The 115,343-nt window shown below is 42.5% G+C and carries 86 protein-coding genes (2 of these 86 only partly in view); 41 read left to right on the forward strand and 45 right to left on the reverse strand.

Features of this window, described 5'->3' with window-relative positions; genetic code table 11:
- Positions 1-189 carry the 3' end of a Gfo/Idh/MocA family protein gene (locus FN809_RS05665; protein WP_142532524.1) on the forward strand. Its footprint begins 1,299 nt before the window's first position, so the window shows 189 of its 1,488 coding nt (coding positions 1,300-1,488); its start codon lies off the left edge, out of view; the stop codon is at positions 187-189.
- Positions 190-569: 380 nt separating this feature from the next.
- Here FN809_RS05665 and FN809_RS05670 read toward each other — a convergent pair whose 3' ends face one another.
- The 4 genes from FN809_RS05670 to FN809_RS05685 form a co-directional block, all read right to left on the reverse strand.
- Positions 570-3,749 carry a glycoside hydrolase family 2 TIM barrel-domain containing protein gene (locus tag FN809_RS05670; protein WP_142532525.1) on the reverse strand — a complete coding sequence of 1,060 codons (3,180 nt, stop codon included), beginning with the start codon at positions 3,747-3,749 and terminating at the stop codon, positions 570-572.
- Positions 3,750-3,786: 37 nt separating this feature from the next.
- On the reverse strand, positions 3,787-4,551 hold the full coding sequence (locus tag FN809_RS05675) for a hypothetical protein (protein ID WP_142532526.1): 765 nt from the start codon (positions 4,549-4,551) through the stop codon (positions 3,787-3,789).
- 185 nt (positions 4,552-4,736) lie between these two features.
- Positions 4,737-5,519, reverse strand: coding sequence for a DUF4249 family protein (locus tag FN809_RS05680; protein WP_142532527.1), 783 nt, complete (start codon positions 5,517-5,519; stop codon positions 4,737-4,739).
- A gap of 93 nt (positions 5,520-5,612) precedes the next feature.
- On the reverse strand, positions 5,613-7,841 hold the full coding sequence (locus FN809_RS05685; protein WP_142532528.1) for a TonB-dependent receptor plug domain-containing protein: 2,229 nt from the start codon (positions 7,839-7,841) through the stop codon (positions 5,613-5,615).
- A 587-nt stretch (positions 7,842-8,428) separates the two neighbouring features.
- On the opposite strand from FN809_RS05685, the gene FN809_RS05690 reads away from it, so the two are divergent.
- The 4 genes from FN809_RS05690 to FN809_RS05705 all read left to right on the forward strand — a co-directional run bounded on the left by FN809_RS05690 (position 8,429) and on the right by FN809_RS05705 (position 14,094).
- Positions 8,429-10,312: an AMP-dependent synthetase/ligase gene (locus FN809_RS05690; RefSeq protein WP_142532529.1), complete on the forward strand. Its 1,884-nt coding sequence runs from the start codon at positions 8,429-8,431 to the stop codon at positions 10,310-10,312.
- Between the two features lie 358 nt (positions 10,313-10,670).
- The gene (locus FN809_RS05695; protein WP_142532530.1) at positions 10,671-11,501 is read left to right on the forward strand and encodes an outer membrane beta-barrel protein; all 831 of its coding nucleotides are present in this window, start codon (positions 10,671-10,673) and stop codon (positions 11,499-11,501) included.
- Between the two features lie 113 nt (positions 11,502-11,614).
- Positions 11,615-13,624 carry an excinuclease ABC subunit UvrB gene (gene uvrB, locus FN809_RS05700; protein ID WP_142532531.1) on the forward strand — a complete coding sequence of 670 codons (2,010 nt, stop codon included), beginning with the start codon at positions 11,615-11,617 and terminating at the stop codon, positions 13,622-13,624.
- Between the two features lie 32 nt (positions 13,625-13,656).
- Positions 13,657-14,094, forward strand: coding sequence for an SDR family NAD(P)-dependent oxidoreductase (locus tag FN809_RS05705; protein ID WP_221929372.1), 438 nt, complete (start codon positions 13,657-13,659; stop codon positions 14,092-14,094).
- Between the two features lie 242 nt (positions 14,095-14,336).
- On the opposite strand, the gene FN809_RS05710 is transcribed toward FN809_RS05705, so the two are convergent.
- Together FN809_RS05710 and FN809_RS05715 are read right to left on the reverse strand one after the other, a co-directional pair.
- Positions 14,337-15,305: an ROK family protein gene (locus tag FN809_RS05710; RefSeq protein WP_142532532.1), complete on the reverse strand. Its 969-nt coding sequence runs from the start codon at positions 15,303-15,305 to the stop codon at positions 14,337-14,339.
- A gap of 129 nt (positions 15,306-15,434) precedes the next feature.
- A complete protein-coding gene (locus FN809_RS05715; protein ID WP_246095475.1) occupies positions 15,435-16,745 on the reverse strand; it encodes a DEAD/DEAH box helicase in 1,311 nt (436 codons plus the stop codon).
- 108 nt (positions 16,746-16,853) lie between these two features.
- Between FN809_RS05715 and FN809_RS05720 the strand changes: the two genes are divergently transcribed.
- Complete coding sequence (locus tag FN809_RS05720) at positions 16,854-17,153, forward strand: hypothetical protein (protein ID WP_142532533.1); 300 nt, start codon at positions 16,854-16,856, stop codon at positions 17,151-17,153.
- Positions 17,154-17,234: 81 nt separating this feature from the next.
- Entirely contained in the window at positions 17,235-17,951 is a 717-nt protein-coding gene (locus FN809_RS05725; RefSeq protein WP_142532534.1) for a YkgJ family cysteine cluster protein, read from the forward strand.
- A gap of 117 nt (positions 17,952-18,068) precedes the next feature.
- On the opposite strand, the gene FN809_RS05730 is transcribed toward FN809_RS05725, so the two are convergent.
- Positions 18,069-20,240 (reverse strand): S9 family peptidase, encoded by a 2,172-nt coding sequence (locus FN809_RS05730; RefSeq protein ID WP_142532535.1) that lies wholly within the window; start codon positions 20,238-20,240, stop codon positions 18,069-18,071.
- A 200-nt stretch (positions 20,241-20,440) separates the two neighbouring features.
- On the opposite strand from FN809_RS05730, the gene FN809_RS05735 reads away from it, so the two are divergent.
- Entirely contained in the window at positions 20,441-21,859 is a 1,419-nt protein-coding gene (locus FN809_RS05735; protein WP_142532536.1) for an SDR family oxidoreductase, read from the forward strand.
- Here FN809_RS05735 and FN809_RS05740 read toward each other — a convergent pair.
- The 15 genes from FN809_RS05740 to FN809_RS05810 all read right to left on the reverse strand — a co-directional run bounded on the left by FN809_RS05740 (position 21,810) and on the right by FN809_RS05810 (position 51,346).
- Entirely contained in the window at positions 21,810-22,523 is a 714-nt protein-coding gene (locus tag FN809_RS05740; RefSeq protein ID WP_142532537.1) for a mechanosensitive ion channel domain-containing protein, read from the reverse strand. The genes FN809_RS05735 and FN809_RS05740 overlap by 50 nt on opposite strands.
- Before the next feature lie 10 nt (positions 22,524-22,533).
- Positions 22,534-27,558, reverse strand: coding sequence for an amino acid permease (locus FN809_RS05745; protein WP_142532538.1), 5,025 nt, complete (start codon positions 27,556-27,558; stop codon positions 22,534-22,536).
- Positions 27,559-28,231: 673 nt separating this feature from the next.
- Positions 28,232-28,435 carry a hypothetical protein gene (locus FN809_RS05750; RefSeq protein WP_142532539.1) on the reverse strand — a complete coding sequence of 68 codons (204 nt, stop codon included), beginning with the start codon at positions 28,433-28,435 and terminating at the stop codon, positions 28,232-28,234.
- Between the two features lie 146 nt (positions 28,436-28,581).
- Positions 28,582-32,610, reverse strand: coding sequence for a glycoside hydrolase family 2 TIM barrel-domain containing protein (locus FN809_RS05755; RefSeq protein WP_142532540.1), 4,029 nt, complete (start codon positions 32,608-32,610; stop codon positions 28,582-28,584).
- 812 nt (positions 32,611-33,422) lie between these two features.
- Positions 33,423-34,466 (reverse strand): endonuclease/exonuclease/phosphatase family protein, encoded by a 1,044-nt coding sequence (locus FN809_RS05760; RefSeq protein ID WP_142532541.1) that lies wholly within the window; start codon positions 34,464-34,466, stop codon positions 33,423-33,425.
- A 35-nt stretch (positions 34,467-34,501) separates the two neighbouring features.
- Positions 34,502-35,161 (reverse strand): sulfatase-like hydrolase/transferase, encoded by a 660-nt coding sequence (locus tag FN809_RS05765; protein WP_142532542.1) that lies wholly within the window; start codon positions 35,159-35,161, stop codon positions 34,502-34,504.
- A 172-nt stretch (positions 35,162-35,333) separates the two neighbouring features.
- Complete coding sequence (locus tag FN809_RS05770) at positions 35,334-36,272, reverse strand: endonuclease/exonuclease/phosphatase family protein (protein ID WP_142532543.1); 939 nt, start codon at positions 36,270-36,272, stop codon at positions 35,334-35,336.
- A gap of 526 nt (positions 36,273-36,798) precedes the next feature.
- Positions 36,799-37,617 (reverse strand): hypothetical protein, encoded by an 819-nt coding sequence (locus tag FN809_RS05775; RefSeq protein ID WP_142532544.1) that lies wholly within the window; start codon positions 37,615-37,617, stop codon positions 36,799-36,801.
- Positions 37,618-37,645: 28 nt separating this feature from the next.
- The gene (locus FN809_RS05780; protein ID WP_142532545.1) at positions 37,646-39,157 is read right to left on the reverse strand and encodes a SusD/RagB family nutrient-binding outer membrane lipoprotein; all 1,512 of its coding nucleotides are present in this window, start codon (positions 39,155-39,157) and stop codon (positions 37,646-37,648) included.
- Positions 39,158-39,175: 18 nt separating this feature from the next.
- Positions 39,176-42,592: a SusC/RagA family TonB-linked outer membrane protein gene (locus FN809_RS05785; RefSeq protein ID WP_142532546.1), complete on the reverse strand. Its 3,417-nt coding sequence runs from the start codon at positions 42,590-42,592 to the stop codon at positions 39,176-39,178.
- Between the two features lie 83 nt (positions 42,593-42,675).
- Positions 42,676-43,671 (reverse strand): FecR family protein, encoded by a 996-nt coding sequence (locus FN809_RS05790; protein ID WP_142532547.1) that lies wholly within the window; start codon positions 43,669-43,671, stop codon positions 42,676-42,678.
- 212 nt (positions 43,672-43,883) lie between these two features.
- A complete protein-coding gene (locus FN809_RS05795; RefSeq protein ID WP_185957468.1) occupies positions 43,884-44,474 on the reverse strand; it encodes an RNA polymerase sigma-70 factor in 591 nt (196 codons plus the stop codon).
- Positions 44,475-44,810: 336 nt separating this feature from the next.
- Positions 44,811-46,952: a right-handed parallel beta-helix repeat-containing protein gene (locus tag FN809_RS05800; RefSeq protein WP_142532549.1), complete on the reverse strand. Its 2,142-nt coding sequence runs from the start codon at positions 46,950-46,952 to the stop codon at positions 44,811-44,813.
- Positions 46,953-47,018: 66 nt separating this feature from the next.
- Positions 47,019-47,894, reverse strand: a complete 876-nt coding sequence (locus tag FN809_RS05805) for an alkaline phosphatase family protein (RefSeq protein ID WP_142532550.1) — start codon at positions 47,892-47,894, stop codon at positions 47,019-47,021.
- 311 nt (positions 47,895-48,205) lie between these two features.
- Complete coding sequence (locus tag FN809_RS05810; protein WP_142532551.1) at positions 48,206-51,346, reverse strand: glycoside hydrolase family 2 protein; 3,141 nt, start codon at positions 51,344-51,346, stop codon at positions 48,206-48,208.
- A gap of 433 nt (positions 51,347-51,779) precedes the next feature.
- On the opposite strand from FN809_RS05810, the gene FN809_RS05815 reads away from it, so the two are divergent.
- On the forward strand, positions 51,780-55,787 hold the full coding sequence (locus FN809_RS05815) for a hybrid sensor histidine kinase/response regulator transcription factor (RefSeq protein ID WP_185957469.1): 4,008 nt from the start codon (positions 51,780-51,782) through the stop codon (positions 55,785-55,787).
- Between the two features lie 84 nt (positions 55,788-55,871).
- Positions 55,872-56,168: a hypothetical protein gene (locus tag FN809_RS05820; RefSeq protein ID WP_142532553.1), complete on the forward strand. Its 297-nt coding sequence runs from the start codon at positions 55,872-55,874 to the stop codon at positions 56,166-56,168.
- 211 nt (positions 56,169-56,379) lie between these two features.
- On the opposite strand, the gene FN809_RS17715 is transcribed toward FN809_RS05820, so the two are convergent.
- A complete protein-coding gene (locus FN809_RS17715) occupies positions 56,380-56,547 on the reverse strand; it encodes a hypothetical protein (protein ID WP_185957470.1) in 168 nt (55 codons plus the stop codon).
- Positions 56,548-56,663: 116 nt separating this feature from the next.
- On the opposite strand from FN809_RS17715, the gene FN809_RS05825 reads away from it, so the two are divergent.
- The gene (locus FN809_RS05825) at positions 56,664-57,257 is read left to right on the forward strand and encodes a class I SAM-dependent methyltransferase (RefSeq protein ID WP_142532554.1); all 594 of its coding nucleotides are present in this window, start codon (positions 56,664-56,666) and stop codon (positions 57,255-57,257) included.
- Between the two features lie 104 nt (positions 57,258-57,361).
- On the opposite strand, the gene FN809_RS05830 is transcribed toward FN809_RS05825, so the two are convergent.
- From FN809_RS05830 to nrfH, 3 genes are all read right to left on the reverse strand, one after another.
- A complete protein-coding gene (locus tag FN809_RS05830; protein ID WP_142532555.1) occupies positions 57,362-58,630 on the reverse strand; it encodes an alginate export family protein in 1,269 nt (422 codons plus the stop codon).
- 124 nt (positions 58,631-58,754) lie between these two features.
- Positions 58,755-60,239: an ammonia-forming cytochrome c nitrite reductase gene (nrfA, locus tag FN809_RS05835; RefSeq protein ID WP_142532556.1), complete on the reverse strand. Its 1,485-nt coding sequence runs from the start codon at positions 60,237-60,239 to the stop codon at positions 58,755-58,757.
- A gap of 48 nt (positions 60,240-60,287) precedes the next feature.
- The gene (nrfH, locus tag FN809_RS05840) at positions 60,288-60,857 is read right to left on the reverse strand and encodes a cytochrome c nitrite reductase small subunit (RefSeq protein ID WP_142532557.1); all 570 of its coding nucleotides are present in this window, start codon (positions 60,855-60,857) and stop codon (positions 60,288-60,290) included.
- A 425-nt stretch (positions 60,858-61,282) separates the two neighbouring features.
- Between nrfH and FN809_RS05845 the strand changes: the two genes are divergently transcribed.
- The 4 genes from FN809_RS05845 (at position 61,283) to FN809_RS05860 (ending at position 64,827) form a co-directional block, all read left to right on the forward strand.
- Entirely contained in the window at positions 61,283-61,621 is a 339-nt protein-coding gene (locus FN809_RS05845; RefSeq protein WP_142532558.1) for a PadR family transcriptional regulator, read from the forward strand.
- 4 nt (positions 61,622-61,625) lie between these two features.
- Positions 61,626-62,621: a PspC domain-containing protein gene (locus tag FN809_RS05850; protein WP_142532559.1), complete on the forward strand. Its 996-nt coding sequence runs from the start codon at positions 61,626-61,628 to the stop codon at positions 62,619-62,621.
- A 196-nt stretch (positions 62,622-62,817) separates the two neighbouring features.
- Positions 62,818-64,299, forward strand: coding sequence for a PspC domain-containing protein (locus FN809_RS05855; RefSeq protein ID WP_142532560.1), 1,482 nt, complete (start codon positions 62,818-62,820; stop codon positions 64,297-64,299).
- A 27-nt stretch (positions 64,300-64,326) separates the two neighbouring features.
- Entirely contained in the window at positions 64,327-64,827 is a 501-nt protein-coding gene (locus FN809_RS05860; RefSeq protein WP_142532561.1) for a DUF4252 domain-containing protein, read from the forward strand.
- A gap of 113 nt (positions 64,828-64,940) precedes the next feature.
- Here FN809_RS05860 and FN809_RS05865 read toward each other — a convergent pair whose 3' ends face one another.
- The 5 genes from FN809_RS05865 to FN809_RS05885 form a co-directional block, all read right to left on the reverse strand.
- Complete coding sequence (locus FN809_RS05865; protein ID WP_142532562.1) at positions 64,941-65,543, reverse strand: 6-pyruvoyl trahydropterin synthase family protein; 603 nt, start codon at positions 65,541-65,543, stop codon at positions 64,941-64,943.
- A 108-nt stretch (positions 65,544-65,651) separates the two neighbouring features.
- On the reverse strand, positions 65,652-66,491 hold the full coding sequence (locus tag FN809_RS05870) for a GTP cyclohydrolase I (protein WP_142532563.1): 840 nt from the start codon (positions 66,489-66,491) through the stop codon (positions 65,652-65,654).
- A gap of 430 nt (positions 66,492-66,921) precedes the next feature.
- Positions 66,922-67,773, reverse strand: a complete 852-nt coding sequence (locus FN809_RS05875) for a pyruvate, water dikinase regulatory protein (RefSeq protein WP_142532564.1) — start codon at positions 67,771-67,773, stop codon at positions 66,922-66,924.
- Between the two features lie 209 nt (positions 67,774-67,982).
- Positions 67,983-68,858 carry a 30S ribosomal protein S6--L-glutamate ligase gene (gene rimK / locus FN809_RS05880; RefSeq protein ID WP_142532565.1) on the reverse strand — a complete coding sequence of 292 codons (876 nt, stop codon included), beginning with the start codon at positions 68,856-68,858 and terminating at the stop codon, positions 67,983-67,985.
- A 75-nt stretch (positions 68,859-68,933) separates the two neighbouring features.
- Positions 68,934-69,350 (reverse strand): ATP-dependent zinc protease family protein, encoded by a 417-nt coding sequence (locus FN809_RS05885; RefSeq protein WP_142532566.1) that lies wholly within the window; start codon positions 69,348-69,350, stop codon positions 68,934-68,936.
- A 459-nt stretch (positions 69,351-69,809) separates the two neighbouring features.
- Between FN809_RS05885 and FN809_RS05890 the strand changes: the two genes are divergently transcribed.
- A complete protein-coding gene (locus FN809_RS05890) occupies positions 69,810-70,145 on the forward strand; it encodes a hypothetical protein (protein WP_142532567.1) in 336 nt (111 codons plus the stop codon).
- A 113-nt stretch (positions 70,146-70,258) separates the two neighbouring features.
- Here FN809_RS05890 and FN809_RS18130 read toward each other — a convergent pair whose 3' ends face one another.
- From FN809_RS18130 to FN809_RS05915, 5 genes are all read right to left on the reverse strand, one after another.
- Entirely contained in the window at positions 70,259-70,837 is a 579-nt protein-coding gene (locus FN809_RS18130; RefSeq protein WP_317131253.1) for a response regulator transcription factor, read from the reverse strand.
- 68 nt (positions 70,838-70,905) lie between these two features.
- Entirely contained in the window at positions 70,906-72,210 is a 1,305-nt protein-coding gene (der, locus tag FN809_RS05900; RefSeq protein WP_142532568.1) for a ribosome biogenesis GTPase Der, read from the reverse strand.
- A gap of 95 nt (positions 72,211-72,305) precedes the next feature.
- Complete coding sequence (era, locus tag FN809_RS05905; RefSeq protein ID WP_142532569.1) at positions 72,306-73,190, reverse strand: GTPase Era; 885 nt, start codon at positions 73,188-73,190, stop codon at positions 72,306-72,308.
- Between the two features lie 178 nt (positions 73,191-73,368).
- Complete coding sequence (locus FN809_RS05910; RefSeq protein WP_142532570.1) at positions 73,369-74,703, reverse strand: hypothetical protein; 1,335 nt, start codon at positions 74,701-74,703, stop codon at positions 73,369-73,371.
- Between the two features lie 3 nt (positions 74,704-74,706).
- Positions 74,707-75,408 carry a hypothetical protein gene (locus tag FN809_RS05915; RefSeq protein ID WP_142532571.1) on the reverse strand — a complete coding sequence of 234 codons (702 nt, stop codon included), beginning with the start codon at positions 75,406-75,408 and terminating at the stop codon, positions 74,707-74,709.
- 260 nt (positions 75,409-75,668) lie between these two features.
- Here FN809_RS05915 and FN809_RS05920 point away from each other — a divergent pair, with 260 nt between their 5' ends.
- From FN809_RS05920 to FN809_RS05945, 6 genes are all read left to right on the forward strand, one after another.
- Entirely contained in the window at positions 75,669-76,277 is a 609-nt protein-coding gene (locus FN809_RS05920; protein WP_142532572.1) for a hypothetical protein, read from the forward strand.
- Between the two features lie 125 nt (positions 76,278-76,402).
- Positions 76,403-78,355 (forward strand): threonine--tRNA ligase, encoded by a 1,953-nt coding sequence (thrS, locus tag FN809_RS05925; RefSeq protein ID WP_142532573.1) that lies wholly within the window; start codon positions 76,403-76,405, stop codon positions 78,353-78,355.
- Positions 78,356-78,383: 28 nt separating this feature from the next.
- On the forward strand, positions 78,384-78,944 hold the full coding sequence (infC, locus tag FN809_RS05930; protein ID WP_142532574.1) for a translation initiation factor IF-3: 561 nt from the start codon (positions 78,384-78,386) through the stop codon (positions 78,942-78,944).
- A gap of 57 nt (positions 78,945-79,001) precedes the next feature.
- Complete coding sequence (gene rpmI / locus FN809_RS05935) at positions 79,002-79,190, forward strand: 50S ribosomal protein L35 (RefSeq protein ID WP_449420477.1); 189 nt, start codon at positions 79,002-79,004, stop codon at positions 79,188-79,190.
- A gap of 97 nt (positions 79,191-79,287) precedes the next feature.
- Positions 79,288-79,638: a 50S ribosomal protein L20 gene (gene rplT / locus FN809_RS05940; protein WP_142532576.1), complete on the forward strand. Its 351-nt coding sequence runs from the start codon at positions 79,288-79,290 to the stop codon at positions 79,636-79,638.
- A 108-nt stretch (positions 79,639-79,746) separates the two neighbouring features.
- Entirely contained in the window at positions 79,747-81,279 is a 1,533-nt protein-coding gene (locus FN809_RS05945) for a PepSY-associated TM helix domain-containing protein (RefSeq protein ID WP_185957471.1), read from the forward strand.
- A gap of 137 nt (positions 81,280-81,416) precedes the next feature.
- Here the strand turns inward: FN809_RS05945 and upp are convergent, their stop codons facing one another.
- A complete protein-coding gene (upp, locus tag FN809_RS05950; RefSeq protein ID WP_142532578.1) occupies positions 81,417-82,070 on the reverse strand; it encodes a uracil phosphoribosyltransferase in 654 nt (217 codons plus the stop codon).
- 456 nt (positions 82,071-82,526) lie between these two features.
- On the opposite strand from upp, the gene FN809_RS05955 reads away from it, so the two are divergent.
- From FN809_RS05955 to FN809_RS05975, 5 genes are all read left to right on the forward strand, one after another.
- Positions 82,527-83,528, forward strand: coding sequence for a bifunctional heptose 7-phosphate kinase/heptose 1-phosphate adenyltransferase (locus FN809_RS05955; RefSeq protein ID WP_142532579.1), 1,002 nt, complete (start codon positions 82,527-82,529; stop codon positions 83,526-83,528).
- A 230-nt stretch (positions 83,529-83,758) separates the two neighbouring features.
- Positions 83,759-84,559, forward strand: coding sequence for a ParA family protein (locus FN809_RS05960; protein ID WP_142532580.1), 801 nt, complete (start codon positions 83,759-83,761; stop codon positions 84,557-84,559).
- Between the two features lie 3 nt (positions 84,560-84,562).
- Entirely contained in the window at positions 84,563-85,444 is an 882-nt protein-coding gene (locus FN809_RS05965; RefSeq protein WP_142532581.1) for a ParB/RepB/Spo0J family partition protein, read from the forward strand.
- Positions 85,445-85,481: 37 nt separating this feature from the next.
- Positions 85,482-86,135 carry a DUF5683 domain-containing protein gene (locus FN809_RS17865; RefSeq protein ID WP_246095477.1) on the forward strand — a complete coding sequence of 218 codons (654 nt, stop codon included), beginning with the start codon at positions 85,482-85,484 and terminating at the stop codon, positions 86,133-86,135.
- A gap of 67 nt (positions 86,136-86,202) precedes the next feature.
- Entirely contained in the window at positions 86,203-87,780 is a 1,578-nt protein-coding gene (locus tag FN809_RS05975) for a lytic transglycosylase domain-containing protein (protein ID WP_142532582.1), read from the forward strand.
- Positions 87,781-87,931: 151 nt separating this feature from the next.
- Here the strand turns inward: FN809_RS05975 and FN809_RS05980 are convergent, their stop codons facing one another.
- From FN809_RS05980 to FN809_RS05990, 3 genes are all read right to left on the reverse strand, one after another.
- The gene (locus FN809_RS05980; protein ID WP_142532583.1) at positions 87,932-89,221 is read right to left on the reverse strand and encodes a nucleotide sugar dehydrogenase; all 1,290 of its coding nucleotides are present in this window, start codon (positions 89,219-89,221) and stop codon (positions 87,932-87,934) included.
- 154 nt (positions 89,222-89,375) lie between these two features.
- On the reverse strand, positions 89,376-91,019 hold the full coding sequence (locus tag FN809_RS05985) for a hypothetical protein (RefSeq protein ID WP_142532584.1): 1,644 nt from the start codon (positions 91,017-91,019) through the stop codon (positions 89,376-89,378).
- A 48-nt stretch (positions 91,020-91,067) separates the two neighbouring features.
- Positions 91,068-92,015: a glycosyltransferase gene (locus FN809_RS05990; RefSeq protein WP_185957472.1), complete on the reverse strand. Its 948-nt coding sequence runs from the start codon at positions 92,013-92,015 to the stop codon at positions 91,068-91,070.
- Positions 92,016-92,187: 172 nt separating this feature from the next.
- On the opposite strand from FN809_RS05990, the gene FN809_RS05995 reads away from it, so the two are divergent.
- On the forward strand, positions 92,188-93,195 hold the full coding sequence (locus FN809_RS05995) for a DUF4097 family beta strand repeat-containing protein (protein WP_142532586.1): 1,008 nt from the start codon (positions 92,188-92,190) through the stop codon (positions 93,193-93,195).
- Between the two features lie 64 nt (positions 93,196-93,259).
- Here the strand turns inward: FN809_RS05995 and FN809_RS06000 are convergent, their stop codons facing one another.
- Both FN809_RS06000 and carB read right to left on the reverse strand, forming a co-directional pair.
- Positions 93,260-94,366 carry a C1 family peptidase gene (locus tag FN809_RS06000; RefSeq protein WP_142532587.1) on the reverse strand — a complete coding sequence of 369 codons (1,107 nt, stop codon included), beginning with the start codon at positions 94,364-94,366 and terminating at the stop codon, positions 93,260-93,262.
- Positions 94,367-94,703: 337 nt separating this feature from the next.
- Positions 94,704-98,015, reverse strand: a complete 3,312-nt coding sequence (gene carB / locus FN809_RS06005; protein WP_246095479.1) for a carbamoyl-phosphate synthase (glutamine-hydrolyzing) large subunit — start codon at positions 98,013-98,015, stop codon at positions 94,704-94,706.
- 39 nt (positions 98,016-98,054) lie between these two features.
- On the opposite strand from carB, the gene FN809_RS06010 reads away from it, so the two are divergent.
- The 13 genes from FN809_RS06010 to FN809_RS06075 all read left to right on the forward strand — a co-directional run bounded on the left by FN809_RS06010 (position 98,055) and on the right by FN809_RS06075 (position 113,002).
- On the forward strand, positions 98,055-98,531 hold the full coding sequence (locus FN809_RS06010) for an arginine repressor (RefSeq protein WP_142532589.1): 477 nt from the start codon (positions 98,055-98,057) through the stop codon (positions 98,529-98,531).
- Between the two features lie 15 nt (positions 98,532-98,546).
- Positions 98,547-99,278, forward strand: a complete 732-nt coding sequence (locus tag FN809_RS06015) for a GNAT family N-acetyltransferase (protein ID WP_246095480.1) — start codon at positions 98,547-98,549, stop codon at positions 99,276-99,278.
- A gap of 66 nt (positions 99,279-99,344) precedes the next feature.
- Positions 99,345-100,553, forward strand: a complete 1,209-nt coding sequence (locus FN809_RS06020; RefSeq protein WP_142532590.1) for an argininosuccinate synthase — start codon at positions 99,345-99,347, stop codon at positions 100,551-100,553.
- A gap of 319 nt (positions 100,554-100,872) precedes the next feature.
- Positions 100,873-101,838: an N-acetyl-gamma-glutamyl-phosphate reductase gene (gene argC / locus FN809_RS06025; RefSeq protein WP_142532591.1), complete on the forward strand. Its 966-nt coding sequence runs from the start codon at positions 100,873-100,875 to the stop codon at positions 101,836-101,838.
- Positions 101,839-101,932: 94 nt separating this feature from the next.
- Positions 101,933-103,054: an aspartate aminotransferase family protein gene (locus FN809_RS06030; RefSeq protein ID WP_142532592.1), complete on the forward strand. Its 1,122-nt coding sequence runs from the start codon at positions 101,933-101,935 to the stop codon at positions 103,052-103,054.
- Positions 103,055-103,220: 166 nt separating this feature from the next.
- Positions 103,221-104,024 (forward strand): pyrroline-5-carboxylate reductase, encoded by an 804-nt coding sequence (gene proC, locus FN809_RS06035; RefSeq protein WP_142532593.1) that lies wholly within the window; start codon positions 103,221-103,223, stop codon positions 104,022-104,024.
- Positions 104,025-104,079: 55 nt separating this feature from the next.
- Positions 104,080-105,174, forward strand: a complete 1,095-nt coding sequence (proB, locus tag FN809_RS06040) for a glutamate 5-kinase (RefSeq protein WP_246095481.1) — start codon at positions 104,080-104,082, stop codon at positions 105,172-105,174.
- Positions 105,175-105,198: 24 nt separating this feature from the next.
- Positions 105,199-106,449, forward strand: a complete 1,251-nt coding sequence (locus tag FN809_RS06045; RefSeq protein WP_142532595.1) for a glutamate-5-semialdehyde dehydrogenase — start codon at positions 105,199-105,201, stop codon at positions 106,447-106,449.
- Positions 106,450-106,574: 125 nt separating this feature from the next.
- Positions 106,575-107,522 (forward strand): N-acetylornithine carbamoyltransferase, encoded by a 948-nt coding sequence (locus FN809_RS06050; RefSeq protein WP_142532596.1) that lies wholly within the window; start codon positions 106,575-106,577, stop codon positions 107,520-107,522.
- A 281-nt stretch (positions 107,523-107,803) separates the two neighbouring features.
- Complete coding sequence (gene argB, locus FN809_RS06060; protein WP_142532597.1) at positions 107,804-108,580, forward strand: acetylglutamate kinase; 777 nt, start codon at positions 107,804-107,806, stop codon at positions 108,578-108,580.
- A gap of 353 nt (positions 108,581-108,933) precedes the next feature.
- Positions 108,934-110,004, forward strand: a complete 1,071-nt coding sequence (locus FN809_RS06065) for a M20 family metallo-hydrolase (protein WP_142532598.1) — start codon at positions 108,934-108,936, stop codon at positions 110,002-110,004.
- A gap of 314 nt (positions 110,005-110,318) precedes the next feature.
- Entirely contained in the window at positions 110,319-111,650 is a 1,332-nt protein-coding gene (gene argH, locus FN809_RS06070; RefSeq protein ID WP_221929373.1) for an argininosuccinate lyase, read from the forward strand.
- A gap of 11 nt (positions 111,651-111,661) precedes the next feature.
- Positions 111,662-113,002, forward strand: a complete 1,341-nt coding sequence (locus tag FN809_RS06075) for a citrate synthase (protein ID WP_142532600.1) — start codon at positions 111,662-111,664, stop codon at positions 113,000-113,002.
- 21 nt (positions 113,003-113,023) lie between these two features.
- Here FN809_RS06075 and fmt read toward each other — a convergent pair whose 3' ends face one another.
- The 3 genes from fmt to FN809_RS06090 all read right to left on the reverse strand — a co-directional run.
- On the reverse strand, positions 113,024-114,001 hold the full coding sequence (gene fmt, locus FN809_RS06080; protein ID WP_246095483.1) for a methionyl-tRNA formyltransferase: 978 nt from the start codon (positions 113,999-114,001) through the stop codon (positions 113,024-113,026).
- 23 nt (positions 114,002-114,024) lie between these two features.
- On the reverse strand, positions 114,025-114,213 hold the full coding sequence (locus FN809_RS06085) for a DUF5522 domain-containing protein (protein WP_142532601.1): 189 nt from the start codon (positions 114,211-114,213) through the stop codon (positions 114,025-114,027).
- Positions 114,214-114,423: 210 nt separating this feature from the next.
- Positions 114,424-115,343, reverse strand: partial view of a DUF4301 family protein gene (locus FN809_RS06090; protein ID WP_142532602.1) — the 3' portion only. Its footprint extends 595 nt past the window's final position; only the last 920 of its 1,515 coding nucleotides appear in the window; its start codon lies off the right edge, out of view; the stop codon is at positions 114,424-114,426.

The following is a 115,343-nucleotide window of genomic DNA, read 5'->3' on the forward strand; positions in this document are numbered from 1 at the left end:
GCATGGAGCTGCATTACGCCTTTGAGCGAATGGTCTATCCTCAACGGTTCAAAGCCTATCGACGTGCCCGACTTTACGCGAGGAGCCTGGAAAACCAACAAGCCCATCGACCTGTCGTTGGAAGGATGCGGAAACACCAAGGTGCTTAACCTGAAAGAAGCCAATTCCGAAAAGCAATTGTCGATATAGTAAACGATTAAATTTTAAAAAATCGGGTCCGTATAAGCATTATGCTTGTCGGGCCCGTTTTTGATTCTACCAATAGCTTAACGGGATTCAACCATTCGTTTCGTTTTTACTGGATTGTATTTATTGCAACTTCCATCCTGTCATTCCATTCAGCCCCAGTCTATTGATAATTGTCCATTGCCTAAAATGTATTCTGCTTACATCTATCCGGATAGTGCATGTTAACCAGGATCGAATGATTTTAGATAGAAAAAAAAACCTGCCTACCATTAGTGGCGGGCAGGTTCTATTAAATTATCTGAGGTTTTTTTTAAAATCTGTAAATCCTGTATTTCTCTTTCCCTCACATTTTGATGGGGGAAAGGGAGAGTTGACTTGCTCTAAAATACCGGCTCAATACTAAACTTAAAGGTGTAATCCTGTGCCTTAATCGAATATTGAGGATAAGGTATAGCACCCCAGGAGTTATCGCCGGCAACACCCATCATCTTGAGGTCAGTACAAATAAATACACCATCTTTTTTAACAATATCGTTGGTGTGGCGGAAATCTTCATGCGTTATCTGGTCAAAATCCTCCACCGGGTTGTGCAATGCCGAGAAGCCGATCAACTCATCCTTGCTGCTCACACGGATGCCAACATTGTCCTGGTTCCTCAGTTCAAACCATCGTATATCGGTTTTATAACCGTTCTCTTGCGGGCGGATATACTTGAAATACTGATCGGCCACTTTGCTCTCGTACAAATCAACAAATGCGCCGGCCTTGCGGTCGATGTAGTTTTCGTGCGGACCACGTCCATAATACTTCAGGTTGTCGAAGTTAACGGGCAATTCCCAGCGGAGGCCTACCCGAGGTATGTCGGGCAAACCGTCTTTTCGTATGTCGAGGCTGCTTTTTACATCTATGCGTCCGTTGCTAAAAATGGTGTAGCTTATCGTGTTCACGCTTTCCACGGGGGACAGGGTATATTCCATGGTAATGGTAACTGTATCGTTGGTCATTTCTAATAGCGTATTAGTAAGTTTGGCCGCTTTGGTGGCCTCACGCCATACACCAAGGCGTCCTATCATGTTACTCCCTTTGTCGTTGTCGTTGGGGGCACGCCAGAAATTTACTTCCGGTCCTTTTTGCATCAGCTCATAGCCGTTGATCAGGTAGGAACTCAGCTTGCCGGTAGCTTTATCGAAGCTTACGCTAAAATTGCGTCCCACAACGGAGGTGGTATGGTCTGATTCTGATTCTACAATCATAAGCGACCCTTCGGGCGTGCTTTGTGCAATTGCCTTATACATGGGAAGTTTAAACTGTTCCTTGGCCACCTCAAAACCTCTTTTTCTAAATGGCTTATCCTTTTTTAATGTAACCGAGAAATTGATGAAGTATTCCACTCCTACTTTCGGTTTAATCTCGGGGAGATTAGCTGCCACCACTTTTTCTTCTCCCGGTTTCAACGATAATTGATCCAGGGTGCCGTTGGCTAGCGCTTTGCCATTGCCTTTTATGGTCCAGTGAATATCGTAACCATCGAGTGTGATAAAGTCGTGGCGGTTTTTGATGCGGAACTTGCCTGCTTTTAGATCTTCGGCATAAATCCACACATATTGTTGCACATATTTTATTTCATAAATAGCGGGGTGCGGAGTATAGTCGGCAGATATAACACCATTGGCCAAAAAGTTATAATCGGTGGGCATGTTTTCGCCATAATCACCACCATAGGCCCAAAACTCAGTACCATCAGCATCTTTCTTCACTAAGCCCTGGTCAATCCAGTCCCAGATGTAACCGCCCTGCAGTTGGGTGTTCTTTTCGTCGTAAATCACTTCCCATAAATCCATGAAGTTACCGTTACTGTTGCCCATGGCGTGAGAATATTCACTGATAATCATCGGCTTGGTTTGCTTTTTACGGGCAAAATGTTGCAGGCCTTCCACGCCGGGGTATTGGGGGCAATAAATGTCGGTGTTAGGCCCCATGATGGCACGTTCGTAATGGATAGGTCGTGAAGGGTCGCGCTCTTTGATACGTTTATACACTTCGGTAAACACAATGCCATCACCGGCTTCGTTACCCATAGACCAAACAATTACCGAAGGATGGTTTTTATCGCGCTCTACCATACGCATGTTCCTGTCCACATGTGCATCGGTCCATTCGGGGAAGTTGGCTAAGGATTCCTTGCCATAGTACATAGCGTGCGATTCGATATTAGCCTCATCGGTTACATAGATGCCGTACTTGTCGCAAAGCTCATAAAAATACTCATCTTGCGGATAATGGCTGGTGCGCATGGCGTTAAAGTTAAATTGTTTCAACAGCGCCATTTCTTTTTCCATGTTTTCTTCGCTTATCACATGGCCGTTGTACTGATCGTGCTCGTGGCGATTCACCCCTTTGATGAGTACCGCCTTGCCATTGATGTAGAATACCGCGTCTTTAATCTCTACCTTACGGAAACCTACTTTAGATGTAATTACTTCTGTAACTTCGCCGGCTTTGTTTTTTAAAGAAATGAGCAGCGTATACAAGTGGGGTGTTTCGGCAGACCATTTTAGTGGATTGGGGATGGTTTTGTTAAAGGTAAGCTTCAGGTCGGATTTGCGGTTGATTTTAGCCGCCATTTCGTCGTTTGCGATAATGCTCCCTGCTGTGTCCAACAATTTGTAGGCTACGGAATAATTGCCCGAGCGAAGGCCGCTGGTGCGGTTATTCAAGTCCACATCCAACTTAAAAACACCATTGGTGTAGTCTTGGTCGAGGCTGGCGTTAACAAAAAAATCGCGTACCCGAACATGTGGAGTCGAATAAAGAAACACACTGCGCTGAATACCACTTATACGCCAAAAGTCCTGACACTCTAAGTAAGATCCATCCGACCATCGATACACTTCCACCGCCAGAACATTTTTACCCTTTTGTATGTAGGGGGTGATATCCCATTCCGAAGGTGTTTTTCCTCCTTGGCTATAGCCAACTTTTTTGCCGTTTACCCATAGGTACATGGCCGATTTAACACCCCCAAACTGAATGAAAACACGTCGTCCGTCCCAGGATGCGGGTATGGTAAAATCTCTGCGGTACGAGCCAACCGGGTTATAATCGTGCGGTACTTTGCCGGGGTTGGCGGGAATAATGCCGTCCAATTCCATTTCATTAGAAACAGGATGTTTGTGGTCGGCAAACTCGTACTGGTGATTTACATAGATGGGTACCCCATAGCCCTGCACCTCCCAGTTGCCGGGTACGGGAATGTTATCCCATCCGGATACATCGTAGCTCGGCTTATAAAAATCCATAGGTCTGTCCGCCGGTTTACGTACCCAGTTAAATTTCCAGCTGCCGTCGAGACTCTGGTAAAAAACCGATTCCTTGCGTTTCTTGGTCAGCGCGGCCTGCTCACTTTCAAAAGGCATGAGTGTGGCATGGGGCGCCTCCTTGTTTTGGTTGAACATTTTTGGGTTTTCCCAATCTGGTGTTTGTGTGCTCGCATATGGTATGCCGAAACATATTGCCATAGTGAGGATGAATAACTTTGTGCTTAATGTTGATTTCATCATGAAAAAAATAATTTAAATTGACTGTATGTGTTTATATTTATTTTTTGAAACGAGTGATGGCACGCATTACAATTACAATGAAAAGCACGGCAGACGCAATAAGCGCTGCCCAAACTATACCCGGTTGCTGGCTCCATTGTTTTACTGCAATGGCAATAAGTGCCCATATCCCTACTAAAGCAGTTTCTGGCATGTTACGAAGGTAAATAAGCAACAAATAGATTAATGTGGCAATGACAATCATCACAATCGTCCAGGTAAGGGGTTCAAAGCTCCCACCATTCCATCCAAGACTAACCAACAGGGCAGTGATGTTGGCCACGGTAGCCACTATAATCCAACCAAGATAAATGGTAATGGGCCACCATACCAAAGCGATGATGCGCTTCGGGGTATCCCCTGTTTCGAGTTGTAGCCTGAAGGTCAATGCTATCAATGAACCAAGAATGACAAGCATTAAAACAACCGAAAAACCAATGTACAGGTTGAGCCAGGCAAAAACCCAAAACCCATTGGCCATATTAGCGAGTGAAAATAAAAATCCGATTTGTAGAAGCGTTGTATTTTCCTTTTCGCGATACCACGACACCCATAAGTTTATTACAAAAGCAACGAGCATTAGATAAATAAGCCCCCAGATAGCAAAGGCATAACCCGCCGGGGTAAAAAGGTTTGGGAGCATGTCGCTTATTTCGCCAACATTTTTAGAGCCAAAAACAGTTGTGCCCGACAGGTAATTCATTACAAGGGCAAAAACCAATGTTACACTATTTAAGATCAGGAGAGTAAGGTTTTTTTTCATCTCGATATAGATATCTGTTCTTTGTTGGATTGGATAGTATTGTGCTAAGCTTAGGAATAAGTTGTCCGTCCCTTCAGCACTCGTTAAATATGCCTTTTTATTCAATGATGCAAGTTAATGATTATTTGTTATAGATGTTGGCTTAACTTTCATGAAACAAAGCCACCGCAACAGTTTTCAGCGTATTAATTTCGCCATACTACACTATCGCAGGTAAAACATGTAAATATACCGGTAGCATTTTTTAGGTTTCCGGCCAGTGGCGATGGCAAAACAAGGTTATCGCGATTAGCATCCTTGGCATTTTGAAGCGATATCTGGTAATCGTAATTGGCCTTGGTGATCCTACGTAGAACCACGCTGATTTTTTCGCTATCACCATAGTGGCTAATATCATAACTAAAAGTCACCGTATCTTTTGTATTTAAATGACCATAATCTAAAAATCGATTTTTTCTGTATACGGTATCCGCTTGTTGTAAGCTGATGTTAAGCATATAATAGTTGTGTATTGATTGGGGTGATAAGGTAAAATCAAAACTTATTTCATTATTATCCTTTCGGGGATTTAAAATATTTACTTTGGCAGGCACCGTTGTGGAGGCGAGTACGGTATCATTTTCCAAGGTAATCAGCATCAACTCTATTAATGCGTTTTGGGCAGGCATAAAGTGGTAAGGATGTGTGTAGTTATACAGATATTGGGTGTGTTCTTGCTTATACAATCCATGCTCAAGCAATAGGGTATCAATTTTAACCTTTAGCTCCAGCGAATAATCTAATATATAATCTTCGTACAAGGGTTGCAGCTTGGTGGCCGAAAGCCGATATATATCGCCCGGTATCAGATAGCACTCTATAAAATAACCCGGCTCCGTGTGCAGACCGTTGAAGGACAACTCTCTGTTTTCGACACAAGCTGGCAAAAGTATAGCTAATAGAATGGATAGGTAAATAATACGTTTCATTAAAATTGGATGTTTAGCTCATGTAATTATAGGTAATTGTGTTTTTAGATGACACCCTGTTCCGGAAAAGCACCAAATTTACGCATCGCTTATCTACCGGTCTTCCTGCCTATTATCTCCTGAAAACACATAGCTTACCGAAATATAAGGCATAAACGGAAATATAACCTTTGAATTTATTTTAAACTGCAAAAAATAATCATCTTTAAACTCCGACTGCACAAACACAAAGCTAGGGTTTTGCTGATTATATAGATTATAGGCTCCCATATTGAACTTTAAGGTATGGATGCGCATGTGTTGCAGATATTCTACGTTAATATCTAAACGATGTGTTGCCGGCATTTTATAGTTGTGCCTATCCTTAAAAACAGGTATGAACTCTGCACTTACGCCGGCAATATCTTTTACTACGGCAACACCAGCCGGCACAGTGGCACTTCGCCCTGATTTATAGGTCCACATGGTATTCAGGTTTATCTGCGGGTTTATTTTTATTGAGGCATTCCACAGTACGTTATGACGCACATCGTAGGGAGGATTGAAGTTGCGCCCTTGGTTTATGTTCTTAAACCGGGTTTTTACATGCGATAAGGTATAGTTTAACCTTGAATACAATGCGCCGGTGTTATAAATCAAATCAAGCTCAGCACCCAGCGATTTTCCCTCACCCGACATCATTTTACCAATGCTCTGGCTCAAATTATTTCTGTTAAACGTTTCAAATTCCTTAATCGATTCCAATTTTTTATAAAAAGCACCAAAACTGATATTAGCAGTAGTACGCATGCGCCATTGCGATCCTATTGAAATATGATGGCTGCGGCTTGGTATTTGATTTTTTACCGGTAGCCAGATATCTACCGGACTCTGAATGGTGAATACATTCATGCGTTCCTCAAATTGCAAGGAGTGGGCATAATCGAACCATGCAGATACACGCTTATGATCGTAATGGAACTTTAATCGCGGCGATACAAATACCGGGGAACCGGTATTAAGATAAGTAGATGCGTTGAGCCCCCAGGTGAACTTAAATTTTTTACGTAGTCGCCATTGGCTTTCGGCAAAAGCAAATATCAAATGATTGGAGAACGCATTTTGGCTTAGGCTTTCAATCTCCTGGTTGTAGCTATAATTCTTAAAGGAGGTATTCAGCCCGTAATTCAATTCGAGTACCGAGGATAGGGCAGACTTAAATTCTGTATTTACGTTCCACTGCGCTGTTTTATTAATGGTTGATGAATTGACGGTAGCTCCCAATTCTACATCTGAGGTGTAACGGTTGTGCCCAACGGAAAAGAGTGCGCTCGAACCCTTGCCCACAGATCCGCTAAACGACAATATACTGGAAAATGTGCCCCAATTAAGTCCGTAGCTAAAATCCGGGTTTAATTTCATGGGGAGATCATCAGAGGTGAAGAGCCCAAAAAAAGAAGCTTTCCAATCTTTTTTTACCGGCACAGAAAAAGCCATGTTTAAATCGTTAAAGGTGTAGGAAGGCAATTGTTCGTTTACCTCTTTGTTTCTGTTATATCCCCTGGCCAATAACTGAAAATACGAATGCCGATAGCTGATGGCAAATAGCGATTTTTTCCTTTTGCCGTATTTCACTCTGGCCTTGGCCGAGGAAGCCAGCAAGCCCAGGGTTATTTCGCCCGTAAAATCCTGGCTCATATAATTTACCGGCTGCATATCAATGTAGGACGATAGATAACCGTTATATTTAGAAGGGTAACCGGACTTGTAAAATCGGGAATGGTTAAGGATGTAGGGATCAAAGGTGGACATAATGCCGGCTATGTGCTGCGGATCGGCCAGTTGAATGCCATTGACCAAATAAGCATTCTGTGAACTATTTCCTCCCCTTACGTAAATACCTGCATCCAACATCCCAAGCGAAGTAACACCAGGCAAAGTACTCAAATATTTTAGCACATCCTGCTCACCCATAAAAGCCGGAACTCTTTTTATTCCTATCGCACCCATATTATCGTATCCCTCGTGTGCCCGGGTGGACACGTTAATTTCTGCTATTGGAAAATCTTTAGATTGTAAAATAACCGTATCCAAACCGGAAGTGATAAGGGGGACACAAAGAGTTACATAATTCAAATGCTTAAACTCAATAAAATCTCCATCATCCGCCTTTATAAAAAACACCCCCGAGCTGTCGGACACGGCACCCTTTCCGGTGTTTACATTTTTTATCTGTACTGCCTCAATAGGCAAACCAACGGGTCCTACCACAACACCTTTGTATTGTGCAGGCAAAGCAATGCCCCACAACAAAATAAGGATACAGGTAGTAATAGGTTTCAAAAGTTGGACGATTAAAATTAGAGAGGTGAAATTACAATAATTAAAATCAAATCGGTAATGGATTAAGGGTGATTATTTAACAGCGAATTGGAGTGGCTTGCAGCGGTAGCTGTTAACAGATAAAGATCCGATTATTGCCATAACTTACAATTCGGTTTTTTTGAAAGGCATCTGAATTGACCGGACTTTGTATTTGATCACTACTTATTTAACCACTACTTTACGGACGATATAATGGTTCATTAATCCGAGCCCGGCCATCTTATTGCAGCCTTTAAAATAAATAGTATTTTTACTCCGTTTTATACAGATGGTTATTTTGTGCAGGTACCTGCTTTTTACGGTTTGGCTTAATACTATCCGATCATGTTGAAGATTGTTGGCAATCGCGTGCTAAAACATATATAATGACGCAGCAAACGGCTTTTAGTGCGGTAATTATATGGTTTAATTAACAAAGATTCTGCTTACAGCTATGCTAAGCAACCGGCATTTCTCACAGACTTGTTCGTATATAAAAATAGGATCTGGTACAATAAGTTTTCAGGATCGGAGCATATTTCGATTCAGATAAAAAATATTTTTTAATGGAGTCTATCATTAGTTTTTTCACCAAGAAAGTTGCGCAATACCCCAATAATACCTTGCTTTGGGAGAAAGATGGCCCAACCTTTAAGCCCACCACTTACTCCGAAGCACTTTCAACAGTGCAGTATTTGGCGCTGGGTTTGCGAGCATATGGCATCAAGCCGGAGCAAAGAGTAGCTTTGCTTTCTGAGGGGCGTAACCTATGGCTGATAAGCGAGCTGGCTGTATTGAGCAACAGGGCCATCACGGTGCCACTTTCTACAAAGTTAGAAGCGGATAACGATTTGATTTTTCGTTTACAACATTCCGAAAGCAGTTATATTATCACATCGCAAAACCAACTGCCCAAAGTACGAAAGATAAAAGAGAACCTGTCGCAGCTGGATAAAATTATTGTGTTTAAACCCAATACAGTTCTTCACGAAGATGAATTGGACATCCAACAGATTATTGACACCGGGAAGGAAATCATCGCGGAAGATGCGCTGGCCTACAAGACGCTAAGCGGTCAGGTCAAGCCCGGCGATATTGCCACCATCACCTATACTTCGGGCACCACGGCACAACCCAAAGGTATTATGCTTACCCAGCGAAACTATACGGCTAATATAGAACAGGCTTTCAGCTATATCGACATACCTGCTTATTACCGTACCTTAGTTGTTTTGCCATGGGATCATGCTTTTGCACATACGGCGGCCTTGTATTCTTTTATGGATACCGGTGCCAGTATAGCTTCGGTACAGGTGGGCGCAACGCAATTGGAAACCCTGAAAAATTTTAGTAACAATATTAAAGAAATCCAGCCCCACGTGCTTATGAGTGTTCCGGCTATGGCCAAAAATTTTAAAAAGAACATTGAAAAGGGGATTGCGCAAAAAGGTAAAGCTACACAGCACATGTTCAGGTGGGCACTGGCAGTAAGCTATTGGTATAACGGAACCGGAAACAATAAGGGGCGTGGTATTAAATGGATCGCAAAACCGCTGATAGCCCTATTCGAAAAGTTGATTTTCAGTAAGATAAAAATAGGATTTGGAGGTAACCTCAGGTTTTTTATCGGTGGCGGAGCGTTGTTGGATTTAGATTTGCAACAGTTTTTTTATGCCATTGGCCTACCTATGTATCAAGGTTATGGCTTAAGCGAAGCTTCACCTATTATATCGGCCAATACCCCCCGTTACCACAAATTAGGGTCGTCAGGAAAAGTAGTCAACCATCTGCAAATAAAAATATGCGACAATAACGGAGTAGCTTTAAGTGCAGGACAAACAGGTGAAATTGTAGTTAAAGGCGAAAATGTGATGCACGGTTATTGGAGAAATCCGGAAGCCACCAAAGAAACGATTAAAGACGGATGGCTTTTTACCGGGGATTTAGGTTATCTCGATAAGGATAACTATCTGTACGTAAAAGGTCGGTTTAAAAGCTTGCTGATAGGTTCCGACGGAGAAAAGTACAGTCCTGAGGGTATAGAGGAAGCCATTGTAGATCATTGCGAACTGATAGACCAGATAATGCTTTACAACAATCAAAATGCTTACACCACGGCCATTGTGGTACCCAATATTGAGAAAGTAAAAGGTCTGTTAAAGCAGTATACGCATGCTCAAATAATTACAATGATTGATCAGGAGTTGGGTGTTTTTAAAGCTGGGGGAAAATTATCCACCTTATTTCCACAGCGATGGCTGCCCTCCACTTTTGCTATAGCATCGGAACCATTTTCAGAACAAAATAAATTAATTAACAGTACGATGAAAATGGTGCGAGATAAGGTGGCAGAAATGTTCCACAACGAAATAGAATTATGCTATACCCCTACCGGTAAAAAAGTGGATAATCTTAAAAACATCGAAAACCTTAAACTTCTCTTGCAATAATGGGCTCCGAAAAATCAATTTGAAATATATAGTTTATATTTTCCTCAATTAATTTAGGGCCTTCGAGTAAAATACTTTAAAAAAACCCACAATAGTGGTGCAAGACCAATTTTATATTTTATTTTTGCGCCATTAGTATCTCGTTTCTAATTAATTTGCTCCATGCTGGCAAAACATGAGGGTGAGGTACGTATCGCATTTAGTGGTAGGATGATTTTTATAACTCATTTTACCACTAATTTTGTTATTCTATTAGCTCAAGAGTACGGCTTATTTTAAATACTAATGAAAAGATTTCGCTTTTATTAAACTTTTTGGCATTTTTACACGTATTAAACCTGTCAACAAACTAATTTAAATGCAACAGTACGTTTTTAGGGCAGTGTTAGCCTGCTTCATACTATCTCTTTCTTTCTCTGCCTCGTCGCAATACAGAAAAAAGAGGAATAAGTTTCTTGAAGGTTTTAAAATTCAACCTAAAGCCGGGATAAACATGTTTTTTGGCGACTTGGTTTCAGAGTCCCGGACAAACTATGTTTTTGGTGTTGCTGCCGAGAGGGAGTATACCTCCTACCTCAACGCGCGCGTCGACTTAAATTATGGTTCCATGAAGGGAACCCAAATAAATGAAGGAAGTACCTTGCCTTATGCTACTTTCGAAAATACCTTCATTCAATTTGGTGTGGGTGCCACCTTCAGGCCCTTGGATTACGCCTATGGATTATTTAAACAGCGCTTTTTTAATCCATACCTTATTGGTCAGCTCACGTTAATACAATACAATGCTACGGAATATAACGGTCCCGGGAGTTTTAAGCCCGATGGAGAGATATGGCGCGAACGAAGTGGTATTGCACCTGGTGTTTCCTTTGGTGCAGGACTTAATTATTACATGAACAACCGGGTGAGTTTAACGGCTGAAGTAATTGGTACAGCAGCCTTTAACGACGAACTGGATGCTCATAAAGAATGGGACGACCGTGCCGGAAACATTCATCAGACCGATGGGAATGACTTTTTTTATGTCGCAACAGTAGGAATTACTTACCTGTTCGACGACAGTCAATGGAAGAACTCACCTAAATACAACCGGAAAGCTTACTTAAAAACCCGAAGTTTATTCAAAAAATCAACTAAGAAATATCGTCGACCTAAAAAGAGGACCAAATCAAGACGGTATAAACGATAATAACATAAAAAAAGCTCCCCACGGGAGCTTTTTTTATTATTGGGCAGTGGAGCATTGTAAAGCAAATAGTTTATTATTCCTTACTTTTGTATTTGACACCATTACGTTTTCTTATGGATTTGAAAATTATATCCGACTTTGTACCTACCGGCGATCAACCGGGAGCTATCGATCAACTTGCACGGGGTATAAACGACCGTGTGCCGCACCAAACGCTCCTTGGGGTTACCGGTTCGGGAAAAACATTTACTGTAGCCAATGTGATTGAAAGGGTGCAGCGCCCCACTTTGGTGCTTAGCCACAACAAAACGCTGGCTGCGCAGTTGTATGGTGAGTTTAAAAACTTCTTTCCCAATAATGCAGTCGAGTATTTTGTTTCGTACTATGATTACTACCAGCCCGAAGCTTACCTGCCTGTTACGGATACCTACATCGAAAAGGATTTATCCATCAATGAAGAAATAGAAAAGCTGAGGCTAAGTACCAGCTCGTCCCTGCTTTCCGGACGAAAGGATGTAATTGTAGTTTCGTCCGTTTCGTGTTTGTACGGTATCGGCAATCCCGAAGATTTTCATGCCAATGTAGTGAGCTTAAAGCGGGGGCAAAATATTGGCCGAAACCAGCTTTTAAGGCTCTTAGTAGATAGCTTGTACTCACGAAATGAAGTGGAATTTAGCAGAGGTAACTTTAGGGTAAAAGGTGATAACGTTGAGATTTATCCGGCCTATGCCGACGATGCATACCGCATTGGCTTTTGGGGCGATGAGATAGAAGACATCACTATATTTGATCCTGTGAACGGCACCTCCATTTCGCAAAGAGACGACATAAGGATATATCCTGCCAATTTGTTTGTGACCACAAAAGAGCGTACCCAATTGGCAATAAGGATGATTCAGGATGATATGATGGAGCATGTGCAATACTTAAAGGATATTGGCAAGCCCTTAGAGGCCAAGCGTATTGAGGAACGTGTAAACTACGATTTAGAAATGATTAGGGAGCTGGGGTATTGCCCCGGTATAGAAAATTATTCGCGGTACTTTGACGGACGAAATCCGGGCACACGTCCTTTTTGCTTGTTGGATTATTTTCCCGACGATTTTATTATGGTAATAGACGAAAGCCATGTTACCATACCGCAGATAAGGGCTATGTATGGTGGCGATAAATCACGAAAAGAAACCCTGGTAGAGCATGGATTCCGTTTGCCGGCTGCCATGGATAACCGTCCTTTAAAATTTGAAGAGTTTGAGGATATCGTTAAAACCGCCATTTATGTTTCGGCTACACCGGCCGATTACGAGATAGAAAAGAGTGAAGGGGTAATCGTGGAGCAGGTAATCCGGCCTACGGGGCTGTTGGATCCGGTTATTGATGTACGTCCCAGCCTTAATCAAATCGATAATCTTTTGGAAGAGATACGTAAACGTATAGAACGTAATGAAAGGGTGCTGGTTACTACGCTCACCAAAAGAATGGCAGAAGAGCTTTCGGCCTATCTGCAAAAGCTGAATATTGCCTGCGAATATATCCACTCGGATGTAGATACACTAACAAGGGTAGAAATTATGGAAAACCTGCGCAAAGGGGTGTTTTCGGTGCTGGTGGGTGTAAACCTCTTACGTGAAGGACTTGATTTGCCTGAAGTGTCGTTGGTGGCTATTTTAGATGCCGATAAAGAAGGGTTTTTGCGTTCGGAACGATCTCTTACCCAAACAGCGGGGCGTGCTGCCCGTAACATAAACGGCTTGGTGATTATGTATGCCGATAAAATAACCCAATCGATGCAAAAAACCATTGACTCGACCAACCACCGGCGCGAGAAGCAATTGAAATACAATCAGGAGCATGGTATTACACCGGAACAGATTCACAAAAAACAAACAAATATCTTATCCAAAGGGCAGGCGGATGAGAAAGCCTACATCGAACCGGAAGGGATAGATTTTGCAGCTGATCCTGTTGTGCAGTATATGAGTCGCGATGCTTTAGAGAAAGCCATTGCAAAGGCAAAAAAAACAATGCAAAAAGCTTCTAAGGATTTGGACTTTATTACCGCTGCACAATACCGGGATGAGATGTATAAGCTGCAAAAACTCTTGAAGGAAAAGTATGAGTAGTCTAATGTTGTAGGTCGTTAAGAACCAATATTATGAAAACAAGCAAATTATTCGATTTAAAAGGAACGTTAAACTTTATGAAAGCTGCCTATCCGGAGTTGCAAAAAAACAAAGGTTCTATTGTAAACTTTGGTTTTGGGGCTGGGCTGTTGGATCAAAAAAATCAAGGAAGTTATGCTGCAACAAAAGAAGCCATTAGAGGATTGTCTCGTGTAGCAGCGAATGAGTGGGCTGCAGATGGAATCCGGGTAAATGTTGTTTGTCCGTTAGCGTTTACAGAAGGTGTTAAGCATTGGAAAGAGAATTTTCCGGAACAGTATGAAGAAATTATCAGTAAAAATCCTATGCAACGTTTTGGAGACCCGGAAAAAGATGTTGCACCAATTATAGCTTTTTTATTAAGTGAAGATAGCCAATATATGACTGGGCAAAAATTAATGGCAGATGGTGGGGACATCAAATTAAGATAAATTACTAAAATGTGATGAACAACAAAGGATTTATTCGATGTAAAAGAAAAGCAGCAATTATTACGGATGGACACTATGCCAACTGGCTGTGTTTTAAATTTAAATGTAAAACGAAGCGTACCATTAACAGTATTTGAAGCTGTGTTTTTTTAAAATAACGACATACAACAAGGTGTAGTTCTTATACTGGACGATAGATGGCCGGTGGCTATTATAATTCGCCACCAGCCATTAACCATTCTTTATTTCTCCATTTCTTTATATACCAGGGCACTGGCACCTATGATGGCTGCATTGCCACTATCTAATTCCGATGGTAGTATCTTGATTTTATCCTTAAAAATAGGCAATAAATGCTCCTCCATGCTTTGCTGCGTTGGTTTAAAAATAAGATCACCTGCGGCTGTAGGCCCGCCAAATAAGAAGATGGCTTCCGGACTTAAGTGGTGAACCGTATCGGCCAAACCTTGTCCTAAATATTTTCCGGTAAGTTCAAATACTTCCAGTGCAACTTTATCACCTGCTACGGCAGCATCATAGATCATCTTCGAATCCAGTTCCAGAAATGATTTATCGGCTAATTTTGAATCAACAGCGTTGTATTTGGCCATAAGCTCAAATGCAGTTCTTTTCATTCCCGGTGCCGAACAATACGCCTCCAGATGACCCAGTGCACCGCATCCACATGGTCTGCCGTTGGGTATCAGGGTGGTATGGCCGCACTCTCCGGCAAATCCATCATGTCCATATACCAAATCGCCATTCACTACAATGCCACTTCCCACTCCCGTTCCAAGCGTGTACATAACAAAGTTTTTCATTCCTTTGGCTCCACCATAAATCATTTCACCAATGGTTGCCGCATTGGCATCGTTAGTCAGTGCGATATGATCAAATTCAGGAAAACGCTTTTTTAGTAATGCAACAAAAGGTATGATACCTTTAAACGATAAGTTTGGCGCGTAATCAATGGTTCCGCTATAGTAGTTACCGTTGGGTGCCCCTACACCTATCCCCTGTACGGAAAGCACCTCGCTGGTCAGGGCTGTCATTTCACGGATAGCCTCTGCCAAATCATCCATGTATTTTTCAATATCTCCATGGGCGGGTGTTTTAATACCTCCTTTGGCAATCACTTTACCTACTTCATCTATAAGTCCGATGGTAGTGTTGGTTCCACCTATATCTACTCCAACAGCAACTTTTTTCATACTTAAAATATTTTATTGATTAATTGTTAAATATTTGATTTATTTCGATTTGAAATTTGTATAAGTCCAAAAATATAAAAAAAAATCACATGCCTTAATGCAAACATTAATTATCAATTATTTAGTGCATTATTTGGTCTTTTTCTTTTTTCGCTTAGATGATTTGGAATGTATAAGCATGTCGTCGTGTTCGTTGATTAAGGTTTTCCAATCGGCATGGCTTTCGGCCGAAAAGTCAATTGTTTGTGAATAATCGTCTTTGTCTATCTCCAATCTTTTAATGGGCTGCCCCAGAAAACCTTCAATTTCTGTTAACATTTTCTTTTCTTCTTCGCTGCAAAATGTTACTGCTTGTCCTTTCTCTTTGGCGCGTCCGGTTCGGCCAACACGGTGCACATAATTTTCAGATAAGTCGGGCAAATCATAGTTAACCACAAACTCCACCAGCGGAATATCTATGCCGCGTGCACTTACATCAGTAGCAATCAATACTTTTACTTCCCCTTTGCGAAACAAATCGAACACTTTATTGCGTTCGTCCTGTTGCATGCCACCATGCAACGATTTGGCCGGTATGCCAACTCTTTCCATTGCCTTTTCTACCCGCTCACACCGCACCTTGGTGCGTACAAATACCAATATTTTGCTCTCCGGGTTTTCTTTTATCAATCGCTCCAGAAAAAAGCGCTTATCGTCCATTTCGATAAAAGTAACTGAATGGTCTATATTACGCGCAACCGGATCTTTGGGCGATACCTGTATGCGTATGGCGTTGCTAACCAATGAGTAGGCTAATTTTTTTATCACATCATTAATAGTGGCCGAAAAAAACAGGGTTTGTCTTTTTTTAGGCAAATAGCTCATCAGATCCCTTATGTCTTTAATAAAGCCCAGGTCGAGCATGTGGTCGGCCTCGTCTAAAATTAATATCTCGGTACGGTGCAGTTTAATAAAACCGCGACTTGCCAAGTCAAACATTCTGCCGGGTGTAGCAATGAGTATATCAACACCTTTTTCGAGTTTGGCTATCTGGGGGCCCTCTTCAACACCACCAAAAACACAAAACGACTTTACGCTGGTATGTTTACCAATGGTTTCGAATACTTTATGTATCTGTATTGCTAACTCACGTGTGGGTACCATTACCAAACACTTTATTCCGTCGGCCCTGCGCTTTGTTTTGCGCGTGTGTAGCTGATGGATTACCGGGATGGCAAAAGCAGCTGTTTTACCTGTTCCGGTTTGTGCAATGGCCAACACATCTTCGCCTTTTAATATAGGCGGAATAGATTTAAATTGTATATCGGTAGGTCGGCGGTATCCTAATTTAGCCAAACTGGTTTTTATGCCAGCCGTAATGGAGTAGTCATCAAACTTCATAATAAAATTGCTCTGCGATGAGGAGGTAAAGATACTTTTAATTGCGCCTTTATAAAACACAAGTTTAATTTTACCTGAAATAAAAATAATGCATTATTTTTTGCTTACCCCCTTTCCTTTGTTTAAGGATATTTGTACATTAACTTTCTAATTTCAAAAATGAAAGCAATGGAGAAATGGGCGCGAAAATTAAAGTTGTTAATTAATAAACGGGATGCATTACTGCATCAGTTGAATGAAGTTACCGGTCAAAATCACTCTTATTCATCGTTAAAAAATATAAATATAAGTGATTTTAAACAGATAGATGCCAAAATTATATTTTCGAAGCTGCAAAAAGCCATTGAGGAATATAACGAAGCCTTAAAGAAGCGTGACGAAAAAATGTTTGGTAAATTTTTGGATAGCCTTATCCATGAAAGGCCGCCAACCCAGGAAAGCAGGAACTGGTGTGCATATAAATACTGAATGTGCTTAATTGATGTTAATTGTCAAAATAAAAGTATCTTGGCAGGCTGCTCATACACAGTGTAGCTTAAATGTATTAACATGTTGGACGAAGACAATTGCGCAAGAGGAAACAATGAGAAGGAAAATAACCTGTCTTTTTACAGGGATGGTTACACGATAGCTGCCACCCGAATTACTGATTTTAGTAGTCTGACTCCTTTGTTTAAGGCTATGCAGGAGCTGTACACGGCCATCAGCATTTTAACACAATCGTTTGGACAGCGCACCCATCGGCAAAATAAACCCATAGCCTGCAAAAAGGGATGTAGCTGGTGCTGCTTTCAGCCTGTGTATATCACTACGCAAGAGGCTTTGTTATTGTACGAGTATATTTTAAATGCTTTTGAACCCGCACAAATTAAAAACATACAGGATAGAGCAGAAAAGAAGTTAGCCAAAACTAAAAATCTGAGCGAAGAAAAAAAGCAGCAAATCATACATGCCTGTCCTTTTTTGGTGGATAACTCCTGTTCGGTATATTCGGTGCGACCTATGGCCTGCCGTATTTATCTTTCGCAGGATGAGGGTACGTGCAAAAAAAAATACGACAACCCGGGATGTAAAACGGTAGTTCCCGCTCTCTTTGACTTTCCGCTTAAAACCGGAAGATATTTGAACGAGGGTTTTGTCGCATTTTTAAAAAGCAAAAATAAAACAATGGAAGAAATGACCATAGAAGCTTTTATGGTGAAATTGTTCAATCAACCTGACTATTCTGCTAAATGGCTTACTCAAAACTCAGCGTGGAATAAATAAAAATAATATTTGGGTAGGTAAGGGCAATAGATCTGGGTAAACGTAGGCGAAAAAAAAGGCTGAAACCCAGTGGATTATTGAATAGTCGATTTCAGCCCTTGATAAAACTACATGCCTTTATTCCGCTATCCCCTCCAACATAAACATAAAACTATATTCCAGGGCTACTGCCTTGTAGGGCTCAAAACGACCCGAAGCGCCACCGTGGCCGGCTTCCATGTTGGTGCGCATAATCAGTAGGTTGTCGTCGGTTTTGGTGGCTCGTAATCTGGCCAGCCATTTGGCCGGTTCCCAATACTGTACCTGCGAATCGAACAATCCGGTGGTGATGAGTAGGTGCGGATACTCTTGTGCCTTTACGTTATCGTAGGGCGAATATTTGAGCATATAATCATAGGCAGCTTTGTTTTTGGGGTTTCCCCATTCGTCGAACTCGTTAGTGGTAAGCGGAATGGTTTCGTCTAACATGGTGGATATTACATCCACAAACGGAACCTGAGCAATAACACCATTGTACAATTGTGGCTCCATATTTACTATGGCACCCATCAACAAGCCGCCGGCGCTACCACCCATGGCATAGAGGTGTTGGGGCGATGTATATTTTTCATCAATTAAAAATTGGCTGCAGTCGATATAATCGGTAAAGGTATTCATCTTTTTCATCATTTTACCGTCGTCGTACCACTGTCGGCCCATGGCCTGGCCACCGCGAATGTGTGCAATGGCAAATACAAATCCCCTGTTTAAGAGGCTCAGCCGCGTGGAGCTAAAGCCCGGATTTATGGTGTTGCCATACGAACCATAGGCATAAAGCAACAGGGGAGCCGAGCCATCCAATGGCGTACCTTTTTTATACACCAGCGAAATGGGAATTTTGGTTCCGTCGCGAGCAATGGCCCATTGTCTTTCTGCATGGTACTCTTCGGGCTTGTGACCTCCTACCACTTCCTGTACTTTCTTTATGTCTTTGGTTTTGGTGGTCATGTTATAGTCAATAGTAGAGTAGGGGGTTGTCAGAGAACTGTAGGTATAACGCAACAGTTCGGTATCGAACTCCGGGTTGGCCGAGGAGCCGGCCACATAAACTTCTTCACCAAAGTCGATGTAATGTTCGTCCTTCGTTTTTTGGTGGATGATGCGGAGATGGTTCAAAGCATTTTTCCGTTCGCTCACCACAAGGTAGTTCTTAAAAACATCTATCCCCTCCAGTAAAACGTCCTCGCGGTGAGGAATCACTTCCTTCCAGTTTTCCATGGCAGTGGCGTTTTCTGGCGTTTCCATCAACCTAAAATTTTGTGCCTTGTGGTTCGTAACAATATAGAATTTGTCTTCAAAATGGTTGATGGAATACTCGTGCGCTGCGCTGCGCGGTGTAAACGGCTTAAAGGTACCACTTGGCTCGTTGGCATTTAATATATGGTAAGCGCTGTTTAAAGTGCTTTGCGCGTATATAATGATGTACTTGTCTGATTTGGACTTGTATGCTCCAATATAATACGATGGGTCTTTTTCGTGATATACCATCACGTCAGCTTTAGTGGAGGTACCCAGCTTATGCCGCCAAATCTTTTCGCTAAGCAGCGAAACCTTATTTTTTGAGGTGTAGAAATAAGTGCGATTGTCGTTGGCCCATGCACCGCCGGGCGATACGTTGGGGATTTCATCCTTATAAAATTCGCCCGTTTCCAGATTTTTAAAACGCACGGTGTAAATACGTCGGCTAAGCGTATCTTCGGCAAAGGCCAGTATTTTGTTGTTGGGACTAACAGACAGCGCGGTTGCCGAATAGTAGGCATGCCCCTTGGCTACCTCATTTATGTTCAGTAATATTTCCTCGGCACTTTCCAGGCTCTCCTTTTTTCGGCATACAACAGGGTATTCCATACCCTCTTCGTATCTGCTGTAATACCAATATCCGTTGGAGAAATATGGTACCGACTCATCATCTTTTTTGATGCGTCCTACTATCTCATCGAATAACTTTTGTTGCAGATCTTGCGTGTTTTGCATCACCGAGTCGGTGTAGGCATTTTCGGCATGGAGGTAATCGAGGGTTTTCCGGGTCTGCACATCGGGCGCTGCACTGTTTTTTTGCGCATCGCTCAGGCGCATCCAAAAATAAGGATCGGTGCGGGTGTGGCCGTGTATGGTTATAAGTGTATCCTCCCGTGGAGCTACAGGTGCTTCAGGAAGATGGGAGGGGAGTAGGGGGTTAGTTTTAGTAGGATTACTACAGGCCGATAGAATTAAGATGCCCAGCAGCCACAAGGGAAAAAGATTTATCATGCGTTTTTTATATTTATTCAAGTGTAAAGATATTTTATATTAATGATTATTCAATAACAGACAAGCGCAAAATGTGGTTGTAATTGGCCATTTTTTAAGTGGCAATGTAAAAACAACTGAAGCGTTTAGGTGTTTAGTCTAAAAGGTTTTACCATTTAAAAGCAGCTGCTGAGAAGCTATTCAATTCTAAATTTAATACGATGAAAATTTTATTGACGGGTGCAACGGGTTACATTGGCAAAAGGCTATTACCACAATTAATTGAGTTAAAACATGAGGTGGTTTGTGCGGTGCGCGATAAAAATAGATTTGTTGTGGATTATCCTAATGTATCAGTTATTGAATTAGACCTGCTCCAAAAAGACAGCTTAAAAAATATTCCCGCAGATATTGATGGTGCGTATTATTTGGTGCATTCTATGAGTACCACCGGCGATTTTGGTACGAAGGAAGCAGAATGTGCGACCAATTTTAATGAGGCGATAAAAAAAACCAACGTAAAGCATGTGGTTTATTTAAGTGGCATTGTTAATGATCACACCCTATCGAAGCATTTACAATCACGTAAAGCAGTAGAGGATATTTTAAAATCAGGATCCTATCATTTAACTACCCTCAGGGCGGGTATCATCATAGGATCAGGAAGTGCATCGTTTGAGATAGTTAGAGATTTGGTGGAGAAGTTACCTGTTATGATAACGCCTCGATGGATTTTAACAAAATCGCAACCCATAGCCATACGTAATGTGATACAGTTTTTAACCCGCACTATTTTTAATTCACCTACCTACGGACATTCGTATGATATTGGCGGACCGGATGTACTCACCTATAAAGATATGATGTTGCTATTGGCTCAAGTACGAAAGCTAAAGCGTTATATTTATTCCTTACCAATAATGACCCCACGCTTGTCGTCATATTGGTTGTACTTTGTAACCTCAACTTCGTACTATTTAGCCGTTAACCTGGTTAATAGTATGAAGGTAGAAGTGGTGGCAAAGCCAAATGATTTGGCTCAGCATCTGGGTATCGATCTTATGCCCTATAAAAAAGCGGTGGAGATGGCTTTTATGCGTATTCAGCAAAACGAGGTGGTTTCTTCATGGAAAGATTCGGTGATAAGCAGTCATTTTCCTTCCAGCTTGCAAGCGTATGTCGAAGTACCGGTCAGGGGCTGTTATGTGGATAGCAGAGCCTCAAAAGTTGACAATCGGGATAAATGTATAGCGCGTATATGGAAATTGGGAGGTAAAGTGGGTTGGTATTATGGCAATTGGCTGTGGCAGCTCAGAGGTACCATGGACAAAATGGCGGGCGGTGTGGGTCTCCGCAGGGGGCGCACACACGACGATGAGATAGCCTCGGGCGATGTGCTCGACTTTTGGCGTGTAGTATTGGCCGATCGTTCGAAAGGGCGTTTACTTTTATACGCCGAAATGAAGCTGCCCGGTGAAGCATGGTTGGAGTTTAATGTAGATGGCGATACCTTGCATCAAACGGCCACTTTTCGACCGCGTGGCTTATGGGGAAGAGCCTACTGGCTATTCGTATTGCCTTTCCATCATTTTATTTTTGGTAATATGATAAAGAAAATTGCTTGTCAACGCAATTCTTAATATTCTCCCCATACGATTTGTCAAGGGTGTAGGTGCCTACCTCAATGATTAATTTACCGTTCTCCGTTTTGGTTTTTTCAACGATGGGATCTTGCGAAACAGCTGCCCATGGTGTGTTTAATATTTGCCGTTTAAGTAGAGGTACGATGTAATTAACTTTAGTAGTATCCGGAAATGTGAAACGCAATACCACTTTGGCCAAATTTTGATTGATACCGTACTGCGATATTATTTTTGAGCGTATATGGTTATAGGGTATGGAGTTGATGTTGCCCCGATTGTCTTCTATATCCAGTCGAAAATACCCCGCCCTTTTTATGCGGCCTTTAATTTCTTCTATCTCAATAAATACACCCTCATTAACTTTGTTCTGCATCTTTAAAACGTTGCCAACAATAAAGTCGCGCAATAAAAGATACAGGGGTATGCATAGAACCAATAGCACAATGCCCACGGCTGCCAAGGTAAAGTAATTTTGCGATAAGTAGATGAGCCTTACCGCCCAAATCAAATAACCTATCCATACAAATAACTCTGCAATAGGCAATATGTAGGCCAGATGTCTTTTTATTTTTACCGAAAGACCCCACTTATTTTTTAAAGAAAACAGGAGTCGGAACAATAAAAAAATGATTAAAGCAATGCTTATTATTTTAGCTATCATCGTAACTGGTTTAAATTATACCTTTTTCGCGGCAAACCTCTACCAATAAAGGCTCTATAGTACGGCCAACCGTAAATATATTATTCTGATTTTTAACGATGAGGCCCGAATTTTTAAGTTGCATCAGATAATTCTCGCACTCATCCTTTTCAAGACCGGTAATTCGAATCAGCTTTTCCACATCCATATTTTTGTGCTGTATAAACAAAGCTATTATTATCAGCCAGTCGCTGTTGAGATGATAAAGTGCATCAAACGACATTTTTTTTGGTTTTTTAATGCGTATCGTATCTTGTTTGGCTTCTATAATATTTGCTTTCCAGGTATTTATGGCAATGCCCGGAATGCCTTGCGAGATATTAAAATAAGTGTTAAACAACATTGAATAAGTTAATTGCGGTATGCTTTCCTCTGTTTTGCCATTATAAATAAGCGACAAACTGCTCGACTTATGACGGCTCATAATGAGCTGTTGTAACTGCTTGGCGGTAAAAGGTTGACAATCAACAATAGCCAGGCTGTTGTCTTCGAGTGGGAATAGCTGACGTAAAATATTAAACGCGTAATGGTTGCAGTTGAGTATGAAAAATATTTTGTTGCTGTACAACCTAATCAACTCCAATATTTTATTTATCGCCGCACCACCTTCGGGGCTTCTTTCCCACCAAAGTTCAAGGTCGTTTAGCACCATCACGCTTTCGTACGGCATGTAATTAAGCAGTGAGTCAAAATCACCGAAACGGCCAGTCTGCTCTCTCAACTCGTGCAGCAAGTCTTCTACACGTACGGCGCCTTTTTCGGGGGGGGTAATCCAGAGTACGTTGTTTTTCTTAAACAGATGGAAGGCCGCATATCTGCTCAGCACCGTTTTTCCGGAACCATGAACGCCTTTTATAATCACGGCTCCTCCCAGCCCCCTTTTATGCCGTTTGAGTGCGTCCTTAATCGTATTCATTTCTTCGTTTCGCGGCACCATAAATTCCTCGGTTATTTTTGATGTGCTACTCATCAGGTTGCGATAAAATACGGGAACCGCATTATAAGCTTTGCTATCGGGCAGTAACTCCTCTACCAAATCGAGTATTTTTTTTACCTGTGTTTTGCCGCTTGTAGATTCCGAGAGATATTTTTTAGAAAGTATCAAGCCCTTACTGCTACTGTTTACCACACGAATTACAAAATCATTTGCAGAATTTTTAATCGCGTTAAGCCCTTTGGATAAAAGTATATTTATTTTTCGTCCTTTCTGCTCCCGTTTTTCGGCATAAATATTCTGCTCGGTTTGAAGAATAGAGTGGTAAAACAGCTTGGAGAATGCATCATGAAGGTAAACCAAAGAGTAGTGGTTCATGCGGTTCATTGCTGTTTCTACTTTTGTTTTTTCTTCGTTAACCTGTGCAGCCAGCTTTTTATTTAAATCCTTGTCGAATCGCTTTTTAAGGTCACTATCGCTATCAGCTTCTTTTAGGTTGTTCAGATTAAAGAGCCATATGTTGTTGGCTTCCTTGCAGTCCATAAGCGCTTTACTTACCGTATTTTCAAGTCGTTCTATTTCGCGGTAAAATGGTTCATGGAATAATACATCAATATAATAAAAGGCGGTTTTTTGTAAGTTGGCATTTACCGGAACAAAATCTGCAAAGCGCAGCGGTTCCGAGTTTTGTGTTATCAATTCCGGTATGGACAATTCCTCCGGAAAATCCTCTAGAAGCTCGCTTGCCTTATGGTAGGTATCGGTATAAATAGGTAAAATATCGAGTTGGTCTTTTAAGTTTAACGATTTTGCCACAAACCCCGCAGCAGCATCGGCATCAATATCCGCATTCATATACTCATGCAACTTATTTATAGCCGGAAAAAAAGTGCCACTTATTAAAGTGTTTATCCTGGCATTGCCTTTTTGAATCACATTTTTGAATATATTTTTTCGCGACAGTACCAGCAAATCAAGGTATAGTGTGTTGTTTAATAAAGACATACCTGTTGCCCAGTTATCGGTAAATTCATTTATCAGCTCCTTTGTGCTATCTTTTTCGCTTTTAATCTTTCTTTTGGCTTGTTGCAAGGAGGTGGGCGATTCAAAATCACTTGCCATGGTAATAACCAACTGTCTGATATCATGCAGGATGGCCTTTTGCGAATTTTCTTTAAATTGATTTAATTGGTTTTCGATAGATTCAAAATCAGTTAAATGTTTGGAAAATTCGCTATTAAGTAAGTTTTGCTGATCTTCCGGCAACAGGGTTAATTTTTCGTAAGCGTCGTTTAATCCTAACACAAGATTTCTTAATTCGCTTAGTACAAAGGCCGACATTTTTTCCATCTTGTTTAACTGCAGATGGATTGTGGGCATAACTTGCTGCTGCAGATAATGCGACAAGGCTTTTTGATAGGGGTAATTATATATCTTCTCTTTGTTTTTTTCAGATACGAAATAGGGTATATGGATGGTATCTGCCGACTCGTAAATGTAATTGCCAAAACGAGAAAGCATTTCGGAAATACCATGATTTAAAATCTCTTTTGTTTCGTTTATCAATGCTCGGTTCGATTTTTCAATAATGCCTGTAGCTTTACGCAAAAAGGACTGATGATAACGTAAAACTGTTTTTTGACGTTCGTGGCTGACAATTTCTTTCAATTCCTTGTTGAACGTAGATCTGTTTTGATCGGCAAACTCTTGAAGTTGCTTGTTAATCAATATCAGATTATTTATGGATGCCCATAACGTATTATCCATAAAACCTGTACCTATGGCGAGTAAATCATCGTCGAGTTGTGCTATCTTTACCTTTACCACTTTGTTAGGGATTTGTGGCAAAGCGGGCATGTCTGGTGTTTTGCGGGTAGATATTATCTCACTTTTGCTACGCTGATGGGCAACTAAATTTATTTCTTCAAATTCCGATGAGGGGTTAAGTATGAGCAGACTTGCCGGCAGGGTAGAGATTTTGTTGATTTGTTGCACGTATGCATTAGTTAATGCGGTATTGCGTTGCGACACACCTAGCATGATTAAATCGGCATCTACCGATTCCGAACTAAAAATAGCTTCTTTGGTGCGCGAACCAAAGTCGTCGTTTATAACCCTTACTTCCGCTTTAATTCGTTTCTCGGCCAATATGGCATTGGTGTTGCGATAAATGCTATCGTTGAGCGAAGTATCACTGTTGATAACCATTATCCTTACCTTTGCATCACGCCAGTCGGGATCGGATAACAAGAAGCGTAATAAGTTTAATGAAAAACTCAGATGTCTCCCTTTTCCATTCCACCATATATCTATAGCTTCTTTTTTACCAAAACCAACCTGGGCATGGTAATCCAAAAATACGGCATTCAGGTTTTTATTTTTCAGATCTTTTAAAACACTCGCTAAAAAGTCGGCGTTTTTTGCGTCTCGGCTCCAACCCATCAAAACCGAGTTGGGTTCAAAGCCGCTAAAACCATAGATGTTGGTTACCGTTTCTATTCCACTTTGTAATGTTTCGCATGCTAATTCGCGGATAAAGTAATTTGTTTTTTTACCCTTTTTACCGCCCTTAATCCGCTGAGGCACATATTTACCCGTTTCTCCCAACGAAAGATTAAAATCCGTTAGCGCACCTAATTTACCTGTTAAGGCCAAACCCATCTCCACTAAATGGGGCCTTGCTTTTTGGCCGCCACTAAACAGGATGATATTGGGTCGCCAGTTGCGTTTATCGGTTTTTTGTACACTTAATTTTAACAATGCTCTTTTGGCCAGGTTGGTCCAGAAACTACTCCACGCGTCGCCACTTTCCAGAATAAGCTCCTTGCGTTGCAAATAAAAGTAAATAAAGCCCAGTACTATCGTGGCTCCGGCAAGCGCCAGAAAATCAAGCAAAATCATCACAAAAAATGCCGCTATGGTTCCTATTACACTCACAAAACGCGGCACTTTAAAAGCGGGACGAAAATCGGAACTGGACCAGCTCTCGATGGCGGAGGCTAAATTTAAAAAAGCATAGGTGGTAATAAAAAACATGGAAACGATACGGGCGATCAAGTCCAGCTCCCCTATTAAAATACCGGCTTCTGCAATTATAAAGGCCAATATCAAGGCGTTGCGTGGTTCATTGGATTTACCGGTTCCCTTAGCAAACCACTTAGGGGCTATTTTGTCCATGGCAATAGCCTGCAATATACGGGGTGCTCCTAAAATACTGCCCAATGCCGATGATAAGGTAGCGCCCCATATGCCCATGAGCACCAACGCCGGAACAAGCGATATTTTAAATAATATTTCCGGATCACTGTATAAAGCATTCGCATCAACTGTATAGGTGTAAAAAAATGCGAAGATAATATACACCACCAAGCCCACGCCTACTGCCATTATTGCGCCAAGAGGTAGCGACTTCTTGGGGTTCTTAAGGTCGCCGGACATGGCTACTCCCGCCTCAAAACCGGTAACAGCAGGAAAAAATATACCAAACAGTACCATAAAGGGGGCTGATGTTGCCAGGGGTGCAAAGTTTATTTCGGTGGGTGCCAAATCATGTTTGCCAAAAAGGATAGAAAGAAAGGATAAAAAGATAGCTGCCATGATAAAGTACTGCGACTTAATGGCCAGCGAGGCACTGATAAATGTGATGGTGGTAACAACTGTTAAAACGATGGTACCTGTTATACGTATGGCGTTAACGCTATGTTCTATACCCCAATATTGTAAAAAACTTTCAGAAAAACCGATGAGGTATAAACTAACACTAAACGACAAGCCCACAAACAAAGCCAGCCCCAGGGTACCTCCAATAGGTAATCCAAGGCTTCGCGAAATCATAAAGTAGGTACCTCCGGTTTGAACCGGCTTATCGGTGGAGAGAGAGGCTACACTTAAACTGGTAGTTATGGAAATAATATGAGCAACCACAATAATTCCGATGGTATTAATCAAACCTGCCTGCCCAAGTATGGTGGGAAAACGCAGATACATGATAACGCCAAGGATGGTGAGAATGGAAGGCGTGAAGACACCACCAAATGTCCCAAATTTTTTTGCTTTAGCCATCGCCGGTTATATTCGTTAGGTTTTATTTACATCAAATATAATTATTTTGGATTCAAAATAGTACGTATATCGGTATTGATGATTTTCATTTTTTTTCTTTATCAACGGATGCTATAGGTAATTTTCTGATTTTTTCTTTATCCAGGCTGTGTAAAACTACGTTTATATGAGCAGGTGTTTTCAGCATAATGTATTCTATTCTGCTTTTGTAATCCTGCACAGTTCCACCCAAATTATTTATCTATTTTAAGCATAAATTTAGCCAGGACTGCTTTGTGGTCTGTAGGCCATTTATCCAATGGTTCAATAATGGATTCGTCGGTTGTTTCGGCTGGTTATTGATGCGCAATTCAAATCCAATAGGCCAATTATTTTGGCATCTTTCAGTATTAGTCGTTTGCGGGATAATAGAAAACAAAATCAATACGGTCGTGGTCGACGGCCCTGGGAGCCCAGGCTAACTTATCGATAGGTTCCAGTGGATTGTCTGCGGGGAAGATAAACCCCGGATGGGTCACAAGGGATTAGAGATTATTTCGCTTTACACATCGGTAAAGCCAGCTTTGCTCAACACAAGGGTGTTGTGCCAGGCAGAACCTTGGTAGCCACGCGGCAGCTAAAGGCTGCCATTACGATAATCGAGATGGGCACTGTAAACAGCCTTCTCAACACCCTACACATCGATGATGGCTTTTGTGATAGACCTTTGATTGTTTTTAACCGGAAAAAATGCCTCCTGCGATAGGATGGTAACACGTGAAAGTAATCCTGTATACTGCCCACAGCGGGCATAAAAAGTATGTCCTTTGGCCGCCAATGTTTTCAGTTGCCCAATAATTGGATGTGCAGGATTGTGATTCTTGTTAAAATCATGCATTAAGCAGTGGCATACACGCACGGGCTAACAAAAATCTTAACAGTATCATCGTAAAAACTAACGAATCGTATCCATCCCAATGTCACCAATGGTGAAGTTTGGGATGGATACGCATGTTTCTTGTAAAAAGTTCCTTTTTTACAGTATTATTCAGCCTGAATGGTAATTTCGGCTCCGGTGGCAAAGTCCCTGCCATTTTGTTCGCTCAGGGCCGTAAAGCGGATATAGCGCCCTTCTACCGGTTTGTCGAAAGTCACTTTCTTCTCGTTACGGTTATTAGCAAATTGGCCTTCTATCACGGGCTCGCCCCACGCTTTACCATCTTTGCTAATATGGATGCTGTAGGCTTTTACATTTCCGTTAGGCCCGTCCTGGCGGGGCAGGTAGGTAAAGCCCTTGATGTTTTTAAGTTCCCCGGCATCCAGATCTACCCAATGCGGATGCTTGGCCACGGTAACCGAGTACATGCTGTGCCATATGGTGTTGGGGTTGCCATCTACCAAATGCGCGGCATCGCCATGGCCGGCCTCCTGGCTGCTTGCAAAAATCACCTCGGTGAGGATGGTTTCGATTTTTGCAAACTCCATAGTAGTTTTAATCTTTGGATTGCTTTTTAACCAAGCCGTAACTGTGCCACCATCACGCAATGGTATGGCACCACGATAATCTTTTGTTTTACCTTTGTTTAGGCGATAACGGATTGCACTTCCTATGCGTGGCGACGAAAGTGTTACCTCGCCGGCCCGGCTGCGCGAAATACCCACAGCCACATCGCCTGAAGGGCTTACCATAGCTGTTTTGCTCAGGTTGCTACCGGCAGGCCGGATGATAAAGCCCATGCTGTTGTCAACGGCCTTTACCCGATCGTGTTCCAGTGGGCCACCTTGTCCGCAGCTGTTTCCGCCCAAACCTGTAACCGCAGCATCCAGATGCAAATAGGTGTCGGTGGCTTTTGGCAGCTGATAAGGATGCGAAGCCAAAATTAAATCCATGGCCGAGTAAGGCAATGCCGTAACCGAAAGGCGGTCAGTGGCAATAAACACCGCCCCTTTACCTCTGTTATCGGTCAATGCTGCCCAGCGTACATCTTCGTGGTTACCCATATCCTGGGGTTTAGGGAAATTGACAAACTCGCCTTTAACGGTGCTGCGATGTAATTCGATGAACTGGCCCGATTTGCGATCGGCATAATTATCGACAGGGCCACGACCGTAATAGTGGAAGTTTTCGTATTTACCGGGGACTTTCATCACATAGCCTAATCGTGGCAATACCAATCCGGATTGATTGGAAGTGATACTTGCCTGTAGTTCAACCGAACCATCGGGATATACCGTCCATACCTGGCTGGTGGTGAATTTAAAGTCCTCGTCGCCAAAGGTGCGATCTGTCAATTCTTCGATGGTGTTTTTGCCCGAGCTCGTTCCACCATGGATTTTTGCTGCGTTGGGCGCTTGCGAAACAACGGTAAACGAAGCCACAACTGTTCCATCGGCTTTGGTCATAAAATTACTTTCCGTAGCACGGTGTTCCAGGTTGTGCAGTCCACGTTCGAACCACTGGCTGTAAAACCAATTGTCGTTATTCACAAAAGCACGTAGCGCATTTAACCTTGGGCCATTGCCGGCAGCAATAATCACATCATTTCCATAAGTAAGGCTATGTATGCTTCCGCTTTCGGTATCGAACTGTAACTCAAAACCTTTTCCTTTCAGGTTTTTGATATTGGCTGCACCGTCGGTGATCCGGATTTTATCCGTAGAAACCGCTTTGGCTGCTTCCGCCACGGTGGGTCGTTTTCCGGCAGCTTTCAATCGTATCTGTTCTTCGGCTTGTACAAAGCCCTTGGAAGCCCATGGCTCGCTATCCTTTAATAAGAACTGGACTTTGACAAAATATTCAGAACCTTCGTTCAATTTTAAGCTGCTGATCGGTAGCTTTACCGTGCTGCGCGTGCGGGGGGCTATGTTGCCCAATGCCACATTTCCGGCCTTCACTTCGCTTCCGTTTTCGTAAACCGCCCAACGCATGTCATAATCGGACAAGTCTTTGAAATAATATTTATTGAAAACTTCAAAATCTCCCGCTTCCAGGTTTATGGCTTTTACGTCAATGTGCTGATATACCTTTTTAACTTCGTAATACTGCGGTTTCGGTTCCAGATCGCCAAATACAATACCGTTTAACACAAACTGGCCGTCGTTGGGCGTATCGCCAAAGTCGCCACCATAGGCCATGTAACGTTCTCCGGTTTCTTTGTCGTAGTTGTACAGCGACTGATCCACCCAGTCCCAGATAGCGCCACCCATAAAAAAGTTGGTGCTTTCCATGGCATTCCAATAATCCACCAGGTTTCCGCAGGCATTACCCATAGAGTGGGCATATTCCGAAATGTGGAAAGGGTATTTGATGTTATATTCTCCTTGCACGGCACCGTTTACCCAAGCAATAGAGGGATATTGATTGGAACCCATATCCACAATGCTGTTGTTACGTTCGTATTGTACGGGGCGCGTTGTGTCAACGGTTTTGAGTGCATCGTAGGCTGCTACGAAATTTTTTCCGGGTCCGGCCTCGTTGCCCAGCGACCAGATAACGATGGATGGGTTGTTGATGTTGGCATGAACCATCTCCATCACACGGGCTACTGTAGCCGCTTTCCATTCTACCGGGTGCGAGAGCGATGCATCGCCATAATAATATTGATGCGATTCGATATTGGCCTCATCTTCCAAATAGATGCCGTATTTGTTGCACAGATAATACCAGTAAGGATCGTCGGGGTAATGGGCATTGCGCACGTGGTTGATATTGGCGCGCTTCATTAGCATTATTTCGTCTTCCATCATTTTGCGCGTAATGGCATGCCCTACTGCCGGACTTGTTTCGTGACGGTTAACACCTTTAAGTTTTACTGTTTCACCGTTTACGTAAAAATAACGTCCGGCCAATCCAAATTCATCGTCCTCGGCCTTGGTGTCTTTTATCTCCACTTTGGCAAACCCCATGCGGGTAGAAACGGTTTCTACCGTCCTGTTCTTTTTGTCTTTTAGCTCTGCTACCAAAGTATATTGATATGGTTTTTCGGCCGACCAAAGATTGGGTGACGATACTTCCATTACGGCTTTTATAAAACCTGAATTTTGATTGGCCGTTAACGTAGCAATAGCTGCAGATGCCGTAGCATTGGCCACCGGATTGTTTTCGTCGGAATAAAGTTTATGCTCATAAAGTGAGTAAACTACTTTATAACCTTTGGCTTTGCCTTTATCCAGGTTACGGATGTCCGCTTTAAGGTTAATTTTTCCATCTTGGTAGTTGGCATCCAGATCGGGGAATACATTCAAATCGCGAATGTGAACTTTGGGCTTGGAATGCAGCGCTACGGTACGGTATATACCCGGCAGGCGGAACATATCCTGTGCTTCGAGGAAAGAACCGTCGGAACTGCGATAAACTTCGGCAGCCACCGTATTTTTTCCTTTTTGTAGATATTGCGTGATATTGAAGTCGGCCGTATTGCGCGAGTTTTTCGAGAAACCTACGTAATGCCCGTTAATCCATAGGTAAAAGAACGAATCTACCCCATCGAAGCTGATAAATACTTCGCGGCCGTCCCAGTCGGCGGGAATTTCAAAATCGCGGCGGTAGGAACCTACTTCGTTGCGATGCTCATAGGTTGTCCAGTGCTTTGGGGGGGTACGCATCACGCCACCGCGCCAGTCGTCCACGGCTACTTTATGCTGAAAAATAACCGGCTGATTCACATAAATGGGCACACCATATTTCAGCTCGCCATTTTTTTGTATTCCGGCGACGTTCCAGTTCGAGGGCACTTTGATGTCGTCCCAGGCCGATACGTCGAAATTAGGATCCATAAATTGTTTGGGCCGTTCATCGGGATGCTTTACCCAACTGAATTTCCAATCGCCGTTCAGCGTCATCCAGTAGTCGGAATGCTCCGGCAGCACCTTACGGGCACTTTGGGTGTCGGCGAACGAAAAGAACCACGCGCGCGGCTGTTCTTTGTTAAGCGCCAAATTTTCGGGTGATTCCCATTCCTTACCCGTGGGGGCATTGCGGGTAGTATACTTATACCCCTCTAAAATAGGTGTTGTTGCGAAAGTAAGGATACTTATACAACTAAAAATCAAGGTGAAATTAAATTTTTTCATGCGTATAAAAATTAGCAACATAGATATCAGGATAATTTTAAAAACAAACTAAAATTGCCTGATTATTTGATGATTGAATTATTTATTATTTTTTTCGCTACTTCCCGGAGGTATGCTCTCTTCTAATACCAGCTGCAAAGTGTTTATTTTTATATAGTGCATTAATTATTTGTTTTGGTTGGTCGTAATGCTTGTTTCGACCAAATCTGTTCCTTGAAACAATTCCCTGGATATATTGCAAAGGGAGACTTTAAATTTGATACAATTCTTCGATATTTGATAAAACATCCCGGAAGTTCCTCCCCATTCCTAATCCTCTGTTTTTCTTGTGCAAATCTAACATTTTTTTGCATTATCCAGAGCTCAACTTACAGGCTCTTTGATCCCTAGCCAGCTCTCCCATTTAATCCCAGAATGGGTTATGTAAGATTTTTCTCTTCCATTTCAATTCCTTCAATTAACCCACGTTATTCATCAGATTACATCATAATGAATATAAATGTGGGTTACCCCGACATAGCTGAACCCATTGTTGGGGCACAAAAGTGGAGGTGAAACGTAGTCGCTGTTGGAGACAGAGAAAATTCAATGAATTTTCCGGGTTAAACAAAAAGAATTGAGGGCGACCATATACTTGGAACTCTTTTACTACTTCTGAAGATAAGTTGTAAGGACGATGTAAGGAAACACCTTTGATGGTCATTATTTCACCTAAATCTATAATAACACGCTGCTCGTTAGCGGCTTGCTGAACTTTCCAATAGTTGCCAAAATTCCCAACAATAAAATAACCCACACAACATTATAATGTATTATCCTTGAACCCTCAGCACAAACATGGCCAGCACCGCTTTGTGGTCGGTTGGCCATATGCCCGGCGGTTCCTCTATGGGGTCATCAGATGTTTCAGGCTGTCGTTTGTTGCGTACCACAGAGCCTATGGGGCCAATTATCTTGACATCTTTCAGTTTTAGCCGTTGGCCGGGATAATAGAAAATAAAATCAATACGGTCGCGGTCATCGGCATCGGGCGCCCAGGCCAGCTTATCGATAGGTACCAGTATGTTATCCGCGGGGAAGGTAAAACCCGGATGGGTCAATGGGTTAGGGAAAATCTCCCGATACACATCGGTAAAACCAGCTTTGCTCAGTGCAAGGGTATTACGCCATGGCATCACTACCCCGTTGCGGTCGTAAAGGTTTTTATTGGCTTCTATCCAATCCAGGTGCGAAGGCTCGTTAAAGTCGCCGCCAAATATCACCTCCCGGCCATTGCTTATTTCTTGCAGTGCGTCGGCTATAAATGTATCTATGGCTTCGTCGCGCATCGATTTAAGGTTGTCGGCAGCAATAATCGCAGTATCGGTAATGGGTGCCGGCAGCTTGGCCCAGGTAGAGCCATCGTAGCCGCGTGGCAGGTAAAGGCTGCAATTGCGATAATCGAGATGGGCACTGTAAAAGGCCACCTCGACACCCTTAACTTTGATGATGGCCTTGGTTACAGATCCTTGGTCGTTTTTAACAGGAAACAAGGCCTCCTGCGATAGGATGGGAAAGCGCGAAAGCAGTCCCGTATCCTGGCCGCGGCGGGCATAAAAAGTATGCCCTTTGGCGGCCAATGCTTTTACCATACGCTCATCCAGGCTGGTATTGTTATAATTGCGCACTTCGCTCAATGCCACCAAATCGGCTTCTGTCCGGATAATCTCGTCGATGATGGCATCAAAGCCCCCGGGCACCACGGTGCCTTCTTGCCAAATATTAAACTGGAGTACTTTGAGGTGTAAGTTTTTGGCATCGAGCCCGTAGAAAACCAGGAACTGGAAAAGTAAAATACAATAAACTGCCTTTTTCATAGTAACAATATTTTTATGTAAAAAAGAATTTAAATCTATCCCAAATAATTAGATGTCCCGTTTTTATGCTGCCTGAGCAACTCCACGGCTTTTTGGGCCGTCTTTCCATCGGAATGAACCAGATCATCGCCATCGGCTTTTACGATGGTCATCACATTACCGCCCCGGCGGGGCTTAAGGCCATGTGGGTTGTTCTGCACCAGCTCGGCGTCCCCTCCGGCTTTCCATTCCGGCCCCTGGCTGTTATAGCGCTCTGTCCATGATGCTTCGTCGTCAGTACCGTTGGATCCCTTCTCAATATCTATGGGCACGCCCATGTGGTATATCTTGCTCACGCGGGCCGCGAACCATCCGTTTTCCTTAAACAATTGCGACCACGACCTGGCATTGTCTCCTACGTTCTCGCGCCCGCTCTCATAACCATAGGTTCCCGTGGCATTGGGATAATAGCCAAACATAAGCGAGGCACGCGAAGGGCCACAGACCGGGTATTGACAATAGGCACGGGTATAACGTACCCCTTCAGAAGCCAGCCGGTCGATATGCGGCGTGTGCGATGCCGGGTTTTCATAACAGGATAAGGCGGTGGCCGTGAGGTCGTCGGAGATAAGGAACAGCACGTTGGTTTTTTGGGGCTGTTGCGCACCTACGCTGAGGAACAGTACAAAGAGTAAGGATAAAAGTAGATATTTCATGCGAACAAAGGTTTTATATAAACTACATCAGGCTCAAAGTATGCCACCATCCTTAGCCCAGCCGGGTTAAATATAGGTAGAATAATTTTTGTGCAGAAAGGTACAAATCCTTATGACAATGAGATATTTTCCGCTCATCCGATAACTTTGCTTTATGGGATGAGACAAAACGCTATTTCCATTCGAAGGTGGCTACGACGGCTCTGTGATCGGAGGGATAGTTTTGAACAGCAATGTCCGCTTTGTCCAGACTTTCACCCACTACCTCGGCACTTATTAGCTCAAGTTGATCACCTATATAAAAAATAAAATCTATACGGTCGTGAATCTCGCCCGGTGAGTCAAAGGACGTCCAGGTATTCCCCGGATACTTCACCTCATCGGGACGATAGCTGCGATAGGCATCTTTCATCCCTATATTGGTAAAAGCCCTGGTGGAAGGCCACTCTACTTTGATTTTTTTGATGCCTGCGGCAGCGGCAGCCTGTGTCCAGTCGAGATGCGAAGGCTCATTAAAATCACCTGTGACGATAACCGGCCATCCATCCTTTATTTTTTCCTCCACTATTTTCACCAATTTATCTACCTCCTTTTTACGGGTTTTATTGGCCGCGGCTATCGCTTCTTCCTCAGTAGATAGAAAAGGGTAATCGCCGTACTTTTTATTGTTGAGCTGATAGGGTTGGTATGGGATATACATTAAATGGCAGTTGATGATCCACAGGAACTTATCCTTGTCAATTTTGATTTTAACCGCCATTTTATTGTTGCTGGTTTCTTCAATGGTATATTTGGTCATTATCGCGTCATAGGAGCCCTGGTCCACATGCCGCCACCCCATGTTACCGGCCATTTGGGCCGATAGATCGGAGCGCGGGTCGCCATAGCCATGACTCTCCTGCACCCCCACAATGCCGGCTTCGGCAGCTCGCATCACGGCAATACTTTTTGACATGGGCTGTCCACCGGCATCACCGCCGTGAAACATATTAAATGTCATAATTTTTATTGGTCCGGACTCTTCCTTTTTATTTCGCACCGGTTTGGTGCTGCTGTTGGTTTTGCAGGAGGCCAGAAAAAATATTAAAAAAAAGATGCTAAGTGTTTTCATATTCTGTTTAAAATTAGATAAGCGACTGATAGATAATGCCTTTTTTGCTCGATTAAGAAGCTGCCAGTTTTACTTTTTTCGGTTAAAACCGATTAACACTGCGAAATACTGTACGGCATCCTGCCTCTGGCAGACAGGAAATGCCGTGCCTAATTGTAAAAAAAGAGTTTTACCTATGTTATTTATAACTAGCCCCGGGATTTATCCCGGGGCTTTCATCGCAGAGATATCGGGCTTTAGCCCAACTTTATAATTGGTATTGTTATAAATTTGATAGTTTCCTGGTGAACAATGAGGTTGTCTCAAAAGTATTTTATTTAACATTTAAACTTGCAGATTGTAAGTGAGATCACCTCACGATCCCCATCCCACCGCCTCTGGCGGCGTACTTCCCCTTGTTCTCAGGAACAAAGGGAAGAGCCATTTACATGGCACTTGCAATTTGTAAGTTACGTCAAAATATTTTTGACTTTTGAGACAGCCCCATTTATCCATCAATTGACCTCTTTAGAATGGTATCACTACCCTATTTTTTTACGGTAAACCTATATTTCCCGTCGCCGCCAATGTCGTAACCGGTAAATTGAACGGCCAGTTTTAGCTCAAAGGTATTGGCATCGTATATACCGGCATCGCCAGCATAAAAGGTCATGTCATATCCACTGCTCACAGCGTTGTATTCGCTCATCAAGGTAACCGGTCCCTGGTTTGTTACAGGATCTATATCACCAAGTTTTAACTCCAGGATGGTATGGAGGTTACTGTCGCCCCAGAAATCGAAACTTACCCTTACCTGCATACAATTACCGTCGATTATTTCTCCGCTACAGGTGTTAGGGCTGTAACTGGGGTATATGTCGTCGTTACATTTCAGCGCGCCTTCCCAAAGGCTGGCCAAACAGGCGATGTCGTCGTCCAGCACATTGATGGCCATGGTACTGTTCATATTATCGTTGCCCAGTCCAATTACTGTTTTTGCATTGGTACCTTGGAGGTTTAGGGTAAGGGAAGCATCTCCGTCGCTATCGGTATTGTCGATGGGGGCCAGCCTAATATATTGTATATATGCCTTGTACCCTTTTTCAACGGTAATGCTGCCTCCACTCTGGTCCTGTACCCTTGCCGCGCCATCTCCCGAGATAGTATAGTTGAGCACGAAGTCATTCTCCAGATCTTCCATAGCAAATATCTTCACGGGTATCTCCACCGTCTGGCCACTATTTTCTACCATACTTACCGACTTCTCGGGAAAGTAGGCATAAATAAACTCCGGCCCTTCGTCCTTGGAACAGGATACCAGCACCAGGAACAAGAGAAATAAGGTATATTGAAATATCTTTGTCATTTTATTAAGTTTTTTGAATTAATATGTACTATTTAATCAACCACATATTGGCGTTGACATTATCCTCACCAAACTGCCTCTTGATGGCTTCTTCCACATTTTCGGTGTTGTAATCCAACTCCTTTTGCGGGTAACGCCACCTGACCGGTATCACATCCGTGTGGCCCGTATTGAGCGAAGTTGCCGGGTTAACATTAAAAGTGGGGAAGCCCGTCCTTCTGTTTTCGAAATACGTGTTCCATCCGGAATTCAGAAACGAAGCGATATACTTTTGGGTAATTATCTGCTCCACTCCTGTGGCGCTGTTGTATATAACGCGGGGATCGGTCCGGTAACTTTCAATCCAGGCATCGTCCATCGTAATGCCGTCATAGGCACGTCCGTGTTCGCGGATAAACCTAACCGAAGCCGCTATACCTTCGTCGTAAAACTCCCGTGCATTCCCGTTTGTCCATCCGCGTTGTGCAGCCTCGGCCAGATTAAACTGCAATTCAGCATACCCAAGCGCAACGTATGGTTCGTTATCGAAATCCTCGTAGTAACGCGGATGTATCCTCGACATAGCTTTTGCGGCCTCCAAAGCCACCAGGTTTTCAAAGGGATCCGTTCCGTCGCCGCCCTCATAGGCATTAAAATCATCCGCCGTTAAACCTTCGTCCAGGGCCTTGCCCGTTGGGGCGGCGTAATAGAACAAGCGCTTGTCGCGAAACTGCTTCATCATATCGGTGAACGACTTATCCAGGTGCGGATATTGCCTGTGCGTATGGTTCCAAAAGGGATATCGTTCTCCGCCCTTATCCCTAAACTCCAGTTGCATATTATCGGCATTGGATTTAAAAACAGGATATTGGGATGGATTTGAAAATATCTGATTAAATTTTTGCGCCACGTCAATTTTGCTATCGCCGGCACGCTTGGATAAAGATGTCAACACCTTTAACGCAAAAGTATTCACCGCCATACGCCATTGGGATAGGCTACCGTTGTAAACGATATCGCCAATTAAAACACCGTCTGTTTCGCCCAAAATTTCATTGGCCATTTCCAGCTCATCCAAGATGCCCACAAACACATCCTCCTGGCTATCATATTTTGGCGAATAAACTCCTTCTGTTTCTCCCTTCATGGCATCGCTATACGGAATATCGCCCAGAGCGATGGTCATATCGTACAAGAACCAGGCATTAAAAAAATGTCCCAAGCCCTTATAAACCATCTCGCCGGTGCGCTCTGCTTCCTGCATCATCTTTTGAACATTCCGCATGTTGCCAAAACCGCCCAAGCCCGAACGGTCGAAATAGTAATACTGATAGGAATGTATGTTCTCGGTCCAAACCACTTGCCGTGACACCAAGGCCGGGTAAAAAATCGTTGTCCCGTAATTGGGGGCTGCTACATCCCAGGCCAATCCTGTAAAAATCATACTTGGTATCACTTCTTCGGCACTGTTGGGGTTTTTGGCCAACTCGTCAAAATTACCGGTGCATGCGCCCAAAATAAGCATCGGCACAAACAATATATATATTTTTAATCTTTTCATCTTTTTATCGTTAATTGGTTAGAATGATAGCTTTAGGTTAAAACCAATGTTGCGGTACGAGGCCGACGAGAGGTTGTCGGAGCCCGAATCGGGATCCACATGGTCCACCTCCTTGGTCCAGAGCCATAGGTTTCGTCCTACCACGCCAATATTTGCTTCGGATAAGCCTACCCGGCTAATTATCTTTGTGGGCAAATTATAGGTTAAGGACAGCTCGCGAAGCTTTACAAAAGTTTTGTCGAACAGGTTTTGAGATGTAGGACTCCCAATGTACGGATTGGCGGTTTTCATATAGGTAATGTAGTTTACCTTTGTTTGATTGGGTGCAAACTCGCGGGTATCGCTGGTAATATTTCCCTGCTCATCGCGTATTACTTCGCCGCTCACCACAACCACACCATCGCCAACATATGAATTAATTCCGTTTACGGCTGCTTCGCGATACTGGTTTACAGACTCGGGATGCGCTCCGGAATTCCACATGGCCTGGTTGGTCTGGGAGTGTAGAATACCTCCCACGCGGCCGTCGAACGAAAAGGCGAAATTAAAATCGCGGTATTTTACATCGTTGCTCCAACCCCAAACAAAGTCTTCGCCGGTATATCCCAACACACTCTGCTCACTGTCCCATACGGGCATTCCGTTGCTTCCGTGAATCACATTTCCTTCGGGATCGCGGGCCCAGTCCCAATTCACATAATAATCCATGCGGCCTCCGGGATGCACCCAGTCGGTATTGGGCGAAAAAACAGGATCTACCTTACTCCAGTACCATCGGTAAGTGGACCAGTTAAACTGCGTGTCCCACGTAAGTACATCGTTCTTGACAGGTTGACCACCCAGCACTACTTCAAAACCTTTTTTCTCGTATTCTTCGTCGGTATTGATGGTTTTACTGGTAAATCCGGAAGCATCAGAGATGGGCGCATTGGTCACCATATTATAGCGCAAGGTATTATAATACGAAAAGTCCACATTCAATCTGTTATTAAAGAAGCGCAGATCGGTACCCAACTCGTAAGTCCGGGTTTCCTGAGGCTTTACATCGGCGCCCCTTATAGCTCCGGGGTAGGAAGCTGTACTTTGTCCGTCCCAGGCATCGGCGCTTATAGAATAGACCGGCCTCAGGCTATAAAGCCCAATGTCTTTTTTAGAGAGGGTCCAGGAAGCCCTTACTTTTAGCAGCGATACCTTATCGGGCATGTCAATAAACTCCGAAACAATACCGCTAAAAGCCACCGAGGGGTAAAAATAGGAGCGTGTTTCTTTAGGTAGAGACGAGGACCAATCGTTCCGGCCCGTTACATCTAAGTAGAGTCCATTCATGTATCCAAGGCTTAATTTTCCGAATACGCTGTTCACCTGTTTTTTACTCAGGTAATTGGATGCGCTCACCGGGTTGGTTGAGTTGGACAGAGAGAAGAACCCGGGCACGTTTAAACCGTCCGTAGAGGCTGAAAGGCTTCGGTATTCGTTAAAATTTAGTGTTCCTCCTGCCAGAAAGTTAAGCTCTAAATCGTCGCTTATCTTTTTGTCGTAAGTTAAAAGCACATCTGCATTAACGCTAAAGTCGTAGCTGGTATTTTCGCTGTAATTACCCAGCCCTTGCCCCATACTGATGGGTGTTTTGGTATTTTCGCGGGTTGTGTTTGTGTTTATACCGGTGCGGCCCATTAGTTTCAGATCGTCGGTGATGGTATAATTAAGCGAAGCAAAGCCGTAGCCTCCGTCGCGATAATATCCCCGTTCGTTTTCGTAGGCCAAAAAATAGGGGTTGTTGTACCAGGGCGTATATTGATAAAACTTTTGCTGCACATCTTCTACCAGCCAATAGTCGCGGAAGTCGCGAATGTCGTAATCAACCCCTGACCATACCATCAAATTATAAACATATCCGCTCCCGCTATACCCTGCAGAAGGCAGATTGGGGGAAAACTGCTTGTTGTACGAAAATGACGATTCCAGGCTCAACTTGTCTAACAGTTTAACAGTTCCGCCCAGGTTGAGTGTGGAATTATTCAGTTTTGTGTTAGGCACCTGGCCTTTTTGGTAGGCATGCGACATCGACACCCTAAAACTACCTTTGTCGGTACTTTGGGTAACGCTGATATTGTTGGTTGTGATAAAGCCTGTTTCCAAATAATTCTTCAGGTTATCCTTACCCCTGGACCTCCACGGTGTCGGGATGCGCTCACCCGTATCGGGATGGATAGGGCTATCCCATTGCGAAAGCTCCTTCCATCCGCTGGCGGTAGCGGCATCGCGTTCGTCGAGGCGGGGGCCGTAAACATAGGATCCGGCATCGTTTACCCCGCCACCAGCGCCATCGAAATACGAGTAACGGCCATTGTCGCCGGTACCATATACCGTTTGCGGTTTAGGAAGAACAGCATAACCGGCTTTGAACATGGTACTGCTGTTTATGGTTACGCTTACCTTTTGGCCATCCCCTTTTTTGGTGGTGATCATGATGGCACCTCCCGCACCTTTGGAGCCATAGAGTGCAGAAGCCGTGGCTCCCTTAAGTACGCTCATTTCCTGAACGTCGTTGGGGCTGATATTCCAAAAGTTGGTGGAAACGGGAACACCGTCGATGACTACCAAGGGTGATTCGCCCCGCAAACTAATTGAGGGTGTACGATAAAACTCCGTGCTGTTATATATGGTGAGGCCGGCCACCTTACCGGTCAGGTTGCTGAGCACATTGGCCTCGGGGGCTACCTGAAGCACATCGCCTTCCACTTTTTGAACGGAATAACCCAGGGCCTTCTCCGATTTCTTCATACCCAGGGCGGTAACTACCACTTCGCCCAGTCCAAGGATTTCGTCCTGCAACACGATGTCAAAGGTATCTTGACCGGTGGAAGACACCTCAATCGATTTCATCCCTATAAACGAAAACTGTAATACGGCATCTTTTGGAATCCCCGTCAGGGTAAAGTTACCGTCGGCATCGGTGATGGTACCCAGGGCGGTACCTTTGACCAAAACGGAAACGCCGGGAATGGGTGATCCATCGGCACCTTTTACTTGTCCGTTCACGGTTCTCAATGCTTGCTGCTGATCGTCGGCCACCGCTTTATCGATAATGGCCACATATTTGTCCGTTAACTTATAGGTGAGTGAAGTGCCCTCGAAAACTTGTTCGAGGATATCCTTGAGTGCCGCATTCTTAAAATCAACGCTTACACGCGTTTTTGTTACAGCAGCTTCGTCCTGGTAAAAAAAAGAGACATCCGACTGGCTTTCAATAGCACTTAGCACTTCCTTTATGGTGGCATCGCGCATGGTAACAGTAAAATGCTGGCTTAGCGCCATAGTACCGGCAGCCACGTTGAGCATTCCGGCCAGTAGCAGCAGAAAGGCGACTCTTGAGCTCTTGCGCATTTTTACGCGACTCATTTCCATTAAATAGAAAATCCATTTGTTTTTCATAAATTTGCATTTTAAGAATTAACATAAAAGCCGCTTACACGGCGTTATTTCTGTGGTCGGGGGCGTTACGAGCGCCCCCGACCTTAATAAACAGTTATTTTAGTAATTTCTTCCAGACTCGATTCTATCTTATAATCCAGGCCATAAGTCATTTTCAGCACCCGCATCAACTGATCCACCGGCATGTTGCGCAATCCCCGCCCATTGATTACAATATCTTTTACGCGCTTGTTTTTAAGCACCATGTTCACATTGTAAAAACGTTCTAACTTAGGGGCAATATCCTCTAACCGCACATTGTTAAGTATGATGTAGCCATCCTTCCACGAGGCATAATATCGGGTATCCACCTCCTTTATCTCCAATTTATTTGTGGCCAACGAAAGGGTAATTTGCTCCCCGGGTTTTAAATCCGATAGCTTTGTACCTCCGGGGCTGTTAATCTGCACCTTGCCCTCCACCAAGGTGGTCACCACATCGCTGCCATCGTAGGCTTCCATGTTAAAACTGGTGCCCAGCACTTTAACCACCATCTCGCTCGTTGATACCTTAAATGGTTTCAGGGTATCGCGGGTGACATCAAAAAATGCTTCGCCCTGAAGTGTCACTTCCCGTTGCCCATGCTGCCCAAAATCTGCCGCATAAGTCAAGCTGGAAGCACTATTGAGCCATACGGCAGTTCCATCGGGCAGCGTAACTTTCGACGATTGACCCGCCATGGTCTCCACCTGGGTTAACAGCACTTTAGAGGAATCTTTGGAAGATTGATCGCTATGGGAAAAAATATAATAAGCTGTCAGAAATGTAAGCGCAACAACTGCGGCATATTTTAACAATTCTGTAAAAAGGCCGTTTATCTTTTTACCCGAAGCCTGTATCCTTCCCAGTAAGGTATCATAATGGCGTGCAATACTTTCGTCGGTGATATGGTCGGAACTGCCGGAAAACGAAAAATCCCTTTTTAAGCGATGGTATTCAGCGATTCTTTCGGGCTTTTCTTTTATCCAACGCAAAACGGAAGCCTTCTCCTCTTCGGGCAGCTCCCCATTAATATACTTCCAAATTTTTTCGTTGTTCATTGTAAACAGTAAATGCGTTTAAAACTAAGAGTGTTAAAAACGCTTTACCCCCACATGAAATATTTATAAATTTTAGGAAAATTTAACGGATTGCCCAATTTCTCATGGCTGCATTGTATTCCGGATGTTAACTTATTTTCAGACTGAAACGTGTCCGGTTGCAGCTGAAGCCTGATTTAATTCAGCCGAGTGTAAGACTTTGGCAAGATTTTTTACCCAACCCAAAAAAGCAGGGCTGCTGGTAGGTATTCCCGGAGTGAAATACGGAATACCTTTAAAGCACGGGTCATATTTCGTTCCACAGCTTTTGTGGTGATACTGAGCTCAGCGGCTATTTCTTTATTTTTAAGGCCATCGAACCGGCTCATCTCGAACACGCGACGGCACTGCGGGCTGAGCTTTTCAAGTGTATCCTCCACAATGGCATTGATTTCATGTAAAACCTGTTCGGAGGTATCCAGTTGTTCCAGCCCGGCTATATCGAGTTCGCCCTGCTCCTGCAATAACTTAGCAGAAAATTCGTGCCTTGCTTTCTTCTGCTTAAGATAGTGGCAGCAATTGTTTTTAAGCACCGTATATAACCACGATAACAATGCCGCCTCATGGTTTGCCTTTATGTTTTTTCGATTTTTCCAAAGGGCAAGGTAAGTATCCTGCACCAAATTATCCGAGACATCGGAATGTTGAACATACTGGAGGGCAAAAAAATGCAATCGCCTGTAATACTCCGTAAAAAGAAGATTAAAGCTAATTGGATTTCCAGCTTTGAGACCTACAATTGCTTGCTCAACATTGGTTTTCAATGCTATATTTTGTTTTTTTGAGGGATGTAAAATAATAGTATCCAAATAATTAAAATTGACTAATACCGTATCTAAAGATCGAAAATACTATAAACACAGCAGGCGATTAATAACTAAAGGCTTAAGCCTTAGGCCTTTGTGAGCATCAAAACATTAACAACAAATTATCGTTAATGGCAAAGAAGAGTAATTACAGGCCATGTTAGCAACAGTTGGTTTTTTTAAGAGCCTGACAGATAATAGATAAGAGGCTGGAAGCAACTGCGTGGTGGTGCAATGTTTTTCTTTTACAACATGCTCCACATCATGGCGCTGTTGCTTCGTTGTCCACGGGTTTCACCGCTGCCCATCATCCCTATCGTACATTCCTATTTTTTGGAAAGGAATATTTTTCAGCACGGGTATTTGCTCAAAAACAAAGGCACTGTCGGCCAATGAAATGCGCCCTGCCTCCGTAACATCTATCCGGATGCCTTTATCGACAATCTTATTATCGGCTTGCCAGCCCAGCCAGGCTTCGTCGCCTACAGAAACCTGATCCATATCGGCAAACAAATTGCCCGACACGAGATTTCCGGTGGGGACGTGCGCTTTATCGAAATAATTTTCAATCCCGGGATATTGCTCGCTGTAAGGGGCTTGTTGGTAGTTCACTTCCTCCATCCGTTTTTGGAACAGCCCGCCATCGTCCATCAGCCATTTGGCCCAGGTCTGCAAGCGGTTACCGGTGCGCATACCCACCTTACCGCCGTTAAAAATATTGTTGGTATAAATATTATCCGAGCCTCCGCCAATCAGCGACACCAGCTTCCCTGCCCGGTTAAATATATTTCCCGTAACGGTCAAACCGCAGGCGGCATCGTCATGATATACCGCACTGGTATTGAACTGGTCAGGAATATTCGCAAAATAGTTATAACGCAGCACCGTGCCCCTTTCCGCCGGGTTACGGCCATAATAAAAGGCGCCCATGTCTTCGGCATCGAGGCAAACGTCGTGGATGTAGTTGTACTCGATTAGATGGTTGTTGCCGTGCATTAAAATAGCCATGCTGGGCAGGTTATACATTTCGCAATGGCGGATGATATTGCCCACTCCGGTAAGATGTACCGCGGGCCGGTAGGTTTGTTCGATACGGTTGATGCGGTGAAAGCGGCAGTTTTCGACCTTATTATTGCCGGACTCCAAGGTGAGCCGATTGCCACCGCCCAAAGAAACACCGCCGGCACCCAGGTTGTAAAACTCACAATGGATGATGGTATTGTTCTTACCCCCCATGCGGTTAAAGATGGTGTGGGAATACAGATGCTGCTGAAGGCTCCCCACCAGATGTTCTTTCGGCTGGCCGATACCCTCATGGCGGTATTCCTTGAACGGTTCGATGCCCATGCCTACGGCGATACCCAGACTCCCCAGGTTGGTGAACTGACAAGCCTCGATACGAACCCCTTCACAATTGACCAGTGAGATACCCATGCCGCGGGAGGCTTCAAAAGTAATTCCTTTGATCTGAATGTTGCTGGCATCGTTCATGGTAACAAATGGCGATTCCAATACGGAGAACTCCAGGGTGTTCACCTTTTCTTCCGGCGAAATAAACCAAAGCTTACCCTTTTCGCGGTCGATATAATATTCGCCAGACACATCCAATTCGGCCAGCAGGTTAACGCCATACCAGTTTTGCCAGGGCTTTCCACCCGCATAGCCATAAAGGGTGGCACTGGCTGTGGTAATGGTTTTTTTGGAACTGTCAATGGTTTTTATCTTTACCATGTCGTCGGCAAAGCCGGCATGGAAATAGCCCGCCATCCAAGGGTCTGTTTCATCTGCCCATCTATCTACACGCAAGGAGTCGTATTGAATAACGCCACCCTTATCGGTAAAATCGTCGTAGCGCGGTACGCTGCCTGCATCCAGTACTTTACCCATGGGCACCATGCTCTGGTTGGGCCAGCGCGACAGGTGCATCGGGTTGCCGTTCACGAATATCTCGCCCCAGGCCGGACCGTAGGGACGGGAGAAACCCACATTGCGAAGCACTCCAAAATCGCTTATCCCGGCCTTTTTTAGGTCCACTTCATACACGGTACCTTGCGGTGTGTCGATGGTTTCTACGGATGTGGTTTGTGTAATTAATTCCGGAGGTATGGCAACGCCACCCGAAAAAATCACTTTTTCATCCTTGTAGGCCTGCAACACCAACCCGGACATAGCAGCGTCCAACTGCAAGGAGGCATCTATAGGATAGATACCTTCCCTGAAGTTGATGACAAAGTATTTGTCGGGATTATTTGATTTTACCGCCCTGACCTGTTCCAATGCCTTTTTTGCTGTGAGGAAAGGGGCCTTGCGCGTTCCTTTGTCTTGGTCGCTGCCCGAAGGGCTCACGAAAATTTCGGACGGCCCGGTGCAGGCCATCATTGAAAATGAGACCAGAATTAATAAGCTGATCACGCGAAAGAAGGGGGGTGAGTTCATTGTTAATAATTAGTATCCAGACACAAGTATCCAGACATGAGAGTTATGATAATAATTGACGGAGTTTTATTTTTTCATCCCTGAAACTTTTCCGTCGAGGTTCCATTCGTTATTCATATCGATGCCGAGATGTTGCATGGCGGTTACCGCAATGTCGGTTACGTTTACGGGATGTTTGATTTTTCCCTTTTTAACACGTTTGCCCTGGGCAATATAAAAAATGGTGGTGTGTTCTGGGATGTCTCTGCCGTGGCCGTAATTACTTCCTCCGTGATCGGTGGTAACCAATATCAACCAGTTTTCTTTGCGATAGGTCTCCCGATCTTTGATGGCCGCTATCATCGCACCTACCTCGCCGTCCGCTTTTTCGATAGCTGCCAGGTATTTTTCGATAGTTGGACCGTAATCGTGGCTGTGCCCTGCACCATCTACTTCGTCTAACTGAACGAATACTGCATCAGGATTATCATCGCGTAGCAATTCCACCACGCGACGGGTCACGTTTTCATCGTTGCTCAAATCATTATAAATATCGGCATCGCCCTCTTGCAGTATTTTATGTATGGGTTGCCAGTTGACCACCGAATAAGTTTTCAGATTGGGCTTTTGTTCTTTTACCCGATGGAAAAAATGGGGGTATTCAGCCAAGTTCGGATTTTTGTATCCGTTGGTCGTTACCTTGTGCTTATCGAACCACACACCAGTAAGCATACTGGTCCAACAGGGGCCGCTATTGCTGATGGTAGCCGTTTGTGCGCTCATTGTCCAGGCGCCTTTTTTTATGAGCTTGTCTATGTTGGGCGTTTGGGCTGCGGTAAGGGCATCGGGTCTGCAACCGTCAATACCGACAATAAGCACCTTGTTTTGTGCATGCATGGGTGCAATTACTGTAAATGCAAGCAAGAGCAAAGCTCCAATGGTTGTTTTTAATTTGTTTTTCATTTTTTCGAAATTAGTATCACGTATCAAATCATTAGCATCGAGACTGATGAACAGCCTATCGTAAAGGGTAACCCCTATCAGGGTTCTTTTGACGTACCGTACATAACCCCCAGATTTATCTGGGGGTTATGTACGGGCAACCACTCCGTGGTTTTTAGTTGTACTGAAGGGAAAGGGTACATTTCAGTTGCTCCCTAAGCTGTTGTCTTCAAAAAAACTCTGTAAGAGTTTCGTGTGCATAAGCCCCAGTGGAGCTTGCGCAAACTGGGGAGGACAAACTACTATGGGCACAACTCCGGAGGAGTTTCCCTTTACCCACCAAGTATTTTAACAAACAATTCCGCTAAGGCAGGATTGCAGTCGAGTTGATTCTTCACGTCTAAAAGGCTGATTACCCAACGCCCTTCACCATCTTTTCTCTCAGCGATAATCGAATTGTTTTTATAAATCATTACAGGTGTAAATCCCTTTGCCTCAAATATACCGTAAGTTTGTCGGGTTGGCGACTGCATTTTACTGTTATACGTATATTTAAAATCGTTTGCTCGTGTCCCTTTTAACCATGGGTGGTTTTTATTGCGGGCCACTATCCAGGACCAATCCTCCTCTTCGTGCTCTGTTGATATATTCTGAATAAGTGAAAATACGCCCTTTTCTTTAATCAGCTCAACGGCATTATCCGATTTATCATTGCTGCCAATTTTTACAATCCCTTTTGGTATATCCAACAAAAGACAATGCGCACCATTTTGTACCGCTTTATCGATTTCGGCGCGACGTGCATTATACTGCTCATATTTTTCAATGATAATCATATCGTTGGATTTGATATCTCCCTTGTAAACAACATGGTCCATACCCAACTCTTTAGCAATTGAAACACTATCCTTATTACCCACTATATACACCCGATTATCATCAGGCACTTGAAGTTTAGGAAAGACACTGGAAACATGGGTATCTTCGTGTAGCTGTTTACCGCTTTTTACATCAAAAAGTCCCAGCCGCAGGGTCAGGTCACTGCGTTTTTTAACCTCGGGAGCTGTAACATCCAAGAAGCCCTGAAAACGTGAACCGTCTGTAACATTGGGCACATCGGCTTTAGCTTTACCCGTTTTTATAACTTTTCCTTCCAGTTCCAATTGATAGCGCAGCTCCGTATTTGGCGTTTCGTGCGTATCGTTGCAAATCCACAATTCAACAGGATGCTCCTCGCCACTGAAAAAGCTTTTCCGTTCGCTGCGAATCTGCACCGCAAGAGGCGTTAAGGCATCGCGATAGGCATACCATGCCGGTTTGGGACGACGTTCCGTATCCACAATTGTCTTCATCCAGCCATTGGGCCAGGCATCGATAAAAAGATGTATGGCAAAGGTATTCATACGGGGCATACGCCTGAAAGCACGAGTTACCTTTTCAACGCCCCACTCCTGATGGTCCTGGCTGGCTTTCACCCATTCTTCCATGGTTCTTCCGGCTTCAAACCAAAATGGGTATTTTTCCCAGGTCTGGTTGCCACCTTTTTCCGTTTTCAACTGCTCGGGAGACCAGGTTCCATCATTATTTTCATTCCACTCCTTGGGATAACGGCGCCTCATCATTTCCGGATAATCCAAGCCTTCGGCGCCAAACTCACCACATCCGTACATCCAGCCTTGTTTTACGTGCTCCCAGGCCCCCCTCATCATAAGCGGAAGGTCGGTTCCGTGCTCGGGATACCAGATATTATAACAATGGTCGTCGGGCAATCCTTTGTTGGGCGCCTGGTAATCGCCATCTACATATTTAACTGCCCGGTCCGGGTTTTCATGCTGGACAATGATGTCGAGGGCATCAAACATTTTTTCGTAGGCCGCACGGCTAATGGCATGTGGCTGTACGCCCCCCATGGGTTCGTTGATGTAGGTCATCATAATTACAGAGGGGTGGTTGCGCAGCAAACGCTCTATCCGGGGTGCCTGGGCGAGTGCCTCATGAAACTGTTTTTGATTGACGTAGGCAAAAAGAGGTAGGTCGGCTTGCATCATCATCCCCAGTCTATCGGCATATTCATACACTTCCTTCTGGGCTATTCGCTGGGTGGTTCTGATAAAGTTCATATTGGTGAGCTTTGCCAGGAGCAGGTCGTCCGTCAGTTGGTCCCAGTCTTTGCGCATCACATCTAACTGCAGAAAACCCATGGTGTTGGTGCCGCGCAGGCGAATTTCTTTTCCGTTAAGGTACATGCGCCCTTTGGGTGTAGAATCTTCGGAAATGACAAACGAGCGCATACCAAACTGGCACTTCATGGCATCGAGCAGTTTTATTCCGGTTTTGTCGTAGAGTTCTACCTGCATCTGATAGAGCCAGGGGCTATCCGGCGACCAGAGACGCAGTTTTTCCTTTGGTATCTCAATCATCATTTTAGTCAGAACGCGTCCGCCCACCAACTCTACATCATACGCTAAATTGTTTGCTACCGTGGCTTCAAAATTCTGCCCAAAAAGGCCCACAGACAACTTGAAATCATCGGCATCGTTGCCATTGAGCATTTCCGTTTCTACCCACAGTTCTACCCTGCTGCTGTCAAGGTTGGGGCGTGCAAATATGTCGGCAATGTAGGTATTCGATCGGGTTTCAAAATAAAGGTCTTGATAAAGGCCGTAGCCCGCCGGGGCACAATTCCATCCGGTAAAAGGGTCATCCCAGCCCGGGCTGTTGCTTGCGGCAAGCTTATTTCCCCAACGGCGTTTGGGCTGTTCGCTGCCCAGCATAGAAAAATCATTGCGTAGCCGTACCAAAAGCGTATTCTTTCCGGGAAGGATGTATTTGCGGACATTGAACTCAAATTCATCGAGCATCCCTTCGTGATAGCCCACGTGGTGGCCATTGATATAAGCATCGGTGTAGTAGTCGGCACCATTAAAATGGAGAAAAAGCTCCTCCTGTGCGAGCATGGATTCATCGAGCTCGAACTCGGTGCGATAGTTAACCGTAGAAGGACCCTGTGGCCCGTGGTAATAGGGGATGGTTATGTTCTGCCACTCACCTTTACCGGAGAGTGTGTAGTTAAAGTCTTTTTGATCTTCCCTTGTTTCGTAGCGAAACTGCATGGCCGATATATTCAGCCTTTTGCGTGCTTCCGTAGCTTTGGGTGCAATATCTTTCATAAAAACCTGATACTTCGCCCTCAACTCGGCCAAGGCAGCGTCCACCTGCTCCTCGGTTTCAATCCTGGCCATCGGAGCAAAAGCTTTGCCCACCTTTTTTTTCCAACCAAGCACTTTATCGTGCGGAAGCGCAACAGGACCGGGGCGCTCCATCGGAAAACTATATCGTTCCTGGTATTTTGTTTTGGCAATATCCGTGTAGAAGTCTCCACCTCCTTCCTGAGCCCAACTATTGGAAACGGGCAGAAACAGTATGGATAAGAAAATCCAAAAACCGAGTGAGAAAAATTCTTTTTTGCGCATGGTAGCTTACGAAATGGTTTGCAGTTGCGAAATCTATCATAAGCTCTATAGCTTATATCTTTTTGTGATTATCGATATGACAAATATAGATGAGATACACTTACAAGGGTTATAATCGTTTCTACAAACTTTAACACTAATTCTGGATATTAACACGCATTCGGGATTTAATGACACAAATTCGGAGAAAGCACCCGCTATTGTTAACCCAGCTAATTGGCTACCCCGAATGTTGTTTCAAGAATTATTTCTGTCTCCGGCAGCGACTAAGTTTCAGTAAAAACTTCTGTCAAAAGTTTAACTTCAGCTAAGTAGGTGTTATTCCCGTGAGGCGGAACAGGTTCTGAACTTTATTCATATTCCTTAAAATTTATGAATAGTTCAGATTAAAATGATGTATTTTCGTAACAGCTATTGTTTTAAAACCTTTATAATGGGAATACGCATAATATTGATTTTAATATTTTTGCAAGTGCTCGTATCGTCTTTACAGGCCGACGAAAGTAAATTTGTGCGCTATAAAACTACGGACGGTCTCTCGTTTAGCAATGTAAATCACCTGGCCGAAGATGATGAAGGTAATATTTATGCTTCTACGCGCCAGGGCCTAAGCATTTTTAATGGTACTTCCTTTATCATCTTCAACCAGCGCAATACGCCCGGATTCAGCAACAAGGTTTCGATGGTGTTGCCCCTGGAAAAAGGTTATGTGTTGATGGGTACCAGCGACCGTGGATTATTTCTGTACGATAAATTTAAAGAGCGGGTATTTCCCGTAAAATCCTCATTTAATGGAGTAGATATAAACTTAACGGTCACGTCACTCGTAAAAGATGCAAAAGGTTTTTTGTGGGTGGGCACATTCAAGGGGGAGTTGTTTTGCATTTCGTTGCAGGAACTATTGGCCAATCTAAAAGAAAATAAAACGATTGAGTGGAGCAAAGCAGCGCAGCTTAAGGGAGCAATAGATGCGTTGTGCCCATTTAAAGATATGCTATTTGCCGGCGACGAAAGTAAGGGGATATATAGGGTACGACGGGTTGGTGACGAATTTATTACCGACAGACCCATTGAGGTTTCCGGCTCTTCAAAAACATACGCCCTTGCCATTTATAAAGATAATTTATGGATTGGCACGCAGACGGGCATATATCGTTCAGATAGTATTGGATCGTTGGGCTACAACACAACTTATTTACTAAAAGAGCCCTGGCAATTAAAAGATAATATCGTACGCACCCTGTCGCTCCACAATGATGTGCTTTGGGCCGGCACCGAAGGTAATGGATTGTTCAAGTTAGGAGTGGATGGAGCAGGTGGCATTGAGGAGCACTTCGTATATTCCTTACATAAACGCCATGGGCTAAATTCCAATTATATTTTAACCACACTTATCGATAGCCGCCAAAACCTATGGCTGGGCACATGGTTTGGCGGAATAAATGTGATGGATCTGACACAGCCTGCCTACTCTTTTGTATATGATGCAAAAAACGAGAACGATATCTTCTCCAATATTATTTGGCGTATCGAGAAAGGACAGGATCAGCTGTTTTGGTTGGGCACGCAGGGCAACGGAGTTTGTAAATATTTAAATAAAGAAGGTAATTTTAAAGCGGTTTTCAATCAGAATATCACATCGGTATCGGCTTTACATTACGATAGTGGCAACAACAGGCTTTATGTGGGTTCGTGGGGAAACGGCGTAAAAGCATTTAATCTTTACAATAGGAAGCCTATCGCGCGGGAGGAGCAAAAATTCCGGGATTTAAAGGACGAACGTATTTACGCTCTGACACCAGATAACAAGGGTGGATTGTGGATAGGCAGTTTTCAGAAAGGCCTTTATCGATATAACGGTAACACCAATGAGATTCAAAAGATACCGCTCCCCGACGAAGACGCCAATCCTATCGACATTCGTTGTATCCTATATGATTCAACGAATACTACTGTTTGGGTAGGTTCGTTGCAGCAGGGTTTATTCAAATTGCAACTCACCCCGCTGGGCGAAGTGCAACATATCGATCATTACCCTAACTTTGAATCTGCCGATGACGCCATTAGCATAGAATCACTTTATATGGATAAAAGCAGGAACTTATGGATGATGCTGCGCAATGGACTGGCCGTAATTGCGCCGGGTAGTGACCTTCCCCAAAGTCTTCCCTATTTACAAGGACTGGTGACCACTGGCATGGTGGAGGACAGCACCGGAAATATTTGGGTGAGTACTTACAAGGGTATCCATAAATTCAAAGAGGATATGGGGGCGCCGGTTTCTATTTTAAGTGAATATGTATTTTACGACATCGCCTTTGATCGCGACCAAAATCAACTGTTGGCCGCCTCCGACAACGGGCTGTTGCGAATTAAACCGGATTGGGATGCGAAAGGGGGCAAAGGGATACCGATAATGCTATCGCAGTTAAAAGTATTTGATCAATTGATACTGCCTGGCCAGCCATTAAGGGGTACAACCATCCTTAATAAAAAACTTAATTATTCCGACACCATCGTACTTCCCCACTTTTCGCATACTTTTTCTATCGGACTAAATGCCTTGTCGTTTATTGAGCCTAACAAAAATACAATCCACTATCGTCTTGTAGGTTTCGAAAATATCTGGAACCATATAAAAGGCGCATCGGCTACGGCCACCTACACCAACGTACCTGCGGGTACCTATACTTTAAAGGTCAGGGCAAGTGGCGAGGATAGCGGGGATAGCGGAGAAAGGAGGGTGCTGACCATAATAAAACTGAAACCCTGGTGGGCCTCGAACCTGGCTTTGGTTTTTTATACCTTACTACTTGTGTTTATCATTTATCTGGTTTATAAAGTGTTGAAGTCGAGGATTATATTAAAGCAAGAGTTAAACTTTGAAAAGCAACGCCTGGAGCGGGAGCATGATCTCCACCAGCAAAAACTTCAATTCTTCACCAACATATCGCACGATGTACGTACACCGCTCACCCTGATGATTGGTCCGTTGGAGGAGATGCAGACCTCGGACGAGCTGCCTGTAAAGTTCAAAGGCAAGGTTTTTCGCATGTTGAAAAACGCCAGGATGCTGCACCATCTTGTCGATCAAGTGTTGGATTTCAGAAAGATGGAAACCGATAACCTCTCCCTCAATCTGTTTCAAATCAAGCTAAACGTCTTTATAAGGTACATCCATTTGCAATTCAAGGATATGGCCTTAAGTAAAAACATCGATTTTGAAATCTCGTGCCCCGATGAAGAAATTATCCTTGTATCCGACCCTAAAAAATTAGAATCCATCCTTTTTAATCTGCTTTCTAATGCCATTAAATTTACACGGCCTTATGGTCAAATATTTTTAGAGATAGATGCAGACGAATCACAAATATACCTTAACGTAAGGGACACCGGTATAGGGATACCCGAATCGGAATTAAACAATGTATTTGTCCGCTTTTACCGATCGCGGCACGAAAATGTGACACAGGGCACCGGCATAGGCTTAACGTTGGTGAAAAAATACGTAGAACTGCTTGGCGGACATATTACCGTAAAAAGCAAAGCGGGCAAAGGAACCGGATTTTTTATTGTGTGGCCGGTGCGGCCTGATGCGGAAGCGTTTGATAAATACGAACCGCTTCAGGAACAGGAATTAAGCGCAGAAACGGAAGCCGATCAAATAAAACATGATTCAGCGGGAGGAACAAAAAAAGAAACTATCGTAGCTATTGACGATAACACGGATATACTGGAGCACCTGACAGAAATATTACAACCTTATTACAAAGTATTTACCGCCACCAACGGAAAGGACGGCCTAAACGTCGTTCAGCGCAAAAACCCTGATTTGGTTATTTGCGATATCATGATGGAAGGCATGGACGGGATAGAGGTAACTGAAAAGATAAAAACCAACCTGGCCACATCGCACATACCCGTGATATTGTTGACGGCCAAAAATACAGTGGACGCTAAAATTGAAGGCTACGAAAAGGGTGCGGACTCTTATATCGAAAAGCCCTTCAACAGCCAGCTTTTAATTACGCGGATAAAAAGCCTGATAGAACGGCGTCGCCTGCTAAAGCGTAAGTTTATGGTATTGGACGCTCCCGCCGACAAAGTTGCACCTACATCGGTAGATGAAAGCTTTTTGAAGCAGGTAATCGCTACGATAGAAGATAACCTTACCGATTCGGACTTTTCGGTACAAGGACTCGTGGAGGCAATGCAGATAAGCCAGGATCAGCTCTATCGGAAAATAAAGGCCATAACCGGCTTGTCCATCAATCATTTTATTCGTTCCATCCGACTGAAAAAAGCTGCACAGCTTCTGCGCGAAAAAAGAATGAATGTGAGTGAGGTGATGTTTCAGGTGGGATTCAATAATTCCTCATACTTTACCCGCTGCTTTAAAACTGAGTTCGGAGCAACGCCCTCCGAGTTTGTTAATAAGTAAGGATTCTCAAGAAAAAGATTTAAGAGTCTTAATTATTTTTTGTAACTTATAGCTTGTGTTATTAAGTTATAAAACAAATAGATCATGGCAACTGTATTTAGTCCTATCCATCCTGATTATTACGACATGTTTGCAGAGGAAAAGGAAAAAGAATTGAGCAAGGTGTTCTATTTTGGAAATGGAACAGAAGTAGAAGAAGCCAAAGGAAAGATTACGGGTTTGGTAACCCGGGAAGCCCATGCACAGTACCTGACTTTTGACACGGGCAATATGGCTCGTATTGATCGGATTATTACGGTAAATGGCAAACCGGGTCCGGCCTACGACGAATACGACGCCTACGCGCTGGCCTGCCTGGATTGCAATGTGCAGACGGATTAACGATATGGGTTCTTAAAAACCAACTAACGCCAATGCCGAAGAAAAATCGGCACAACCTGTCCGGTAGTATTGCGGGAGGCTCCCGCCATGGCGGGACAGGCTATGTTGAGGATGGTTTGCTTCGTACTCTTGTTGCGTACGAGAAACTTTATGCCACCCTCCAAGACCTGATTCCTGCCTAACAAAAGCTGCTTCTATTATCGGTGCCGCTCTATTTTCTGAACATAGCACCACCCGTAGCTAATAACCATCCAAACCACTCGGACGAGACTTCCAGTTTCCCTCGAATCTGGTTTAGTACCATCTGTACAATACCTGCCAAACCCTTCACTATTTTCTTTCGCACCCCGATGTTGGCCTGCACCTGCTGCCTTTGCAATATGATTAAGGCTGTTTTCGGTATCCTTAAATGCTTTTCGCTTTTGTGAGCTACCTATCCTGCAACTATACAAAAACAGAAACAGCAAATTTAAATTGATTGTATTTTAGATAATCATGGCAATACTAAAAAGACTTATTAGCAAAAAACTCAAATTGAGGTTGTTGAAGGTACTTCCTTTAATCGGTATATATATCAAAAACATTTGTGAGGATAGAGTAATATTGGAGAAAATTATTTTTCCTCATTTCATTAATAAACACGATTGCCAGAAAGTTATCTTTATAGGCGTTGGGTGGTACACCATGGAATACAATAAGTTATTCAACAAAAAGGAATTTTGGACGATTGATATTGAACCGAAATTTAAAATTTACGGATCAAAAAGGCACATAATAGATTCGATGGAAAATATGGATAGCTATTTTAAGAAGAATTCAATAGATCTTATTATATGCAATGGAGTTTTCTCCTATGCAGTAAAAGATTCTAAAATACTTGAGAGAACTTTAAAAGTATGTTACGATCTTATACGCAAAGGTGGAGTTTTTTTAATTGGATGGAATGATCTTCCTGAATATAAATCGATTTCTTTCGAAACCTGTGAAAATATAAAACTATTTAAACCTTTCGTATTCGAACCATTTGGTGCCCAGAGAAAATTAGCAAACCCTAATAACTGTCATACTTACAGTTTCTACACTAAATAATAAGCTTTAGCCTGAAAAATACACGCATTTTTCAGGCTAAAGCTTATTGATAATCTTGTTTTGGTTTAATCGTTTTAATGTTCATATTACGCAGATTTTTGCTACTATTTTATAAAATCCGGCGTTACGGTAAGCATTACATAGCCCCATTGCTGAAAAGCAGTGTGGTCGCCACCTTTTAGCAGTTGCATGTTTTCTGAAGCAAACATTGTAGACCATCCAAAATCGAAACGCACCATAGGTTTAAAAGCCCACCCCAATGATAGGTCTATCTCGGTACCCAGGTTTTTGCCGGCATCGGACGAGATATCAGCTGCAGCGGCAAAGTAATGGATATGACCGCCAAAGCTTAGCTTGTTCATTTTATGACTGATTTTTGCATAAATATCTATCAGGCCTGCATTATTGATATGATTACCTACATAGAAATAATCCATAAAACCATTGAATTTATGGTTGGTACCATAAAAGGGTGTAAACGATTTGTTTTTATCACCATCCTCATTAAAAGCTGTGCCCGATAGCATTTCGAATCCTCCCGTGATGCCGGTCTCCGGGTTTAGCTTGCCTGAAGCTTCGAATAGAATATTATAGGCGTTCAAATCTCTGTTGCCTGCATCTTTCCCTACCTGCAAATAGGCGTTAGCGGCTATATTAACTGCATCCAGTCCGGTAACGAACCTACCACCTAAGGTTTGGCTGTACTTCGTTTTTTGTTCTACTCCAAATCCCGGGCTCAAAGGAAATGCAACTCCGTTATTTAAGAACAGCAGACTCAACTTTGTGGCTTCCCACTGTTGATGTGCCCAGAAAAATTGCATCGACTTATAGGCATCTGGACCGTTATAGTCGGCGTTTGTGATGTTATTATTTTGATGAAAAGCAAAACCGGCATGGATGTCCCATTCGCCCTTGTACTTGAACAAAGCCAAATCGTGTGAGCGTGCTTGTTGTGCCCAGCCCACGTTACCAAAAATACGATGATCGTCGTAAATAAGCTCTTGCCTTCCGGCTCTTAAACTGAACTTATCATTAAAAAGCACTTCAGCCCAGGCCTCATGCACAGAGATGGAATTATTTTCATTGCCAACTAATTGCGGTTGGTTTCCCCACTGTCTAACATCTTGAAGAACCAGCTTAGTAAGCACATATTCGTTTTTAAACATACTGTTCAGGCGGGTGCGTTGGGTTGAGATAAGCGAGGCATCCTGCCCTTCTACGGCTAATGATTTATAGCCTCGGTTTAACTCCACCCGGGGACGAATTTCGCTGCTTAGTGTAAATTGTGCTATTAACAAGCCGGGCAAAACACAACCGAGTACTGTACTTAAAATGAGTATTTTTATTAGGCGATTGTAGCTATTGTTTTTCATGATAGATGATTTTAGATTTTCAGATCAATACCTTGTCGGGTTCAAAAAAAGGCAACGGATTGAACTGATAGTTTCCGTTGCCTTTTAATATTAAAATCATAGATAAGTTTTCATCCAACGTGGTTTACGATTTTTCACGTGCTTGTGCTTCCTCAATCCATTTGGGGAGAAGATTTTCTTTAAATGCCTGCTTTTCCTTATGCAATTCTTCCATATCCAAGCCAATAAATTTTTGAGCTTTAGCTTTGGTTTCGATATCCGGATACGGTACCTCTTCGTTATGACCTAATTGAGCCAAAAGTCGGGCTAGTTTAATCCTTGTTTCCTGGGCAATATCAATTCCGGTACCAATTACACGGCCAATTTCTACGGGTGCATGGAAAGATCCTCCGTGACTTGCAGCGGCATAGTCCCAACGCCATTGCGCATGGCGAATGCCCATTAATATATCTTGCATCTGTGTTTCGTTAGCACCTACATCCCAGGCTTTTTTTGCTTCTACATGAGCTCGTACAATGAGTTCTTCCAGCTTGTCGCGGTTTTCAATAATCTTGTCCTGGTTGTCATAAACATTGGCTATCAGGTTGGCCGTTTCCTGACGGTGACATACCTGACACGAGTTGGCCACGTTATTGAGTGGCGATTGTATTTTGTGGTCGGTAAATTTTTGTCCACCCTCACTTTTGTAAGGCATATGGCAATCGGCACACGAAACACCCCTGTCGGCATGTATGCCCGTCATATATACCTCGTAACCGGGGTGCTGAGCCTTTAGCATGGGCGCTTTGCTCAATGCGTGCGTCCAGTCCGAAAACTCGATATTGTCATAGTACTCCTCCATGTCTTCCGCCGTCAACCCACCGTCCCATGGCAAGGTAAGGTAATTGGCACCATCTACCTTTTTCTTGTCAAAATAGTACTCTACATGGCACTGTGCACAAACCAGGCTGCGCATTTCCTGGTGCGATGCCTTTGTGATGTCTTTACCTTGACGGTCGAAAGCTTCTATCAGGGCAGGACGGGTAATCCTGAGGTTCATGGTTTCAGGATCGTGGCAATCGGCACATCCTATAGGGTTCACTACCTCAGCGCCTAAGCTGGCCCAGGTTCCTTTATAAAATTCATCTACGCCATGCTCATTCATCAGGCGGGGTACATCGGGGCTCTTGCAAGTCCAACAGGTTGATGGCATAGGGCCATCATCTGCACTCTGGGGGCCTCCTGTTCTCAGGGTATTCACCACATCGGTAATGGCATAATAATGGCCACGTCCCTGACTATAATCTTTGGCAAAACCGTACCCGGCCCATAGCACTACCAATCGAGGATCTACCTCTAACATATCAATCATGGCACTGCCGTTGTACTTACTGGCAAAGGTGGTATCCGACGTTTGGTAATACGATTGGAACTGGCGTGGGTAGTTCTCGCCCCACACTTCGTTTCTGGGTTCAAATTCCGATACAGGTGTTTGCGGCACATTTACAAAGGCGGCCTCGGCTCTGCGCTCAACAATGGAGGAGGCCAGTAATCCTAATAAGAAGACAACAATTACGGTAGCAAAAAATATGAGCCATGCCAGCCATGGTCGTTTTTCAAACATTTTCATAGGTGTATATTTTAAGTTGTATTTATTCAGTAAGTTTTATCAGTACATCTATTTTGTATATTTCTTTAGCCAGTCCGGTACGGGACTTTCAGGTAGCGGCACTCTGGCATTAGGCGTGCTGCTGATGCTGTTTACCCTGCCATGAGGCACCTCGCGATGGCATTCCCAGCATTTGCGATCCTGTGTGTGAGCTGTATGGTTGGCTACACCTGCACCCAGTTTAGAGTCGGTTATTTGTTGATGATGGCAGCGGATGCAATTTTGATGTACTACCTCAGCACCTTCGTCTTTAATAAAAATAACTTCGGGCTCCGCACGCATTGTGAAAACCGTGGCGTGTCGTAAGCCGTCTTTTGCCTTAAAGTAATAGGTGTTAAACACATTGTCTTGTGGAACGTGGCAGTCGTTACAAGTGGTCCACTCGCGATGCGAACTGTGTTTCCAGGTGGCATACTGCGGTGCCATGATATGACAGTTTACGCATGTTTCCGGTTTATCGGATAAATACGACGGTGCATTGGACACCTTAAATGTAAAGAGTGCCAAACCAACAAAAATGGCTATGGTAATCATTACCGGAAACTGCCAGCGTGGAGGAGGAAGAAAGCTTTTTAGCATAGTAGGATCAATTGAAATTAACACGTTAAAAATAGTTAAAGCAATTATATTATAATGTAACGGATGTTACAATTTTGGCCTTTAAACCGGATTTTAGGCTAATTTAAATCCATTCTAAAAAGGATGAGGAAAGAAAAATGGCGTATAACGTATATGTGTTGGTAGTGACTTTGTCCAAAAAAAAGAGTAGTGGCCGCAAAGGGCAATATATACTTATCTGCTCTCTTAGGTAGATTTTTTTTAAAATTTTAAAGTGCAATAAATCAGTATGATATGATTTATAGGGAAAAATTTATTGCAAAATATAGTAATAGGTATTGCATAGTACCAAATAAAAGCCATATATTTGTAATGCCATATTCAAGGTTAAGGCAGATACTGTTGATTTACGATGTTGTGAATAGAAAATATAAAAAAAGCATCCTATGAAGATTGAAAATACAAAAGCACAGATGAGAAAGGGGGTTCTGGAATATTGCATACTTGCTATACTAACGCGCAGCGCCAAATACACCTCCGATATAATCAGTGAGCTAAAAGATGCCAGAATGATTGTGGTTGAGGGTACCTTGTACCCTTTGTTGACCCGTTTAAAAAATGCCGGACTTTTGTCGTATCGTTGGGAGGAGTCTACACAGGGGCCGCCACGCAAATATTACGAACTGACTGAAAAGGGTACAGACTTTCTTTCTGAATTGGATACATCTTGGGCCGATTTGGTAAATGCAGTAACTGTGATAAAAAACAACTCGCAAACATCTTAAAATCATGAAGAAAACAATAAATATTAATTTGAGCGGCAGAGTTTTTTATATTGATGATGATGCTTTTGCTCGTTTAAGAGGGTATCTGGACAGACTGGAAAAATATTTTGCAAACCAGGAGGGTGCCCAGGAAATAATAAGTGATATTGAAAGCCGGATTGCTGAATTATTGAGCGAAAAAATAGCTGGCCTATCGGCGGTAGTAAGCATGCACATGGTAGAGGAAGTGATGGCCATGATGGGGCAGCCCGAGGATTTCGATTCTGAAGATAGCGAGAAAGAGCCCGAGAGAAAATCTAATTACAGTAGCTATGCTCAGCCTAATAGTAAAAGATTGTTCCGCGATTTAGAAAGCCGTGTGCTGGGGGGTGTGTGCGGTGGTTTAGGGGCCTATTTGAGCATCGACCCGGTGTGGGTACGCGTAATTTTTGCATTGCTCATATTTGTAGGGTTGGGCACCATTGTGCCTATATATATTGTATTGTGGATTATTGTGCCTCCGGCCGTAACCACTGCCCAAAAATTGCAGATGCATGGTAAAAATGTAACTATCGACAACATAGAAAAAGCCATCCGCAAGGAGTACGAAGATGTTAAACGACAGTTTGGTAAAGTACGTGGCACTAATTTTTATAAAAAGAGCGAGCGCTGGTGGAACAAATTTAACAAGAGGGATAGAACCACGCTCATTATCGTTGCTGTTGTGGGTGGCGCCATATTGCTCTTTAATATGTTTACGTTTAATTTTACTCATACCGAATTGGTTCATAATAGTTTTACCGTTCCCACTTTTATGAATGAAGTGAACTTTCGTATCGGACACCTGCCGTTTTTCCATTTTCCTGGATGGGTAGTAATCGCAATGTTATTTCTACTGATAGGACTTTTGTTTCGTACGGCCTTTAAAATAATCCTGTATATAATAGGCTTTGCTATTTTAACAGTTTTTGGTATTAAGATCCTGAGCTTTATACTGGGCAGTGCTTTTATTTTTTGGTAATAGTTGATAGAGGCTTTTGATGTAAGTACGTGGGGGTAATTTTACCAGCCCCTGCACCGCATCTGATTTTGTTATCCATTTCGAGATACTAAAAAAATGAAACGCGCATACAAATTCAGTCATTTAAATTGCATATAGGGGAATAATTGGATTTTTCAGGAGTTCCATATGACCGACGATAGAAAAAATAATACATATGAAAAAAACACTATACATCAACCTAAACGGCTTTGCTTTTCATATTGATGAGGATGCATATGAGAAATTAAACCAATATCTTAAAAATATTGAAAGAAGTTTCTCTGACAAAGAGGAAGCCAAAGAGATAGTTTCGGATATTGAAGCCCGTATTGCTGAGCTTTTTCACAGTAAAAAGCAATCAATGAATGAAGTAATCACTTTAGGCGAAGTGGAGGAGGTGATGGGCACCATTGGGCAGCCACAGGATATTGCCAACGAAACAGAAGAGGAAGAAAATTACCAACGCCAACCTTCCGGCGAAATGGCTCCACCTTTGTATGGCAAACGTTTGTACCGCGATCCGGATAATCGTGTGCTGGGGGGTGTATGTGGTGGCCTTGGTGCTTATTTCAACGTGGATCCCTTAGTGTTCCGTATCTTGTTTTTATTTACATTTTTCTTTTATGGATCATCACTACTGGTTTACATCGTATTATGGATAGCGATGCCCGAAGCAATTACTATCACGGAAAAGCTACAGATGAAAGGTCCCGCGGGGTATGAACGTTGGGAGGAAAACCTGAGGAATGAATACCGAGAGGTTTCGGACAGGTTTAAACGATCCAAGGCTTATCAAGGTTCGTCAGGAGCGTTTTCCAGAGGTTCCGACACCATCGGTAATGCGATCAGTGGCTTATTACAAGCGCTGGCTGTTATTATTGGTGCTGTATTAATGATAACCACTTTAATTGTACTGGTGTCATTAATATTCGCATTTACCTTTGGTTTTACCTTCCTCGATTTTTCAGGCGTGGGAAATTACCTCACCTCCCTGCCCAGCTTGTTTATATCCGGTAAGGATATGATTTTTGGGAGTATAGGACTTGTATTGGTTACATGTATTCCTGTGGTAGCATTGTTTTACCTGGGGTTTAGACTTGTTTTTAGGTTTAAGTCCAGAATTAAATTCGCGGGACTGGCTTCGCTGGCGCTATGGGTAATAGGCCTTATAATGTTGTTTTATGCTTCGGCACGTGTGGCGGGTGATTTTGCCGTATCGCATGATACCTATCAAAAAGAATTGCTGCAACTGCCTAACGACAGCATTATTTACCTAAAACCGAACCCCGCGGTTTATAACAACCAACTTAAAAATCATTTGTTTGATGTTAATCAACTAGATGTGTATGCAGATAATAAAAAGTTTTATGTACAAGGCAGTCCTCGTATAGAACTGGTGTCAGGCCGTGAGTATTCCATCGAAATTATGAAATCGGCCAGAGGGAAGACGATTGATCAAGCCCAAAAAAATTGCGATGATATTGAGTTTTTCTGGATGCAGGAAGATGCTGTGTTGAATGTGGATGCTATTTTTACCCTTCAGGAGGAAAGCAAAATAAGAAACCAAAAGTTGAAGGTGATCCTCACTGTTCCGCAAGACGTTACTGTAAATGTAGATGATGAGCTGGAATGGATGGTATATAATCGTATCAATTGATTGGGTGCGAAAAAAAGCGTTAACAGTATGAAAAATTTAGTGCGTATTGCCTTGGTATTATGGCTGATGGGTGTTGGCAGCCTTTTTGTTTTTTCGCAGCAAAAAACGACCGAAAGAATGTTTAAGGATTTTCGCGGTATGGATGAGGTGACCTATTTGTCGCTTTCAAAGAATCTGCTCCAATTTATGGATTTTGATGCAGAAAATGAGGACAAAGAACAAGCCAGCAAGATAAGAGGTGATTTAAAAGAGGTGAGGTTGGTGATGTTTAAGCCCAACAAAGCACCAAAACAAAGATTCATTGAAAAGGTGCGGCATTACATGAGGAAAGGCGGTTGTAGCAGGGTGGAAGATATTGATTCCGAAGTGGATGCAGAAGTTTGGGTACAGCGCAGGGGGCGTAAGGTAAAAGAGTGTCACGTGATACTACAGGGTCAACAAAACGGTGTGCTACTCTCTTTTTTTGGTGATTTTAAGATGGAAGATGTAGAAAGAATGCGTAAAAAAATACAGGATTATGAAGATTGATTCGAATTACAAACAGATGATTATATGGGTTTTATGAGAATGTTCGTTTTTCTATTTGCGCATTTGCCGTATTTCCTGCATTAAAAGCGTTTGCAGGAAGGCTTTTCACTTTTTCAAAATATCCTTTCTACCTGGGGATTTACAAAAGGTTTAGCGTCTAACTCACCTTTGTGGTACATCAATAGTTTATCATACATCTCAGCATCTTTCCATTCGTCTTTTACGGCTTGGCTAAAAGTTACATCAGCCAACTCAAAGGTAAACCAATCCAAATCTTTTCGAAATGCTTCTGCATAGCCTGTATCCGTTTCGTGCACCCGCACTGAACTAACACTTACCTTGCCCTCACCATTTTTAAATTCTGTGGCCTGCAATGTTTTGTCAATAAGAAACAACAGTGTAAGTGCAAAGCACTCGGCCGAGGGACTTACAGGCATTTCGATGTAACGCTCGCTATTGTTTCTGATAAATGTTTTAAATTCGTCACTTTCCTTGTCCCACATAGCATAGGCATGGTCAAAGCTATCAATTATATCCTTTATGGTACCTTTGGTCAAACCGAAATCGTAAATCATATGGCCAAAGTCGAGTTTGTTTGAGCTTAAAAATACTTCCACCACGTAGCTGTGTCCGTGAAGCGATTTTTTACACCTGTCGCTCGAACAGTCCCGCACAATATGGGCTCCCTCAAATTTAAATTTCTTTCTGATTATCATTAAGGTTTTATATCTTTTATTTTTATGGCCATAAGGCTTGTTTATCCTTTCAACTGCATACTTAGCAAAAGCCACACCGCCTGAAGTTATTTTGTAAGCTCCTAACTGCTACCCGCCACTTACTTCTCTCCGCATTTCGTAATTACCAAATTCGCCACCATAAAATTCGCTGGTAAATTCGCCCTCGTTACTTTGTGTTCCGCGCAGCGATTCGCAGGTATGCACCAGACCACTTAATTTAACGTACACCGAAGATGTTTCAGCCGCCTGGCAAACTTCGTCATAAATCATTTTGGTTAGGTTTTCCTGCAAATGTCCTCTGCGTGCAACCCAATCAACGATCCGTTGAAGTTTGGATATACCGAGTATTTTTTTGCCGGGGATATAGCTGATTACAGCAAATGAGCCGTCTCTGAAAAGGGTGCTGAAGGGTGCTGTGTGATGCGAACACACTGAAACAATATCCACTCGCTTTGTGATAGGATATTTTTGCCCTTGCTCATTAGGGAAGCTGGTCATAAGGGGTTTGTGCGACCATCTGCCCGAGAGTAACTCCGTATCGTCGCTCAAATCATTACCACAATACATTTTGGCCAGGCGATAGGGCGTACCTTTTTCGCCACCTACATTGGGATCGTCCATATCAATTTTCATCGCCTTAAAAGCTTGGCTAATAAAATATTCTGTTATGGTACGCATAATGTAATGCCCCTCTTCCGAAATACCCCCAACATCTTCAACGTTATCGGATATCTTAAAATCGCGCAAGTGGTTATATTCCATCCATGCTGATAAAAAGTCTTTTTGGGGAAATTTCTTCTGAAATCGTTCCTCAACAAATTCCTTTAAGTAATCAAATTTGCCTTCTACTTCCTTTTTTATCTTGTTTCCACCACTTATCCTGGATGAAGTAGGCTGGCTTGTTGTTTTTATTAGTTGTTCTTTCATCTTTCTATATCTTTGCTAAGGTTCTATAACAAACAAACTCCATTAGTGTTGCATCTATTAAACAGCAATGTGAAGTTTTTGTTTAAAGTTTGTTTATTATTCATAAACAAACCAGCCCATCTCTTACAAACTGATGGGTGGTCTATCCACGCTGACAGGTCTTAAAACGTAATATAAAATTTTTTCGTATTTTCTGATACTGTACTCTGATAAAGGTGCAGTGAATCTTTTCTGTGTTCCTGCCCATCCAGGACGAGACTCCCCAGTGGCTGACACCTAACCATTCAGATAGCTGACAGCATGGGGTGTAGGCACCGTGTTATTTCGTTTTGCATCTATGCCAAGCTATAATTTGTTTGTTCATTAATACCCATATTCTCCACTACACGTTTTGATTGTAAGCCCGGTTTTGGCACCTTGTATCTCTGCGCTAATGCTCCTCATCTTTTGTCCATTTGTCGCTGCCAAATCTCGAAGTCAATATAGTGAGTATTTCATTGGCAGAATATTCAATGGGTTTATTGCTGATATTTAGCACTGTAAAGCCACCTTTTTTGAACAGGTTAGCAGCATAGTCCAACTCCATGCGTACCTTTCGCCGGTCGATATAATCGCTATTTGGATCCATATTTATACGGCTTACCCTGCTACTGCGTTGGGCAATCAGGTAGGCCATTGAAATGGTAAGGCCAAATACCCTACGCGGATCTATCTGAAAAAGTGTCTCCGGAACTGGTGTTCCGGGCACGATAGGAACGTTGGCCACCTTCCATCCAAACATGGCCAAATATATACTCAGGGGGGTTTTTCCGGTACGCGAAACTCCGGCCAAAACAATGTCGGCCGTGGCAATTTTATCTGTATGCTGACCATCGTCGTGCATCATGGTAAATTCAATGGCGCGCACCCTCCGGTAATATTCCATATCGCGCAGACGGTAAAGCCCGGGCTGATCAGCCGGTTTCATATCAAGCACGGTATCCAGATAATCTGTCATGTTACCCACTAAATCAAAGTGACGGATGTTTTTTGTTTCACAACTGTCAATCAGCTTGCGACGCACCACGTGATCGACCATGGTGTGCGCCACTACGCCATTTGTTTTAATTACTTTATCGGTAATGGCATCAATCTGTTCTTGTGTGCTTACTTCAGGCTCAATGATTACAGGGATTTTATGTTCGGGGTATTGAATCAGCATAGACTCCACGAGCGTGTGCCCGGCTACTCCTTTCCCGCCCGAAACAATGTAAATTGGGGGCATGTTCGAATTTTTTTCCATATCAGCTTATTTTGCCATTAATATAGGATAAACTTAGCAGGCAAACAATGCTGTACATTATTTTTTTAGGCCTGCTAAATAGGGGGCGGGTGGTATGCAATGGCAGCAAATACAGATTATGTTTTGCTTGATAGGCCGGGAGCGGCTACATGTAGGCTAGTCGGACTATAATAATAGCTGCCTGCGATAACTCGCTGCCATCACATCGTTTAATCAACGTTTCGCTCAATAAAACGGATGATGGCGTTAGCAATATCAATGCCGGTGGCGGATTCAATACCTTCGAGGCCGGGCGAGGAGTTCACCTCCATGATTTTAGGGCCGGTGCTGGATTGTAACATGTCTACGCCGGCTATGCTCAAGCCCATGGCTTTGGCGGCCTTAAGTGCGGCGTTTTCTTCTTCGTCGCTCAGTTGCACGATGGTAGCACTGCCGCCGCGATGGAGGTTTGACCTAAACTCACCCTCTTTGGCTTGCCGTTTCATGGCTCCTACCACCACGCCATCCACCACAAAAGCCCTTATGTCGGCACCTTTGGCTTCAGCAACAAACTCCTGCACTATTACGCGGGCTTTCAGTCCACCAAAGGCATCCAGCACCGATTCGGCGGCACTGTTTGTTTCAGCCAACACCACTCCTACGCCTTGGGTTCCCTCTAATAATTTGATTACGCAAGGGGCACCACCAACCTGAGCAACAATGTTCTGGTTATCTTTAGAAAAGTTGGTAAATGCTGTTTTGGGTAAGTGTAGGCCGGCACGCGATAATATTTGCAAGCTACGCAGCTTATCGCGTGAGCGCACCAGAGCCTGAGATTCGGTAGTCGTAAAAACTTTCTTCATTTCAAACTGACGCACTACCGCCGTACCGTAAAAAGTAACCGATGCGCCAATGCGTGGAATGATAGCATCTATATTGTCTATTTCGTGGCCATTATAAAAAACCTGAGGTTTTTTTCGTTCAATTAGGATGTCGCATTTGGTGTGATCCAAAACAACCATATTGTGGCCTCTCTTTTCGCCTGTTTCAATAAGTCTTCGTGTGGAATATAATTTTGCGTTTCGGGATAGTACTGCAATGTTCATAAGGAATATTTTAAATTTAAGGATATGCTATTAAGATAGTAAAAAACGAATACTAAATTCAGGAAAAATGATTTGCTATAAGTGGGTATACTTTTTAGCAACGTCAACAATGAATTTTTTATTCAGAAATTTTCGCCCTATCAATACGGGAGTTTTCATATTTTGGCGGTCGGTGAGGGTCAAATCTATCTTGTATGATTCCCCCAGCAATTCTATGGTACTTGCAATTTTGTATCTGTTTTCGACGGCTCCATTTGAACTTCTCACCTTTTTTTGTTTGTAGTGTTCAAACACCAGCTCTTCGTCTTTGTAGGCATGATGGCCCGGATCCAGCAGATTGCAATAGAGACGCCCGTCGCGTTCAACGATACTATGGCAGTGCATACTTGAAGTGTAGGCTCCCGTATCCATTTTAACATGAATGTGCTTTAATTTCAACTCCGGAAAGTGGGCTATTTCTTTTCGTCCAACTATTTTTTTATTCTGCAGCATGGTAATGATTTTTTATAAATAGGCCAGGCTAAACCGTATTTTTATTGTACGGTGAGCGTACCAAAACTAATCAATTATTTCAATAGTAAAGGATATCAAAAGAAAACCGTAAAAGAATATTTTTATTTTAGCTTATTTCAATAAGCAAGCGCCAAAAAGAGTTTTGACATGACACTAAATAGGGAGCAAATATTCAATATAAATAACATTATCATAATCATCGGTTCAATATGATGAACGTCAGCCTCACGTGTTTCTACAATATGTAGGATGTAATCTACATGTTATAAAGGTAAAAATAAAATTTCGCAAAGTGGCACGTGGCGTAAGTTATTGTGGGTTATGAACATAGCTGTACCTGGTGAGCATGTGTAAGATTACGGCACCATATTTAGTAGTAGGATAGGCAACGCGGTTAACCATACCGAAATATTATACTAACTATTAAATATTGGAAAGATGAAAAGTATTTTAATGATTGCCTTTGCCGTTTGTATTAGTTCAGCAGTATTATTTGCTAACAAAAGTATCCAAGCTAATCAAGTAGAGACTACGGTAGTGCAGGAAGAATTGGTTTTTAATGATATCGCCATTGAAAAAGTTCCCGTAAAAGTGATTGAAGCTTTTGGTGAGGACAACAAAGATGCGGTAATAGCAAAAGCGGCTGTAGCAACAACTGCCGAAGAGACGTCTGTTTACAGAATCAGTGTAAAAGACACACAAGGCGAATCCATCCACTACTTTTATAACGAAGATGGAAGTAAATTTGAGAAAGAAGAGAGTCTGGAAGGATAATTGCAATGCTATATTTGTTTATCGTATAGCTTAAAGGTTGAACAAAAAGAGGCTGTCTCAAATGAGATGGCCTTTTTTTGTTTTCTTCAAGCCAATGAATAGTTTTTTTAGCTTTATGATATATCTTCCAATTTTATTAAATTGTTTAATATGGCATATACCGTTAATCCGGATACCGTTTTAATACCCAGTTTTCGGGTAATATTTTTACGGTGCGATATTACAGTGTGTGTACTAATAAACAGTTCGTTAGCTACCTCTTTGTTGGTTTTACCCAGGGCTACTTTTTGTAACACATCCTTTTCTCGTTCGGTGAGGTCGCCTGAGTTATCGTGGTGTACCACAGATTTTTCAATGTTTTCTACTTGCCTGCGTAGCTTGCTCAATAGTAGGCTTTTGGAATCAAAAACCGAAAGTGATTGTTCGTCGTTACGGTGGGGCAGGGGGGTGTTGAAAACATATATAACTTCCATATCCGGCACGTACTTTTTTATCACTTTATCCGCTTGAGGCAAACTGCTTATAGAGGTATTTACCATTAATATATGGGGTAAAACCTGTTGCAAAGATTGCTGTAACTCCTCTGGGTTGTTGGCTTCATCTATTACGGTAACTGCCTTTAATTCAGATAGAATTGTTACAATTCCTTTTCGGATCAGGTACGAGGGTTCTGCCACTAATATCCTTATCATATCGTAAGCCCTACATTTGTTTAATGTCTGTCTTTATTTTTGGTGTGGGCTATTATCATTATTGCCTCTTATTTTTTTCGCATAAATATTTGAACCGGTACCCCTGTGAAATCATACAGTTTACGAAGCTTATTTTCGAGAAATCGTTTGTATGGTTCATGAACATACTGTGGCAGATTGCAGAAAAATGCAAATGCCGGAGTGTTTGTGGGCAGTTGCATAATGTATTTAATTTTAATGTATTTGCCTTTGGTGGACGGTGGTGGATTGTCGAGCACCACTTTTTGCATCGCTTCGTTAAGTTTGGAGGTAGATATTCTGCGCGTTTTGTTTTCAAATACCACAGCAGCCATTTCTAAGGCCTTGTGTATGCGCTGTTTGGTAATCACGGAGGTAAAAACAATGGGGAAATCTACAAATGGTGCAAATTTGTTGCGGATATCCTCCTCATATTTTTTTGTGGTCATGGTATCTTTCTCAACCAAATCCCATTTGTTCACCAAAACCACAATGCCTTTTTTATTTCTTTGTATCAGCTGAAATATCTTTTGGTCCTGACTTTCCACACCACGGGTAGCATCTATCATAAGCAGGCAAACATCGGAATTTTCGATGGCTCGGATGGCACGCATCACGCTGTAAAATTCAAGGTCTTCAAAAACCTTTGATTTTTTACGTACTCCTGCGGTATCTACAAGGTAAAAATCGTAGCCAAATTTATTGTAACGGGTATAGATGGAGTCGCGTGTTGTGCCGGAAATAGGTGTTACAATGTTTCGGTCTTCACCGATAAAAGCGTTAATGATGGACGATTTGCCGGCATTGGGTCGCCCTACCACAGCAAATCGCGGAATATCCAGATCTTCAACATTTTCTGTGCTGGGAAAAAGCTCAACTAATCTGTCCAGGAGTTCACCGGTACCCGATCCGTTGATCGATGAAACCGAAAAAAGCTCCTCTACGCCCAGGGAATAAAAGTAGCTGGCATCGGCCAGCCGTTCGGGGTTATCTACTTTATTAACCACCACCAATACCTTTTTCTTGCTTCGGCGCAGCAGGTCGGCAACCATCTCGTCGTAATCGGTTATGCCGGTTGTTACGTCCAACATAAACAAAATAACATCGGCTTCTTCAATGGCAATAAGCACTTGCTTTCTGATTTCCTCTTCAAAAACATCCTCCGAACCTACAGCATACCCGCCGGTATCAACAACCGAAAATTCTAATCCGTTCCATATGCTTTTGCCGTAAAGGCGGTCGCGGGTAACGCCGCTTTCCTCGTTAACAATGGCACTACGCGATTCTGTGAGCCTGTTAAAAAGCGTAGATTTACCTACATTTGGCCGTCCTACTATGGCTGCTATATTTCCCATTATATTTTGGATTTGTGATGTGCTAAAAAATAAAAAGTGTGCAAAGATACGGATTTATTAGCCACTACGGCATGTGTTATATTTTAAACTGCAAGTTATTTTTGGTCGTAACCGAAGTTGCGCAGCGATTTGCCTTTGTCGCGCCAATCTTTATTTACTTTAACGAAGAGCTGTAAAAACACCTTTTTGTCCAAAAATTTCTCCATATCTTTCCGGGCTTCGGTGCCCGTTTTTTTTAGGGCGGCTCCTTGGTGTCCTATGATAATCCCTTTTTGCGATTCGCGGGCAACGTGGATGACAGCCCGTATGTTGATTTGTTTTTTATCTTCTTTAAATTCCTCAACCTCCACTTCAACCGAATAGGGTATTTCTTTTTGGTAATACAATAGAATTTTTTCACGTATGATTTCCGACACAAAAAACCGGACAGGCTTATCTGTCATAACGTCTTTATCAAAATAGGCTTCGCTCTCGGGCAGTAATTCCTTAATGCGTTTCATCAAGTTGTCGGTGTTAAAGCCCTTTAATGCCGACATGGGATATATCTCTGCCTTGGGCAGCTCCTGTTTCCATACAGTAACCAACTCGTCTAATTGTTCGGGGTTCGACTCATCAATTTTGTTGATGACTAATATTACCGGGGAGTCCGTCTTTTTAACACTATTCAAAAAGTCGTTGTTCTTGTCTAACTTTTCTACTACATCCGTCATGTAAATTATGATATCAGCATCTTGCAAAGCCATTTTTGAAAAACGGAGCATGGATTCCTGTAGTTTATAATTGGGTTTTAGAACGCCGGGTGTATCCGAAAATACAATCTGATAATCCTCTTCGTTCACTATTCCCAATATGCGATGGCGCGTCGTTTGTGCTTTTGAGGTAATAATAGACAGCCGTTCGCCTACCAACCTATTGGTTAAAGTTGATTTGCCCACGTTGGGGTTGCCTACAATATTTACAAATCCTGCTTTATGCTTCATCCTTGTTTTACTATGCGTTTTTAAGTTAAAAGATGCTGCGAATATACAAGTTATAAGCGTGCTACGCAATAAGTACGCATTGTTGGCAGGTAGTTATTTTTGCCAGTGTTGGCGTTATAGGGAGTGCTGTTGAACGAACACCGGGTGTGCTAAAAAATTATTTGGGCTCAGCATACCACTAACTCAACGCTACGGCAACCCTTATTTCATCTTCCTGTATGGCGAGGCTTTCAGGGGTATAGCCTACTTGAATAACCGGACCGTTATTGGGTAGCTGAAACTGCCGGAAACGACTTAAATCGTAGCTCCCCTTACCGCTCAACTGTAAGGGGAAGTTCATCCGGAACGGAACAAAACCGCTAAAATGAACCGATTTGGCCTGTATGGTCAGGTTGGCACCGCTTTGGGACCATGTTGTTGAGAATGGCAGGAATTGATTTAATACGATATTGATTAAAAAAGACATGCTCACGGTTAAGGATAAAAATACGGGCGCAAACATAATAACGCCCAACACAACCAACATGCCCGACATAGCAACTTGTGTGTTTACGTTGGCGTCATATTTAAAATCGACCAGGGGATTGGGTGTTTGGGTATTGATGATTTTTGGTTCCACGGCTGCAGAGAAGGTGATTTTTACTTTAACCTTGCACCAGCATTTGCCTCTCTTTGCCTTTAACGAACCGGATGCTACAATCTTATCCTGTTTGAATTCAACATATATTGAATTGATGTATATTTTATATTTCCCAACCCTAAAGCGGGTAGGCACCCAGCCTTTGGCAAAGGCCAGTTGCACCGCAGCGCTGAGTACCCGCTCGTGTACCACCGCACCCACATTGGTGTTGGCCGGAATAAAATGTTTCAGATCGGTACCAGTACCCCGTAATGGATTAGTTAAATTAAAATCCGAGGCCAGTAACAAGGAGGTAGGTGGCGATGCCTTTTGGGCGGTAAGCAAAGGAGAGTCGGGCGTAAAACGCAGGCCTAAAGCACCAAATATGTCCACCAATTCCCACACGGGTATTTCCACTTTTCGGATGATCCTGAACGCCAGCCACACCCCAAACGAAATAAGAGGCCCGATAATGCTGTTCAATAACCATTTAATAATAAACCTTGATTGGGGGAAAGTAAGCGAGATCTTCATGCCGGGTGTTATGTTGATAATGATGCCCTTTGGCAGTCCGGCTGCGGTTTTTGCAAGGTTCAATTCTACCTTTTCAATGCGGAACACGATATTGGTATTGATAATGGTGAGCCCAAACAGTTTTAATTTAAAAATTCCCTCAGCCTCGGTATCTGTTATCACGGCTCCCAAAGGTGGGGGATCGCTCAGATCCCGAATACTGAGGTCGATTACTTCGGCCTGGATAGAACCAATCTGTCCCATTTTTTTAGTGAAAGTAAGTATGGATTTTAATGCCTGAATAAATTTATCGAGCACTAAGTTTATTACGTCCTGATTTACTTCTGCTGCCAATGCGAAATCTGCTGCCCATTTTGCCATTACTTAACCCTCCTCAATTTTAGTTTCCTGCGCTGCCGATATATCAAATTTATCATTGCTCTCGTTGCAATAATTGTCCCGATAAAATACCACATCCTTAATCGAATAAAGTTCCTTTTTTTTCAGAATGATTGCGCGGTAATCTTCGTAGTCAACGGGATGACCCATCGCGTTAAACTCCAAATCGGCCGATAATATCTCCTTTAGCTCGGGCGGGAATTCGATGTGCATAAAATCTTCCATGCATCTAAGGCCATCGGCCAACAATATATTTGCGTGATGCAAATTGTCATTGGCCCACCACAAATACCTTTCTTGTAAATACTCACTCATCTCGCTTACATCGGCAAGCGTTTTCTTAAATACGGAGATCAGAATTTGTACCTTTTCGATAGTTACCTCATCATCCATAGTTGCCAATGCAAAACTAAATTCAACCTTGCCAAATCCTTCGGTTTCGTCTTTGCTTAAAAGTTGGATTTGTGTATCGTAATCCAGCCCTTCTTCAAAAATTTCACCTATTTCCATGCTGTCAGTTTCAGAAACAAGTACATTGGGATAGCTCCATTTGATGTGTAATAATTTAACGGTTTTTCGGAAATTTAAGTGAATGGTATAGGATAAAGTTTCCCCTGGATTAATTACGGTATCTCCTTTAACTGTGCCTGTGAGGTAAGCTGTTTCGATGGGTGTTGTAAGTATCATTACGCAAATTTATTACGGTTAGCAATACTCAATTTATTTTCCGGGCCCGGTTTTTTAAGGTGGAGGAGTAAAGGTCAGTAAATAAGTAACGTGCGATTACTACTTTCGGTTCAAATAACGGTACGTGGCAATAATCAATTCGACTAAATATAACCCGGGGACAAAATTGACGTATATAATTTTTTTAAATATTTAAATTCCTGTTATGCATCTTTAGATGATGATTTTATGGGTGCTAAGAGGACACAATAAAATTTAAAATGTATAAAAAGATATCACTGAACTGGTTTAAGTACCACTTAGTAACCTTCCTGGATTTAATCATTGCATTTCACCCGTTCAGAAAGATAGGGAGCCGGCTGCCATTGGTTTGTATTCCCAATGGAGGCTTTATAACTTTTGTGTTTTCCACTGTTACTGCCTTAATCATCTATGTGCCTGTTATTTTGTTTGTTGTTAATGCAATTAATACTGGGATTTTAATTCCGGAGTTTTTTATAGTCTTTATTTTTGGGGTGGTATTTGGCTCTATATTCAGATATATTCAGGCTGAAATGGTTAGTAGAGTAGATGTTGATCAGCATAGACTTAAGCTTACCTACTTTGGTTTTTTTAAAAAGGAAGTAACTATTTTCAAAAGAGAGGAATTAAAGCAAATGGTTCTGATAAAGGAAAAGTACCGTAATACCAAGAATTACAAAGTTTGTGTTGAATTGAACGGCGGAAGACAAATAATGTTAGAATTAACCATTTTCCGGAGAAGGGCTCACCGTATTTTAAATAAATACAAAGAAGCCTTGCGCCTACCGGTTTCAGATCCATCGCAGAAGAATATTATCAACGATGCGCATGTTACTATTAACAACTAAACCTGAATACCACATCCCGGTTCCGTATCAAACGTTTAAAAAAACAGCTGTCAATATTTACCGATAGGGAATATTACTTATCTTTGCACCGTTTTTTAGTTAATTTTTTCAGCAAATAAGGCGCAATGGTTAAAATAACCTTACCAGATAATAGTGTAAGAGAGTACGAAGCCGGCATTACCGGTTTAGAAATTGCCCGGAGCATTAGTCCCCGATTGGCAAAAGAAGTGTTATCGATTTCGGTAAATGACGAAACATGGGATCTCACACGGCCTATACATACCGACGCTTCAATAAAATTGTACAAGTGGGAGGACGAAGAGGGTAAACATGCTTTTTGGCACTCTTCGGCTCATTTGATGGCCGAGGCATTGGAGGCGTTGTACCCGGGCATGAAGTTTGGTATCGGTCCGTCGATTGAAAACGGTTTCTATTACGATGTGGATCCGGGCGACGATGTGGTGTTGCGTGATGCCGATATTCCTAAGATAGAGGCGAAGATGAAAGAGCTGGCTCGCCAAAAGAATGCTTATCAGCGTCGCGAGGTGAGCAAGGCCGAAGCTTTAGCTTTTTTTGAGGATAAGCAGGATGAGTACAAGCTTGAGCTTATTGACGAACTGGAAGATGGTACCATTACTTTTTACGAGCAGGGGAATTTTACCGATTTATGTAGGGGGCCTCACCTGCCCTCAAGCGAGCTGATTAAAGCGGTAAAAGTGTTGAGTATTGCCGGTGCCTATTGGCGAGGCGATGAAAAACGTAAGCAGTTGACACGGGTTTATGGCATAACTTTTCCCAAGCAAAAAATGCTCGATGAATATTTGGTACAGTTGGAAGAAGCGCAGAAACGCGATCATCGTAAAATTGGTAAAGAATTGGAGCTGTTTGCCTTTTCGCAAAATGTGGGTCAGGGATTGCCTCTTTGGTTGCCTAAAGGGGCCAGACTTCGTGAGTTGCTGGAGAATTTTTTGAAAAAAGTACAGGTACAATATGGTTATCAACAGGTAATAACACCGCATATCGGTCAAAAGCAGTTGTACGAAACATCGGGTCATTATGCCAAGTACGGTAAGGATTCTTTTCAACCTATTAACACGCCGGCCGATGGTGAGGAGTTTTTGCTGAAACCAATGAACTGCCCGCACCATTGCGAAATATATAAAGTACATCCCGTTTCGTACAAGGATCTGCCTATCCGCATGGCCGAGTTTGGTACCGTATATCGGTACGAACAGAGCGGCGAACTGCACGGGTTAACCCGTGTACGTGGTTTTACGCAGGACGATGCACATATCTTTTGTACACCCGATCAGCTGAAGGATGAGTTTAAGAAAGTGATCGACATCATCCTTTATATATTTAAGGCATTAGACTTTAAGGATTTTATTACACAAATTTCCTTGCGCGACAAAGACGACCATGAAAAATATATAGGTAGCGACGAAAATTGGGAAAAAGCCGAAACGGCTATTGTGGAGGCTTGCCAGGAAAGAGGCATGGAGACTATTGTAGAATATGGCGAAGCCGCATTTTATGGCCCCAAGCTCGATTTTATGGTGCGCGATGCCATAGGACGCAAATGGCAGTTGGGAACCATACAGGTGGATTACAACCTGCCCGATCGCTTTGAGCTGGAGTATATGGGTAGTGATGGCGTAAAACATCGGCCGGTGATGATACACCGAGCGCCCTTTGGAAGTATGGAACGTTTTGTGGCTGTGCTCATTGAACACACGGCCGGAAAGTTCCCGCTCTGGTTGACTCCTGAGCAGGTGGTGGTTTTACCAATCAGCGAAAAATTTAATGAATACGCAAAAAAAGTTTCAGAAGTCCTGAATAATTCCGATATTCGCAGCGTTTTAGACGAGCGTAATGAAAAAATCGGCCGTAAAATCAGGGATAACGAACTTAAACGAATACCTTTTATGCTGATTGTAGGCGAAAATGAAGCCCAGTCAAATACGGTTTCGGTTCGTAAACAGGGCGACGGCGATAAGGGTTCGATGACGATCGAAAATTTTATACAATTTATTAATAGCGAAGTTAAAGAGCAACTAGCAGCGATTGAATCAAAGTAATATTAATTAATTAAGGGAGGATCAGACAATAGCACTAAACAGAAGAAAATCTAGCGGTCCGCCGCAGAAGAACACATCAAACTTTCGTGTAAATAACGAAATAAGAATTCCAAAAATTAGACTGGTTGGCGATAATATAGATAATCCGGGAATTTATTCCACATCTGAAGCCATAAAAATGGCCGATAATTTGGAGTTAGATTTGGTGGAGATTTCTCCTAAAGCTGATCCGCCGGTATGTAAAATTACGGATTATCAAAAGTTTTTGTACCAACAAAAACGTAAGCAAAAAGAGCTGAAGTCGAAAACGCAAAAAGTAGTTGTAAAGGAAATTAGGTTTGGTCCTAATACCGACGACCACGATTATAACTTTAAATTAAAACACGCCCAGAAATTTCTTTCAGAGGGAGCAAAGGTAAAGGCTTATGTGTTTTTTAAAGGTCGCTCTATTTTGTTTAAGGAGCAAGGCGAAATATTGCTGTTGCGCTTTGCCCAGGATCTTGAAGAGTACGGAAAGGTTGAACAACTGCCTAAGCTTGAAGGTAAGAGGATGATTATTTTCCTTTCACCTAAAAAAGCCAAGAAGTAAAGCTTCAACTACATATATATATTATACAAACACTTTAATACTTGTACAATGCCAAAGATGAAGACAAATTCCAGTGCAAAAAAGCGTTTTACGCTTACTGGAACGGGTAAGATTAAACGAAAGCATGCTTTTAAAAGTCACATTTTAACCAAGAAGACAAAAAAGCAAAAGCGTAATCTTACGTATTCAACTTTAGTTCATCCAGCCGACTTAAATAACGTTAAGTTGATGTTGAACATGAAGTAATAAGGTAGCAACCTTATTTTTATTAAATCATTAACCGAATGAAGATAGCCGAAAGACCCATACAGATGGGCGCTACTCATTCTAAAAACAAAACAAAATGCCAAGATCAGTAAATGCGGTGGCTTCACGAGCACGCAGAAAAAGGATTTTAAAAGAAACCAAAGGTAACTTTGGTCGCAGAAAAAATGTATGGACGGTAGCCAAGAATACCTACGAAAAAGGATTGCAATACGCCTACCGCGACCGTAAAAGAAAGAAAGGTCAGTTCAGAGCACTGTGGATTATGCGTATCAACGCTGCAGCTCGTTTAGAGGGGGTTTCGTATTCTAAACTAATGGGTGCGATGAACAAAAAAAATATCGACATCAACCGTAAAGTTTTAGCCGATTTGGCTGTGAACCATCCCGATGCTTTTAAGGCAGTTTTGCAAAAAGCGATGGCGAACTAAATTAACGGACAAACAAATATACAAAGGGCAGCAGGGTTTATACCTTTCTGCCCTTTTTTTATGAGGAAGGTGAGGAATGTTATTTCAATTAGAAGATATAAAGTTAGCGTGAATAAGAATAAAATAAGATGGATAAAGCGATTTAAGGTATGGCACAAGTGGCCTGCCATTGTAATGTCGTTTTTGGCCTTGCTATTCGCAGCTTCGGGCATTGTGATGAACCATCGCACGGTATTTGCTTCAATTAACGTGTCCCGAAAACTACTTCCTGCCGATTATACCTATAGAAACTGGAACCTTGATGCCATTAAGGGCAGCTTGTTTTTATCGGAGGATTCGGTATTTATTTATGGTAAAGGTGGAGTGTACCATAGCAATGAGGATTTTGATACATTTTCAGCATTTAACGAAGGGTTTGAAAAAGGCATCGACAATCGTTCGGTTGTGGCTATGCAGTATACGCCCCGGGCCGGATTGGTGGCGGGAACCTTAAATGGTATTTTCCGTTACGATAATCCCACGGGTTGGAATAAGGTAAATTTGCCTGTTAAAAACCAACGTATAACGGATGTGGCCTTAAAGGGGGATACACTGTTAGTGCTTACCCGTGATTTATTATTAACAAGCACGGATTTAAAATATTTTGATACACATCAATTGCCTGCTCCTTCTACTTATAAAAAAGAGACAACATGGTTTAAGTTTTTGTGGAATTTGCATAGTGGTGAGTTGTTTGGCCTGGCGGGTAAGTTGTTTGTCGATTTGTTAGGAATTCTTGTCATCATACTGAGTATTACGGGTCTTATTCACTTCTTTTATCCTAAATTCATAAAAAAAGAGAAGCGGAAAAGCACAAAGTACCGCTCAGTAAAAGCCACCAATCTGCGATGGCACAATGTGTTAGGTTACCTTGGTGTTGTTTTTGTGCTAAGCAACGCCCTTACCGGGATGTTTTTACGCCCCCCATTGTTAATCGCTATTGCCAATGCAAAAATTGGCATAATACCTTATACCCACCTCGATAACATTAATCCATGGCACGATAAGCTGCGTAAGTTAACGTGGAATACGAAGATGCAGCGCTATGTTTTTTCCACATCGGAGGGATTTTATTTGGCCGATGAGCTATTGAATTATATGGCGGCTCCAAAGGTTGCACAGCCGCCCGTTAGCGTTATGGGTTGCAATGCCTTACAACAAGTAGATGAGGATGAGTATTTGGTGGGTTCTTTTTCCGGCCTGTTTAGTTGGAAACTTAGCACGGGAGCCATTTATAATTTAGGTGCCGGAGAACCCTGGCACAACCAAGCGAAAACAGGCAGACCTATTTCGGATCACATGGTCAGTGGTTTGCTGTATCAGGATAACGCCAACATTTGGTATTCGGATTACAATAGGGGTGTTGTGCCGGTAAGTGGGAATCGCCCTTTTTTGGCTATGCCCACTTTGGTAGAGGATACACCCATGTCCTTATGGAACGTCTGTTTAGAGATTCATACCGGAAGAATATTTGAATGGTTACTGGGACCTTTTTATATTCTTTATGTGCCTTTATCCGGATTGAGTATGCTGGTGGTTTTGGTAAGCGGCTTCTTTTTATGGTATTGGATACATCGTGGTAAACCTAAAAGGAAAACATAAGAAGGTAGAAACGCAACTACTATGCTGGCAAAGAGGGCACTATGCACACCATGCTTTTTGTGCCCTTTGTGCTTCCATTGTGCCCTATGTGCTTTCCCTTTTTATCTTTATGGATTAACATAAAGGTTTAACGCAAATTAAATCTTGCTTCCAAAGGCCAAATCGCCGGCATCGCCCAGGCCGGGTATAATATATTTTTTTTCGTTCAGTCCTTTATCTACAGCACCTAACCACAACGTTATTTTGTCTGCCGGCATATTTTTTTGTACATACTCCACCCCTTCTTCGCTGGCAATGATGGAGGCAATGTGGATGTGCTTGGGAATCCCTTTGGTTAAAAGCGCTCTGTAGGCCAAATCCATTGAGGCACCACTGGCCAGCATAGGATCGGTAAGTATCACTATTTTATCCTGTAACGAGGGTGAAGAAATGTATTCGATATGAATATCAAAATCACCTTTTTCGTTGTATTTGCGGTAGGCGGATACAAAGGCATTTTCGGCACCGTCGAAATAATTGAGCACCCCCTGGTGCATAGGCAGTCCGGCTCTTAAAATAGTGGCTATTACAATTTGTTCGTCACATACAAATTCGTGCGATACGCCTAGTGGGGTTTGGATGTCAATGCTTTTGTACGTAAATGCTTTGCTTATTTCGTAAGCCAGAATTTCACCCATACGTTCAATATTCTTTCGGAACCGAATGGGGTCGGTCTGTATTTCTTTATCGCGGATTTCGGCAATAAACTGGTTAAGTAAAGAGTTTTGTTTGTTAAAAATATGGGTTTCCATAGGGCTTGTTATTATATGAGAAGCTAAAAAATAAAAATACGCACACCTTTGAGGCGTTGCAAATATAAAAAATCCATTATTTATTACGAGGTTACAGACATAGAACTTCGAAAAAAGAAAGGTTTAAGGGGCTATTTAAATTTTTTGGAGGAGCAGCGCTAATAACCTTCAAGATAGTCAGAGCTTATTGAAAATACGATGTGGCTGGTAGGGAAGGGTATTAAACACATGCCTATGTCAAATACCAACCAAATTATAATACCTCTTTCCAATCCTGATTCAGGAAGGATAAACCTGAATGTGCACTTTATGTAATAGGTAAAACCGTGTTGGCACCAAGTGAGCTTAATTTGGAATAGCTATCGCTGGCATAGGATTATTCAATAGTGGTTCCACCTTTTTTATATCTCCCACTGTGCTTACCTATTTTTTTTATCTTTGTGCAAAAAATAAAGAATGGAAAAAAAATTCTTTTCACAACTGTTTGCGTCTTTTAAGGATAAAAATATCCTTATTCTGGGGGATGTTATGATCGATTCATATTTGTGGGGTGATGTTAACCGTATTTCGCCGGAAGCACCGGTACCTATATTGTCGGGTGTGGGAAGAGAGAACAGGCTTGGAGGTGCGGCCAATGTGGCTTTAAACGTTCAGGCTTTGGGGGCTAAACCCATCCTTTGTTCTGTTATTGGCGACGACCTGCGCGCTGCCGATTTCGTTAAACTGCTTCGCAAGCAAAATCTGAGCTCCGAAGGAATTGTAAAGTGCAAAGAACGGGTAACAACGGTAAAAACCAGGGTGATGAGCCAACATCAACATTTGTTGCGCGTTGATGAGGAAATTTGCAGCCCTATTCAGTTGTCATCCGAAGAAAAGCTGATGGCCAAGTTGTTACGTGTGTTGCAAACATACAGGATAGACGCCATTGTTTTTGAAGATTACGACAAAGGGGTCATCACGCCTTCATTGATAAAAAAAGTTGTTGAGCTGGCCACTCAAAGCGGCATTCCTACTTTGGTAGATCCCAAAAAACAAAACTATAACGATTACAAGGGCATCACCCTCTTTAAACCTAATTTTAAAGAGTTTAACGAGGGTTGTAAACTCGAATTAAAAAAGGGGCAGTCGCAAGAGCTGATTGAGGCAGCGATAGATTTTCAACAACAACAAAATATCGACATATTGATGATAACGCTGTCGGAACACGGTGTTTTTGTAAAACATAAAGACGGACAGCCTATTATTATACCCGCCGAAATACGAAGCATATCGGATGTTTCGGGTGCCGGCGACACCGTTATAAGTGTAAGCGCCCTGTGTTTAACCGAGGGGCTGGACCCCGAGATGATTGCCCGTGTGGCTAATATGGCTGGTGGTTTAGTGTGTGAAGAATCAGGGGTTGTGCCTATTAACAAGGAATTACTTTTAAAGGAATGTGTACAAAAAATTGAGGTGTAATTTTTTGTAACCGGTTTTGCGAATAGTTATTTGCAGGCGCTAACTTTTTAAACGCTTAATCGTATATGATGTTTTAATTAAAAGTTTAACTTTGACTGCCTTTTCCAAAAGATAGGAGAGTAGGTGCTACGGACAGGTCAGTTTAATTCAAACAATTGGCTTGCAGCACATTAAAAAAGGTGTATCAAGGATTATTTAAAGAGCTAAATTAATATTTTAATTTCCGTAATATGGGAAAAATTATTGCATTGGCAAATCAAAAAGGAGGCGTAGGAAAAACAACTACCGCTATAAATCTGGCTGCTAGCTTGGCAGTTTTAGAATATAAAGTATTAGTTGTTGACGCCGATCCGCAGGCAAATTCCACATCAGGTTTTGGTTTTGACCTGCGCGAGATAGAAGCCAGTATTTATGAATGTATCGTGGATGGTATTGATCCTAAAACGGCCTTGCTAAAAACAGAGATTGAAGGTTTGGATATTTTACCCTCGCACATTGATTTGGTAGGTGCCGAAATTGAAATACTCAACCGGCCCAACAGGGAAAACGTATTAAAAAATGTACTTAATAAATTAAGGAGTCTTTACGATTTTATTCTAATAGACTGCTCACCGTCGCTTGGTTTAATTACCGTTAATTCGCTCACGGCGGCCGATTCGGTGATTATACCGGTACAATGTGAGTATTTTGCGCTCGAAGGCTTAGGGAAGCTTTTAAATACCATTAAGATAATACAGAGCCGTCTTAACAAGTCGCTCGAAATTGAAGGCTTTTTACTTACCATGTACGATTCCAGACTCCGTTTGTCGAATCAAGTGGTAGAGGAAGTGCAGCGTCATTTTCAGGATATGGTTTTTGAAACCTTGATAGCACGTAACATTAAGCTAAGCGAAGCGCCAAGCTATGGAAAGGCAGTGGTTGAGTATGATGCTTCGAGCAAGGGAGCAATTAATTATTTGAACCTGGCGCGGGAACTGTTGCAAAAAAACAACATGACCAGGATGGACAACAAAGACAAAGTGATAAAATAAAGAATGGCAAAAAAAAGTGCTTTAGGAAGAGGGTTAGGAGCCCTCATCGATAATTCAGAAGATGTGTCTCGTGGGAAACCACTGGAAGGGATGGACGAAATTGAACTGACCAAAATCGTTGCTAACCCATGGCAGCCGCGTTCGCGTTTTGATGAGGAAAAGCTGGAGGAACTGGCTGCATCCATACGTGAGGTGGGTGTTATTCAACCCCTCACCGTTCGCAAAAGTGGCGATAAATATGAGTTGATAGCAGGTGAAAGAAGATTCAGAGCTTCAAAAATTGCCGGCTTACAGAAAGTTCCTGCCTACGTGCGCAGCGCTGATGACGAAACCATGCTCGAAATGGCCTTGGTGGAGAATATTCAACGTGAGGATCTTGATCCTATCGAAATTGCCATCAGCTACCAACGCCTGATTGACGAATGCAAGCTCACACAAGAAAGTATGTCGGAGCGGGTGGGCAAAAAACGGGCTACCGTAAGTAATTACCTTCGCTTGCTGAAGTTGCCGGGTGAAATACAATTAGGACTGCGCGATAAGAAATTGGGTATGGGTCATGCACGTGCCATCATTGGGGTGGAAGACCCTGAGGTGCAAACAAAAATTTACCACGAAATAGTAAAAAACGACTATTCAGTTCGCAAGGTAGAAGACCTGGTGCGGGAGATGGCTACCCCTAAGGCCGTAACACCACCAAGCGGTAAAAAGGCGGTAATGCCCGAGGAATACAAACAGCTCGGCAATCAGATATCGGCTGTTTTTAATACGAACGTTCAATTTTCGCGTGGACAAAAAGGCGATGGTAAAATTGTAATACCCTTTAAATCGGACGAAGAATTAGAGCGGATAATTGCCATTTTGGACAAGGCGAATACGAAGGAATAGTTTTTGCCGTAAGAAGGCCGTTATAAAAAATAATTATTTGAAATTTTCATCGGTGAACAAGTATAGGGTATTTTTGCAGGTAGCGGTGTGGATAGTGATACTGGGGAGTTGTAATAGGGCATATGCCCAAAACGACAATTCCACCATTATTGTTGAGGATACGATATACGCAAAGCCGGTTACCATTAAAACGCACTCGCCACACAAGGCTACTTTTTACTCTGCAATTTTACCCGGTCTGGGGCAGGCTTATAACAAGAAATACTGGAAAATACCCATTTTGTATGCCGGCATAGGTGGGGTTATTTACGGTTTGGATTTTAACACAACCAACTACAAAAAATACAGAAGAGCCTATCGCGATTTTTTAATACAGGACCCGGCTAATAAAAGCTATCTCGAAGTACTGCCACCTACCATTTCTGAGGATCAGGTAATAAATGGTGGACAATATGCCAGCTGGTTTCAGCAAGCGCTTGAAAATAAAAAAAAATACTATAAAAAATACAGAGATTTAAGTTATGTGGGACTGGCTTTAGTTTATGTATTAAACCTGGTAGATGCCAGCGTGGATGCACATTTTAAATCATTCGACGTAAGTAACGATTTAAGCATGCACGTAGAACCAACCATAACGCCCGTTTATGGCGGGTTTAGTGGAGTGGGTGTACAGGTACGCTTTATTTTTTAAACATTGGTCAATAAAACCCGGTGTACAAAAAAATGATTAATCAACACAACAAATAATAAAAAAAGAAATGTTTAGGTTTTTAACAATTGGTGCAGTAGCAGTGTTACTGACTAACACTTTGGGAGCACAGCAAACGGTGATAAAGGATTCGCTGACCGTGATTGCGGATACACTCCAACAAGATTCGGTAGTATTAGACAGCGATGTGGAGAAGGGTTTTTTTACCGAAAATTTAGACACGGTTAAAGTAGATGCAAAGGTAGAGGAGGAAATAATGCCCCTAAGCTTTCCGAAAGACTTACCTGATTCGGTATATATTCAACGCTTGCAAGCTATTGAGTCGCCGCTCGAATTTCCTTTTAACAAAAAGGTAAAGGCGTATATCGAACTCTACACCCAACGTAAAAGGGGGCAAGTAGAGGTGATGCTGGGACTCTCGGATTATTATTTTCCCATGTTTGAGGAAGCCTTGGATGCAGCTAATCTCCCCCTGGAGCTCAAGTACCTGCCCATCATTGAGTCGGCACTTAACCCCAGAGCATTTTCACGGGCCGGGGCATCGGGGCTATGGCAGTTTATGTATGGCACCGGCCGTATGTATGGTCTTAAGCTCGACTCCTATGTAGACGATCGCAGGGATCCGCTCAAGTCGACCCAGGCCGCTGTTAAGTTTTTGCAGGATTTGTATAACATTTATGGCGACTGGTACCTGGTGATAGCGGCCTACAATTGCGGACCGGGTAATGTGAACAAGGCCATATACCGTTCGGGTGGTAAGCGCGATTTTTGGCAAATTTATTATCGACTGCCCCGCGAAACAAGAGGCTATGTGCCGGCTTTTATAGCGGCAGCCTATACCATGAATTATTACAAGGAACATAGGATAACGCCTAAGCCCGCCAAACTAAATGAGGCAACCGACACGCTTATGATTTCGGATCTGTTGCATTTTAATCAGATTGCCGCGGTAACAGGCTTGTCTGTAGAAAAATTACGTGCCTTAAATCCGCAATATAGGAGAGATATTATCCCGGCCAAAAAAAATACCTATAGCCTAAGACTGCCCTTCGATGCTACAGAAAAGTTTATTGCTTTGGAAGATTCCATTTTTGGATACCAGCGCGAAAAATATTTCGTATCAAACAGGCTGGTCGTAAGCCCCGAAAGCAGCTATAATGTGCCTGTATCGGCACCTAAAAATAAAGCAAAGGTATATTACACAGTTAAATCGGGCGATGCCGTGGGCTTGATTGCGGAGTGGTTCAATGTGTATTCATCCGACCTTAGATACTGGAACAATATACGTCGTAACCTGATTAAGGTGGGGCAAAAACTGGTTATATATGTGCCCAAAGATAAGGTGGAGCATTATAAAAAAATAAATAGCATGAGTTATGCCCAAAAGCAGGCAGGCAAAGGAAAAACAATCACAGCATCCGCTGCATCGAATAAGTCGCAGCAAAATTCGAGTGAATTCAAGGCGAATGAGTATACATATTACACCGTTCGAAGGGGTGATAACCTATGGACCATTGCCAAGCGCTATCCTGGCATATCCAACCAAAACATAATGGAGTTTAACAACCTGACGGATGCCTCAAAAATCAAGCCCGGACAAAGGTTAAAGATACCTCGAAAGGGCTAGGGAAACTAACGGATATAAAAAAACGCTCAAGAATTAATGAATCTCTTGAGCGTTTTTTAATTAAAACGTATTTTCCAAGTGCTGTTAAGTTCTTATTGTGCTATTATCTTAATTGGTATTTAAAAAAGCTAAGAGTTCAATTTGATGTTTATTACAAGCTCCAATAAACCATATCCTTTACCTTACCTCTAAAGCATCCTTTTAAATCTATAAAAATGGCATTATCGGTAGTGATGCTTTTAAAGTAGGCTTCATCTAGTCCGATGTAATCCTTGTGGTTTACGGCCAAAATTATGGCGGCATATTTCTCGGTAATTTCAGGTAACAATCGGTATCCATATTCCTCGAACAATTCCTCGGAGTCAGCATAGGGATCCATTACATCAACGTTGGCACTATACGAAATAAGCTCTTTATAAACATCTGCCACCTTAGAGTTGCGTATATCACTCACATTTTCCTTAAAAGTAGCACCCATAATCAGTATCCTTGCACCGTTCACCTTGTGTCCGTTTCGGATTAATTTTTTAATCGTAGTTTCCGCTACATAGGGACCCATTGAGTCGTTGATAACTCTTCCGCCGTCGATTATTTTTGTATGATAGCCCAGGGCATTAGCCTTGTAGGTCAGATAATACGGATCAACTCCTATGCAGTGTCCACCTACTAAACCTGGCGAAAACTGTAAGAAGTTCCATTTTGTTCCGGCAGCCTCCAGTACTTCGTAAGTGTTAATGTCCATGCGGTCGAAAATAAGCGATAGTTCGTTCATCAGGGCAATGTTTACATCGCGCTGTGTATTTTCGATAATTTTAGCAGCTTCGGCCACTTTTATGGAACTGGCCTTGTGTATGCCGGCTTTTATAATTGTTTTGTACACATCGGCAATAAGCTGCAGGGATTCGTCATCGCTGGCCGAAACAATTTTAAGTATCTTGGTTAGGGTATGCTCTTTGTCGCCCGGGTTGATGCGTTCAGGGGAGTAGCCCACCTTAAAGTCTAGGCCAAATTTTAATCCGGATTCCTGTTCCAGGATAGGAACACAATCGTCCTCGGTACATCCGGGGTAAACGGTGGATTCAAAAACTACTACGTCACCTTTTTTTAAAATCTGGCCTACAGTTTTGGTGGCGCCAAGCAATGGGTTTAGGTTGGGCAAATTGTGTTCGTTGATGGGCGTTGGTACAGCCACCACATGAAAGCTTGCTTCTTTCAGGTCGTCCGCATTACAAGTAAAGGTGATGTCGCAACCATCAAAGGCTGTTTTGTCGAGTTCTTTGCTGGGGTCAATATTTTGCTTCATCAGATCTACTCTGTCCGGCTTAATATCAAAGCCAACGACTTTCATCTTACGGGCAAACTCCAGGGCTATAGGCAGGCCCACATAGCCTAATCCTATTACGGATAATTTTGTTTCTTTATTTAATAATTTATCTAACATAGTAAAATGGATTTGCAAATTTTCGCCCTAAATTGTAATTAAAATCTAAGGAATACTAACATTTTTTGAAAACTGTACTTTTTCTTTTGACCTAGCAATAAAAAAATCAGACGGACAAAGTCAATTTATTTAAATTATAATCTTTTTTATCGCATTAAAACCCAAAATTTAAACCTAATACAATCATCTTATTATCACCATAATACGGTGCAGCGGTGTATATCATGGCATCCGGGCCGCTTAATTTGTAACCTTCAATCTCGGTATAGATATAGGCATCGTTAATAAACTGGTATTGGGCCTTAAGTTTTAAGGCATTTTTTTTATATCGCAGGTTTTGTATAAAAGCGTATCCGGTGCGTCCATCGCCCCATAAGTTTTCAATAGCACCGCTTTCTTCCAATATTTTCTGATGGTCTTCTCCTTTTCGGCAATGAATGTAGGATAGCTCTATATCCAAACCTCTTATGGGTTTATATCGTGCCATAAGGAATAGCTCATCTGCATTATCTTTTAAATAATGCCCCAGTGTGTATTTATTGCTTTGGAAGGTTAAAGATGGAATAAAATGGGTGTAAGCAAAGGGTTTAGTATGGGTATATTCAACCCCAGCACTCAGGTTGGGCAGAATGTCTGTTACACGAGCTCCAATTTTAAGACTGATAAAATTAGAATGCTTATCCTCATTAAGCATGTTGGCGATGGATATCTCGTCGATGAAAAGGCCTGTATATAAATGTGTGTTATTTATTTGGCGACTGCTTAGGTCAAAAAACATTTGGGTATTATGGCCGGCACTATTTCTTGAGCCATTGTAGCTGTGATCAACCGATTTATAAAACAGGAAAGGGATAAGATAGGCAGCATTGATATTGCCATCGCTATATATTATACTGTTGCCGAACGAAAAATAAAGTTTTTCCCAAGGCTGCACGCTAATAAGGTTAGCTGCTATATATTTATTGGTAAAAACACGGCGCGTATCGTTGTGTAAGTTGTACGATGCCGAGCTGTCTTCCACCTCGGAAGCCAACCATCCATGCAGATAGTTGAATTCCAGCCATTTTACAGGCTTTAAGCTAAATTTTATATGGGCAAAGCTGGGAGTGTTGCCTGCAAATATATGGGCACCATTGTTATTGTTTCCCCAGGTAAAGTGGTCTTTTACCAGTCCGATGCTCCCGGTTTGCCAGCTGTAAACAATGCCACCACGTGTTTCGCTGTAATCCTTATTGTTTTCACCTTTTTTATATACCGCACCTCTGTGTTGGGAAAGCTTTTCAGGATTGGCCAGCGGGATACTCTCGTAATTATCGCGCAGGCTGCCATAAAAGGCCAGTTTGTTACCCATTGTAGCAAAAAACTGAGCTCCGTTCCATCGGTGCTGTTCAAAGCCATTTGAATTTAAATAGGCCCGTCCTCCTAAAATAATATTCCCGGAAAACTTAAAAGTGGAATCGGCATGATAAAAAATATCAAAACGCTTTCTAAAATCTTTGTTGCCATGCAGCTCTTTGTTAAAATCTTTAAGATAAAAATTGAGCTCTTGACTTTGGCGGGATGTTAAAACACGGCTTTTTTGGGCCTGAGCCAGAAAGTGGGCTATCTGCATCCGACTATATGGCTTAACAGTACTGTTTAAATTGATGACTCCCTTGTTGGCGAGCTCGTCGATAAAATCATATACCACCTCATTATCGATGTGATATGGAACGAGCTGCGCGTGAATAGAACCCATGGTTAGCAAGGCAAACAACATAATGTGCAGTGGAGGAAGCAGCTGTTTTTTTAATATCATAGGTTGTTTAAATATGCTCAGAATTTTCTATAGCTGTAGCGTCTTAATTTAGCATGCTTTTTTATACTTGCCTTTTAGTACCTTATTATATATTTCCAGTAGGCGTTGTGAAATAATATCCACGTCCATGTCTTTCACTTTATCTCTGCCCTTAGTTCTCTTTCCAAAATGCAATGCGGTATCCAATGCCCGGGCTATTTCTTCCGGATCGTCGGGAACAATAAAGCACCCATCTATGCCTTGGGTAATATCGGCCACATCGCCCACATCGGTAGATACGATAGGTAACGAACAAGCCATGGCTTCCTTAATTACGTTGGGCGAACCTTCCCATTTGGAGGTAAGTAACAGTACATCGGCAGCATAATAATAGGAGGGTACCTTGTCTATCTCCACATTGTTTACGATGGTCAACTCCACATCCTCGGTGTTGATGTGCGAAAAGGCTTCGCGCGCCAGGGCAAAGTTTTTTTCTTTTCGTTGCGGATCCGAAACCCACAGCACGTGCGCCGAGGAGTTAAAACCTGCCTGGCTGCGGGCTATCTCCCGGTCTATGGGTTTAAAGCGGCTGAAATTAATGCCGTTGGGAATGATTTGGGCATGGCGGATTCGGAGATTGTTGTACATTTTTTGGGATTTGACAATCGTAAAATCCCAAAAAAGCCGGGCAAACAAAGCGGTGCTCCATGAGGCCATTTTTTCCAGACGGTAATCGGAGCCCATTAGTGAAACAACCAAAGGTTTTGAACTTGCAAAAGCACAGGTGATACCTGAATAGCCAAACTGGGCATGTACAATATCATAATTACCCGCATTAATAAATTTTCGGAGTTTAACTATGTGCTTTAAATAAGGCCAATAGCCTACGCCAGTAATATCGTAGTAATCAACTGTGCAACCTATTTGCTCCAGCGATTCTCCCTGGGTCGTCACCAAATGTGTGCGAGCCTGAATGTCCTGACTACTGTATACAAAAAGAATTTTTAGCTTATTCAAATCCACTGTTCATTAGTTATACAAGTGTAAAAATAGCAATATTAGTTGTAAAACAAGGGTAGGATAAGCCTAATTGTAATAACAAGCTATTAATGAAACTTTAAAGCAATGCTTTTCGTACCAAATACTTTTAATCGTATAAACTTATACAGAACTTTTGAATCGTTATAGCATGAAAAAACTTCTACTAACACTGACTGTATTATTTTTTTGGAGCAGTAATTATGCCCAGGAAATTGCACAAAAAAAAGAAAGTACATTCAAGGGCATTAAAAAAGTGATGGTAAACGCCGATTTTTGTACCTTAAAAATGATAGGGTATAATAAGCAAGAACTTACTTTTACAGGTATCATCAAATCAAACGAAAACCAGGAAGCTTATCAAATTAAGATTAGTCAGGAGCAGGATATTTTGCATGTAAATGTGGTTAAGCCCGAAGAGTGGATCTCGCACTGGGGGGAGCTTACCCTGATGTTACCCCAAGGGATAAGCGTGGATGCTGTATCCCAATCGGGAAAAATAGAAGTAAATGATTTGCAAGAGCTTAATTTAAGTGTTCGCTCAGAATCGGGGCATATAGTCATTAATTCGGTACAAGGAACAGTTGCTGTTAACACGGGTGTAGGCAACCTAAGTGTAAGTGATTTCACGGGAGACCTTAAAAGTAATACTAAAACAGGTAATGTGAAGGTGGAAAGCTTAAAAGGGAATTGCAATATCTCTTGTTATAATGGCGCAATAGCTATATCGGATGTGCAAGGTAAACTTAGCGTTCAGGGAGGTACAGGCAACCAGGAGGTGGAAAAAGTGGATGGAGATATCAACTTAAAGTCAAGCAGCGGCCACATGAAGCTGTCTAATGCCAAAGGAAACATTTTGTGTAAAACATTTAATGGTAACTTAAAATTGTTCAATGTTGAAGGTGCTTATACCATACAAAGCTCAAAGGGTAATATTGTGGGCACACGAGTGGCATTTACCACCTCTTCGTCGTTTACAACCACCGAAGGAAATGTTAAAATACAGATGGATACGAAAAGCAACCTGGCGTTTGAGTTAAAATCGGATAATTCTTTTTTGAGAGCCTTAGGCAAATCCAGGAAAAAATCTTTGAAGATAGGCAAAGGTGATATCCTTATTACCGGAAATAGTACTACGGGTAGCCAGGCCTATTATTAAACTAACATAGCTATCCCGTTTTTCTGCGGGATAGCTATTGAGTTTTCTCCTCGAGAAAGCGTCTCTAAAACAGTTTCTTGGCAAGGCTTTTATCTAAAGCTTGTTTATGCAGCATTATGGCTACCGTGTTCATGCGCAGGTATTCCTCCGACATGTACACATATCCCCCGTAGGGATTATTTTCTGTGCCCCAGCTATTTTTGGTTTTAAAATAAAGTATTCCGTTTTTGTCTTTGGCCATTCCTACAATATGCATCAGGTGGTCGTCGGTAGCCCGCCACGAATAAAAAGCCTTTTGGCGATCTGTTTGTGTTACATGCTTCTCAAATTGTGGGGTAAAGCCTTGGGATTCATCTAAGGGGATAAAGGCTACTCCTTCTTTATGCGAAAAGAAATCCTCCGTTACATCACCGTCCCAAACAATAGAATAACCGTTATCTAAAGCATGCTTCATAGTGGCAATCAATTCATCAATGGGCACGTTATAATACCTGTCATGCGACCAGTTGTCGGGTATTTCTAAATCAAAAGGTTTGTAAAATGGATGATGGGTGTAGGAGCTAAGCTCCACATAGTTGTTTTTATCAATTCCCAGCCCCTGGGCATATTCTACCGGTGAGTAGTTCCTGTTGTTAAAACGCACTTGCGTTGGGGTTTTACCCATATAATTAATGAGTACCGATTGAATATTCTTAAACCAAACATCCGAGGGTGAAGCTTCTTTTTGTGCGATGTAACCATCCAACAGTGCTCTTAAGGCGGTCTCCATTTCGCTGTGGTTGTGTTTTTGTGAGGTGTCCGGGATGCCATAGTAATAGTTTTCGGGCACAAGACCGTGTGTCTGCACCACATTCATCACATCGTGTGCCTGACCACCCTGACTAAAATTGCCCATGCCGTGCAGCAAAACAAACTGTCTGGCTTTTTTCTGATATACGTGCTTAACAATAAACATTTCTGATAGATCCAGCTCCGGTCCACCCATTCGCATTATTTCCGATTCGATAAAGGATATCGTGGCGTAGGCCCAGCAAGTACCTGTTTTGTCTTGACTTTTAACCGCTGTAGTTTTAATTACTGTTTCGGATCCAAAAACAAATTTTTCTTGTGCTGCTAATGTGAACGACCAAAGGCATGCAAATGCCAGAATTACATATTTTAATGATTTCATAGGATATGATACTTTTAAAACAAGGAGCAAAATAACAAAAATTTATTGAGGGAAGAAAACAATAACAAATGGTAGAAATGCTTGGCTACAAAAGAGGTGTAAGCAAAATTAGGAGTAAAAACAGGAGTTTGAACGGCGATACGATTCCAAAACTAAAGGCCCATTGGCCTATCTCAACTAATGTATTAATTTAAGATTATTAATGGCTATTGCAGCTTAGTTATCATTTGTATTTAGGGCTTTTACCGCCTTAGGAAATTCAATTTTTAAAAAACAAAGCCGCCAGAAAAAAAATCTGACGGCTCTGCTTCATTCATATCTAATTGTACTTCGAGTTTTACTTATATTCCTGCCAGCTTTTAATCTTAATACCTTCGATATCCATATTACAAAATGCATTAATAAAAGCGCTAGCTAATCGGGCATTGGTAATTAATGGGATATTAAAGTCAATGGCGTTACGGCGTATCTTATAGCCGTTGCGTAGTTCGCTTGTGCTTAGGTTTTTAGGGATGTTTACTACCAGATCAATTTCTTTGTTGCGTATCATCTCTAAAGAGTTGGGATGCAAATCCGGTTCGCTGGGCCAGTAAATATGGGTTGTTTCCACATCGTTCTCAGCAAAAAATTTATGGGTTCCACCGGTGGCAAAAATGTTATATCCATTTTTCTTCAGTAAACGAGCACTTTCCAATAGTTCAAGTTTGGAGCGCACGGGACCCGACGAAATTAATACATTCTTTTTGGGTATGGTGTAACCCACCGACAGCATGGCGTTTAGGATGGCTTCGTCGAAGTTGTCGCCTATGCAACCTACTTCGCCCGTTGAGGACATGTCTACGCCCAAAACCGGATCGGCCTTGGCCAATCGTGCAAATGAAAATTGCGGTGCTTTGATACCCACACAATCCAGGTCAAACAGGTTTTTGCTTGGTTTTTCTACATCCATGCCCAGCATCACCTGCGTAGCGATATCGATAAGATTTACCTTAAGTATTTTGCTCACGAACGGAAAGCTGCGCGAAGCCCTTAGGTTACATTCAATTACTTTTAGCTGGTTGTTTTTGCCTAATAATTGCATGTTAAACGGTCCGGATATGTCCAGTGCTTTAGCAATTTCGCGTGCTATCTTTTTTACACGTCGTAGCGTTTCGATATATATTTTTTGCGGAGGGAACACAATGGTGGCATCTCCGGAGTGAACTCCGGCAAACTCTACGTGCTCGGAGATGGCATAAGCCACCAGTTCGCCATTTTTAGCAACGGCATCTACCTCTATTTCTTTGGCTTCTTCTATAAATTCCGATACCACTACCGGATATTCTTTGGATACGTTGGCTGCCAAATTCAAGAAGTGCTCCAGCTCGTCTTTGTTACTCACCACATTCATAGCCGCACCCGACAGTACATAGCTTGGCCTCACCAACACGGGGAAGCCTACCTCATCTACAAAGGTAAAAATATCTTCAACCGATGTCAGTTCGTTCCAACGGGGTTGGTCAATATCCAGACTATCCAGCATGGCCGAAAATTTCTGGCGGTTTTCTGCTTTGTCTATATTTTCGGGCGAAGTTCCTAAAATAGGTACCTGCTGCCCGTGGAGTTTTAAGGCCAGGTTGTTAGGTATCTGTCCACCTACCGAAACAATAACTCCTTTAGGTGTTTCCAGATCGATGATGTCCAGTACACGCTCAAACGATAGTTCATCAAAGTAAAGTCGATCGCACATGTCGTAATCGGTACTCACCGTTTCCGGATTATAATTTATCATCACCGAACGGTAATTTTGCTCGCGTATTGTATTGAGGGCGTTTACGCTACACCAATCAAACTCCACGGAGCTGCCGATGCGGTAGGCACCACTGCCCAGTACAATTACCGAATTACCATCTTTTTCGTAATCTATATCGTGTTGGCTGCCACTATAGGTTAAATATAAATAGTTAATCTGAGCGGGGAATTCGCCGGCCAGGGTATCGATTTGTTTAACAACCGGAAGTATGTTGCGTTTCTTGCGTTCTGCTCTTACCTTCAGCAAATCATTTCCAATAACTTCGCTGGTGCTTTTAAAAACACAACGCGCTATCTGAAAATCCGAATATCCCATTCTTTTAGCCGAGCGGAGTAAATCGTCGGGTAAACTTTCGAGTGTTGAATAGGTTTTTAATTCCTTTTCCAGATCTGAAATGTTTTTGAGCTTTTCCAGAAACCAGTGGTCAATTTTGCTTAGTTCGTGTATTTGCTCAACACTCATGCCCATGTTAAAAGCTTCGGCAATAGCATATATACGTTGGTCGGTAGGTTCGGCCAGTTCGGTTTTTACATCAATGCCTTTAAGTGGTTGGTTGGCTACAAAACCATGCATTCCCTGCCCAATCATGCGTAGTCCTTTTTGTATGGCCTCTTCAAAGGTACGGCCAATGGACATGATTTCGCCAACGGACTTCATGCTGCTACCTATTTGTTTGCTCACACCGTTAAACTTGTTCAAGTCCCAACGTGGAATCTTACAAACTACATAATCCAAAGCTGGTTCAAAAAAAGTAGAAGTAACTTTGGTTACTGAGTTTTTGAGTTCGTGCAAGCCATATCCTAAACCTAATTTGGCCGCCACAAAGGCTAAGGGATAGCCGGTAGCTTTGGAGGCCAGCGCACTGGAACGTGATAAGCGGGCGTTGACTTCAATAACGCGGTAATCCTCCGATTCCGGATCCAGGGCGTACTGTACGTTACATTCTCCCACCACACCAATATGTCGGATGATTTTTATAGCCAGTTCGCGCAATTTATGATATTCGGTGTTGGAAAGGGTTTGCGAGGGCGCCACTACAATACTTTCTCCGGTGTGTATTCCCAGCGGGTCGAAGTTTTCCATATTACAAACCGTGATGCAGTTGTTGTACTTGTCGCGCACTACTTCGTACTCCACTTCTTTCCAGCCTTTAAGCGATTCCTCTACCAGTATCTGATCCGAGTAGGAAAAAGCATTTTCGGCCCTTTCTTTTAGTTCTTGTTTGTTATTGCAAAAACCACTTCCCATTCCCCCTAAGGTGTAGGCAGCACGTACAATAATCGGAAAGCCTATCTTGTCGGATGCCTTAAGGGCTTCCTCTACGGAAGTTACAGCCAGGCTGACAGGTGTTTTTACATCAATTTCTCTAAGTATGTTGGCAAATATTTCGCGGTCTTCGGTATTGATGATGGATTGAACCGGCGTTCCCAATACTTTTATATTGTATTTCTCCAATACGCCCGATAGATATAGCTTAGTGCCACAGTTTAAGGCTGTTTGTCCGCCAAAAGCCAATAATATACCCTGCGGTTTTTCCTTTTTTATAACTTCTTCTACAAAAAATGGAGTTACGGGTAAAAAATAAATCTTATCGGCAATTTTATCCGATGTTTGAACAGTGGCAATGTTTGGATTCACCAAAACCGTTTCGATACCCTCTTCTTTTAATGCGATAAGGGCCTGAGAACCTGAATAGTCAAACTCTCCTGCTTCACCGATTTTAAGCGCACCCGAACCGAGTACTACTACCTTTTTAATGTCTTTGTTCATCTGTTGTTGGCTATTATAAAAATTGATGTAATGGTATTCGGCTGCAAAAATAGAAATTTTTTGGTAAAATCTTTTGAATAATTTCAAAATCTGTATATTTTTGCAAAGCAATTGAATAAATATACAATGAAAAGTAAGGCTCAACGCTTAGCAACAATCCAGCATATTATAAGTACACAAAAGGTCAGCAGTCAGGAAGAGTTGCTGCAGCTTATGGAAAATTTAGGGTTTGTAACTACGCAGGCCACTTTATCGCGCGACTTGAAGTTTCTGAAAGTAGCAAAAATACCACACCCCGACAAAGGTTATGTGTACGAACTGCCGTCGCTTAGTGAAAAATCTTCGAACGATTCATCCGATGATTTTCCGATTGGTGGGGTGGAGAGCATTAATTATAGCGGTAATTTGGTAGTTATAAAAACGCGTCCGGGTTTTGCTAACGGGGTAGCCTCTATTATCGACACGCACGATCCTTACGAGATATTGGGCACCATTGCAGGCGACGATACCATACTACTTGTAATGAGGGAGGGTGTTTCGCGAGGTCATATATTTGATACATTAAGCACATTTATTCCGGGGCTTAAGAATAAAGAGTATTAGGGAGAAGAGAAGCAGATGAAATATAATTTTAACATTTGTATAGCAGGGGAGTCGCACTTAAAATATGTGGACGAAATTCTGGAAACTATTGCAGAAGCTGCAAAAGTTAGGGGAACAGGTATTGCCAAGCGAAGTGCAGGTTATATAATTCAAAAGATAAACGAAGGTAAGGCAATTATAGCTTTACAAGGAGATGATTTTGCAGGTTTTTGCTACATAGAAACCTGGGGACACGATAAATTTGTGGCCAACTCGGGTCTGATTGTGGTAGACAAATATAGAGGACAGGGCTTGGCTAAGGCTATTAAAACCAAGGCCTTTGAATTGTCGCGTAAAAGATATCCTGATGCCAAGCTTTTTGGGCTGACAACCGGTTTGGCCGTAATGAAGATAAACTCAGAACTGGGCTATGTGCCTGTTACCTTTTCGGAACTTACCGACGACGAAATGTTTTGGAAAGGATGCCAAAGCTGTGTCAATTACGATATCCTAACCCGCACAAATCGTAAGCATTGCCTTTGTACCGGTATGTTGTACGATCCGGAGCGCATAAAAAAGAAAAGTGACGAAGAACAAAAAAGCCTTAGTGTTTACAAAAGATGGTTGCGGTTTAAACAATCTGTTTTTCTTAATGGGAACAAAAAAAAGGAAAAGAATGTAAAGAAGGTTCGAGAGAAAAGTAAAAACAACCTACTTTCTTATGTTAATAAGCGACATATCAAAACAATGCTGAATTTTTGGGGATGATGCCTTCTCACAGTATGAATCTAAAAACGGGCATAAAAAGCAATCCGTAAAACAACATATTTAATAATGGAAACAGAAAAAGTAGTATTAGCTTTCAGCGGTGGATTAGATACATCGTTTTGTGTTAAATATTTAAAGCACGAAAAAAACCTCGATGTTTATTCGGCCATAGCAAACACGGGTGGATTTGGAAATGATGAGTTGGCCACCATCCAGGAAGGTGCATATGATTTGGGTGTAACAAAACACGTTACACTGGATGTTACGGATGTTTATTATCGTAACTGCATTCGTTATATGATTTACGGAAATATTCTAAAAAACAATACCTATCCATTGTCTGTAAGTTCTGAGCGTATTTTTCAGGCCTATGCCATCGTGGATTATGCACGTAAAATTGGTGCCAAATACATTGCCCATGGTAGTACAGGAGCTGGTAACGACCAAATTCGTTTCGACCTTACTTTTCAGATTATCGCTCCGGAAATTCAGATTATTACTCCCATTCGCGATTTAACATTATCGCGCGAAGACGAAATTAAATATCTTATTAAACACGGGGTAGAAAAAGATTGGAAAAAAATGGACTATTCCATTAATAAAGGATTATGGGGAACCAGTGTTGGTGGTAAAGAAACCCTTACATCCAACAAATCCCTGCCCGAGAGTGCCTATCCCAGCCAGCTGGAAAAGCAGGAGCCATCAGAGTTAAGTATCGAGTTTAATAAAGGAGAGATAGCCTCGGTAAATGGTGAAACCTTTGCCACCCCCGTTGATGCCATCCGAAAAATAGAAGCCATCGGTTCGGCTTATGCCATCGGTCGCGATACCCATGTGGGCGATACCATTATCGGCATAAAAGGAAGGGTGGGCTTTGAGGCTGCTGCGCCCATGCTCATTATTAAGGCACACCACCTGCTCGAAAAACATACCCTTACCAAATGGCAAATGTATTGGAAAGAGCAACTAAGCAACTGGTACGGTATGTTATTGCACGAAGCGCAATATGTGGAGCCGGTAATGAGGGACATAGAAAAGTTTCTGGATAATTCGCAGCAGAATGTAACAGGAATAGTCACCTTAAAGCTATACCCTTATCGTTTCGAAACCGTGGGCATCGAATCCGACTATGACCTGATGAACTCGGGCTTTGGTGATTATGGCGAGGTAAACAAAGGCTGGAGCGGCGAAGACGTAAAAGGGTTTACGGCCATTTTGGGTAATCAACTTAAGATTTTTAACAACGTAAACAAGGGACAACTGGATATTGAATAGGGAGGGAGATACTTGGCCGGACGTGATAGCAATCATTATATACAAAACATGAGAGTGATTAGCAATCTTTAGCTCCTTTTCTCTGCTGTATTTGATTTTTATGTGGGCAACAACAGCTGCAAAAGAGCTTGAAAGCCATTGGATAAACTTTGAATACTATCCCGTTCGGAAGAATAAATTGATTAGATATTAAACCACTGAGATAGTAAATAAAATAAGCGACACGAGATGTTGATGATGGCTAAACTAAATGTAAAGTAAAAATGCAACACAGCACTTTTTATCTATTATGTAAATATCTCTTATCTAAATAAAAACAATGATTAAAGTAGGAATAGTAGGAGGTGCCGGATATACGGCCGGGGAATTGTTGCGTATTTTACTCCACCATCCCCATGTAGAAATAACCTGCATACAGAGTACTAGTAATGCGGGCAATGCCCTTGCTTCGGTGCATACCGATTTGCTGGGAGATACCGATTTAATATTTTCGGCTGAGCTTAATACCGATCTGGTTGATGTAGTATTTTTATGTATGGGGCATGGAAAATCAAAAGAGTTTTTAAGTAGCAAGCCAATACCCGACCACATTAAGATAATTGATCTTAGCCATGATTATAGACTCGAGGCAGAAAAAAATGATTTTGTTTACGGACTGCCCGAATTGAACCTGGAAGCGATAAAAGGAGCCAATAAAATTGCCAACCCCGGTTGCTTTGCTACCGCTATTCAATTGGCTTTACTGCCCTTGGCCGCTGTGGGAAAATTAAATGAGGTACATGTAAATGCCGTAACAGGAAGCACCGGTGCCGGACAACAACCTACGTCCACCTCGCATTTCAGTTGGCGCAATAACAATGTATCGGTTTATAAAGCTTTTTCGCACCAGCATTTGGGCGAGATAAGACAGTCGTTAAAGCAATTGCAAAAAGGTTTTGAGAAGGCTATAAATTTTATACCCGTTCGGGGTAATTTTGCCCGTGGTATTATGGCCACTGCTTATACCGATTGCCAACTGAGTGAAGAAGAAGTCCTTAATATGTACAAAGCCTATTATAAGGATCATCCTTTTGTAACGGTTTCGGATGTGAACCCACACCTGAAGCAGGTGGTAAATACCAATAAAACCATTTTGTATGTCGAAAAACACGATGATAAAATATTGGTAGTGAGTATGATTGATAATTTGGTAAAGGGGGCGTCAGGACAAGCCGTACAGAATATGAATTTGATGTTTGGTCTGGACCAAAGTGAAGGACTCCGGCTTAAACCGGTGGCTTTTTAAGATAAGCTTTATTACAGTCCCTTAAAAATAATTCCCCAAAGCCAACACGCAACCGGGTGAATTTAAAATCCCTTACTTAAAGTCTGTAAAATAAATGAAACTATTTGATGTATATCCCCTTTTTAATATTGAGCCGGTAAAAGCGCAAGGATGTTATGTATGGGATAAAGAACAAAATAAATACCTCGATTTATACGGTGGTCATGCCGTTATAAGTATTGGACACACGCATCCGCATTATGTAGAGCGCATTACCCGGCAAATTAATAAAATTGGCTTTTATTCCAATTCGGTTCAAAACCAGTTGCAAAAAGATTTGGCGCAAAAACTGGGCGACTTATCCGGCATGGATGATTACGATCTGTTTCTCTGTAACTCAGGTGCCGAGGCCAACGAGAATGCCCTTAAGTTGGCCTCGTTTGCTACGGGCAATAAAAAAGTTATTTCCTTTAAAAAGGGTTTTCATGGCCGAACATCGGCAGCGGTGGCTATTACTGATAATCCCAAAATAATTGCCCCTCTCAACAGTAACCACCAAACGGTAATACTTGAGCTTAACGATTTGGAAGCCGTTGAAAAGGAACTTGCAAAAAAAGATGTGTGTGCTGTAATTATTGAAGGAATACAAGGTATAGGTGGTATCATTGTTCCGGATGCTTCTTTTTTAGAAGGATTGCGCGATCTTTGCGATAAGTATGGCGCCCTGTTAATATTAGACGAAATTCAGTCCGGCTACGGACGATCCGGAAAGTTCTTTGCCTTTCAGTACAGCAAGGTAAAACCACATTTAGTAACCATGGCCAAAGGAATGGGTAACGGTTTTCCAATAGGAGGAGTGCTTATTTCAAATGCTTTTGAGCCTTGGTTTGGTATGTTAGGAACAACTTTTGGGGGCAATTACCTGGCATGTGCTGCGGCACTGGCCGTTTTGGAGGTGATGGAACAGGAAAGCCTGATTCAAAATGCTGCTAAGGTAGGCCGGTACATTATGGATAAAGCACATGAAAAACTAAGAGGTTGCGAAGTGAGGGGGCTGGGCTTGATGATTGGTTTGGATTTTGGATACAATATAACAGATTTAAGAAAAAAACTTCTGTTCGAAGATAAAATATTTACCGGGGTGTCAGGCGCCAACATTATTCGAATTTTACCACCCTTAAATCTTCAGAAGAGTCAAGCCGATCAGTTTCTGGATAAATTAGCTGAGTCGTTATAGATGAATGAGGCTTGTTGCAATCGTAAAGTCACAATGTAAACTATAGGTCATGGTCGGATTTTTTAAAATCAGGAATGGAAAGATATAAATGGTGTGAAGTAGTGATTGATGGAACGGCGTAGGTGTTGTTCCGGATATGTTGCTCAACATCGGACAAAGTAATAATATGAAGAATAAAAAAATAGCCATCATCGGAGGAGGAAACTTGGGGCAGGCCATTGCCAAAGGTATTGTAAACTCTAAAATTGTTGCCCCATCAAACATTACCCTTACACGGCGCAGGTTACATTTGCTTGAACACATAAAAAAAGAAGGCTTTAATGTAACTGCGGATAACAAAGAAGCTGCTGCTGATGCACATATTCTTTTTATTGCGGTAAAACCATTTCAGTTGCAGCAGATAGTTGAAGAAATAGCACCGATTATTGCATCCGGTACCATCATTATTTCCCTTGCCACGGGTATAGCATCTACAAGCATTGAAAACTATTTTCAAAAATCAATGCCCATCTTCAGGGCTATGCCAAACACGGCTATCGCTATTGGCGAATCAATGACTTGTGTTTCGGCATATAACGCCAACGAGGAACAGAAAAAAATCGTCCTCACCTTATTTGAGCAAGTGGGTAAGGCACTTATTATACCCGAGGAACTTATGTCGTCGGCAACCGTTTTGGCCGCATGTGGTATTGCCTATGCTTTGCGTTTTATCCGGGCGGCTACCCAGGGGGGTATAGAAATTGGATTTGGATCGGAGCTGGCCTTGCAGATAGCGGCCCAAACCGTTAAGGGAGCCGCCGACTTGCTGATTAAATCGAGCACCCACCCCGAAGAAGAAATAGACAAAGTAACAACCCCGCGTGGCGTAACTATCTCCGGTCTCAACGAAATGGAACACCAGGGATTTAGTTCGGCATTGATAAAAGGATTGTTAACTTCGTATAACAAAATAGAGAACGGGAAGGCGTAGCGATAAGCTCATAGCTCCTGCTCTCTTATCTCAAATTATAAAAGTCGATAAACACGTGTTCAAATCTATCATTATAAAAATAGGTTCTAATGTACTTACACAAAAAGATGGAACGCTCCACTTAAAACGGGTTGCGCACCTGGTAGATCAAATAGCCGAGCTGCATGCCAAAAATAAAAAAGTTATTTTGGTTTCGTCGGGTGCAGTGGCTGCCGGCAGGTCTATGGTGCAGGTGGATAAAAAAGCGGATACCGTTTCGTCGCGACAGCTACTCTCGTCGGTAGGTCAGGTAAAGTTAATCAGTACCTATTCCAAACTTTTTCAGAAGCATGGCATGCAATGTGCGCAGGTGTTAGTGACCAAACAGGATTTTAGGTCGCGCGAGCATTATCTGAACATGAAAAATTGTGTTACTACACTTTGCGATAACGGTATAATTCCCATCATAAACGAAAACGATGCTGTATCCGTTACCGCCTTGATGTTTACAGACAATGATGAGTTGGCGGGATTATTGGCAACCATGATGGGTAGTGATGCCTTGTTTATTTTGAGTAATGTTAATGGGATATATAATGGTGACCCTGATGACGTGCAATCGCAGGTAATTCGAACCATTGGCAATTCTACAGCTGATTTGTCGCAATATATATCAACCACCAAATCCGATTTCGGACGTGGGGGGATGCTCACCAAATGTCGCATTGCACAAAAAACAGCAGCGTCGGGCACTTCGGTGCACATTGCCAATGGAACAAAGCAGAATATTTTACTTGAGCTGAACGCCGATGCAGATCAGGTTGAACACACCCAATTTATAAAAGGGGTCAAATATAAGGCCGTAAAAAAATGGATCGCCTACTCCGAATCGTTTACCAATGCCGAAGTGCATATTAATGCAGGTGCATTTGAAGCCTTAAATTCAAAAAAGGCCACCAGCTTGCTTTTGGCAGGTGTGGTTAAAATGACCGGAGATTTTAAAAAGGGCGATCTGTTAAAAATTATATTGGAAAACGGCAAAACGGTTGGGATAGGAAAGGCGCAGTACGATCGTGCGCGAGCCGAAAAACATATCCACGACATAAAATATAAACCGCTGATACATTACGATTATTTGTATTTATTTGCGGATATTGAGGTAACAGTTTAAATAGATATTTAAATCCATTGATACATGCAGTGCTTACATCAATTCGAAAAAGTAAAGGAGGCTGCCCGCGCTTGCTCCTTGATAAAAAAAGATGATATTGCGGCGCTCCTAAATAAATTGGCAGAGCAGGCCGAAAAAAATATTCCTGATCTTCTGGCGGCTAACCAAAAGGATTTGGAAAGAATGGATAAAGACGATCCCAAATACGATCGTCTTAAGCTGACTGGCGATCGTATCCGTGCTATTGCGGCAGATATTAAAAATGTGGCTCGTCTGCCCTTTCCGGTAGGTGAAATAGTGGAAGAGAAAACACTCGACAACGGAATGAATTTACAAAAAGTGCGTGTTCCGCTTGGTGTTGTAGGGGTAATTTACGAGGCACGCCCCAATGTAACATTCGATGTGTTTGCCTTGTGTATGCAGAGTGGTAACGCTTGTGTGCTAAAAGGAGGCAGTGATGCCCAATATTCTAATAAAGCCATTGCCAAATTGATACACCAAGTGCTACAACAGCAAGGCTTAAATACCGAACTCTTGCAACTTTTACCTCCCGACAGGTCGGCCGCCACGGAGTTAATGAACGCCGTGGGTTTTGTGGATATTCTGATTCCTCGCGGTTCTCAGAACCTCATTGATTCGGTACGACAGAATGCCAACATCCCTGTTATTGAAACCGGTGCCGGCATTGTTCATACTTATGTAGATGCATCGGCAGATGTAAAAAAAGCAAGTGAGATAGTGGTGAATGCAAAAACGAGGAGGTGCAGTGTTTGCAATGCGTTGGATTGTTTAGTGCTGCATAAAAGTCAGCTATCCAACCTGCCACAATTGGTGGAAGGTATGAAAAAGTTTGGGGTGGAGATTTTTGCCGACGAAAGAGCCTTTGCCGGGCTGCAAGGTAAGTATCCCGATGAGCTGCTACTAAAAGCAAACGAAGAATCCTACGGAACAGAATTTCTCTCGCATAAAATGAGCATTAAAACGGTAGAGAGTCTGGATGAGGCACTCGATCATATCTATAAATACAGTTCAAAGCACAGCGAAGCCATCATTGCCGAAGATGCCGAAACCATAGCCCGCTTTTTAAACGAGGTGGATGCAGCAGCGGTTTATGCTAATGCCTCTACTGCCTTTACCGACGGAGCGCAGTTTGGATTGGGCGCCGAAATAGGTATCAGCACCCAAAAGCTTCATGCCCGTGGCCCCATGGCCTTGCGCGAGCTTACCAGCTATAAATGGCTGGTGCGCGGTAATGGAAATATACGCCCCGCGTAGCACTAAAGGAACGGTTCTTTATTTACATCGCGCCAATAAGAACCGTTCCTTAATTTCTTTTTTGTCTTGATACTCATTACTCATTACTCATTACTCATTACTCACTACTTGATACAATAAATTCGATGAAACGATATTTGCAAGTTGACGATATAGGCGATTTAAAACAAGCCTTAAAAGATGCATTTGAAATTAAACAGAACCCCTATGCATTTAAACAATTAGGGGAGAATAAGACCATTATATTGGTGTTTTTTAACTCCAGTTTGCGAACACGCCTGAGCACGCAAAAGGCAGCCATGAACATGGGTATGAATGTGATGGTACTCGATATAAACAAAGATGGTTGGAAATTAGAAAGTGAAATGGGCGTGGTGATGGACGGCGATAAGCCCGAACATATTAAGGAAGCGGTGCCGGTAATTGGTCAATACTGCGATATGATAGGGGTACGCTCGTTTGCTACCTTTGAGAGCAAGGACGACGATTACAGCGAAAAAGTCATTAACCAGTTTATACAATATTCAGGTGTTCCTGTTATCAGTTTAGAATCGGCCACGCGTCACCCCCTGCAGGCTTTTGCCGATTTAATAACCATTGAGGAGCATAAACAAAAAGAACGTCCCAAGGTAGTGCTCACCTGGGCGCCCCATCCACGAGCATTGCCGCAGGCCGTGGCCAATTCCTTTGCCGAATGGATGAAAAAAGCCGAGGTGGATTTTGTGATTACCCATCCCAAAGGTTATGAACTGGCCAATGAATTTGCCGAGGGAGCAAGCATTGAATACGACCAGCGCAAAGCATTCAAGGATGCAGATTTTATCTATGCCAAAAACTGGTCGTCGTTTAACAATTACGGTAAGGTGCTGTCTCAGGACAAGGATTGGACTGTGGATGAAGAGAAAATGGCGCTTACAAACGGTGCTAAGTTTATGCACTGCCTGCCGGTACGCCGTAATATGATTGTTAGCGACGGCGTTATTGAAAGTAAAAATTCCATAGTAGTTCAACAAGCCGCCAACCGGGTTGTTTCGGCACAAACGGTCATTAAAAGGATGTTGGAGGGATTGTAATTTCAAGTATAGCCAATTTTTATTTTGTATGTTGCATCAAGGCAAGCAATGAAGAGCCCTCCCTTGAATTGGGGAGGCTTTTTACTGTCGTACAGAACCATGGTGTAAGTTACATTTATTCTGTGCGTAGAATTTACATGCAAAAAAGCAAGCCGATTTATTGAGTGGTTTACATACAGCGACGAAAGTATAGACGGAAAAAGCAAAACGAAAGCGTATGCACTGTTTGAAAGGAATTGACTACTCGTATTATTACGAAGAATTTGACTAATTAAAAAACCATGCAACAACTAAGCATTATAAAGGTAGGTGGAAAAGTAGTAGAAACACCCGAATCCTTGCAGCAATTGCTCAATGATTTTGTGGCCTTACCCGGCCTTAAAGTATTGGTTCACGGTGGTGGACGATCGGCTACCAAAGTGGCCGAACAACTGGGTATTGAAACTAAAATGGTGGAAGGTCGCCGGATTACCGATATGGAAACCCTAAAGGTGGTAACCATGGTGTATGCGGGGCTGGTCAATAAAAACATTGTGGCCTCCTTGCAAGCCAAGGGAGCCAATGCCATAGGCCTTACCGGTGCCGATCTGAATTTGATAAAGGCAATAAAACGGCCGGTTAAAAATATCGACTACGGTTATGTGGGCGATGTGGAATCTGTTCAGGTGGAAGAATTGATGGAGCTCCTCAACAAAAAGGTGGTTCCGGTAATTGCCCCCTTAACGCACGATGGCTTAGGCAATATGCTCAATACAAATGCCGACACCATGGCTTCGGCGTTGGCAGGTGCCTTGGCAAAGCACTACCGTGTAAATCTGGTTTACTGCTTCGAGAAAAGAGGTGTTTTGAGTAATCCGAATGATGATGATGCCCTGATTGATAAGCTAAGCCATCCCCTTTTTAAACAATACCAGCAAAGTGGAGTTATTGCAGAGGGAATGATACCGAAATTGGACAATGGATTTAATGCCCTTAATAAAGGTGTTGAAAAGGTAATTATTACCAATACCGAAGGTTTAAAGCAAGGCTTCAATGCAGGTACAGTATTAGTTTTGTAGTTGCTTTTTAAAAAAAGTATCAAGCATCAGGTTTTTAGTATCACCCAAAAGCTGTAGACTTTAATGGCGATTCTCACAGTGTTTTAGCATCTGATTGGCCAAATGAAATATAGAATTTATCTTTTGGTTAAAACCGATTTGGCTTTCTAGGCATGTACGCCATTTCGCGTGCTGCTCTAAATTTAAGCAAGCGCCAAAGCTAGCCTGCCCAGGCGCTAGTAGAGCTGTAATTGCGGTGCCTGGTTATAAGAAAAGCCTTATTCAAATTAGCTGAGTTTGTAGATCCGGGCCTTATCCCGGGGTAAATCAAAGCATAAACATCGGGCTTAAGCCCAACCTTATTTAATACAAGTATGAGTAAAATCGAAAAGTACACCCTAGAAGTCATCGACCTTTTAAAGCAACTCATTGCCATCGAGTCCTTTAGCCGGCAGGAGGATAAGGCCGCCGATTTGATGGAGGGTTTTTTAAAGAGAAAAGGATTGGTGGTGAATAGAAAACAGAATAACCTATGGGTTTGGGCGAAGGAACCGGATACTAATAAGCCTACTATTCTGCTCAACTCACATTTAGATACAGTAAAGCCGTCGTTTAAATGGACTTACCCTCCCTTTGAACCCATCGTCGAAGGTGATATCTTATACGGATTGGGCAGTAACGATGCAGGCGGTCCATTGGTAGCTCTGCTGGCTGCTTTTTTATTGTTGGCAGAGCAAGAGCAAGCCTACAACCTGGTTTATGCAGCCACGGCTGAGGAAGAGATATCCGGAGCCAATGGGGTAGCCCTGATTTTTGATGAACTGGGGCCTATAGATTTGGGTATCGTAGGTGAACCTACCGAGATGCAAATGGCTGTAGCCGAAAAGGGATTGTTGGTATTGGATTGCGAGGCTATAGGTAAAGCCGGCCATGCTGCACGCAACGAGGGAGTAAACGCTATTTATAAAGCAATTAAGGATATCGAGTGGTTCAGGACTTACCAATTCCCCGAAGTTTCAGATTTATTTGGCCCGGTAAAGATGACCGTGACCCAGGTACAGTCTGGCACCCAGCACAATGTTGTTCCCGATACATGTACCTTTGTGGTAGATGTGCGGGTAAACGAAAAGTACACGAATAAACAAGTAGTAGATATAATTCAACGCCAGGTAAAGTGCAGGGTAACTCCCCGCAGCACCAGGTTAAATAGTTCTTGTATCCCGATGCAACACCCCGTGGTACAAAAAGGTTTGCAGATGGGTAGAGCTTGTTATGGCTCCCCAACTACATCGGATCAGGCTTTAATGTCTTTTACCACCTTAAAGATGGGGCCGGGACATTCTGGACGCTCGCATACAGCTGATGAATATATAAAACTAAGTGAAATTAAAGAGGGAATAGCGATTTATTATGAATTATTAAATGGTTTAAAAATACAATATTAACCTTCGTACATATCACATGCCATACGCATGGCTGATTAAGCATTGTACGAACGTTAAAAAATGTGACCAAAGTCATTAAAGCGTCTGTGCGATTTGAATTTATAAGTTAATTAATATATTTTTGCCTCATCCATAACAAAAACAGGCCGCATAATTAAGAATTCTTACCCACTATCCAGGCGGTAGATACATCTTAGTTGCTTTAATGCAAAATAGATAGATACATGAGAAAGAAATATGGATAGTTTTATTCTTAGGTCTGCTATCACAGATTATAGAAAGCATTAAAAGCCAATAGAGAAAAAATAATACGCATGAAACTTTGGGACAAAGGAATACAGGTAAACGATAAAGTAGATAGCTTTACGGTGGGTAAGGATAGAGAACTGGATTTATATCTGGCTCCCTTTGATGTGTTGGGAACAATGGCTCACATCACCATGCTGGAGAGCGTTGGTTTATTGCAGCAAGAGGAGCTTCAGCAATTAATGGCAGAACTGAAAAACATATATGCTGAGGCGGTAAATGGTTCTTTTAAAATTGAAGCGGGTGTTGAAGATGTGCACTCTCAGGTGGAAATGATGTTGACGGAGCGATTGGGCGATGTTGGCAAAAAAGTACATAGCGGAAGATCGCGCAATGATCAGGTTTTGCTGGATTTAAAACTGTTTATTCGCAGTAAGATTGAGCATGTAGTGGAGGCAGTAAAAGAGTTTTTTGAAGCGCTGCAAACACAAAGCGAAAATTATAAAGATGCTTTGATACCTGGTTACACCCATCTGCAGGTAGCTATGCCTTCCTCTTTTGGTTTGTGGTTGGGTGCCTATGCCGAAAGCCTGACCGACGACATGTACATGCTCAAGGCAGCATGGAAAATAAGTAACCAAAATCCTTTGGGAGCGGCCGCCGGTTATGGGAGCAGCTTTCCCTTAAATCGTCAGTTAACCACCGAATTGCTTGGTTTCGATAATATGAACTACAACGTGGTTTATGCTCAGCTGGGCCGCGGTAAAACGGAAAAAAATGTGGCCATGGCCTTGAGTTCCGTAGCCTACACCGTGGGTAAATTTGCTACAGATGCTTGTTTGTACATGAGTCAGAATTTTGGTTTTCTGAGTTTACCCGGTGAATTAACCACAGGATCGAGCATTATGCCTCATAAAAAAAATCCCGATGTATTTGAGCTCATCCGGGCCAAATGCAACCAGTTACAATCGCTCCCTCAAAGTATCGCCATGATAACCGGTAATTTGCCGTCGGGATATTTTAGGGATCTGCAGTTGATAAAAGAAACTTTTTTACCCGCTTTCGACGAACTAATCAGTTGTTTGGATTTGGCTACTTTTGCTGTGAAAAATATCACGATAAAAAAGGATGTGCTTAACAACGAGATGTACAAATATGCATTTAGTGTAGAGGAGGTTAATAAACTCGTGTTGCAGGGCGTGCCTTTTCGGGATGCCTACAAGCAGGTGGCTGCGCTTATTGAAGAGGGTAATTTTGAACCTGAATTAAACGTTGCTCACACGCACGAGGGAACCATCGGAAACCTGTGCAATGCACAGGTAAAACAAAAAATGGACACGCTGGTTGATTCCTTCAACTTTTCGGCGGTTAGTCAGGCAATTGAATCGTTAAGTAAATAAAAATATAACAAATGGCATTACTCGAAAATTTGGCCAGGATGGCCGTGCAATCATGCGAAATACAGAAAGAGTTGTTTTCACAAATGGGCGTTAAACGTGGCTTGCGAAATGAAGACTTTTCGGGTGTATTGGTCGGACTTACCCATATCGGAAATGTGGTGGGCTACGATAATATCGAGGGCAAATTGATACCACGCGAAGGTGAACTTTATTACCGGGGAATTGAACTGAAAGATTTGGCACAGGGTTTTCTTTCAACGGGTCGTCACGGATTTGAGGAAACCGCATACCTGTTGCTTACCGGTAAACTGCCCAGCGCAACCGAGTTGATGGATTTTACAGGATATCTGGCGCATAAAAGCGAACTGCCCTCTTTTTTTTCTAAAAGTATGATATTGTCGCTCAGAGGCCGCGATGTGATGAACATGCTGGCGCGTTCGGTACTCGGACTTTATGCCGCCGACGACGATGCCGAGGACTACAGCGACAAGAACCTGATGAAACAAGCCATTAGTTTGATAGCCAAGTTTCCGGTAATTGTGGCCTATGCTTATTATGGTATGCGCCACTCATTTCAGCGCAAATCATTGATTATACGTCACCCTCAAAAGCATTTAAGTTTGGCCGAGAACTTCCTGTACATGCTTAAAGGAAAGGAATACACTAAGCTCGAAGCCGACCTGTTAGATTTGTGCTTGGTCATCCATGCCGAACATGGGGGAGGTAACAACTCAACCTTTACAACACGTGTTGTCAGTTCGGCCCAAACAGATACCTATTCGGCTATTGCTGCCGCTTTGGGATCGCTAAAAGGTGGACTCCATGGTGGAGCTAACCTTAAGGTGATGGATATGATGCAGAATATTAAAGAAAATGTAAAAGACTGGAGCAACAAAAAAGAAGTGTCGGATTACCTGTTGAAATTATTAAAGAAGGAAGCCTTTGATGGTACAGGTAAAATATACGGTATTGGCCATGCTATTTATACGCTCTCCGATCCTCGTGCCGTACTTTTAAAAGAAAAAGCACGCGAGCTGGCCGAGGAAAAAAACAGGGTGGATGAATTTAATTTGTACGCCCTGATAGAAGAGTTGGCTCCCGAAGTGTTTTACACCTTCAAAGGTGAAAATGCCAAGATAATATGTGCCAACGTAGATTTTTATTCGGGTTTTGTATATGATTGTATAAAGATACCCAAAGAAATTTACACGCCCATTTTTGCCGTTGCCCGCATTGCCGGGTGGGCGGCACACCGCATCGAGGAGGTCACCTTTTCCAGTCGTCGTATTATCCGTCCGGCTTACAAATGCGTTATGAGCAGCAAAAAATATGTGCCTCTGGAAGAGCGTTAATTATGCCGTATGCCTGCCATGCTACAAATCTAATTTGTAATCGTTCAGATTTTTAAATCCGTTCAGAAATTCTTTGGCAGTCATACGTTTTTTTCCAGCCAATTGGAGCAAGTGGAGTGCTAAGGTTCCGCCATTACCTGCAATAAAAACAGACGATTTATTATCGCTATAAATAGTGCCAAACGGTTTTTCAGAATTATGTAGAATTTGGGTCTCAAATATTTTGAGACCTGTTTTTTTGCCCTTTGGATTTATAATTTCTGTATAGGCAGTAGGGTAGGGACTTAAGCCTCTAATTTTATTGTGTACCTGTTCAATAGGTTCATGCCAGTTTATTTTGCAGTCTTCCTTAAAAATTTTAGGCGCAGGTTTTAAAACTTCTTCCAACCCAACAAATTGATCCTGAGCTTTGGTTTCAACCTTACCCTTGCATATTTTATTTACCGTTTCTAATACTAACTGGGCACCCAATACCATCATTTTGTCGTGTACTATTCCGGCAGTATCATTGGGGCCTATGGGCATTTTTCTTTGTTCGATAATATGGCCCGTGTCAATTTCGTGCTGCAGGAAAAAAGTAGTTACCCCGGTTTCTTTTTCGCCGTTGATAACCGCCCAATTGATGGGTGCTGCACCACGATATTGCGGAAGTAAAGAACCGTGTAGGTTAAAGGTGCCCAGTGCTGGCATTTTCCACACTACTTCCGGCAGCATCCTAAAGGCTACAATTACTTGCAGGTGAGCTTTTAAGTCTGCCAGTTCCGTCAAAAAAGATACAGCTTTTAATTTTTCGGGCTGTAGCAACTTGATGCCTTGCGCTACCGCATAGTCTTTAACAGGCGATGTTTTAATTTTCTGTCCACGCCCGGCTGGCTTGTCCGCTGCGGTAACTACCCCTACCACATTGTAGTCGTTTTCAACTAGTGTTTTAAGGCTCTCCACCGCAAATTCGGGTGTACCCATAAACACAATCCTCAAGTCTTCTTTTTTTATAGTCATGATAAAGTCCGGTTTTGGGATTACTATTGTAAATTGCTGTTTCCTTTTTGGTGCCTGGGGTAATAAGGACAGTTCATGCAACCATTGCCACAACAATATCCTCTCTCGGTAAGATATTTACGTGTTAAAATGCGGAAGCCCCGCGGATCTACTATAAAATCCCTTCCTTCAACCAAAGGCTTTTGCGGGTAGTAATCGTCTATATAATCCATTTTTTTTCGTTAAAAGTGAGCCGATGAAAGCTGAAAGGTAACAATAAGTTACGGTTGGAATTAGAAATCTTATTCAATGCCAGGGTTTTCCCAATTAACTCAAACACCCTGTAGTAGATAACCAGACCTGCAATAGAACATCAAACCGCACGTCCATATCCGAGCACTCGGAGGTTAGTTTGCAGTCTGTATTTATTGTCAGTCAGTGGTTTAGTGTCCTTGGTGTTCTTTGTTTAACAGATCCAATACAGTTTTTACGGGATTAAAAGTGGTGATAGGCACTTCCACAAAAGTGGTATTCCAGTCACTCATAGCACCGTTCCACAATCCGGGAAGTTCCATCGCTTTGAGGGCTTTTCCACTCTGTGATTTTTCGGCAATAAACCCGGTATCCGAATCCCGATAGTTGAGTAGCTCAAAAGCTTTGTTTTCAAAATCCTTTACACCACATACCAAATCGGTTATGTTGGCATATTCCGAGGCATTTAGTATTTCGGCTTGTGTGTGGTCATTTAAATTTACTTGTGCCGTTTCAACCAACTGTAACGATAATGCGCCGTCGGCATCTCTTACCCAAAAGGGTCCTCCGCCTGTATTGCTGCTTTTTACCACACCACAAATTCGTAAAGGACGATTCAGCTTGTTAAACAGGTAGGCTATTTTATCGCGTTCGGTTTTCTTGCCAAAATTTTCCGGTACGCAGAACCCAAGCCGAGTGTATAAAAAGTTTATGATTTCCTGTTCTGTGCTTTCGGATAGATACTGGGCATCTTTTAGCTGATTACAGTACCCAAACAATACACTTTGTGTTTCGAGCAATAAACCACCCAATGCCTTTTTATAGTCTACGGTGTCTTTTATCATCCACTCGGCCGCTACATTGTCAATGTTTTTAATAAATACGATGTCGGCAGTTATATCGTTGAGGTTTTTGATGAGTGCTCCATGTCCACCCGGACGAAAAAGCAAGCTGCCGTCGTCTAATCTAAAGGGCTCATTGTTCATGTCCACGGCCAAGGTGTCCGTCGCTTTGTCCTGCACCGAAAAAGTAAGCTCAAAGGTTTTACCAAAGCGCTTTTCAAATTTGCCTTTTACCTTGTTTAAATGCGTTTTTATTAAAACCATGTGTT

This window comes from Saccharicrinis carchari (genome assembly GCF_900182605.1).
Classification (GTDB): domain Bacteria; phylum Bacteroidota; class Bacteroidia; order Bacteroidales; family Marinilabiliaceae; genus Saccharicrinis; species Saccharicrinis carchari.

Coding starts and splice junctions, on each gene's coding strand:
- FN809_RS05670 (WP_142532525.1), bottom strand. CDS start 3,749: ATGATGAAATCAACATTAAGCACAAAGTTATTCATCCTCACTATGGCA.
- FN809_RS05675 (WP_142532526.1), bottom strand. CDS start 4,551: ATGAAAAAAAACCTTACTCTCCTGATCTTAAATAGTGTAACATTGGTT.
- FN809_RS05680 (WP_142532527.1), bottom strand. CDS start 5,519: ATGAAACGTATTATTTACCTATCCATTCTATTAGCTATACTTTTGCCA.
- FN809_RS05690 (WP_142532529.1), top strand. CDS start 8,429: ATGGAGTCTATCATTAGTTTTTTCACCAAGAAAGTTGCGCAATACCCC.
- FN809_RS05695 (WP_142532530.1), top strand. CDS start 10,671: ATGCAACAGTACGTTTTTAGGGCAGTGTTAGCCTGCTTCATACTATCT.
- uvrB (WP_142532531.1), top strand. CDS start 11,615: ATGGATTTGAAAATTATATCCGACTTTGTACCTACCGGCGATCAACCG.
- FN809_RS05705 (WP_221929372.1), top strand. CDS start 13,657: ATGAAAACAAGCAAATTATTCGATTTAAAAGGAACGTTAAACTTTATG.
- FN809_RS05710 (WP_142532532.1), bottom strand. CDS start 15,305: ATGAAAAAAGTTGCTGTTGGAGTAGATATAGGTGGAACCAACACTACC.
- FN809_RS05720 (WP_142532533.1), top strand. CDS start 16,854: ATGGAGAAATGGGCGCGAAAATTAAAGTTGTTAATTAATAAACGGGAT.
- FN809_RS05725 (WP_142532534.1), top strand. CDS start 17,235: ATGTTGGACGAAGACAATTGCGCAAGAGGAAACAATGAGAAGGAAAAT.
- FN809_RS05730 (WP_142532535.1), bottom strand. CDS start 20,240: ATGATAAATCTTTTTCCCTTGTGGCTGCTGGGCATCTTAATTCTATCG.
- FN809_RS05735 (WP_142532536.1), top strand. CDS start 20,441: ATGAAAATTTTATTGACGGGTGCAACGGGTTACATTGGCAAAAGGCTA.
- FN809_RS05740 (WP_142532537.1), bottom strand. CDS start 22,523: ATGATAGCTAAAATAATAAGCATTGCTTTAATCATTTTTTTATTGTTC.
- FN809_RS05745 (WP_142532538.1), bottom strand. CDS start 27,558: ATGGCTAAAGCAAAAAAATTTGGGACATTTGGTGGTGTCTTCACGCCT.
- FN809_RS05750 (WP_142532539.1), bottom strand. CDS start 28,435: ATGCATGATTTTAACAAGAATCACAATCCTGCACATCCAATTATTGGG.
- FN809_RS05755 (WP_142532540.1), bottom strand. CDS start 32,610: ATGAAAAAATTTAATTTCACCTTGATTTTTAGTTGTATAAGTATCCTT.
- FN809_RS05760 (WP_142532541.1), bottom strand. CDS start 34,466: ATGAAAAAGGCAGTTTATTGTATTTTACTTTTCCAGTTCCTGGTTTTC.
- FN809_RS05765 (WP_142532542.1), bottom strand. CDS start 35,161: ATGAAATATCTACTTTTATCCTTACTCTTTGTACTGTTCCTCAGCGTA.
- FN809_RS05770 (WP_142532543.1), bottom strand. CDS start 36,272: ATGAAAACACTTAGCATCTTTTTTTTAATATTTTTTCTGGCCTCCTGC.
- FN809_RS05775 (WP_142532544.1), bottom strand. CDS start 37,617: ATGACAAAGATATTTCAATATACCTTATTTCTCTTGTTCCTGGTGCTG.
- FN809_RS05780 (WP_142532545.1), bottom strand. CDS start 39,157: ATGAAAAGATTAAAAATATATATATTGTTTGTGCCGATGCTTATTTTG.
- FN809_RS05785 (WP_142532546.1), bottom strand. CDS start 42,592: ATGAAAAACAAATGGATTTTCTATTTAATGGAAATGAGTCGCGTAAAA.
- FN809_RS05790 (WP_142532547.1), bottom strand. CDS start 43,671: ATGAACAACGAAAAAATTTGGAAGTATATTAATGGGGAGCTGCCCGAA.
- FN809_RS05800 (WP_142532549.1), bottom strand. CDS start 46,952: ATGAACTCACCCCCCTTCTTTCGCGTGATCAGCTTATTAATTCTGGTC.
- FN809_RS05805 (WP_142532550.1), bottom strand. CDS start 47,894: ATGAAAAACAAATTAAAAACAACCATTGGAGCTTTGCTCTTGCTTGCA.
- FN809_RS05810 (WP_142532551.1), bottom strand. CDS start 51,346: ATGCGCAAAAAAGAATTTTTCTCACTCGGTTTTTGGATTTTCTTATCC.
- FN809_RS05815 (WP_185957469.1), top strand. CDS start 51,780: ATGGGAATACGCATAATATTGATTTTAATATTTTTGCAAGTGCTCGTA.
- FN809_RS05820 (WP_142532553.1), top strand. CDS start 55,872: ATGGCAACTGTATTTAGTCCTATCCATCCTGATTATTACGACATGTTT.
- FN809_RS05825 (WP_142532554.1), top strand. CDS start 56,664: ATGGCAATACTAAAAAGACTTATTAGCAAAAAACTCAAATTGAGGTTG.
- FN809_RS05830 (WP_142532555.1), bottom strand. CDS start 58,630: ATGAAAAACAATAGCTACAATCGCCTAATAAAAATACTCATTTTAAGT.
- nrfA (WP_142532556.1), bottom strand. CDS start 60,239: ATGAAAATGTTTGAAAAACGACCATGGCTGGCATGGCTCATATTTTTT.
- nrfH (WP_142532557.1), bottom strand. CDS start 60,857: ATGCTAAAAAGCTTTCTTCCTCCTCCACGCTGGCAGTTTCCGGTAATG.
- FN809_RS05845 (WP_142532558.1), top strand. CDS start 61,283: ATGAAGATTGAAAATACAAAAGCACAGATGAGAAAGGGGGTTCTGGAA.
- FN809_RS05850 (WP_142532559.1), top strand. CDS start 61,626: ATGAAGAAAACAATAAATATTAATTTGAGCGGCAGAGTTTTTTATATT.
- FN809_RS05855 (WP_142532560.1), top strand. CDS start 62,818: ATGAAAAAAACACTATACATCAACCTAAACGGCTTTGCTTTTCATATT.
- FN809_RS05860 (WP_142532561.1), top strand. CDS start 64,327: ATGAAAAATTTAGTGCGTATTGCCTTGGTATTATGGCTGATGGGTGTT.
- FN809_RS05865 (WP_142532562.1), bottom strand. CDS start 65,543: ATGATAATCAGAAAGAAATTTAAATTTGAGGGAGCCCATATTGTGCGG.
- FN809_RS05870 (WP_142532563.1), bottom strand. CDS start 66,491: ATGAAAGAACAACTAATAAAAACAACAAGCCAGCCTACTTCATCCAGG.
- FN809_RS05875 (WP_142532564.1), bottom strand. CDS start 67,773: ATGGAAAAAAATTCGAACATGCCCCCAATTTACATTGTTTCGGGCGGG.
- rimK (WP_142532565.1), bottom strand. CDS start 68,858: ATGAACATTGCAGTACTATCCCGAAACGCAAAATTATATTCCACACGA.
- FN809_RS05885 (WP_142532566.1), bottom strand. CDS start 69,350: ATGCTGCAGAATAAAAAAATAGTTGGACGAAAAGAAATAGCCCACTTT.
- FN809_RS05890 (WP_142532567.1), top strand. CDS start 69,810: ATGAAAAGTATTTTAATGATTGCCTTTGCCGTTTGTATTAGTTCAGCA.
- FN809_RS18130 (WP_317131253.1), bottom strand. CDS start 70,837: ATGATAAGGATATTAGTGGCAGAACCCTCGTACCTGATCCGAAAAGGA.
- der (WP_142532568.1), bottom strand. CDS start 72,210: ATGGGAAATATAGCAGCCATAGTAGGACGGCCAAATGTAGGTAAATCT.
- era (WP_142532569.1), bottom strand. CDS start 73,190: ATGAAGCATAAAGCAGGATTTGTAAATATTGTAGGCAACCCCAACGTG.
- FN809_RS05910 (WP_142532570.1), bottom strand. CDS start 74,703: ATGGCAAAATGGGCAGCAGATTTCGCATTGGCAGCAGAAGTAAATCAG.
- FN809_RS05915 (WP_142532571.1), bottom strand. CDS start 75,408: ATGATACTTACAACACCCATCGAAACAGCTTACCTCACAGGCACAGTT.
- FN809_RS05920 (WP_142532572.1), top strand. CDS start 75,669: ATGTATAAAAAGATATCACTGAACTGGTTTAAGTACCACTTAGTAACC.
- thrS (WP_142532573.1), top strand. CDS start 76,403: ATGGTTAAAATAACCTTACCAGATAATAGTGTAAGAGAGTACGAAGCC.
- rpmI (WP_449420477.1), top strand. CDS start 79,002: ATGAAGACAAATTCCAGTGCAAAAAAGCGTTTTACGCTTACTGGAACG.
- rplT (WP_142532576.1), top strand. CDS start 79,288: ATGCCAAGATCAGTAAATGCGGTGGCTTCACGAGCACGCAGAAAAAGG.
- upp (WP_142532578.1), bottom strand. CDS start 82,070: ATGGAAACCCATATTTTTAACAAACAAAACTCTTTACTTAACCAGTTT.
- FN809_RS05955 (WP_142532579.1), top strand. CDS start 82,527: ATGGAAAAAAAATTCTTTTCACAACTGTTTGCGTCTTTTAAGGATAAA.
- FN809_RS05960 (WP_142532580.1), top strand. CDS start 83,759: ATGGGAAAAATTATTGCATTGGCAAATCAAAAAGGAGGCGTAGGAAAA.
- FN809_RS05965 (WP_142532581.1), top strand. CDS start 84,563: ATGGCAAAAAAAAGTGCTTTAGGAAGAGGGTTAGGAGCCCTCATCGAT.
- FN809_RS05975 (WP_142532582.1), top strand. CDS start 86,203: ATGTTTAGGTTTTTAACAATTGGTGCAGTAGCAGTGTTACTGACTAAC.
- FN809_RS05980 (WP_142532583.1), bottom strand. CDS start 89,221: ATGTTAGATAAATTATTAAATAAAGAAACAAAATTATCCGTAATAGGA.
- FN809_RS05985 (WP_142532584.1), bottom strand. CDS start 91,019: ATGATATTAAAAAAACAGCTGCTTCCTCCACTGCACATTATGTTGTTT.
- FN809_RS05995 (WP_142532586.1), top strand. CDS start 92,188: ATGAAAAAACTTCTACTAACACTGACTGTATTATTTTTTTGGAGCAGT.
- FN809_RS06000 (WP_142532587.1), bottom strand. CDS start 94,366: ATGAAATCATTAAAATATGTAATTCTGGCATTTGCATGCCTTTGGTCG.
- FN809_RS06010 (WP_142532589.1), top strand. CDS start 98,055: ATGAAAAGTAAGGCTCAACGCTTAGCAACAATCCAGCATATTATAAGT.
- FN809_RS06015 (WP_246095480.1), top strand. CDS start 98,547: ATGAAATATAATTTTAACATTTGTATAGCAGGGGAGTCGCACTTAAAA.
- FN809_RS06020 (WP_142532590.1), top strand. CDS start 99,345: ATGGAAACAGAAAAAGTAGTATTAGCTTTCAGCGGTGGATTAGATACA.
- argC (WP_142532591.1), top strand. CDS start 100,873: ATGATTAAAGTAGGAATAGTAGGAGGTGCCGGATATACGGCCGGGGAA.
- FN809_RS06030 (WP_142532592.1), top strand. CDS start 101,933: ATGAAACTATTTGATGTATATCCCCTTTTTAATATTGAGCCGGTAAAA.
- proC (WP_142532593.1), top strand. CDS start 103,221: ATGAAGAATAAAAAAATAGCCATCATCGGAGGAGGAAACTTGGGGCAG.
- FN809_RS06045 (WP_142532595.1), top strand. CDS start 105,199: ATGCAGTGCTTACATCAATTCGAAAAAGTAAAGGAGGCTGCCCGCGCT.
- FN809_RS06050 (WP_142532596.1), top strand. CDS start 106,575: ATGAAACGATATTTGCAAGTTGACGATATAGGCGATTTAAAACAAGCC.
- argB (WP_142532597.1), top strand. CDS start 107,804: ATGCAACAACTAAGCATTATAAAGGTAGGTGGAAAAGTAGTAGAAACA.
- FN809_RS06065 (WP_142532598.1), top strand. CDS start 108,934: ATGAGTAAAATCGAAAAGTACACCCTAGAAGTCATCGACCTTTTAAAG.
- argH (WP_221929373.1), top strand. CDS start 110,319: ATGAAACTTTGGGACAAAGGAATACAGGTAAACGATAAAGTAGATAGC.
- FN809_RS06075 (WP_142532600.1), top strand. CDS start 111,662: ATGGCATTACTCGAAAATTTGGCCAGGATGGCCGTGCAATCATGCGAA.
- fmt (WP_246095483.1), bottom strand. CDS start 114,001: ATGACTATAAAAAAAGAAGACTTGAGGATTGTGTTTATGGGTACACCC.
- FN809_RS06085 (WP_142532601.1), bottom strand. CDS start 114,213: ATGGATTATATAGACGATTACTACCCGCAAAAGCCTTTGGTTGAAGGA.